This window comes from Rhodoferax sp. LS1P39 (genome assembly GCF_056521425.1).
In genome coordinates this window covers 224339-313352 of record NZ_JBWMAV010000005.1, presented here as the reverse complement: position 1 = coordinate 313352, position 89014 = coordinate 224339, and the positions used below count along the sequence as shown (strand labels likewise).

The window sequence follows — 89014 nt, the reverse complement described above, 5'->3', positions numbered from 1 at the left end:
AACTCGCTGGCGCTCAAACAACGCCAGCCCTGATCCGCCCAAAGCTGTGCTCCTCGGCGCACACAGATGGGGACCCCGGGGAGCGGGATCGGCCCGGCTGCGCCGGGCATCGCGCCTAGGGCGCGAGCTGGGGGTGGCGATGGAAGCACTACTGCGCGTTGTTTCTTCACCCAGCCTTGTTTAGGTAACAAACAGATTTACTACGTCTGCGCTGTACTCAACGCGAGCATCACCGTCGAATTCGCCCCCAGCCTGCGCCGCCACGTCGACGTGCCTGTCCAGCAAGTCCTCGCCGGGCCGCCGCGACAGGTGCTGGAGGTGGTGTTGCCGGGGAAATTTTTGCTTTACAAGACGTATTGAGCTTCTTGGCGATGCCCGCAGCACTGGACTAGCTCTAGGGGAAACACCCCATTCCTGAAGGCGAAAAAGTACGCGCTTGCGGCGCGGCGGGATGCGGTGTTTTAGGGGTTGCGAACAGAATTTGCGGGCCGATGGAGTGCATCGGTTTTCGTTCACAACCAGGAGACATCCGATGAACCGCAAGATTTTGATCGCGTTGGGCTGCGGGCTTTTGCCCTTGGGCGCAGCCTTGGCCAACACTGAACTCGTGATTGCAACGGTGAATAACCGTCAGATGATCGAGATGCAGAAGCTGACCCCGGTGTTTGAAAAGGCCAACCCCGACATCCAGGTGAAGTGGGTCATTCTGGAGGAGTCGGTGCTGCGCCAGCGCATGACCACCGACATCGCCACCAACGGCGGCCAGTTCGACATCATGACCATCGGCATGTACGAGGCCCCGCAGTGGGGCAAGAAGGGCTGGCTGAAAGAATTCAAGCCCGATGCCAACTACGACATGGCCGACCTGCTGCCGGGCATCCGCGAAGGCATGTCGTATGACGGCAAGCTGTACTCGGCACCGTTCTACGGCGAAAGCTCGTTCACCATGTACCGCAGCGACCTGGCCCAGGCGGCGGGCGTTACGCTGCCTGAGCAGCCCACCTACCAGGACATTGCCAACTTTGCGGCCAAGGTGAACAACCCCGCCAAAGGCATTTACGGCATCTGCCTGCGCGGCAAGCCCAGTTGGGGCGAAAACATGGCCTACCTGACCACGCTGGTCAATGTGTCGGGCGGCCAGTGGTTCGACATGCAGTGGAAGCCGCAGCTCACCACCAAGCCCTGGCAGGACGCCATCAGCCTGTATGTGGATCTGCTGAAGAAGTACGGCCCACCCGGCGCACCGTCCAACGGCTTCAATGAAAACCTGAACCTGTTTGTGTCGGGCAAGTGTGGCATGTGGATCGATGCCACCAGCGCGGCGGGTTCGGTGTCTGATCCCAAATTCAGCAAGGTGGCGGATGTGGTGGCTTTTGCCCGCGCGCCGACGGCAGTGACCACCAAGGGCGCGGGCTACTCCTGGTCGTGGGGCCTGTCCATCCCCAGCAGTACCAAGAAGGAAGCCGCCGCCCAGAAGTTCATCAACTGGGCCACCTCCAAGGACTACGTGAAGCTGGTGGCCGACACCGATGGCTGGGTGGTGGTGCCCACCGGCAACCGCAAATCCACCTACGCCTACCCCGAGTTCCAGAAAGTGTCCAAGTTTGGCGCGATGGAGCTCAAGGCCATTGAATCGGTGAACGTGCACGACGCAACCCTGCCCAAGTCGCCGTACCAAGGCGTGCAGTTTGTGGGCATTCCTGAGTTCCAGTCGATTGGCACCTCGGTGGGCCAGGAGATCAGCGCGGCCCTGGCGGGCAAGAAGTCGGTGGCCGACGCACTCAAGGCGGGCCAGCTTGCTGCCGAACGCGAAATGAAGAAGGCTGGCTACTACAAGTAAGCCATCCACGCCCCGCGGGCCACCGCGGGGCAGCATCCCTATCTATCCGTTTATCCAGGATTTATCCATGTCCCAAGAATCTCCCATCGTTCCCACGTCTGTCCAACGCCTTGCAGGCCGGCATGCCTTGCTCACCGGCGTGGCCGGCGGCATCGGCCTGTCGGTGCTGGCGGCCTATCTGCGCGAAGGGGCAAGTTGCACCGCGGTGGACTTGCCGCCCACCCCGTCCGAAGGCCTGCTGCAACTGCTGCAGCGCTACCCGGCATCGCTGCACTATGTAGCTGCTGATGTGGCCCAGATGCACAGCATCGAGGCGATGCTGCAGTCGGCCACCGGCAGGTTTGGCCCGGTGCATGTGCTGTTCAACAACGCCGCCACCTTCACCATGGGGCCGCTGCTGGAGCAAGGCCCCGCCGACTACGACTTTGTCTTCAACGTCAACGTCAAGGGCATGTTCTTTGTGATGCAGGCGGTGCTCAAGCACATGGTGGCGCACGGCACGCCGGGGGCGGTGGTGAACATGGCCTCGCAGGCCGGTCGGCGCGGCGAGGCCCTGGTGGCGCACTACTGCGCCAGCAAGGCGGCCGTCATCAGCTACACCCAAAGCGCCGCGCTGGCCATGGCCGCGCATGGCATCCGCGTCAACGGCATTGCGCCGGGGGTGATCGACACGCCCATGTGGGGCAAGGTCGACGCGTTGTTTGCCCAGTACGAGGGGCTGGCGCTGGGCGAAAAGAAGCGCCAGGTCGGGCTGGCGGTGCCGTTGGGGCGCATGGGCGACCCATCGGACCTGGAGGGCGCTGCCGTCTTCTTTGCGGGCGATGAGTCGCGCTACATCACGGCGCAGACGCTCAACGTCGACGGCGGCAACTGGATGAGCTGAGGAGCCCGCCATGACCAAAATCATCACCATGGGCGAGATCCTGGTGGAAATCATGGCCCAGGACCGGGGCCAGTCGTTCCGCCAGCCGGGTGTGCTGCTGGGGCCGTACGCCAGCGGTGCACCGGCCATCTTCATCGACCAGGTCGGCAAGCTCGGGTGCCCGGCGGGCATGGTCGGGTGCGTGGGCGAAGACGACTTTGGCCACCTGAATGCGCAGCGGCTGCGTGCCGACGGCGTGGACGTGTCCGGCATCGCCTTCTTGCCCAATGCCACCACCGGCAGTGCCTTCGTCACCTACCGGCAGGACGGCAACCGCGACTTTGTGTTCAACATCGTTAACAGCGCGTCGGCCCGGCTGGGGGTAGAACACGTCACGCCGCAGGCTTTGGCCGGGTGCACGCACTTCCATGTGATGGGCTCGTCGCTGTTTTCCGAGTCCATCGTGGCAGCCATGAAAAAGGCCGTGGACCTGGTCAAGCGCCAGGGCGGCACGGTTTCGTTCGACCCCAACATTCGCAAGGAAATTCTGCGCTCCAGCGCCATGCGCGAGGCCCTGGCCTACTTTTTGGCCCGCACCGACATCTTTTTGCCCAGCGGCAATGAAGTGACTTTGCTGGTCAACGCCGACACCGAAGAAGCCGCCATCCCCGAGCTATTCGCCCTGGGGGTGCAAGAGCTGGTCATCAAGCGCGGGGCAGACGGTGCCAGCTTTGTAGACCGGCAGCAACGCATCGACGTGCCCGCCCTGGCCGTGGCCGAGGTAGACCCCACCGGCGCGGGCGACTGCTTTGGCGGTGCCTTCGTGGCCTGCCGCCAGCTGGGCATGCCCCCTGCGCAAGCCCTTGAATTTGCCAACGCCGCCGGTGCCCTGGCGGTGACCCGGCAAGGCCCCATGGAGGGCGCATCCACCTTTGAACAACTGCGGGCAGCCCTGGCCCGGCGCCTTTGAAAGAACCCCACCATGCGCAATACCCTGAAGAATCTGGCCGCACCGGACCGTGCGGGCCTCCCCCGTGGCATGTACTCGGTGTGCTCTGCCCACCCCCTGGTCATCGAAGCCGCCTTGCTGCAGGCCAAGGCCGATGGCACCGAGCTGTTGATCGAGGCGACCTGCAACCAGGTCAACCAGTTCGGCGGCTACACCGGCATGCAGCCGCTGGACTTTGTGCACTTCGTGCAGGCCATTGCCCGCCAGGTGGGTTTCCCCGAAGACGACCTGGTGTTTGGCGGCGACCACCTGGGCCCCAACCCCTGGCGGCACCAACCCGCAGCGCAGGCCATGGCCTTGGCCACAGACCTGCTGCGCGCCTACGCCGCCGCAGGCTTCCAAAAGCTGCACCTGGACGCAAGCATGCGCTGCGCCGACGACCCCGCCGTGCTGTCCGACAGCGTGGTGGCAGAGCGGGCTGCGGCCTTGTGCGAAGCCGCCGAAGCCGTGGCGCCCGGCGTGGCGGTGTATGTGATTGGCACCGAAGTCCCGGTGCCGGGCGGTGCCACCGAAGCGCTGGCCCAGATCGAACTGACCGCGCCCGCCGCCGCCCAGCACACCTTGCAGGTGCACGAAGCGGCCTTCCATGCGCTGCAACTGCAGGGCGCGTGGGAGCGGGTGATTGCCCTGGTGGTGCAGCCCGGCGTGGAGTTTGACCACACCCGGGTGATGGACTACCAGCCAGAGAAAGCGGTGGCGCTGTCAGCGTTCCAGAAGGCGCAGTCCAAGCTGGTGTTCGAAGCCCATTCCACCGACTACCAGCGGGCCGACTTACTGGCCAAACTGGTGGAAGATGGCTTTGCCATTCTCAAGGTAGGCCCCGGTTTGACCTTTGCGTTGCGCGAGGCGCTATACGCCCTGGAATTGGTGGAGCAGGAGCTGGTGCACGTAGCGGCCCGCTCCCACCTGCGTGCGGTGGTCGAGTCCGAAATGCTCCACCACCCGCAAGACTGGGTGCACTACTATGGCGGCGATGCGGTGCAGCAGGCCCGGCTGCGCGTCTTCAGCTACAGCGACCGCGTGCGCTACTACTGGGGGCGGCCCGACATCGTGGCGGCCACCGACCGGCTGCTGAAGAACCTGAGCGGCCTGCAGATACCCGAAAACCTGGTCAGCCAGCACCTGCCCGCCCAATACGCCGCCTACCGTCTCGGCAAGATTCCTCTGGCGGCCAGGGATCTGTTGCTGGACCGCATTCGCGATGCCATTCGCCCCTATGCTTTGGCCTGCAGAGCTTGATCCCTATCCGTCAGGAGCCCCTGGTGATCCACACCGCGTCCCCCCCATCTCCAACCACGGGCCTCACCAGCCGGTCAAAATCGGTGCGCCCGGCTCGGCGCATCTACGGCCCGGCGCTGGAGAACGAGGCCGAGCGCACGCTGTTCCAGGGCTTCGAGCCGGTGTCCAGCTGCGGGGTGGTGCGTTGTCTGTCGCACGGCTTTCCCACCATCCTCAACCGCTGGCACTACCACCCCGAGTACGAGCTGCACCTCATCGTGGCCACCCATGGCCGCGCCTACGTGGGCGACTACCTGGGCACTTACGAGCCGGGGCATCTGGTACTCACCGGCCCGGGCCTGCCGCACAACTGGCTGGTGGACGACCTGCCGCCGGGCGGCATCAATGACCACATCCACAAGGTGCTGCAGTTCCGCGACGAGCCGCTGCGCGAGGCCGCCAAGGTCTTTGATGCCATCGACGGCATTTTTCCCATGCTGGACCGCGCCCAATTCGGCATCGAGTTCTTTGGCATTTCTGCCCTGGCCGAGCAAAGGTTTGAAGAGATCCGCGGCTCCCAGGGGCTCAAGCGCCTGTCGAGCTTTCTGGCCTACCTGGCCGAGCTGGCGCAGGAGAAGGATTTCCGGCTGCTGTCTGCGTCCAGCGTGCAAGGCATGGCCGACACCTACACCCAAGAAGCCTCCGCGATCATCGAGTACGTGGCCCAAAACGCCTGCTTTGACATTTCGCTCAAGGACGTGGCCCGCACCTTCGGCCACAGCGAAAAATACTTCTCCAAACACTTCAAGCGCAGCACCGGCAATTCCTTCATCGACTTTGTGCTGCGCCTGCGGATCAACAAAGCCTGCCAGCTGCTGGCCGACACCTCGATGTACGTGGCCAATGTGTGCCACGAAGTGGGCTTCAACAACGTCGCCAACTTCAACCGCCACTTCCACAAAATCAAGGGCATGACCCCTACCGATTTCAGGAAACAGTCCGACGACCGGTTTGGTCGTAAGTTTTTGAAAAAAGAGGCCGGTTGAATGCGTTGCTTGGGTAGATTTTAGGCCTCTGGCGCTGATGAAATGGGCGTGAGTAGCTATCAAAATTGAACTAATCGAGTCGGATTGCCCCCGATTGACTCGGGCCGTACGTGCATCCAACAATGGCGGCCATGGTCACCGTCGAATTCGCCCCCAGCCTGCGTCGCCACATCGACGTCCCCATCCAGCACGTCCCCGCCGGGCCGCTGCGGCAGGTGCTGGAGGCGGCTTTGTTGGCCGACCCGGCCCTGGCGCATTACGTGTTGGACGACCAGCGCGCGGTGCGCAAGCACGTGGCGGTGTTCGTCAACCAGGCCCTGGTGCATGACCGCGTGCGGCTGGACCGGGCGGTGGTGGCGGGCGACAAGGTGCTGGTGGTGCAGGCTTTGTCGGGCGGCTAAATCCTCACGGAGAATTCTTCATGCACACACTCCTCGTCGGCACCCGCAAGGGCCTGTTCACCGTGCAAGGGCAGGGTGCAGATTGGCGCATCACCTCCCACCATTTCGCGGGCGAACCCGTCACCCAGGTGCTGGCCGACCCGCGCGACGGAAGCTGGCTGGCGGCACTGCGTATGGGGCATTTCGGGGTGAAGCTGCGCAAGAGCAGCGACCAGGGGGCGAACTGGGCCGAGATCGCTTCTCCGGCATTTCCGCCCAAACCCACGAGCGACGTGAAGGGCCCGGATGCCGACGACCCCACCCCCTGGAGCGTGGACATGGTGTGGAGCCTCACCGCCGGGGCGGCCAGCCAGCCCGGCACGCTGTGGGCGGGCTGCCTGCCTGCGGGTCTGTTCCGCTCGGATGACGGCGGCCAGAGCTGGGCGCTGAACACCGCGCTGTGGAACCTGCCAACGCGCAAGGAATGGGGCGGCGGCGGTTACGACCATGCGGGCATCCATTCCATCCTGGTCGATCCGCGCGATGCCCAGCACATCTCGGTCGCTGTATCCACTGGCGGCCTCTGGCAAAGCTATGACGGGGGCGAGACCTGGAACATCACCACGCGCGGCATGCTGGCTCTCTACATGCCCGAGGGCCTGCAGGAAGACGGCAACGCGCAAGACCTGCACTGCCTGGTGCAGTGCGCCACCCAACCGGATGTGCAGTGGGTGCAGCACCACTGCGGCATGTACCGCAGCACCGACGGCGGCCAGCAGTGGCACAGCATCCAAGCCCCCGCACCCAGCGACTTCGGCTTTCCCGTGGCCTGCGACCCGCACAACCCGCTGCGCGCCTGGTTCGTGCCCGCGCACAGCGACGGCTGCCGCATCCCGGTGGGCGGCCAGATGCTGGTCAACCGCACTGACGACGGCGGCCAAAGTTTCCAAAGCTTCGGCCAGGGCCTGCCCAGCGCCTACGCCTACCACCTGGTCTACCGCCACGGCCTGGACATCAGCCCCGACGGCCAAACCCTGGCCATGGCCTCCACCACCGGTGGGCTGTGGGTTAGCAGCGATGCGGGGGAGCGCTGGCATTGCGTGTCGAACGATCTGCCCCCCGTGGCCGTAGTGCGGTTTGCGTAAGTGTCACCAGGCCTTCATCGCCCGTTAAGAAAAGCGCCGAACAATCGCTATTTTGCACAGGTAAACACGATGAACCCCGCCACCAAGCCCCACTACGACGTACTCAGCCGCGCCTTCCACTGGCTTACCGCCATCGCCGTCACCATCGCCTTCATCCTCGGCCCCGGCGGCTTTGGCCGGATGGTGCGCCAGGGCGTGGACCCCGCCACCCGGCTCGACATCGTCTGGCACGAATCGCTAGGCATTCTGGTCTTCAGCCTGACCGTGCTGCGCCTGCTGTGGATGGCTTTTCGCCCAGCGGCTCCCAAGGTGGCGATGCCAGCCTGGATGCACATCGCCTCCAGGCTGGCCCATCTGGCCCTGTGGGCGCTGCTGCTGGCCCTGCCCATGACCGCTCTATTGGCTCTGGCCAGCGAGGGCCATCCGCTCACCCTGCTGGGCGGCGTACGCTTTGACCAGATGCCCCTGATCGCCAATTCCGCCCTTGCGCCGCTGGCCGACTGGGGCGACGTGCATGAGCTTTTGGGCGACACCATCATGTGGCTCGCCGGGCTGCACGCTGTAGCCGCCATCTTCCACCACGTGGTGCTGAAAGACCGCGTGCTGAGCTCCATGCTGCCGCAGGTGGAGCGGCGCTGAGGGGTTTAGCGCTGTTTTGCTATAGATTTTGCAGTATTTTTGAGGGGTGAAATAGGCACCCTGTGCCCATCCCACCAGCACAAGCAGCTATAAAAAAGTGACTACTTTTTTATAGCTCACAACCCCACCCAAGCCCTCAACCCACCTCCTTCGCCCCCCGGCTCCAAGCCCCGTTCTGTTCCACGATCTGCTTGACCATGGCCATGAAGAGGGGGCGGTCGGCGGGGGGGAGGGGGGCGAGCATGCGCTCCTGGGCGCGCTGCATCGCGGGCATTACGGTGTCTAGCAGCTCCAGGCCCGCGGGCGTCACGCTGAGCAGGCGCACGCGTTTGTCGTCGGGCGAGACTTGGCGCGCTATCAGTTCGCGGGCCTCCAGGCGGTCTACCACCGCGCCGATGGTGGAGGTGTCCAGGCCGATCTTGCCCGCCAGGGTGCGCTGGTCCAGCCCGGCCTGCTGGGCCGCGGCGAACAGCAGGGCGAACTGCACCGGGGTGATGTTCTGGTCGCCCGCCTCGTCCATAAAGATACCCACCGCAATCTGCTGTAGCCGCCGGATGCTGTGGCCGGGCAGGTCGTCCAGGCCCGGGAGGGCGGGGGTGGGCAGGGATGCCGTCATAGGAGTGTCTCTAGGGTTTGTACTGATGATGTTTGAAAATTGTACCCTTACACTTATATTCAGTACACTGATGATAAGTGTACGTATTTAAATCCACAGAAAGAGACCCTATGGCTACATCCTCTGCGCCGCCGCCTACCGGCGCTGCTTATGCACAAACCCCGCCTGTCCCGTCGATTGCGCCCGAAATCCGCCAGCTCCGCACGGTGGCCTGGATCGTGGCGCTGGCCACGGTGGGCCTTGTTTTTGACGGCTATGACCTGGTGGTCTACGGCACGGTGGTGTCCACCTTTTTGCGCGATGCGTCGCACATCGGCGTGGTCACGCCCAGCATTGCCGGGGCGCTGGGCAGCTATGCGCTGGTGGGCGTGTTGGTGGGGGCGCTTCTGGCGGGCAGCGTGGGCGACACCATTGGCCGGCGCAAGGTGATGCTGTGCGCCTACGCCTGGTTTTCGATTGGCATGGGGCTGACGGCCATGACCACCAGCGCCACGATGTTTGGCCTGCTGCGCTTTGCCACCGGCCTGGGCGTGGGGGCGCTGGTAGCCACCACCGGCGCGCTGATTGCCGAGTACGCGCCCAAGGGCAAGAAGAACCTGTTCATCGCCATCGTCTACTCGGGCATTCCGCTGGGCAGCCTGCTGGCGGCGGGGCTGGCGATGCTGCTGCTGCCCATCATCGGCTGGCGCGGCATGTTCTGGATTGGCGCGCTGCCCGTGGTCACGCTGCTGCCGCTGGCGTACTTCAAGATGCCGGAGTCGGTAGCCTGGCTGGCCTCGCGTGGGCGGCTGGAGGAGGCCCGCGCCCTGTCGTTGCGCACCGGGGTGGATGTGCCTGCTGACGGGCCTGTGGTGCTGGCCCAGACTCCGGCCACGGAGAAGACCGGATTTGCCGGGCTGTTCAGCGCCCACTACCTGTTCCCCACGCTGGTGCTGGGCCTGATGAGCGCCACCGGCCTGCTGCTGGTGTATTCGCTCAACACCTGGCTGCCCGAGCTGATGCTGCGCGCCGGGTTCAACGCCAAGGGTTCGCTGTCGTTCCTGCTGGTGTTGAACGGCGGCGCGGTCATCGGCGCGCTGCTGGGCTCCAAGGTGGCCGACCGGTTTGGCCCCAAGCTGGTGGTGGCCGCCTGCTTTGCCATCGGCGCGGCGGCCATCGCGCTGCTCACGCTGGATCTGCCGCTGGCGGTGCGGCTGGCCGCCATCGCCGTCGTGGGCATGGGCACCAGCGGCACGCAAACCCTGATCTACGGCTTTGTTGCCAACTACTACCGCACCAATGTGCGCGGCGCCGGTGTGGCCTGGTGCGCGGGCTTTGGCCGCCTGGGCGGCGTGGGCGGGCCGCTGCTGGGTGGCTTCCTGATTGCGGGCGGCTTTGAACTCACCGCCATCTTCTACATCCTGGCGGCCCTGGCCATTTTTGGCTCGGTCTTGACGCTGGTGGTGCCCAAGTCACGCAGCCAGTCTGCACCCACCCATTCATAAATCAACCCACAGAAAGAGAGACTCAAAATGCAATTCCATCTGAACGGCTTCCAGCCCGGCAACCCCGAAGTCTTGAACGCATCGGCCCAGGCCATGCCCCATACTGACGCACTGCCCGCCGAGGTCGATGTGCTCATCGTCGGCTGCGGCCCCGCGGGGCTGACGCTGGCCGCCCAACTCGCCACGTTTCCCCACATCCGCACCTGCATCGTGGACCAGAAAGACGGCCCGCTGCAGCTGGGCCAGGCCGACGGCATTGCCTGCCGCACCATGGAGATGTTCCAGGCCTTCAACTTCGCCGACCGCGTGCTCAAGGAAGCCTGCTGGATCAACGAAGTCACCTTCTGGAAACCCGACGACCAGCCCCAGGGCGGCATCGTGCGCCATGGCCGGGTGCAAGACACCGAAGACGGCCTGTCCGAGTTTCCGCACGTGGTGCTGAACCAGGCGCGGGTGCACGACTTCTACCTGGAGCACATGCGCAACGCGCCCACCCGGCTGGAGCCGCACTACGCCCGCAGCTTTGTGGGCTTGCAGGTAGACCGCAGCGCAGCCGACTATCCCGTCACCGTGCAGATGGAGCGCACCGATGCCGCCCACCGCGGCCAGGTCGAGACAGTGAGAGCCCGCTACGTGGTCGGCTGCGACGGCGCGCGCAGCGGCGTGCGCAAATCCATTGGCCGCAAGCTGGTGGGCGACTCGGCCAACCACGCCTGGGGCGTGATGGACGTGCTGGCCGTGACCGACTTCCCCGACATCCGCACCAAGGTGGCTGTGCAGTCCGCCCACGGCAACCTGCTGGTCATCCCGCGCGAGGGCGGCTACCTGGTGCGCCTGTACGTCGAGATGGACAAGCTGGGCGAAGACGAGCGCGTGGCCCAACGCGGCATCACCGTAGACCAGCTCATCGCCGCCGCGCAGCGCATCCTGCACCCCTACACGCTGGAGGTGAAAGAGGTGCCCTGGTGGTCGGTGTACGAAATCGGCCAGCGCATTTGCGACCAGTACGACGATGTTTCTGCAGACGACGGCAGCACCGCACAGCCCCACGTGTTCATCGCCGGAGACGCCTGCCACACCCACAGCCCCAAGGCCGGGCAGGGCATGAACTTCTCGATGCAAGACACCTTCAACCTCGGTTGGAAGCTGGCATCGGTGTTGTCTGGCCAGTGCGGCCCCGAGCTGCTGCGCACCTACTCGCAAGAGCGCCAGGTGGTGGCCCAGGAGCTGATCGACTTCGACCGCGAGTGGGCCCAGATGTTCAGCGACCGCCCGCAGCAGGATGCAAGCGGCACCTCGCAAGGCGTGGACCCTAAAGAGTTCCAGAAGTACTTCGAGCAGCACGGCCGCTTTACCGCCGGCATGGGCACGCACTACCGCCCATCCACCATTTGCGGCCAGGCCACGCACCAGCACCTGGCCACCGGCTTCGTGGTCGGCACCCGCTTCCATTCCGCCCCCGTGCTGCGCGCCTTCGATGCCAAGCCCCTGCACCTCGGCCACGTAGCCCAGGCCGACGGCCGCTGGCGCCTGTACGCCTTCGCCGGGGCCGACGACAGCGCGGCAGACGCAGACACCGGCCTGGGCGCGCTGTGCCGCTTCCTCGACACTTCGCCGGATTCGCCGGTGCGCCAGTTCACCCCCGCAGGCCAGGATCTGGACGCTGTGTTCGACCTGCGTGCCATCTTCCCGCAAGACCATCGCACCCTGGACCTCGAAGCCTTGCCCCCCATCCTGCTGCCACGCAAGGGCCGCTACCAGTTGAAGGACTACGAGAAGGTCTTCTGCGCCGATACAAAAAGCGGGCAGGACATCTTTGCTTTGCGCGGCATAGACAGGTCGCAAGGTGCCCTGGTGGTCGTCCGCCCCGACCAGTACGTGGCCCAGGTGCTGCCGCTGGGTGCGCACCGGGAGTTGGCGGAGTTTTTTGCCGGGTTTATGCGGGTGGGGTCGGGGGTTTTGGCGTAGGGGCTTCGGGGGGTGCCTGGCGCGGTGCTTGGCTGAAATAATCGCTGGGCTGTGCTAGGTAACCCGGTGGCGGGCTGCTATGGATTTATGGGAGTTTTTAAAAGGTCAAATGGGCCGCCTGTGCTTATTCCTTGAGCGTGAGTAGCTATAAAAAAGTGACTTTTTTATAGAGATAGAAGTGAGAGGATTAGGCAGTGGATTTCTGGGTGATGGATGGCGCCGTCAGCACGCTGACGCTTCCGTCAAGGACGCGGTGGAATCAATTGTGGATGGTGACTAAACTGCTGTAGATGGCAATAGCGGCCAGTCGGGCGGTTTATAAGAATGCGGACGAACTCTAGCCAAAAGGGAGTAAATGGAAGAACAAGAACTAGCAAGCTACGCACGACTTGGTCGATTTCTTGATGGATGCGCCGCGCTCGACCGGGACGTAGAGTTGTTGCTTGATTCCGGCTGGAATACGTCGTCAAACCGAAATGTCATCACCATGGGGTTTTGCCGTGCGGCGCTCGAACACGCAATCAGCCAGCGTGTACTAATGGGGGCGGGACACCACGGGACGGCCCTGGCATTGGTGCGACTTCATTTTGAGACGACTGTCCGTGCTGCCTGGGTTCAGATTGGAGCAAAAGAAGACTGGCTGGACAAGTTCACTGAACCTGTGCCAGACGGGAGCTTGAAGGAGCCCAGCTTGGGACCCCCCATACCTTCCATGTTGGATGCGATTGAACCTATTGCTCCTGACATGGCTATCGAAGGCCGAAGGCTCTACGAGACCGTGAAGGTAATGCACTCATTTGTTCATGGTGGTGCCCACCTTGTCGTCCATGCGCTTCGAGGCTACCCACCTGACAAACTGATCGACGTACTGCGAAACCGGAACCTTCTGTGTCTCATGCTGTGCAATGTCATCGTTGTGGCCTCTGGCAAGAAGGAGCTCTACGGCGCTGTCGGGCGTTTGTCGCGCGTGCACGCAGCTGTTATGCCGCCCCCTTTGGGGTGAGGGAATGAGCCGGGTATGTATGAGTTCAGGTCGCCTGACCTCAATCGGTCGAGCTCTCATCATCTCCCGGCGGTCTCAATTGCCACCGCTGCTTCTCCCAATTTTCACAGCTTCGCCGCTGCCTCCACCTCCGAATACACCAACACACTCTCCGGCAACCGCGCCCCCTGCACCTCGATGGCCGCCACGGCGGTGTTCAACTCGGCGCGTTCTGCGAGCGTGAAGCGGATGGCATCTGCACCCAGGTTCTCCAGCAAGTGTGCCATTTGCGTGGTGCCGGGGATGGGCACGATCCAGGGTTTTTGGTCCATCAGCCAGGCCAGGGCGATCTGGGCGGGGGTGGCATTTTTCTGGGCGGCCCAGCGCTTCAAGAGGGCCACTAGCGCCAGGTTGTGCGGCAGGTTTTCCGGGGCGAAGCGGGATTCGATTTTGCGGATGTCGCCGTCGGCAAAGCGGGTGCGGGCATCGATGGCGCCGGTCAAAAAGCCCACGCCCAGCGGGCTCCAGGGCACGAAGCCGATGCCCAGCTCTTCGCACGCGGCCAGCACCCATTTTTCGGGTCCGCGCCAGAGCATGGAGTATTCGTTTTGCACCGCCGCCAGCGGCAGGGCGGCGTGGGCGCGGCGCAGGGTTTGCGGGCCCATTTCGCACAGGCCCCAGTGCAGCACCTTGCCCTGCGCCATCAGGTCTTTGACGACACCCGCCACGTCTTCGATGGGCACCTGCGGGTCTACGCGGTGCTGGTAGAGCAGGTCGATGCGGTCGGTGCGCAGGCGCTGCAGCATGCCCTCTACCGCCAGCTTGATGTGCTCGGGGCGGCTGACCAGCCCCGGGCGGCGCTCGCCGGTTTGCAGGTCGATGTTCCAGCCAAACTTGGAGGTGATGGCCACCTGGTTGCGGAACGGGGCCACGCCTTCGCCGAGGATGCGCTCCACCTCGTGCGGACCGTAGGCTTCGGCGGCATCGAAGAAGGTGATGCCGCTATCGTAGGCGCGGCGGATGATGTCGATCATTTGCGGGCGGCTGGGCACGGTGGTCTGGTAGGTGCGGGCCATGTTTTGCACACCCAGGCCGAGGCTGGAGACTTCCAGCTTGCCGAGCTTGCGTCGCCCCATCGTCGTGGGGCCAGCGCTGGCCGTCTGCGCCATGGCAGCGGTGCCGAGGCCACCCACCAGCGGTGCGACGGCCAGGGTGGTGGCGGACCGGAGGAAGCCGCGCCGGGCGGATGGAGCGTGTGTTGTCATAGGTGCTTTCTTAGGTATTGAGTTGCCGCTGGCTCATCCACTTCACCATGGCCGGGTCGCGGTGGGAGAAGAAGCTGCTGGTGCCGGTGTCAAGCGTGGCGATGGCGGCCATGTCGGCATCGCTGAGCGCGAAGTCGAAGATGTCCAGGTTTTCCACCATGCGCTCCTTGCGCACCGACTTGGCCAGGGCATTGATGCCGCGCTGCACCAGCCAGCGCAGAACCACCTGGCCCACGGTCTTGCCGTAAGTGTGGCCGATGGCGGTGAGCACTTCGTTCTGAAACAGGTTGTTGCGCCCTTCGGCGAACGGGGCCCAGGCCTGGGCCTGCACGCCGTTTTCGCGCATGAAGCTGGCGCTCTCTTCCTGCTGGTGGAAGGGGTTGACCTCGATCTGGTTGACCGCCGGGGTGATCTGGTTGAAGCCCATGATGTCCATCAACCGGTCGGGCTGGAAGTTGCTTAGGCCGATGGCCTTGAGCTTGCCCGCACGGTACGCCTCTTCCATGGCCCGCCAGGAGCCGTGCACATCCGAGTAGGGCTGGTGGATGAGGTACAGGTCCAGGTAGTCCAGCTGCAGACGGCGCAGCGACTTGTCGATGGCGGCCTTGGTGCGCTCGTAGCCCGCGTCTTGCACCCACAGCTTGCTGGTCACAAACAGCGCTTCGCGGGCCACGCCGCTCTGGCGCAGGCCCAGGCCCACTGCCTCTTCGTTCAGGTACGAGGCGGCGGTGTCGATGAGGCGGTAGCCCGCGGCGATGGCATCGGCCACGCTGCGGGTGCATTCGGCGGCATCGGCAATCTGGAAAACGCCGAAGCCCAGGATGGGCATCTGCAGGCCGTTATTGAGGGTGACGTGTTGCATGCGGGGTTCCTTTACGAATGGGGTGGGGGCTAGCCGCCCAGCCAGGCGTTGACGCGGTCCATGGTTTGCCGTTCCTGGTCGGCCTGCATAACAAACGCCCGCCGCAGCTGCGCTTTGGGGGCGTGTTGGGCCATCACGCGCTCGCTGCTGCCCAGGCCGTAACCGCCATGGGTGATGAAAGGGACGAGCGTTTTGCCCGCCAGGTCGTGCGCCGACAAAAAGCTGCGGACGATGGGCGGTGCGGTTTCGCCCCAAATCGGCAGGCCCAGGTAAACCGTGGCGTAGCGGGCCATGCCGGGCACCGTGGACTTGAGCGCGGGCGCGAAACCGGTGTCGCGCTCTTGCTTGGCCTGGGCGACGGTGGCCAGGTACTCGTCGGGGTAGGGCGTGGCGGGCAGGATCTCGAACAGGTCGGCACCGGTAGCGCGCTGGAGGAGCCCGGCCACCACCCGGGTGTTGCCCGAGCGCGAGAAATAGGCCACCAGCACCGGCCCGTCTGGCCGGGCTGGCCGTGCGGTGGCGGCACCGGTGAGCGACAGGCCGGTGAGCACGGTTATCAGGTCGCGACGGGTGGGTTCGGGTGGCATGGCGGCTCTTGGAGGGATGGGCTCAGGGCTTGGCAAACACTTCGCGCGCCACCCCGGCCGCGGTGATCGCGCTGGGCCAGCCCGCGTAAAACGCCAGGTGGGTCAGCGTCTCGACCAGTTCGTCCTGGGTCATGCCATTGGTGCGGGCCAGGGCCATGTGCGAACGCAATTGCTCGGGTCGGTTCATGGCGATCAAGGCGCTCACTGTCGCCAGGCTGCGGTCCCGCCGCGACAGGCCGGGGCGCGCCCATACGTCGGCAAACAGCACCTGGTCGGTCAGCTCTGCGAGCTTGGGGGCTACGTCGCCGAACAGGGCCTGCGCGCGCGAGGGGGCCGGGGTGGTTGGCACGTTGGCAGACGGCGGCGGCAAGCCATATTGGGCATCGCTCACCTGTTCCAGCCAGTCCACCGCCTTGCCGTCCTGCGCCTCGGTGATGGCGATGTGGGCCATGGCGGCGGCGGGCGCGGCACCGTGCCAGTGTTTGACGTTGGGGGGAATGTGCACCACATCGCCGACCTGGATGGCTTCGATGGCACCGCCCCACATCTGCACCCGGCCGGTGCCAGCGGTCACCACCAGGGTCTGCCCCAGCGGATGGGTATGCCAGGCGGTGCGTGCGCCGGGCGTAAACGACACCGTGCCAGCCGAAGCGCGTGCGGCACCGGTGGGCGTGTGCAGCATCTCCACGCGCACCGCGCCGGTGAAGTTCTGCGTGGGTGCCGCGTTGACGGGGCGGCTGCCCGCACGGGAAATCTGCAGCTTGTCATCGGCCAAGGCAGACAGCGGCAGCATGGAAACGGCGAGGGTGGCGGTGGCTAGGAGGTTCATGGCCACAGTTTATGATCGCATTGGCATATGAATAGCCGTCTATACCTTGTTTGATTGGCAAGCTACGACGGATAATTTCGGGGGCAAAACCATGCGCATCAATGAACTGCGGTCGATTTCCATCTTCGTGCGCACCGCGGAGCTGGGCAGCCTGCGCAAGGCCGCCGCCGCCCTGGGTTTCAGCCCGCAGGCCGCCAGCCAGGCGCTGGCCCAGCTGGAGCAGCACCTGGACGTGCGCCTGTTCCACCGCACCACCCGGGTGATGGCACTCACCGACGAAGGGCGGCAGTTTCTGGAAGAAGCCCAGCCCTCGCTGCTGGGCCTGCAGCGGGCCCTGCAGATCACCCGCCGCGCCAAGGAGGAGATTGCCGGGCCGCTGCGCATCGTCGGCCCACGCTCGGCCTTTCAGCCCGTGATGTGGCGGTTGCTGGACGCGTTTTGCCAGCAGTACCCGCAGATCGTGCCCGACGTGCAGCTGGAGGACCGGGTGGGCAACTGGGTGGAGGACCGGGTCGATGTGGGGTTTCGCCTGGGCACCTCGCCGCACGAGGGCGTGATTGCGCGGCGGCTGTTTGCGGTGCAGATGCTGGTCTGCGCCTCGCCCGCGTACATCGCCCAGCATGGTGCGCCGGACAGCCTGGCCGCTTTGCAGGCGCACCGCTGCAGCGCGTTTCGCAATGCAGGCACGGGCGCGGTCGTGCCCTGGCGGGTACGGGTGAACGGCGATGTGGTGGACCACCCCGTGACCCCGGCCCTGTGCACCAACGACGAAATCCTGGAGCTGCATGCGGTGCTGGCGGGCCAGGTGATAGGGCAGTTGGCCGGTGTGACGGCGGCACCCTACATCCGCTCGGGGCAACTAGTGCCGCTGTTGCTCGACACCTTGTCCGACCGGGCCAGCTACTTCGTGTACTTCGGCAGCCGCCATTCGCTGCCCGCACGGGCCCGGGCGCTGATCGACCTGGCCGCCCAGACGCTGAACGATACCTGCGAGTTCGTGCTCAGCCCTAAGGAGCTCAAGCTGGCGCGGGCCCGGTTCAAGCTCTGAGTGCTATGGATTTATCGGGTTTTTTACAGCATCCAACAGGCAGCCCGTGCTTATCCCATCAGCGCAGGCAGCTACCAAAATGTGGCTATTTTTCGCCATCAGTGGAGCATCGGAAACTCGGGCAAATCCGGCCCCTGCTGCGTACGCCGCACCACGCCTGCGGGGTCGAAGTACACCCAGAACCACATGTCGTCCATTTCGCGCCAGCGGTAAGACCAGATATCGCCCTTCCAGGCCATCACACCATCGATCTTGGCGGGCGGGCCGAAGGCCCAGAGGATGTCGGCGGCGGTGGTGGTGCCCGACACGTCGATCTGGGAGAAGTGGCGCAGGTTCATCACCTCTTGCGCCTGCACCACGCGGCCATTCGCGTCCAGGTCCACCATCACCACCGACTGGCCCATGGGCTGGCGCGAGTACTGCAGCCGGTGCACCCCACCGCGCTGCAGCTCGGCGGTGGGGCGGCCCCAGGACGACAGCACCTCGTCGCGGGTCATGCCGGGGGTGATGGCGCAGCCCCCCAGGGCGAGCAGCAGGGCGGACAAAAGGGCGAGGGCAAAGAGGCGCATGGCAGGTTTCCTTGGAATGCCTGCAGTATGGGCGAGGCGCTGGGCCGGTGCACGCCCGAATCGTGAACCACGATAGCCCGTAGGCATATTGCCCAAATGCGGTAAGGTGCGGCATGAACACACCTTCACACCCCTTCCACGACCTGTTCGCCCAGCTGGGTTTGCCCTCGGACGCGCCGGCCATTGCCCATTTTCTGGCCATGAACGCGCCGCTGCCGGGCAATGTGCTGCTGCAGGACGCGCCGTTCTGGTCGCCCGCCCAGGCCACGTTTTTGCGTGAGGCCTTGCAGCTGGATTCTGACTGGGCCGAACCGGTCGACCAGCTGAGCCAGGCTTTGCGGGCCCCCAAAGCCTGAAACATCTCTCGCCATCGCGATGAAGAGGTCAATCGGCCTCTAGTGCTTATTCCATAAGCGCTGATAGCTATTAATAATAGAGCAAATGGCCCGCACTGGGCTCTGGGGCACACCCGCGTGCCCCCATAGGCCTACGTGGCAAGCCTCTCATACGTTATCGCATAACTAAATTACGTTTCTCTTGCGCTATGGGGCCAAACCCATTGACTGTCTTTCAAGTAATTGCCCATAATTGCTGCGCCGTAGATGTATGACAACTGACGTTATATAACGTCAAGCGCCTGCGGCCCGACGAGCTCGGACACTCCAACTTCAAAGGCACCTCCATGCAGCGCAGACATTTCGGCATCTCGGCCATTTCGGCTATCTCGGTGGGCTCCCCCCTTTTACTGGCCGCGTGCGGCGATGGCGGCAGCGAGGTAGTTGCCGCGCCTACGCCGCAGGCCACCGCCTCGGCGGCCCTGAAGCGCGCCGCCACTTATATGGACGAGGTCGTCTCCTTCCGGGGCGGCTATGTGTGGTCGTACTCGCCCGACCTGACCCAGACTTTTGGCGAAATGGAAGCCAAGCGCACCATGCTCTGGCTGCAGCCACCGGGCACTTCGTCCATCGGCCACACCTACCTGGATGCCTACCACGCCACCGGCGACGAGCGCTTCTACCAGGCGGCCGACCGCACCGCCAAGGCGGTAGCCGCGGCCCAGCACAGCTCGGGCGGCTGGAACTACATCTATGACTTCGCGGGCGAGGATTCGCTCAAGCACTGGTATGACACCGTGGGCATGAACGGCTGGCGGCTGGAGGAGTTCCAGCACTACTACGGCAACGCCACCTTCGACGATGCCACCACCGCCGTGGCCGCGCAGTTGATGCTGCGCATGTACCTGGAGAAAAAGGACGCGGTCTACAAGACGGCCACCGAAAAAGCCATCCAGTTCATCACCGATGCCCAGTTTGGCCCGCAGTTCGGCATTGCCGACGGCGGCTGGCCGCAGCGCTTCCCGCACAACCCGAATGCGGTGACGGCCATGCCGCTGCCCAATTCGGCGCAGCTCCCGGCAGGCGCGCGCGCGGGCATGGAAGACAGCGACTACACCTTGCACGTCACCTTCAACGATGACGTGATGGGCGAGAACATCAAGTTCCTGACCATGTGCGTGATGACCCTGGGCCGCAGCGATCTGGTGGCCAACATCACCCGCGCCATGGACTGCATGCAGCGCATGCAATGGACATCGGGCACGCTGGCCGCGCAGTCGGGCTGGAGCCTGCAGCATTTGTCGCGCCCCACCAATGGCCGCCCGGCAGGCGCACCCGCCGGTGCCCGCTCGTACGAGCCGCGCTCGCTGGCCACGCACACCACGCAGACCAATATCCAACAACTGTTTGGCTACTTCACGCTGACGGGCGACAAAAAGTACCTGTCGCAGCTGCAAAAGGCCATCGACTGGCTGAAGTCGGCCTCGATCCAGCTGCCTGCCAACGTGGCCACGCTGAACCCGCTGCTGAGTGGCCGCAATGTGGCGACCTTCATCGAGCTGGACACCAACGAGCCGCTGTACATCCACCGCTACGGCTCCAACATCCACAACGGCGCGTACTTTTTCGACAAGGACATCACCAACACCATCAGCCACTACTCGTCGGGCCGCTCGGTCAACACCGCCGCGCTGCAAAAGCGCCTGGACGAGCTCAACGCCATGACCCAGGCGCAGATCGATGCCATGGTGGCCAAGTCGCCGCTCAAGGCCACCACCGCCCGCAGCCTGCCCAAGTACTTCACCGCCACCGGTGCAGAGGTGGACTTCCCCGACCTGTTCGAGGGCGCAGTGAAGGCCACGCCCGTGGTGCCGCAAACCGAGGTGGACACCATCATCGCCGCGCTGGTCGACGGCAAATACTGGACCGCGCCGGTGCCCGAGATCGTCAACCCGTACCGCGGCAACGGCCCGGCCAGCGCCTACACCGGCACCGCCTACCGCAGCCGCCATGTGGGCGACATCTACGACACCTCGCCGTACCCCGCCGACGTGCCGCCCGACATCGCCCCCTACGTGAAGCGCGACAAGCCGCAGTTCATCATCACCTCGAACTTCATCGCCCGCATGGGGCGGCTGATCTCGTTTGTGGGGCCGGTGGCCTGATTTTTATAAGAAATAAGCCTCTGGCGCTTATTCCATCGGCGTAAGCAGCTACAAAAAGCGCAGCGTCAGGCCGTTCACCGTGTCGGCCTGCGCAGCGTCCACAGCGCCAGCGCCATCAGCACCACGCCCGCCACCTGCACGGTGCTGAGCGTGCGGCCATAGACCAGCCGGTCCACCACGATGGCGGTGAGCGGGTAGACGTATTGCAGCACCGCAATCTGGCCCGTGGCCAGCCGGGCCATGCCGGTAAACAGAACCGCGTAGGCCAGGCCGGTGTGGAACACGCCCAGGCCCGCCAGCCAGGCCCACGCGGTGGGCTGGGCGGGCCAGCCGTAGACAAACGGCACCCAGGCCAGCACCACCACACCCAGCGCGCACTGCCACCAGGCCAGGGCGAAGGGGGTCACGCGGCGCTCGGTCTTGGCGATCAGCGTCACCCCGGCGTAGCTGAGCGACCCGCCCAGGCACATCAGCAGGCCCAGACCATAGCCGTCGCCCAGGGCCAGGGTGCTGCCCTCCAGCAGGCCGGTGCTCAGCGCCAGCCCGCCCAGCGCCACCAGCGTGGCCGCCCACTGGCGCGGGGCCACGCGCTCCTTGAGCCAGCACGCCCCGCACAGCATGACCCAGAGCGGCTGGATGTGGAATACCACCGTGGCCACGGCGATGGAGGTGCGCTCGATGGCCGCAAAAAACAGCGCCCAGTTCAACAGCATCAAGCCGCCCGCCAGGCCCACCACCCCCAGGCTGCGGCCCCGCAGGCGCAGCTCGCCCAAGCGCCCGGTGGCCACCCCCCACAGCCCCAGGGCCAGCGCGCCAAACATGCAGCGAAACCACACCGTGGCCAGCGGGTGCTGCCCGGCTTCTTCGACAAACACGCCGATGGTGCCCAGCAGCACGCCCCCGGCGATGAGCAGCAGCTTGCCCTGCTTTTCACGTTGGGCCGGGGTGGAAAGCAAGGATGAGGGTGAGGAGGGCAGGGTGGTGGTGTGCATGCCGCCATGGTGCGCGGCGGTCCAGGAAGAGTAAAGCGCATAGTTCTAAAGGTTAGTATGCGTTAAACGAATGGTGGAGTTCTTATGCCGTACCCCGACTTTCAAATCGACTGGCTGCGCGCCTTTGTGGCGGTGGTGGATGCCGGGTCGCTCTCGGCGGCCGCCCCGCTGGTGCACCGCTCGCAGTCTGCCGTCAGCATGCAGATCCAGAAGCTGGAGGCCGCCCTGGGCCGCGCCGTGCTGCTGCGCGGGCCCCGGCACATGGCGCTTACGCCTGCGGGCACCGAGCTGCTGGGTTTTGCCCGCCGCATGCTGGCGCTGCAGACTGAGACGCACACCGCGCTGCTGGGGCCGCAACTGGCTGGGCGGGTGCGGCTGGGCGTGCCCGATGACTACGCCGCCACCTACCTTACGCCCGTGCTGCGCAGTTTCGCCAGCCGTTACCTGGGGGTGGACATCGAGCTGACCTGCGAGCAATCGACCGCGCTGATCCCTCGCGTGCTGCGCGGCGAGCTGGACCTGGCCCTGGTCTCGCGCGACAAACCCCAGCGTGGGCAATTCGTGTTCCAGGAGCCGCTGGTGTGGGTGGGGGCTGCCGCTTTTGAGGCCTGGCGGCGCGACCCTTTGCCGATAGCGGTGTACGAGGCGGGCAGCATGGCCCGCACCGCCACGCTCTCGGCCCTGGCCGCCAAGGGCCGGGCCTACCGCATCGTCTACCACAGCTCCAGCCTGGCGGGCCAGTTGGCTGCGGTGGACAGCGGGCTGGCCGTGGCCGTGCTCACGCGTTGCAGCGTGCCGCCAGGCCTGCAAATCCTGCAAAACCTGCCGCCCGAATACGCGCTGCCCGCCCTGGGCGTGATGGACGTGGCCGTGCTGCGCAGCAAGCTGTCGATGCAGTCGCCCGCCGTGGATGCGATGTACGCGCAGATGCTGGGCACGCTGGGGGCGGGTGTCACCCAGAATCTATAAGAAATCAGCCTCTAGCGCTTATTCCGTAAGCACGAGAAGCTACTTTTTATATAGCAATCTGTGGAGGGATGCTTGCCCGAACCCGGTACGTCGGTTGTCTGATAAGCCGCCAGCCCCGCACTGGGCGCGGCTATGATGCGCGCTGCTTTTCCCACACCCTCTTTTTTTGCCCCCCGTATGTCCACCGACCCCCAGCCCGAGTTAGAGGCCTCTGAAGCCGACCCCGCCACCAAAGTCCCCTTGAAGATCGAAGACTGGCTCACCGTGCTGGTGATGGGCGCGCTGGCGCTGATCACTTTTGCCAACGTGCTGGCGCGCTACTTCACCAGCGAATCTTTTGCCTGGACGGAAGAGATCTCGGTGTTCTTGATGATCGCGCTGACCCTGGTGGGCGCGTCGGCCGCCGTGGCGCGGGACCGGCATATCCGCATCGAGTACTTCTCGGACAGCGGCAGCATGGCCCGGCGCAAGGGCTTGTCGCGCTTTGGCGCGGTGATGGTGGCGATTTTGTTCACGCTGATTGGCACCTTGAGCATCCGCATGGTGTGGGACGACTTTCGGTTTGACGAGACCACGCCGGGCATTGGCGTACCGGCCTGGTGGTACTCGATGTGGCTGCCGATCTTGTCGTTAGGCATTGCGCTGCGGGCCGTGGGCCTGTTCATCCGCCGGGGGCGTGGCGAATGATCACCGCGCTGCTTTTCCTGACCTTCATCGTCATGATGCTGATGGGCGTGCCGATTGGCGTGGCCCTGGGCCTGGCGGGCGCTGCGGCGATTGCCATTGCCAACAGCAGCAGCCAGTGGTTTGGCCTGCTGGCCGTGCCGCAAAACTTCTACGCCGGGCTGGGCAAGTACCCGCTGCTGGCCATCCCCATGTTTGTGCTGGTGGGCTCGATATTTGACCGCTCGGGCGTGGCCGCACGGCTGGTGAACTTTGCGGTGGCGGTGGTGGGGCGCGGCCCCGGCATGCTGCCGCTGGTAGCCATTGCGGTGGCGATGTTTTTGGGCGGCATCTCCGGCTCTGGCCCGGCCTGCGCTGCCGCCGTGGGCGCGGTGATGATCAGCGCCATGAACAAGGCGGGCTACCCGCCTGCGTTTTCGGCCAGCGTGGTGGGCGCTGCGGCGGCTACCGACATTTTGATTCCGCCCTCGATTGCCTTCATCGTCTACTCCATCCTGGTGCCCGGCGCGTCCGTGCCCGCGCTGTTTGCAGCGGGCATGGTCCCCGGGGTGCTGGCCGGGCTGGCGCTGATCATTCCGGCCGTGTGGCTGTCGCGCAAACACAAGATGGGCGCGCTGGAGTCCAGCATGCCACGCCCCCCGTTCTGGGCCAGCCTGCGCGATGCCGTGTGGGGCCTGGCCGCGCCGGTGCTGATTCTGGGCGGCATGCGCGCGGGCTGGTTCACGCCCACCGAGGCGGCGGTGGTGGCGGTGTTCTACGGCCTGTTTGTCGGCATGTTCATCCACCGCACCATGACGGTCCGCGACCTGTTCCCCATCCTGCGCGAGGCGGGCGAGCTGTCTGCCGTGATCTTGATCGTGGTGTCGCTGGCGGGCATCTTTGCGTATTCGCTGTCCACCCTGGGGGTGATCGACCCCATCACCCACGCCATCGTCAACTCCGGCCTGGGCGAGTACGGCGTGCTGGCGCTGCTGATCGTGATGCTGGTCACCGTGGGTATGTTCCTCGACGGCGTATCGATCTTCTTGATCTTTGTGCCGCTGCTGCTGCCGATTGCCATGCACTACCAGTGGGATCTCGTGTGGTTTGGCGTGATCCTCACGCTCAAGGTGGCGCTGGGGCAGTTCACGCCGCCGCTGGCCGTCAACCTGATGGTGTCGTGCCGCATAGCCAAGGTGCGCATGGAAGAGACTGTGCCGTGGGTCGGCTGGATGCTGTTTTCGATGTTCTTGGTGATGGTGCTGGTGATTGCTTTCCCGCAACTCGCCCTGTGGCTGCCGCACCGTTTGGGTTATTGATTTTTAAAACTGGAGACAAAAATGAAAGTTCGTTCGTTCCTGGCCTTGGCCATCGCCACTGCCGCCGCGCTCGCCACCACCGGCAGCATCGCCCAAACCTACAAGCCCGAGTACAAGATGTCGCTGGTGCTGGGCACCGCCTTCCCCTGGGGCAAGGGCGGCGAGATCTGGGCCAACATGGTCCGCGAGCGCACCCAGGGCCGCATCAACATCAAGCTGTACCCAGGGGTGTCGCTGATCCAGGGCGACCAAACGCGCGAGTTCTCGGCCCTGCGCCAGGGCGTGATCGACCTGGCCATCGGCTCCACCATCAACTGGTCGCCGCAGGTGAAAGAGCTGAACCTGTTCTCGCTGCCGTTCCTGATGCCCGACTACGCCGCCATCGACGCGCTCACCCAGGGCCAGGTGGGCAAAGACATCTTCAAGATCATCGACAAAGCCGGTGTGCAGCCCCTGGCCTTTGGTGAAAATGGCTACCGCGAAATCAGCAACTCCAAGCGCGCCATCCACAGCCCGGCAGACCTCAAGGGCATGAAAATCCGCGTCGTCGGCTCGCCGCTGTTCCAAGACACCTTCACCGCCTTGGGTGCGAATCCCACGCAAATGAGCTGGGCCGACGCACAGCCCGCCCTGGCCACCGGCGCGGTGGACGGGCAGGAAAACCCGCTGTCTATCTACACCGCCGCCAAGCTGCACAACGTGGCGCAAAAGCACATCACCCTGTGGGGCTATGTGGCCGACCCGCTGGTGTTTGTGGTCAACAAAGACATCTGGGCCAGCTGGACCGTGGCCGACCGCGCCATCGTCCAACAAGCCGCCCAGGATGCGGGCCGCGAGCAAATCGCCATCTCCCGTAAGGGCCTGGTGGAAGCCGACCAGCCCTTGCTGAAAGACCTGGCCGCCCTGGGCACCACCGTGACCAAGCTCACGCCCGAAGAGCGCGCCGCGTTTGTCACAGCCACCCGCCCGGTGTTTGAAAAGTGGAAGAAGACGATTGGTACCGACCTGGTCGCGACCGCCGAGAAGTCCATCGCTGCTCGTAAGAAATAAGGCTCACCCCCAGGCTGCAGCGCTTCGCCCGGGATCGGCCCAGAGGGTCGATAACGCACCTTTCGCCAACCCCCCTCGTATTGGCTTGTAAAGCCAATACGACACGCAGGGGGCGATACCAGAGGCCCGGCAAAGCCGGTTCCTCGGTATCCCTGGAAGGCGTGCGTTCCGCCTGTTGGGTAAGCTGTTTTGCCACCAATCCTGCAATCTCGACTATCCCAGCATGAAGAAAAACCTGCACCCCGCCCACGCCCCGTGCCCCTGTGACAGCGGCCAGACTTACGCCGACTGCTGCGGCCCGTGGCACAAGGGCATGGATGCAGGTGTCTATGCCCCCACGCCCGAGGCATTAATGCGCTCGCGCTACAGCGGCTACGTGCTGGGCCTGCTGGACTACCTGCTGTTCACCTGGCACCCGTCTACCGCGCCGGGCGACCTGGAGCTGGCCCCGGTGAAATGGCTGGGCCTGGAAGTGCGCAGCGCGGTAGAGGCGGGCGATGCAGGCATCGTCGAGTTCGTCGCCCGCTGCCGCGACGGCGGCAAAGCCCAGCGCATGCACGAGACCAGCCGGTTTGTGCGGCAGGACGGGCGCTGGTATTACATCGACGGGCAGATGCACGGGGCGGAGTAGGGAAATTCGGTGTGTGATGGATGCCAACGTGGCTAGACCCGCTGTGGCTTATGGAATCACAAGGAAAACAACATGCTGTTAACTGATATCGCCGTCGAGCACACGCTAGCATCCCCAAAGGGAGGACCTCGTGGGACGTTTTTTGTGCATCCCTTTACCAATACACAACGCGATACCCTTGGTAAATTTGAGATCGTTCGTAGTATCCGCGAGCCAGGGGTTAAAGAATTGAAATGCTCGACCTTCGTGTCGTTTCAGCATTTGGCGGAGTTGTACGCGAAAGGTGTACTCGACGAATTCGGGTTTTCCGTTCGCATGTGCGCTGCGGATGGCAAGTACCCCGCTACGAATCCCGTCAAAAAAATACTCCCAACCAGCATCAAACCTGGCTCACAGTTCGACCTGGCGGTTCAAGGCGTAGATGTTTCACAACCCGCTAACCGCGAATTGAGAACAGCGTTGCTTCGCACTCACATAAAGCTTTAAGAACGTGTTCAAGGTCTTTTTAGGGCCGCGCAGATACCTGTTCGGGATGCGCAGTTAGGCGCAAAACCCAAGCCAAGGCTTGTGCCTTGGCTGGTTTTGTAACGACGCTGAGCGCCCGAACAGGTATCTGCCCTGCGGGTTGGGGTGAAATCGGGCGATTTGCCTGCCATAGCCCTTGCATGGGCAGAGAGCCCATGCGGCGGTCTGCGACAGCCAACTCATCCCGATTGCACCCCAACGCGGCCCTAAAAAGACCTTGAACACGTTCTAAGGAAACCTGTGAAGCCATCTGATACCCATGCCGAAATCGTCGCCACTTTCAAGCGGGCGGAGTCAGATGCTGCCCACAAGTTCGAATTGATCAAAGCTGCTGCGAAAAAGGGACCCAAGGCCATCCAAGCAGCCGTTGACACCGCTGCCAAGGCGGCAAAACGCAGGGACTGGTACGCAAAGAAGCTGGATGCCTTGGGTGTGGGTCTCCATGATTGAGGCGTCATCCGCCTATTTCCCTACACCGGTCATTGGCGACTACCCCCAACTGGCCCCCACCCAAAGGACAAGATGCTGACCCTGCAGCGCCAGGCCCAGGCGGCCAGTACTGCCGCACTGGTGGAGTCGGGCCTGTCGCTGGAGAAGATCCGCTTTTGTCACGCGGTCATTGACAGCAATCAGCCGCCATCGGCCAGGAGCGGACGGTCGCCGATGCCGCTCAGTCCGGGAGAAAGCAGACATCCACGGCATACGCATAACGTATTCAGTGCGAGTCAAGAGCGCATCGCAAGAAGCAGGTACGCACAAATCGTTGAACGATAAGCTATCGAACAATGTGCGTTTCGACCAACCCTAAACCAATTTGCAACCATGAGCGCTACATGATTCAACGCGTAGCTGAAGTTAACCTGCAGCGAATAGAAGCGTCTAAGGCTGGTGGAGCCCTTCAGAATCAACACCGCCCCCCCCCACTTGTTCGAGATGCCTGCCTTTCATCATGGATAAATTTTTGCTGCAGCAGCAGGTGCTGGAACGGCTCGCCGAAGACCTGCTGCAAGCGGAACAGGCAGTGCGGGCGGCGCATGAAACGGCGACTCACGAGGAAAACATCGCCGAAAACAAATACGACACGTTGGGACTCGAAGCCGCCTACCTGGCCACCGGCCAAGCTCGGCGCGCCGAAGGCATCCGCCAGGCAATGGCCAATTGGCGCCAATTCCGCCCGCGCCCCTACGATGCCAGCAAAGGTATACAGCTCGGCGCGTTGGTCTGCCTAGTCGATTCAGACGACAAGCAGCAACAGCTATTTCTCGGGCCGGATGGGGGCAGCATGAAGTTGGTCAGCGGCGCTCAGTTCGTTCAGGTCATCAGCAGCGAAGCCCCTTTGGGCAGGGCCATGCTGGGTAAATGCGAGGGTGATGAGGTGTGGATACAGGTCGCACTGATCCGACAGCAGTTTGAGGTGCTGCGGGTTCATTGAGCCGCAAGCAAGCTCACGCCGAATTGGCCGGGGTCAGCAGAGTGCCTGGAGGCTAGCTGCTGCTGTCGGCCAGGAGCAGTCTTTCGGGTCATGGGGCAATTCCCATCCCCTTTGCCGGTACATTGCATACTGGCTTGCCTAAAGCTACAGCCCCGATCCTGGCATTTTCGGACCGATAGCCGCACTTTGGTCTGTGCATGAACCGACGATCAAATCATAGACAGGACCATTTAGACTGGGGAAAAGATGAATCGTCGTAATAAGAAACCAAGTTCCGTAATACTTTCCAACAGTCGATTGAACAGCGATGGGTGCATATTTTGCGAGACCCGGCAACTCCGCGTTCGATCTTTTTGATCCACCAATGTAATTCGCATACTCGCGGGTCTTACCAAGAATGAGCGGACTCAAAAATGGATTAAACACCCCGGCACCATACATTGATGCGCAGTGGCAGTGGGCGATCTTTGCAAGCGAGCGTACTACTGCGTCGATGCTGAACGTAGCAATATGAGTTCTGGACCCCTCCGGTAAATCAGAGGGCAAAAATTTCTGGATGTGAGCAGGATCTGGAAATCCCCAGATTTTCATTTCCTGGTGAAGATTCTGGGTTTCGCCCACGAGATTGCTCATGACGCGTGGAGGCGAAAATACGGGCAGCGCAAAGCATCCTGGATGCTCGGACGGATCGAGTTTTCGACTGATGTCGGTATCTCCCTGGATTATCTGTAGTAGCAGCTTGGATGGTCGCTCCTTAGGTCGCCTGGTCGGCGCATTGTTTTTTATACGAAAGTTCCCGAGCATTGAACGAGCTATTGTTTGTTCAAACTTTTTCGTTATATCCGCACAATTCCTACAACTTCCCTTGGGAATCACGCTGGTGCCACCCAGGGCATAAGGAATGATGTGCTCAGCTGACAAATGTTCAGTGCCGCCGCAGTAAATGCAGCCATGGAATAACCTTGGTTGAAAACGCTGTTCTTGGGAGGCCATAGATCATTTTGCTCAAAGTTGAAAAATTAGCCCCATTCCCTTGCCGGGTCGATTGACTATCGCGGAGGAAAAAGATGCTCGAAATTTCTAATCACGCCCTCAACGGCAGCGCCCATCTGGTGCAGTGTTTGGACAACCGGAGCAAGGACTTCATTGAACGGTTCGAAGATCAGACCCAGACCAAAATGAACCTCTGCCTTCTGATAGGCCTCAAGGCTGGAGTTGACGGGCAATCTCAATCTGGCGATTTCTGCCCGATTCTTGAGCGGTCCGAGCGGCCCCGACTGGAGATCGAAGTCGCCGACGATGGAGTCACCTTTGACCGATAAAGCAGACACGGAAGCCACAACGACGGACATTACACGGTGCTTGTCGATGTTGGCGAATCGATGCAGGAGCCAAAGAGGGTGTCTATTCGGGTCTGCAGCCGAGCATGGTTGTTGCCGATCAATGATCTCCTTGATGTGGCCTGCGATGCTCTTAATCTGCTTGCCGCTGTCTTTAGCGTAAGTTGCCGCCTCGTTGAAAATTGGGAATTGAGTACTCGTATGGGGCTCCGGACCCGAGAGCAACGCTAATTGCCATGCCAAGTGGTCCAAGGCAGAGCGGAAATGGGTAACAACCTCTCCGGTCAGTAGGCGAGCGCTTATCGGAACATCTTCAAGCACCTTGATTCGATAGATGTAGTCACCGTGCTCAGCCTCAAAATCGGCGTAGATTTCGTAGGGCTTTCGGTCCATGAACCGGTTCAGCTCTTGTTCCAGGGTGTGAATGTGCTCGACCCCCCGAGTGATCTTTTTTTGAAGCAAAGCGATTGGGTGCATGCGATTCTGCGGGAGAGTTGCGTGGAACTTGCAGTTTAGAAGGCCTCGAATAGAGGTTTCCCATCCCCTGCCGGTGAAGGTGGGGTATGTGCCCCTGCCAGGAAAAACGAAAGACTGCAACGGGCCCAAAGCCGTCTTTTGAAAAGCGCACTTGAACCATAGGTTCAGCCCGAACTTGCCATTTAGCTTGGCTAAGAGGGTGGGGTCGAACTCCGGCAAACGCGACAGATTTTTTCTTCAAAATACATAGCATATTGCGCAGTTTCGGTAAGCGCTGGAGGTACTTTTAATATGTCATTTCCAGCCAACCCAGCCCCATAATCTTCTCGACCAACACATGCACGTAACCAGCCGCTTTGTGCGGCAGGACGGGCGCTGGTTTTACATCGATGGGCAGATGCACGGGGCAGAGTAACGTGCTATTTTAAAGATAGCTGCTAGCGCTGGTGGAATGGGCGCTAGGCCCCAATCAGGCACTCAGAATCCACCACAAACTCGGCCAGATGCGCGCGCAGTCGCGCCATGTCGTCCTCGATGGTCGGTGCCTTGAACACGTCGAAGCACGAGAACGACGGCAGCGCCTCCATGCCGCAAAACGCGTAGTTGGCGGTGTTGGCCACCAGCACGTCGTCGACAGATTTGCCTTTGAACAAATCTTGCGCCGGGTTGTCGAATGCCTCTTGCGGCGCATTCCAAGTCAACGACACCATGTATTGCTTGCCTTGCAGCAGGCCGCCCGAGCCGTACTGCCGGGTGGGGTCGGTGCGGGTGCGGCCATCGCCGGTGATGAAGCTGCCTTGCAGCATGCCCGCGGTGAACACCTCGTCCACGTACTTTTTGTAGATCCACGGCATGCCAAACCAGTACACGGGCGACTGCAGAATGATGAGGTCGGCCCACAGGTGTTTGGCCACTTCGTCGGCCACGGCATAGCCTTGTTCGATGTAGGTGTGCTGCACGGTGTAGCCGCGCTGCTCCATCTCCTGCTGCACCACGTGGGCCATGGCGGCGTTGAGCTTGCCGGTGGAAATGTCCTCGTAGAACTGGTGGGCGTGGATGATCAAGACGTTTTGCATGGCGCTTCCTGTTGACGGGTTGCTGTTGAACAGCCTGCACTGTAGGTAAGCCCATTCAAAAGAAAAATAGGCCAATGCTGTATGCCTTGTGAAGCTTTGCTTCAAGGCCAGTCCACGGGCTCAGGGATAAGCAGGGTTCTCAGCGCCGCCACATCCTCCGGCGTGTCCAGGTCGGTGGTGTAGGCGCGCTCTGGGGTGGGCAGGGGCCGCACCTGCTCGGGGTGGCTGTGCAGCCAGTCGCGGATGCCCTGGTGCGCGGGCATGGCCGCCACCGTTTGCACGGCCTGCCACGACAGGATCAGCGGATGCCCTCGCACGCCATCCACCACCGGCATTTGGGCCTGAACCCCGTCGGGCCGTTGCCGCCAGGCCTCCAGCAGCCAGGCGATGTGGGCGCTGGTGAGCAGGGGCAGGTCGGCCAGCAGCACCAGCATGTCGTGGCCCGGTGCATGCTCGGTATGGGCCTGCACGGCCAGGCGTTGCGATGCGGCCAGAGGTGTATCGGGCGGTGCCTGCAACACCCGCAAACCACAGCGGTGCGCCAGCGGCACCAGCGTCTGGGCGTAGGGGCCTAGCACCACCGCGGTGTCGTCCACACCGGCACCGCGCAGGGCATGCACCAGCCGCTCCAGCAAGCTGACACCACCCACCTGCAAAGCGGCTTTGGGCCGCCCACCCATGCGCTGGCCAAGGCCCGCAGCCAGGAGGGTGGCCTTCACACCAGCGCGCTTTCACCCCGCTTGCCAGCCGCCACCGGCATGGGCGCGGGCTGGCGGATGCCGTTCTTCACCGCCACCACTTCGGCCATGATGGACAGGGCGATTTCGGCGGGGGTTTTGCTGCCGATGTACAGGCCCGCCGGGCCGTGCAGTGCATGCAGCGCGGGCTCGGAAATGTCGAAATGCGTACGTAGCCGCTCGTGGCGCAGGGCCGTGTTGCGCCGCGAGCCGATGGCACCGACGTAGAAGGCATCGGACTGCAGCGCGTCGATGAGTGCCAGATCGTCCAGCTTGGGGTCGTGCGTCAGGGCGACCACGGCGGTGCGGGCATCGGGCTTCAGGCGCAGGACCAGGTCGTCGGGCATTTCATGGCTGAGCTGCACGCCGTCCAGCGCCCAACCCGCACGGTGTTCTTCGCGGGGGTCGCAGACGATCACCTCAAAGCCCAGGCCCAGCGCCATCTGGCACAGAAAGCGCGACAAGTCCCCGGCCCCGATCACGATGATGCGGGCCTGTGGCCCCAGGTGGGTGGTGAGGTGGGTGTCGCTCAAATGGGGCACACCGTCCCGGCGGCCTGCGCCTAATGCCACCTCGCCGGTGCGCAGGTCCAGCTGCCGCTCGGTGCTGCGCCGTTGCAGGCAAGCCTGCAGCAGCCTGTCCAGCTGGCTGCGGGGCGACACGGGCTCCAGCACCAGCTCCACCGTGCCGCCGCAGGGCAGGCCGAAGCGGTGCGCTGCATCGGCGGAGATGCCGTAACGCAGCACCTCCGGGAAATCGGTGGCGCAGGCGGCCTGAACGCCGCCTGTGCGGATGCGGTGGATGAGGTCGTCTTCGATGCAGCCGCCCGAGACCGAGCCCACGGTCTCTCCCCGCCCGTTGATGGCCATGAGCGAACCCGGTGGCCGGGGCGAGGAGCCCCAGGTGCGGGCCACGGTGACCAGCACCACCGGCAGCCCCTGGGCCTGCCAGCCCACGGCGGTGCGCAAGACCAGGGTGTCGAGGTCTTCCATGGTGCGTGCCCTATGCGATGTTGAACGGCAACTGCCGTAAGGACTTGCCTGTGAGCAGCGCAATCGCGTTGGCGAATGCCGGTGCCAGCGGCGGCAGGCCGGGCTCGCCCACGCCTTTGGGCGGCTCCGCACTGGGCACGATGTGCACCGCGAACGCGGGCATGTCGGTGATGCGCGGCACCGGGAAGTCGCCGAAATTGCTTTGCTCCACCACGCCGTCTTTCAGCGTGATGGCCGCGCCGGGCAGGCACATCGACAGGCCCATGACCGCCGCGCCCTGGATCTGGGCCTCGATGCTGCGCGGGTTGACGGCCAGGTTGCAGTGCACGCCCGCCGTGGCGCGGTGCAGCACCGGCTGGCCGTCTTGCACCGAGGCCTCGACCACGTAGGCCACCACGGTCTCAAACGATTCGTGCACGGCCACGCCCCAGGCGCGGCCCGGGGGCAGGGTGGTCTTGCCATAACCGCTGCGGTCCACCGCCAGTTGCAAGGCCGCGCGGTGGCGGGGATGCTTGTCGCCAAACAGCGCCATCCGGTAGGCCACCGGGTCTTGCTTGGTGGTGCGGGCGATGTCGTCGAGCAGGGTCTCCATCACGAACGCGGTGTGCGTGGAGCCCACGCTGCGCCACCACAGCACCGGCACGTTGAGCTTGGGGTGGTGCACGGTGAGGCGCATGGGCAGGTCGTACGGGTCGCGCATGCCTTCGGTGGCCGTGGCATCGATGCCATCTTTCACCTGGAAGGATTCGAAGACCGTTCCCACCAGGATGGACTGGCCGACGATGGTGTGGTCCCAGGCCAGCACCTTGCCACGTGCGTCGAAGCCGATGTGCGCGCGGTGCAGGTGCATGGGGCGGTAGTAGCCGCCTTTGATGTCGTCCTCGCGGCTCCACAGCAGGCGTACAGGTACGTTCAGGCCCGCAGTGCGTGCGGCCTTGGCAATCTGGCAGGCCTCGACCACGTAGTCGCTGCTGCCCACAAAGCGCCTACCGAAGCCGCCGCCTGCCATCTGCACGTGCACTTTCACCTGCTCGGGCTTCAATCCCAGCGCCTTGGCAGCCGCCGCCGCGTCCAGCCCGGCGCTTTGGGTGCCCACCCACAGCTCGGCACTGTCGCCCGCCAGCCGCACGGTGCAGTTCAGCGGCTCCATGGGTGCATGGGCCAGATACGGAAACAGGAACTCGGCTTCAATGTGGTGCGGGGCCTTGTCTAGCGCCGACAGGTCGGCATCGAACTTGCGCGGGCCGGGCTGCTGGGCCAGCGCCCGGTACTGCACCAGTTGCTTCTCGCTGTCTACCTTCTCCACGGCAGACGTATCCCATTGCAGCTTCAGCGCGTCGCGCCCCAGCTTGGCGGGCCAGTAGCCGTCGGCCACCACCGCCACGCCTTCGCCGCCCCGGTCCAGGGGGATGCGCAACACGGCTTTCACGCCTTTCACGGCGCGTGCCGCGCTGTCATCCACCGAGGCCAGGCGGGCACCAAACACCGGTGGGCGCGCCACCACGGCGGTGAGCTGGCCGGGGTGCTTCACGTCGATGCCGAAGTCCTGCCGCCCGCTGCTTTTGGCGCGCGCATCCAGGCGCGTGGTGGGCTGGCCGATGATGCGAAAGTCCTTGGGGTCTTTCAGCGTAACCTTTTCTGGCACGGGCAGCGCCATGGCGGCTTCGGCCAGGGCGCCATAGCCCGCCGTGCGGCCCCCGGGGCCGATCACCGTGCCGGCCTGCGTGCGCAGCGTGGCGACATCCACGTTCCATTGCGCGGCTGCCGCAGACAACAGTATGGCCCGGGCGCGCGCGCCGAGTTCGCGGTACTGGGTGAAACTGTTCTTGATCGAATTGGAGCCGCCGGTCAGGTGCATGCCAAACAGCGGGTCGTGGTAGGCCGCGTCGTTGGTGCCGCTTTTGCTGCGCACCAGGCTCCAGTCGGCATCCAGCTCCTCGGCCAGGATCATCGGCAGGCCGGTCTGTACCCCTTGGCCGAATTCCAGGCGGTTGATGGTGACGGTGACTTCGCCATTGGGTGCAATCTGCACAAAGGCCGAGGGCAGTTGCGTCGGTTTGAGCGCGCTGGCCGTGGCTTGGGCGCTGGCCAGGTAGGGGAAGGCCCCCAGCGCCAGGCCGCCCAAGCCCGCCAGTTTCAGGAAGCTGCGCCGGGGCAGGGTGGTGGAGGTTTCGGGTTGGGCGGCAGTCATCAGGCGTTGCAGCACGCGGGGCATGTCTTGGTAATCGGTGTGGGGCAGCATGGTGGGTATTCCTTCAAGCCAGGGCTTTGGCGGCATCGGCCACGGCGGCGCGGATACGGGCATAGGTGCCACAGCGGCAGATGTTGCCCGCCATGGCTGCGTCGATTTCAGCGGCTGTCGGTTGCTTGCCCTTGGGCTGCGATTGCAGGAAGGCGGTGGCGCTCATGATCTGGCCGCTTTGGCAGTAGCCGCACTGCGCCACATCGTGCTGCACCCAGGCCGCGTGCACGGCGGCACCGACGCGGTCGCTGCCGTCGGTAGTGGCTTCGATGGTCTTGATTTTTTTGCCCTCGGCCACCGAGATGGGCGTGACGCAGGAGCGGATGGCCGCGCCGTCCAGGTGCACGGTGCAGGCGCCGCACAGCGCCGCGCCGCAGCCAAATTTGGTGCCGGTCAGGCCCAGCGTGTCGCGCAAGGCCCAGAGGATGGGGGTGCCGGGATCGGCATCGACCGCGTGGTCGCGGCCATTGATGTGCAGGGTGGGCATGGGAGGTTCTCTGGTGGGGGTCAGTGGGAATCAGGGGCGGGGGCCGTCCAGCACCCATTGCGCCAGCGTCTGCAGGTCGGCATCGGGAATGCTGGGCTGTGGCGGCATGGGCATGGCACCCCATTTGCCGGTGCTCCCGGCCTTGATGGTGGCGGCCAGTTGCGTTGCAGTTGTGCCGTCGCCGTACTTGGCGCGGATGTCTTTCCAGGACGGCCCCACCGTCTTGGTGGCGGGCTGGTGGCAGGCCACGCAGGCGTACTTTTGGGCCAGCGCCTGGCTGGCTACAGCGTGGCTGGGTAAAAGGGTGGTGGCGCACAGGCCCAGGGTGAGCAGCAGGCTTGCGGAGAAGAGGTTGGGGGCAGCGGTTCGTGTCATGGGGTCCATTGCGTGGGGTTTTTGCACTGTAGGGACCGCAATACAAAAGAAAAATAGCCAAATGCTTCATGCCTTGTGAAGCTATGCTTAAAGGTATGCAGTTAAAACAATTCGACGGCCTGATGGCTTTTTGGAAGGTGGCGGAGCACCGGGGCTTTACGGCAGCGGCGGCCGAGCTGGAGGTATCGCCCTCGGCCTTGAGCCAGTCCATCCGGCAGCTGGAAGCCCGGCTGGGCGTGCGGCTGCTGCACCGCAGCACGCGCAGCGTAAGCCTCACCGAGGCGGGCCAGGCCTATCTGGCGCAGGTGGGCCCGGCGCTGGGCCAGGTGATCGAGGCCGGGGAAGCACTGCATGTCCTCCAGGGCCGACCGGCGGGCACCTTGCGCCTGAACTCGGCCCGTATTGCCACTGCCATGGTGTTGCAGCCCTTGCTGGCGGGCTTTTTGGCCGAGCACCCGCAGGTGCACATCGAGTTGACCAACGACGAGGGCTTTGTGGACATCGTGGAGCAGGGCTTTGATGCCGGTGTGCGCATGGGCGAAAGCCTGGCCCGCGACATGGTCGCCATCCCCCTGGGCGGGCCGCTCACCGTGGCGGTGGTGGCCTCACCGGACTACCTGCGGCGGCATCCTGCCCCCGTGCACCCGGACGACCTGGCGCAGCACAACTGTGTGCGTTTTCGCTTTGCCAGTACCGGGGCCATCTACAAATGGGAATTCCTGCTGGACAGCCGGGTGGTGGAGTACGAGGCTCGGGGCAACCTGACCATCACCGACAGCCTGTTCAACCTGGAGCCCGCGCTGGACGGCGTGGGCCTGGCCTACACCTTTGCGTCGCTGGCGCAGCCCCATCTGCAGTCCGGGCGGCTGCAGCAGGTGCTACAGGCGTTTTCGCCGACGTTTCCCGGCTTCTACCTGTACTACCCCAGCCGCCACGACCAGCCGAGCAAGCTCAAGGCCTTTATCGACTACGTGCGCGCACGGGGTGTTCACTCCTGAAATAAGAGCTGCTCGCGCTTATTCCATAAGCACGGAGTGCCTAAAAAACTTGAAGTTTTGTGGATCTCTGTTTTTGTTCCAAGCTGGCACTACCCAGGGTGCCACGCAGCGGCTAAGCTGGAACGCTTCACAGGAGCACACGCATGCAGATTCGACCCGCCCAAGACACCGATTTCGCCCAGTGGCTGCCGCTGTGGCAGGGCTACCAGACGTTCTACAAAACCGCTATCCCCGAGTCGGTCACCGCGCTCACCTGGCAGCGCTTTCTGGACCCGGCCGAGCCCATGCACTGCGCGGTGGCCGAGGAAGATGGCGTGCTGGTGGGCATGGTGCACTTCATCTACCACCGCAGCTGCTGGACGGCGGGCGACTACGTGTACCTGCAAGACCTGTTCACCCTGCCCAAGCTGCGCGGCAAAGGGGTGGGGCGGGCCTTGATCGAACACGTGTATGCGTCAGCCGCGCACGAGGCCGCCGCCCGGGTGTGGTGGCTCACGCACGAGAGCAACCTGGACGCGATGCAGCTCTACGACGGCATCGCCGACAAGAGCGGCTTTGTGCAGTACCGCAAGATGATAGGTTGATCCGTTTGTTGCTACTTTTTTGGTAGCAGTTGGCGCAGGGTGTACGGTTGATTGGTCTGCTTTTGGATGCTTTTTATGCGGCTTTACAATTGCCTGTTGCAGTTTGTAACCGTCGCCAGAGTCTGCCCATCCGTCAATAGCCATTAACCAGAGCTTTCACTCTGGGGTTGGCGCTGTTGTAATGGTGGGCTCCTAGAGTAAACCCGATGCGCCATTCCCCACCACCCCGCACCAAGTGGTCTTTTTTGGACCGCCGCCAGTTCGCGCTGGCCGCCTCCGTGTCGTTGACGCTGGCCGCGTCGGTGCGGGCCCGCGCAGCCGATAAAGAGGTGCTGCGGGTGCTGGCCTGGCCGGGCTATGCGGATGCCGACATCGTGAAGGCTTTTGAGCAGCGCATGGATTGCCGGGTCGAGGTGACCATGGTCGATTCCGATGTCGACATGTGGCAAAAGATCAGCCTGCACCAGGCCCAGAATTTCGATGTGTTTGCGGTCAATACGGCCGAGCTGCAGCGCTACATCCGCCAGGGCTGGGTGCAGCCCATCGCCACGGCCACGCTGCCCCACCTGGCCAGGCAGTTGCCCCGGTTCCAGAACCGGGCGGCGATTCCGGGCCTGGTGCACGGCGGCAAAACCTATGCCATTCCCTACACCTATGCCGAGATGGGCCTGGTGTACGACCGCCAGCAGATCCAGCAGCCGCCCAGCTCCATCACCGCCCTGTGGGACCCTCGCTGGCAGGGCAAGGTGATTGCCTACAGCGCGGGCACGCACAACTTTGCGCTGGCGGCCCAGGCGCTGGGTTTGCCGTCGCCGTTCCGCCTGGCCGAGCACCAGTGGCCACCGGCGGTGGACAAGCTGATTGCCCTGCGCCGCAATGCCGCCGCTTTCTACACCCAGCCCGAGGAGTCGCTGGCCCTGTTCAAGAGCCACCGCGCCGCGCTGCTGTTTGCCAACTATGGCCGCCAGCAGGAGGTGCTGTTCCGCGCCGCCGGGCTGGACGTGGGCTACGCCATCCCCCAGGAGGGCGCGCTGGCCTGGCTGGACTGCTGGGCCATCACCCGCGGGGCGACCAACCCGGTGCTGGCCGCGGCCTGGATCAACTACCTGCTGGAGCCCGAGCCCGGCCAGGTGCTGGTGCAGCGCCAGGGCCTGGCCAACACCACCTCGGCCTCGTCCGAGTACCGGGCCGACGACCGCCTGCTGTGGCTGCAGCCGGTGGAAAGCGAAGAGCGCCGCAACCTGCTGTGGAGCCGCATCGTGTCCGGTGACCGCGCCCGCAAAGTGCTGGCACCATGAAGCCGGGCACTCCATGAGATGGGACATTCCATGAGGTGGGGCATCGTCGGCAAGCTGGTGCTGTTGATGGCTTCGGTAGGCTTTTTGGCGGCGGGACTGACCGGCTTTTACGCCTACGAGGCCAGCCGCGGCCTGCTGGTGAATTCGGCCAAGAACAAGCTGCTCACCTCCACCCAGGTGCTGGCCCGGCGCATTACCCAGACGCGCGAGGAGGTCTCGCGCAACCTGCAGGTGCTGGCGGGCCTGCCCACTACCGTGGCCATCCTGCAGCACGAGGATGCCCTGGACTCCGAACGCCTGGCCAAGCTGTTTGGCCTGCTGATCGAGGCCAACCCCAGCTATCTGCAGCTGCGCCTGATCTCGGCCAGCGACTACGGGCTGGAACGCGTGCGGGTGGACCGGGTCGGCCCGTCCACTCTGCGGATCCAGGGCGATGACCTGCAGGAAAAAGGCCACTACGCCTACGTATCCGACACCTTGAAGCTGCCTGCCCGCGCCACCTACATGTCGCGCATCACCATCAACCACGAGGGTGGCTCGCTGGCGGGTCTGGAGCAGCCCACGCTGCAACTGGCCATGCCGGTGATGGATGCCGACAACACCACCATCGGCGTGGTGGTGGTGAACATGGACCTGAACGGCATGTTCAACCTGCTTGCCGCCGACCTGCCGACCGCCTTCAAGCTGTTCCTGGCCAATACCGAGGGTGACATCCTGATCCACCCGGACAACAACAAGACCTTTGGCTTCGACAAGGGGCGGCGCATGCTGGTGCAGGACGAGTTTGCGCCGCTGCGCGCGGTGGTCGCGGGCCAGCAGGACCAGGTGGTGTTCGAAGCCCGCGAGGACGACTATGCCGAGGCCCCGGTGGTGGCGGCCTTCATCGCGCAAAAGGTCCAGACCCACAGCAGCGAAAGCCGCTTGATCCTGGGCCTGGCGCAGCCGCTGGACCAGGTGCTGGTGCAATCCCGGCAATTGGGCAGCACCGTGGTGCAGATCGTGCTGGGCCTGTCCCTGCTGTGCCTGCTGCTGGCCGTGCTGCTGGCCCAGGCCCTGACGCGCCCGATCAACGCCGTGACCGCCGCCGCCCAGCGCTTTGCCAACGGCCTGCCGCCGGGCGATCTGCCCCTGCTGCGGCGCGACGAGGTCGGCAGCCTGGCGCGCAGCTTCCACCAGATGCACCTGCAGATCACCCAGCAACTGGCCGACCTGCACGACAACCAGGAAGAGCTGGAGCACCTGGCCCAGCACGACATGCTGACCGGCCTGCCCAACCGCCGCCTGTTCCAGGAGCGGCTGGAGCAGGCCCTGGCCCATGCCCGCCGTTATGGCGAAAAAGTCTGCCTGCTGTTCATCGACCTGGATGCCTTCAAAGCCATCAACGATGCCTACGGCCACGACGCGGGCGACGAGGTGCTGCGCACCGTGGCCCGGCGCATGCAGCACATCGTGCGCGAGGTGGACACCGTGGCCCGCCTGGGCGGCGACGAGTTTGTGGTGCTGCTGGGGGCCGCCGTGTCGCAGGACCACCTGGCGGCCATTGCCAGCAAGCTGCTGGCTGCCGTCAAGGAACCCATTCCGGTGCAAGACCAGGTGCTGCAGGTCACCGCCAGCGTAGGCATCAGCCGCTACCCGCAAGACGGCCAGACCGCCACCGACATCCTGGCCACCGCCGACCAGGCGATGTACACCGCCAAGCTGGCCGGGCGCGACGGCTACCGCTTCTTTTCGGCGGCGCAGGACTGATTTGCTCTGCTTCTAGGAGCTGCTTGCGCTGATGGAATAAGCGCGAAGTGCCAAAAACACTGTGAATATTTGCGGCTGGCCTCCACCGTATCAATTGGGGGTGGACGTGTGCCGCGGGGGCGGCTACCATTTTTCCAGAGGCTTGCAGTGTGCAAATGCCTTATTTTGAGGAAACCCGATGCCCGCTCTCACCCGCCGCCTTTGGGACGCGTCCCTGCAGCCTGCTTTGCGCGGGCTGGGTCTGGACGTACGCCGCTACCCGCCGCAGGACGCCCCCCCCTGGAGCCAGGGCGCTTTCTATGATCTGGTCAACAGCCGCAAGACCGGGCCTGCGGCGGCGCAGACGGTGGGGCAGGACGCGATTGCGTTCCTGTTGCTGTGCTTTCAGCACGCGTCGGAGTCGAACGCCCAGTTGCTGCAAGACCTGTTCGTGCGCCACGAGCTGCGGGGGCTGCGGGGCGGGTTTTTTGTGGAGTTTGGGGCGGCAGACGGCATCCACCTGAGCAACTCCTGGGGGCTGGAAACCCACCTGGGCTGGCGCGGCATCCTGGCCGAACCGGCGCGCAACTGGCACGAGCGGCTCCAGCGCAACCGCAGCTGCACCGTGGAAACCCGCTGCGTGTGGAGCCGCACCGGCGAGATTTTGCAGTTCAACGAGGTGCCGGTGTCCGAGTTTTCCACCATCGCCGCGTTCACCGACAAAGACCAGCGCGCCGATGCCCGCAAAGACGGCGTGCTGTACGACGTGGAAACCATCTCGCTGCTGGACCTGCTGGCCGAGCATGCGGCGCCGTCCTGCATCGACTACCTGTCCATCGACACCGAGGGCTCCGAGCTCACCATCCTGGAAGCCTTCGACTTCTCGCGCTACCAGGTTCGCATCATCACCGTCGAACACAACTACACCAGCGACCGCGAGAAAATCCACGCCCTGCTGACCGCGCGCGGCTTCGAGCGCAAGTTCACCGAGTTCTCCAACTTCGACGACTGGTACGTCAACCGCACGGTCTGAGCCCTGGCCCCAGCAGATGGATTTACTCTGTTTTTGATAGCTGCTCGTGCTCAAGGCATCGGCGCGGGAGGCCTGAAACATATTGAAACCGATTGGGGCTGGAGGGCCTACACTCGGTTTCATTTCACAGGCCGACCGCATGCCCCTTGCCTATTCCGTCCGCAGGTTTTTGCCCGTCTTGCTGGCCGCCACCGCCTGGTTTGCTGTTCTTTTGCAGCTCTGGTTGTCGGTGCAACTGGCCTTTGCCAACGGCAAATCCCTGGTGGGCGGGCTGGTAGTGTTTTTCGGCTTCTTCACCGTGCTGAGCAATATCTTTGTGGCGCTGGTGGCGACGTCGGGTGCCGTGGGCCCGCGGTCTGGCACCACGCCCTGGCTGTACCGCAGCACGGTGGTCGGCTGTGCCACCACCGCCATTGTGGTGGTGGGTATCGTCTACCACCTGGTGTTGCGCAAGATATGGTCGCCGCAAGGCGCGCAGTTACTGGCCGACACCTTGCTGCACTACGCCGTGCCCGCCCTGGCGCTGCTGCACTGGCTGCTGTTGCGCCCCCGCACCCGGCCTGCCTGGCACGCGCCGCTGCGGTGGTGTGTGTACCCGCTGGCTTACCTGGCCTATGTGCTGCTGCGCGGTGCGTGGCTGGGGGCCTACCCCTACCCGTTTATCGACGTAGCCGCCCTGGGCTACCCCCAGGTGCTGCGCAATGCCGTGGGCCTGCTGGCGGGGTTCATCGCCGTGGGCTTTGCGGTGCTGGGCCTGGGGCGCTTGCTGTTGCCCCGCCACACACCTTGATCTCGCCCGTCGGCTGCCAATACCTGCGTTTTTATGCCAATGCCTGCGTTTTTGCTGCATATCGTATGCCGGTATGGCGCACAATAAGTAGCAAAATTGCCGTTAATAATTGTATGCAATATTAATTTCGATTATGTGAAATGGACGCTGTCGCCCTGCGTGCCTGTGTTGTTTGCTATAAAAAATGAAAGCTGGTGTGAACTATGGGCGATTCTGCTGAAGAGATCGGGCACGACGTGGCCTTGGTGGGGCGTATCGAATCGGTGCCCACGCTGTTGCGGGTGCTGTGCGAGATCACCGGCATGGGTTTTGCCGCAGTGGCCCGGGTGACCGATGGCACCTGGACGGCCTGCGCGGTCCGCGACGAGATCAGCTTTGGGCTGCTGCCCGGCGGCCAGCTGGATGTGAACACCACCTTGTGCAAGGAAGTGCGCTTTTCCCGCACCCCGGTGGTGATCGACCAGGCCAGCACCGACACCCGCTACTGTGACCACATCACGCCGCGCACCTACGCGATTGAAAGCTATGTGTCGGTGCCCATCGTGCTGTCCGACGGCAGCTACTTCGGCAACCTGTGCGCCATCGACCCCCGCCCGGCCCCGGTGTCCGAGCCGCGCATCGTGGCCATGTTCCACCATTTCGCGGCGCTGATTGCGGTGGAGCTGGAAAACGCACGCCGCCAGTACCTGGTGCAGGCCGCGCTGCTGGGCGAACGCGCCGCCAGCGAACTGCGCGAGCAACTGATTGCCATCCTGGGCTACGACCTGCGCACCCCCATCAGCCTGATCGCCCTGAACAGCCAACGCCTGCTGGCCAAGGCCCAGGACCCGGCGGCGGTGGCCCGCATTGCCGGTGAAATCCACGCCGGGGTGAAACAGGTCTCCACCCTGATCGACCACGCACTGGACTTTGCGCGGGGCCGCCTGGGCGGTGTGAACCATGTCAAACCCGCGCTGGTGGAGCGCATGGACGAGGCTTTGTTCAGCGTGGTCACCGAAATACAGGCCAGCTTCCCCGGACGCGAGATCGAATGCCAGTTCGACATAACCCGGCCCGTGCACGTAGACCGTTTCCGGGTGCTGCAACTGGTGGCGAATCTGCTGGGCAACGCGCTGGTCCATGGCGCGCCCCACATCCCGGTGCAACTCAAGGCCACCACCACGGCAGACAGCCTGGTTCTGCAGGTGAGCAACCAGGGCGAGCCCATACCGCACGACAGCCTGGACAAGGTTTTTGCCCCGTTTTGGCGCAGCGGTACCTCGGCACAGCGCGAAGGCTTGGGCCTGGGTTTGCATATCTGCGCGCAGATCGTCCAGGCCCACCAGGGCCGCCTGGGTGTCACCTCGTCTGCCGACGCGGGCACGGTGTTTACCGCCATCTTGCCGCTGGAAGCCGCCCGTTTGGCGGGCTAAAGCTCGGGCAGGTTGCAGGGTGTCACCACCTGCACCGACGAGGGCCGGGGCGCGGCGAACAAGCGCACCGCGCCGTGCGCCGCCATCACCTGGATGCAGGCCTGGCGCATGTCGTGCTGCAGGTCGTGGTGCAGCACGGCGTGCAGACGGCCCGCGCGCAGCAGGGGCAGGTTGTCGGCATCCAGGTCGTGGGCAATGAACACCCGGCACGGGCGGCGCACCTGCTCAAAGGCTTCCAGAATCGCCGCATTGGCCCCGCCGATGGAATACACCGCCCCGATCTCCGGGCTGAGCCGCAGCCGCTCGCGCACCAGGGCCACGGTGGCATCGTGCAGGCCCAGGCCTTCGCTGACCTCGTGCACGGTTAATTGCGGGTAGCGGTCGCGTAGGGCCTGGCGAAAGCCGATTTCGCGCTCTTCTTCGCCCCGAAAGCGGTTGCTGCTGGTAGAGATCAACACCCCGGATGGAGCCGACCCCAGCCACTGCGCCACCAGATACGCCGCCGTGTGCCCGGCCGCCCGGTTGTCCATGCCCACATAGGCGCGCCGGGCCGAGGTGGGTAAATCCGTCACCAGCGTCAGCACCGGAATGCCTTTGGCCTGCAGCCGCGCCACGGCCTGCACCACCTCGGGCACGTCCGGGGCTTTCAGCAGCACGCCGTGGCTGCCTTGGCTGGCGATCTTGTCGAGCATGGCCACCAGCTGTGCCACCGGCAGGTCTTCGGCCAGCTGGTAGCGGGCGCGGAAGATGGCCGGGTGCAGCGTGGGCATCACCCGCTCCAGTGCACCGCGCACCAGGCGCGAGAAGCGGTCGGGGGTGTGCATCACCAGATCGATCAAAAACTTGCGACCTACCAGCCCGACCTGGCCCTTTTGCCGCTCCAGCTCGGCCAGTGCTTGCTCCACCCGGCGCACCGTGTGCGCACGCACCCCGCCGCGCTGGTGCAGCACCCGGTCGACGGTGGCGATGCTGGTGCCCGCCTGGGAGGCAACGTCCTTCAAAAGGTGGGGGTGGGCCATAGGTGATTTTTTGAGGTGTTTTTGAGGGGTTCTAGACCTTCAATATACGCCAGGGCTGCCTACACTTTGGCCATCTTTTCACCCGCACAAGCACCATGCCCGCACACAATTTCCCCCACTGGTTAGACCCCGAGACCTGCCAGGTCGCCGACCTTGAAGCCCTGGTACGCACGGCCACCGACGCTGCCGACTACCCGCTGGCCCACGCCATCACCCAGGGCGTGCCGGTGTACGACGGCGCGCAGATCCGCCACGCCAGCCCGGCCCAGCAGCGCGCGCTGCAGGCCGAGTGGTGCCGGGTGTGGCAAGACGGCCCCGGCGTGCTGGTGCTGCAGGCCGCGTTTGCCGACCTGGCCGTGGTGGACGCGGCCACGGCCGAGTTCCACCGGCTGATTGCCGCCGAGCGACTCACCGGTACCAAGGCCGACCACTTCGCCAAGCCCGGTGCCAATGACCGGGTGTGGAACGCGCTGGAAAAGCTCTGCGTGGCCGCCCCCGCCGTATTTGCCGCCTACTACGGCAACCCCTTGCTGGCCTGGGTGTGCGAGGCCTGGCTGGGCCCGGCCTACCAGGTGACTTCGCAGATCAACTCGGTCAACCCCGGCGGCGCGGCGCAAATGGCCCACCGCGACTACCACCTGGGCTTTTTAGGCCCGGCGCAGGCCGCGCGTTACCCGGCCCATGTGCACCGCCTGTCGCCCGTGCTCACGCTGCAGGGCGCGGTGGCGCATGTGGACATGCCGGTGGAAAGCGGCCCCACGCTGTACCTGCCGCACTCGCAAAAATACCCGCCCGGCTACCTGGTGGCGGGCCACCCGGACTTCCAAGCCTACTTTGATGCGCAGCATGTGCAACTGCCCCTCAAGAAGGGCGACGCGGTGTTCTTCAACCCCGCGCTGATGCACGCCGCAGGCCACAACCGTTCGGCCGATATCTACCGCCTGGCGAACCTGCTGCAGGTCTCCAGCGCTTTTGGCCGCGCCATGGAGTCGGTGGATCGGCTGCGCATGTGCCAGGCTTTGTACCCGGCCCTGCGTGGTCTGCCTACCGCCGAGCAGGCCGGCGCCGTGGCCGCCTGTGCCGAGGGCTATGCCTTCCCCACCAACCTCGACCGCGACCCGCCCGTGGGCGGCCTGGCCCCCGAGAGCCAGCAGGGGCTCATGCTGCGGGCACTGCAAGAAGACTGGCCGATGGAACAAATGAGCCAGGCCTTGCAACAGCAGGCCAATAAAAAATCTACCTACTGAAGCCTGGCGCGCTTCTGGCTTGGTGTAAGTTCTGCTTCTGCATTTGAAAGGACCCCATGCACGCAGAAGATTACGCCTCCGATTCCGTCACCCGCCTGCGCGCCGACCTGGCCCTGGCCTTGCGCGCGGCCGCACACCACGGCTTGGGCGAAGGCGTGTGCAACCATTTCAGCCAGGAGCTGCCGGACCATTCGGGGCGCTTTTTGCTGAACCCGCGTGGCCTGCTGTGGAGCGAAATCCAGGCAGACGACATCGTGATGATCGATGCCGAAGGCAACAAGCTGGTGGGCCGCCACGAGGTGGAATCCACCGCCATGTTTATCCACGCCGCCATCCACCGCCTGTGCGCCAAGGCCTGCGTGCTGCACACCCACATGCCCTATGCCACGGCGCTCACGCTCACCACCGACCGGGCGCTGGACACCACGTTGTCGCAAAACGCCATGCGCTTTTATGGCCGCACCGCTATTGATACCGAGTACAACGGTCTGGCACTCGATTACCGGGAAGGCGAGCGCATTGCCCGCGCCATGGGGGCCGCCGACATAGGCTTTCTGGGCAACCACGGCCTGGTGGTCTGCGGCGACCGCATGGACTACGCCTACGACGACCTGTATTACCTGGAGCGCGCCTGCCAGGCCCAGGTGCTGGCCCAGTCCACCGGCAGGCCGCTGGCGCCCAGCAATGAGGCCCTGGCCGAAGAGGTGGCCCGCCAGATGGCCAGCGAGCGGCTGCAGTCCACGCTGTTCTTTGAAGCCCTGCGCCGCACGCTCTGAGATCGGTTTACCCCGCCGCCCCCGATAGGGCTAAGATCCGCAGCAATCGATACCCCACGACCGTGGGGAGAACCTGCGAAAAGATATGGCCATATCGATACCCTCCGAAAACCCCGGCCTCGCACCTCTAAGCATCTTGGGGGTCTCGTCCCGGCGGTTGCGTGTGGGGCTGGTGGTAGGGCTGGTGTGCGCCAACCTGCTGGTGCTGGTGCTGTCGGGGGATTCGCTCTACCTGAGCCGCCAGCATGCCGATCAGCGGGCCGAAACCCAGACCCAGAACATCGCCAACGCGCTGGACCAGGCAGTGTCCAGCGACATCGACAAGGTGGATTTGGCCCTGCACACCGTGGCCGACGAACTGGAGCGGCAACTGGCCGACCAGGGCCTGGACGAGACCGCTATGCAGGCTTTTTTGCTGCGGCTGGAGCAGCGCCTGCCGCAGGTAGAAGCGGTCCGCGTGGCGCAGGCCGATGGCCTGGTGGTGCTGGGCCGGGGGGTGAACCCGGCCGAGCGCAACAGTTGGGCCGACCGGGGTTATTTTGTGGCGCTACGCGAGCACCCGCAAACCGGGCTGCACATTTCCAAGCCGCTGGTGGGGCGGGTGTCGCGGCAGTACATCATTTCATTTGCGCGGCGCTACAACTACCCGGATGGGCGTTTTGCCGGGGTGGTGGCGGCCCCGATCGCGATCAGCCATTTTTCAAAGATCCTGGCGCAGTTTGATTTGGGCCCCAACGGCTCGCTAATCTTGCGCGATGCCGATATAGGCCTGATCACCCGGGTGCCCGCGATTGCCGACAAACCGGCGGGGCAGTTGGGCAACAGTGCCGTGTCCAAAGAGTTTTGGCAACTGTTCCAGTCGGGGGTGCGCACCGCCACCTACTTCACCGCAGCCGGTGCCGACACCTTGGAGCGCATGGCCACTTTCCACCGGCTGGAGAAAGCACCCATGGTGGTCATTGTGACCATGGCCCAGCGCGATTATTTGGCGGGCTGGCACCTGGAGGTCTACCGCAGCGTGGCGATGGCGGGCAGCTTTTTGCTGGTGTCGTTGCTGCTGGGGGTCATCTTGCTGCGCTTGCTGCGCAAAACCGAGAAGCACCGGCGCCTGCTGGAGGCGCAACTGGCCAAGATATCCAGCCTGCAGGCCTTGCTGCAAGAGCAGGCCATCCGCGACCCGCTGACCGGTCTGTTCAACCGCCGCTACCTGGATGAGACGCTGGTCCGCGACCTGTCCCGCGCCAAGCGCGAGGGCCATACGCTGGTGCTGGCCCTGCTGGACCTGGACGGCTTCAAGCGCATCAACGACACCTATGGCCATCCGGCGGGCGACCAGGTGCTCAAAACCCTGTCGGCCCTGTTGCGCCAAGGTGCGCGCCAGAGCGACACGATTTGCCGCTTCGGCGGCGAGGAGTTTCTGGTTGTGCTGCCCAATATGTCGCTGGACCAGGCGCGGCTGAAGGTCGATGCGTGGCGGTTGGAGTTGGGCCAAACCCCCATCCCGTGGGGCGATGCCAGCTTCCAGGTGACGTTTTCCGCAGGCCTGGCGGTCTACCCCCAGCACGGTGCTGACAGCGGCGCACTGGTCGCCTGCGCCGATGCCGCCCTGTACCGCGCTAAACAGGCTGGGCGCAACCGCGTGCTGTCTTGCGAGCCGAAAATCCAGACGGCGGCCTGATTTGCTATATTTTTGATAGCTTTTTGTGCTCTGTGTATAAGCGGTAGAGCCCTGAAATGCTTGAAAATATCGGTAGCTAAAGCAGCCACTGCACCGCGGCAGAAAACGTCAAAAACGCCGCCGCCGTGGTCACCAGAATGATGCGGGCAATGCGCCCGTTGTCGGCCCCGAAGCGCTCGGCCAGCAGGGTTACGTTGCTGGCGCTGGGCAGGGCGGCCACCAGTACCAGCACGTGCAGCGTAAATGGTGCCAGCGGCACGCCGCAGCGTATGGCCGCCGTGCCCACGCCCCATACCAGCAGCGGGTGCACAAACAGCTTGATGCCCGCCACCGGCAGGTAGTCGCGCAGCAGCGGCGCAGCATGGCCCCGGCTGGCCAGCATGTGCGAGCGGGCCAGCACCGCACCAATGGTGAACAGCGCCACCGGCGATGCCGCATCGGCCAGCAGCCCCACGGTTTGCTGCGCCGGGCCGGGCAGCTTGAACCCGGTGGCCGAGGCCAGGCCGCCCAGCAAGATCGCCCAGGGCATGGGGTTGCGTAGCACGCCGCGCAGGGCCTGGCGCGCCGCATGGCCCATGCCGTGCGTGCCTGCATGGTCCAGCTGCGACAAGGCGATGCACAGCGAGGTGGTCACCACCATGTCCACCACGATGGCCACAATCGCCGGGCCTGCCGCCTGCGCGCCCAGCAGCGCCACCAGCAGCGGCACGCCCATGAAGCCGGTGTTGGGGAATGCCGCTACCAGCGCACCAAACGCCGCGTCGTTCCAGCCTATGCGCGCGTTGCGGCTGAACCCCACCGTGCCCGCTACGATGGCCAGGCCGCACAGCAGGTAGGTGAAAAACGCGCTGCCGTCCAGCAGTTGCGCCAGCGGCGTGCTGGCGCCAAACCGGTACAGCATGCAGGGCAGGGCGAAGAACAGCACAAAGCCGTTCATCCCCGGTATCGCCTCCAGCGGCAGCATGCGGCGGCGCGCCGCCAGGTACCCGGCTAGGACCAGGGCGAAGAAGGGGAAGGTGATGGCGAGGATTTGCAGCACGGTGGCCAACTATACATTTCATAGCTGCTCACGCTCACGCAATAAGCGCTAGCGGCCTAAACGGCCATTTTTATCCCAGTGCCTACAGGGAACGGCGGGTTATCCATAGTTACAGCTTGCAACCGTGGTTGTACGATGTCACATCACTAACTGGAGACCCCATGCACGTTCCGCGACATTTGATTTCCTCTACCGCCCTGGCCGCCGTGGTGTGCTGCGCTGCGGCATCCGTGGCCGCCAAGACCCTGGTGTATGTATCCAACGCCGATAGCAAAGAGATCCATGTCCTGGAGTTGGATGCCCGTAACGGGGCCCTTACGCTGGTCGAGAAAGTGCCGACCGGGGGCACGGTGATGCCGCTGGCGGTCAGCCCGGACCGGCGGTTCTTGTACGCATCGCTGCGCTCGGCACCGTTTTCGGTCACCACTTTCGCGATTGCGCCCGACAGCGGCAAGCTGACTTCGCTGGCCACCGTGCCGCTGGCCGACAACATGGCCAACATCGCGACCGACAAGACGGGCCGCTTTCTGCTGGCCGCGTCGTATGGAGGCGACAAAATCTCGGTCAACCCGATTGCTGCCAACGGCCTGGTCGATGCCACGCCTGTCGCCGTCATCCCCACCGGCAAAAATGCCCATGCGGTGTTGACCGATGCGGGCAACACCCATGTGCTGGTCTCCAACCTGGGCAGCGACGCGATGCTGCAATACAAATTTGATCCCGCCACCGGCCGGGTCGAGCCCAATACACCGCCCGCGCAAGCCACGGTCAAGGGGGCAGGGCCGCGCCACTTCGTGTTCCATCCCAACCAGCGCTTTGTGTTTGGCACCAATGAGCTGAACGGCACCGTCAGTGCCTATGGCTACAACGCGGCCCAGGGCACGCTGAACTGGTTGAGTACGGTGTCGGCGCTGCCCGCAGGCTTCGTCTGGAAAGAGGCGCTGGCCACCGCCGATATCCACCTCACACCCAACGGCCAGTTTTTGTACGCTACCGAGCGCACCTCCAACACCCTGAGCGCTTACCGGGTGGATGCCGAAACCGGCGGCTTGGCGCTGGTGGCCCAATACCCCACCGAAACCCAGCCACGCGGCTTCAACATCGACCCCCAGGGCCAATATCTGCTGGCCGCGGGGCAAAAGTCGCACGCCCTGACCAGCTACCGCATCCACCCGGACACGGGTGCGCTGACGGTGCTGCAACGCTACGACATGGGCAAGAACCCCAACTGGGTGGAAATCATCGACCTGCCTTGAAAAATGCAGCCATTCTTGCAATCTGCGTTTCTGGCGCAAAGTGCGGGTTCTTGAAAGGACAACACCATGGCAATTGAAACCGCAGTATTGGCCGGAGGCTGCTTTTGGGGCATGCAGGATTTGATCCGCAAGCTGCCCGGCGTGGTGTCCACCCGCGTGGGCTATGTGGGCGGCACCAACGACCACCCGAATTACCGCAACCACCCCGGCCATGCCGAGGGCGTGGCGATCGGCTTTGACAACACCGCTACCAGCTACCGCGCGATTCTGGAGTTCTTCTTCCAGATCCACGACCCGAGCACGGTGAACCGCCAGGGCAACGACGTGGGCACCAGCTACCGCTCGGCCATTTTTTATACCAGCGAAGCGCAAAAAGCCGTGGCCCTGGACACCATCCAGGACGTGAACGCCTCCGGCCTGTGGCCCGGCAAGGTGGTGACCGAGGTGTTGCCCGCGCCCACCTTCTGGGATGCCGAGCCCGAGCACCAGGACTATCTGGTGCACCGGCCCAACGGCTACACCTGCCACTTTGCCCGCCCGGGCTGGGTGTTGGGCAAGCGAGCCACAGCCTGACCAGTCGCCCCCTAGAGTGTTGTTAACACCGGTGTCCCCGCCTTCCCTGGGCGAGCGCAGCAAAGCCTGTTCGTGAACTGCGCAGGACTGGCTTTGCCAGACTGCTGCAGTTGCCCCCTGCAAGGGGGTTGGCGAAAAGCGCTTGCGCTGTAGCCTGGGGGTGTGCCATTCACCCCAGTGCGGTATCCAGCAGCATCATCAAAACAAAGCCCAGCATCAGCCCGCCGGTGGCCCAGGCTTCGTGGCCTTTGCGGTGCGACTCGGGGATGATCTCGTGGCTGATCACAAACAGCATTGCACCCGCCGCAAAGCCCAGGCCCCAGGGCAGCAGGCTGGCCGACTGGCTGATGGCGGCGGCACCCAGCACGGCACCCAGCGGCTCCACCAGGCCCGAGGCCATGCCCAACGCCACAGCAAAGCCTCGCCGATAGCCCGCAGTCAGCAGCGCCATGGCGACCACCAGACCTTCGGGCACGTCCTGGATGGCGATGCCGGTGGCCAGCGCGGTGGCGCGCAGCGGGTCGGTGGCGGCGTAGCCCACGCCAATTGCTAGGCCCTCGGGCAGGTTGTGCAGGGTGATGGCAAACACAAACAGCCAGGTGCGGCGCAACGTGCGTGGCGAGGGTCTGCCTTCCACCCCTTTGATGAAGTGTTCATGCGGCAGCAGGCGTTCCATGGCCAGCAGCACTGCCCCGCCCAGCAGAATAGATGCGCCCAGCATGCCGCCCGCACCCCAGCCGCTGGCCCCGGCGGCACGCGCCGCGGCCAGGCCGGGAATGATCAGCGAGAACGCGCTGGCCGCCAGCATCACCCCGGCACCAAAGCCAAACAGCGTGTCCTGGGTGCGTTCAGAGAGCTTGTGCGAGAACACCACGGGCAGTGTGCCCAGGGCCGTGGCCAGCGCCGCCACCGAGCCGCCCACCAGCGCGTTCAGCACCACCGGGTGCGCCAGGCAGTAGTGCCAGAAGTCGCTGGCCAGCACGGCCGCGCCCAGCAAAGCGATGCCGCCGCCGAGCCATCTACGCAGCAGGCGTGGTGTAAGGGCAGGTGCAGAAGAGGTGGTCATGCAAAACATCCATGGAGCCGGTGCATGGACGGCAGCACCGGGCCCTTTGCGTTGAATGGAGTTTTGCGTATTCAGGCCATCAAATGATAACCGTTCGCATTTAAATAATCTATAGCTGAATCTGCTTGCTGGTGGCCAATTCGATGCCCTGCGCCTGCATGCCCATTAAGAACGCGTCGTGCTGGGCCTGGAAACCGGCCACCGGGCTCATGCAGTCGGTGAGCAGCACGATGCGCTGGGGCTTTTGGCGGGCAAGGTGCTCCACGATGTGCTCGGTGGTGGCGCGCACGCAGTGGCTGCTGGCTTCGCCTGCAATCAGCAGCACGTCGGCCTGGTCCATGGCGGACATCAGCGCGTGGTTCAGGCCGGTGGCTTCGTCGTGCGCGTCGGGCACCTCGGCCATCACCGCGCTGTAGTGCTCGGTCCAGGGGTTGCTGCCCTTGGTGAGCTTGGTGGCGTTGCGGCCCTGCTGGTCTTCCCAGGCGTTGTAGGCGGCGCGCACCTCGGCATGCACGTTGTGGCCCCAGGTGCCAATTTCACAGTGCACCGGCCAGACCATCAGCAGGTAGCGGCCCCGGGCTTCCAGTGCGTCCAGGTAGGCCAGGGTGCGGCCCAGCGCCCCGGGCTGGCGCGGCAGGTACTGGCCCGCGTGCACGGCGGCGGCGGTGATGGTGGTGAACGGTGCCACCGCGCTGCCATCGGCCTGCTGCCAGAAGGTGGGGTGGGCAATGTCGATGCGGTGGTGCGAGTCCAGCGTCAGGGTGATGTCGGTTAGCGCCGACCCGTGCGTACGGATGAAGGCCGCCAGGCGCTGCATGTCGGCATCGGCACCGGCGACGGGCAGGGCAGCGCCCGGCAGATCGCAAAAGTCGTTTTGCGGGTCGATGATGAGCAGGTGGGTGTGGTGCGTCATGGCGATCAAGGGCTGGTGGTACTGGAGGTGCTAGAAGGGAGCAGCGAGCGCAGCGAAGGCAGAGACACGCCGTTGGCTTGCAAAACCTCATAACCCAGTGCCACCATCAGCGCCGCCATCAGCACGATGGCCAGTATCCAGGGTGCACGGCTGCGCCGCCGCCGCCGGGGCTGCGGGGGCAGGGGCGGCATGGTGAAACCGGAATGGATGGGGGCCTGCCTGGGCGCGGGCGCAGGTACGGGTGTGGGTGTGGGTGTGGGTGCAGGCGGCACGGGCGGGGCAGGGACCGGAGGTGGTGGCGCCGGAGGTGCCGGAGGGGCTGTGGGCTTGGCCATGGCTTGCTCCAGCAGGGACATGCGCGGTGGCACGGGCAGGGCGGCCGCACACTGGGCGCACACGGTCGCGTCCCGGGCGTTTGCGGTTTTACAGACGGGGCAGAGGAGGCTCATGTTTCAACTCGGTTAGATGGGGCACACAGGAACCAGTCCTGTGGATGCAATGTCACATGATGACAGCAGCCACCCACGATAATCGCGCTCCATGGACATTCTCATGCAACTTCTCGACTTCATCCTCCACGTAGACAAATACCTGGAGGCCTTTGTGACCAGCTATGGGCCCTGGGTCTATGCGCTGCTGTTTCTGATCATCTTTGTGGAGACCGGCGTGGTGGTCATGCCGTTTCTGCCGGGTGACTCGCTGCTGTTTGTGGTGGGCGCCATGTGCGGCGTGGGGCTGATGTCCTACCCGCTGGCCGTGGGCCTGCTGCTGGCGGCGGCCATCCTGGGCAACCAGTGCAACTACGCGATTGGCCGCTACTTGGGCCCCAAGGTGTTCCAGTGGGAGAACTCCAAGCTCTTCAACAAGCAGGCCTTCAACCAGGCGCATGCGTTCTACGAGCGCTACGGCGGTATCACCCTGGTCGCCGCCCGCTTCATGCCGTTTTTGCGCACCTTTGCGCCCTTTGTGGCCGGGGTGGCCATGATGGGCCGCGCCAAGTTCACGTTTTACGACGTGCTGGGCGGTGTGCTGTGGGTGGCAGGCATCATTACCATCGGTTACTTCTTTGGCAACCTGCCGTGGGTCAAGCAGCACCTGGACAAGATCATCTGGGCCATGATCTTGATCCCCGGCCTGGTGATTGTGCTAGGCGCCGTCAAGGGCCGCATGTCTGGCAAGGTCTCGGGTGCGTAGTGCTTAATTTTTAAGCGCTGCAAGCTTTGTCGTTATAAATCAAGCACTTAACCGCCCTATACAAGTGCTTGGCAGGGTTATCCACAAGCTTATCCAGTGTTGACAGGGAGAACTTGGAGCCAGTGGACAACCACTACAATCCGACGCTTCACCGGGGGTGTCCGCGATAGGTTAGCGGACTGAGAAATACCCCACACCTGATCTGGGTCATGCCAGCGGAGGGAGCGTGATGGGTCAGATCTGGGGCCTTTTCATGCGTCCGCCGCTGGCGCATTGAAAGACAACCATGCTGCACCGCCGCACTTTTTCACTCGCCGCCGCACTGGCTGTATCCGTTTCGCTTCCGGCCTTAGCCCAGGACACCCCGCTGCGCGTGTTGGTGCACAGTTCGTTCTCGCTGCCCAAGCCGCTGCTGGCCCGGTTCGAGGCCGAATCCGGCATCAAGCTCAGCCTCATCAAGGCCGGTGACGCGGGCGAGATGCTCAACAAGCTCATCCTCACCCGCGCCCAGCCCATTGCCGACGTGGTGTTTGGCCTGGACAACGCGTCCGTCGCCAAGGCCCAGGCCAACAAGGTGCTGGAGCCGGTGGCTTACACCCAGGGCTCGGCCATCGCCCAGGTGGGTGCCAACGTGGTGCCGGTGGACTACGGCTTCGTCAACCTCAACTTCGACAAGGCGGCATTCGCCAAGAGCGGCCTGCCGCTGCCCAAAACTCTGGAAGACCTGGCCCAGCCCACCTACCGCAACCTCTTAGTGGTGCCCAACCCCGCCACCTCCAGCCCCGGCTACGCGTTTTTGCTGGCCACCATTGCCGGCATGGGCGAAGAAAAGGCCTTTGACTGGTGGGCCCGCATGCGCGGCAACGGCGTGAAAGCCGTCAAGGGCTGGACCGAGGCCTATTACACCGAGTTCAGCCGCAACGGCGGCACCCGCCCGCTGGTGGTGAGCTACGCCAGCAGCCCGGCAGCCGAGGTGTTCTACAGCAAAGAAAAAATCACCGAATCGCCCACCGGCAACCTGTTCTTCAAGGGCGGCGTGTTCCGCCAGGTGGAGGGCGTGGCCCTGGTGGCGGGCGGCGGCCAGCGCGAGGCGGCGACTAAGTTCATCCGCTTCATGCGTTCCGGCGTGGTGCAAGAGGCTTTGCAGACCAGCATGTGGATGTACCCCATTGAAGCCCACACGCCCCTGGCCGAAGTGATGAAGCACGCCGTGGAGCCCACCGCCTTTGACAGCCTGCCCGCCGAGACCATTGCCGACAAGGGTACGGGCTGGGTGGCGCGCTGGACGCAGGTGGTTCTGAAGTAAATGCCGTCTCGCCGCTGGCTGCTGGCGCTGCTGCCGCTTCTGGCCCTGGCCGTGCTGCTGGTGGCCCCGGTGCTGCGGCTGGCGGGCGAGGGCTGGTGGGGCGATCTGGCCACGCAAACCCGTAGTTCCCCGTGGGCGCTGTGGACCGATCCGTACCTGCGCTGGCGCGTGCTGTGGTCGGTGCTGCAGGCAGGGGCGACGTGTATCGCCGCGCTGCTGCTAGGCCTGCCCGTGGCCTGGGTGCTGGCGCGCTGGGAGTTTGCGGGCCGCAGCCTGGTTTTGCGCCTGTTGATGCTGCCGTTTGTGGTGCCCACCCTGGTCGCCGCGCTGGGCGTGTTGGCGCTGTGGGGGCCGCGCGGGCTGCTTAGTGGCTGGCTGGATGTGAACCTGCAAGATACGCCCTGGCTGCTGCTGTATGGCAATCTGTTTTTCAACCTGTGCGTGGTGGTGCGCGCCGGGGTGGATGCGCTGGAGCACGTGAGCGCGCCGCGCGTCGCCGCTGCACGCACCCTGGGTGCCACGCCGTGGCGGGCGTTCTGGCGGGTCGAGTGGCCCGCCATTCTGCCCTGGCTGGCATCGAGCCTGTGCCTGGTGTTTTTGTACTGCTTTGCCGGGTTTGGCCTGGCCCTGGTGCTGGGCGGCCAGCGCTACGCTACGGTGGAGGTCGAGATCTACACCCTGGTCGCCCACGAGCTGCAACTGGCCCCTGCTTGCCTGCTGGCGCTGTGGATGTTGCTGCTGACCGGCGCGGTGGCTTGGGCGTATGCATTGATTGAAAAGCGCCTGGCCACGCCCACCCGCGTGCAGCCCATCGCCCGCCAGCGCCCCAGCCGCCTGGCGCACTGGCTGGGGGTGGCGGCGGCACTCGGTGTGCTGGCCTTTTTCTGCGCCGCACCGCTGGTGGCGATTGTCTGGCGCGCTGCCCACGCGGGCTGGGACACCTGGGCGTTGGTGGCCGACGAAGAGACGCTGGCCGCGCTGTGGAACACCCTGCGCTTCTCCGCCACCGCGCTGCTGCTGGCCACCGTGCTGGGCGTGCTGCACGCGCTGGCCGCGCACAGCTCGGTAGCGATGCGTGCCGCCGCGTTCCTGCCCTTCGTGGTGTCGCCCATCACCGTGGCCTTTGGCCTGCTGCTGCTGTACCCGCAATGGACCGCCAGCCTGCCGCTGTTGCTGTGCGCCTACGCCGTGCTGGCCTATCCGTTTATCGCCAAGTCGCTGGCCTCCGCGCTGGACAGCGTGCCCGAGCACCTGCCCCAGGCCGCCCGCAGCCTGGGTGCCAGCCCATGGCGGGTGTTTTGGCGCGTGACCCTGCCCATGGTGGCCCCCGCGCTGCGCCGGGGCATGGCGTTTGCGGCTGCCACCGCCCTGGGCGAATTCGCCGTCACCCTGTTTTTATCCCGCCCCGAATGGGCCACGCTGACCACGCTGATCTACCAGCGCCTGGGCCGCCCGGGGGCCGCCAATGGCGACGCGGCGCTGGTGCTGGCCTGCGTGCTGATGGCCCTGGCCCTGGCAGCGTTTGCGTTGATCGAAGGTCCACGCCGGACAGAATCTCCCCATGCTTGAACTGCGCCAAATCACCAAACACTACGGCCCGCGCTTGCTGGCCGACCAGCTCAGCCTGCAAGTCGCCGAGGGCGAAATCGTCGCCTTGCTGGGCCCCTCGGGCAGCGGCAAAAGCACCTTGCTGAAAATCGCCGCAGGGCTGGAAGCCGCCGAGGCGGGCAGCGTGTGGTTTGACAACGAAGACATCAGCCGCCTGCCGCCCGAACGGCGCGGCTTTGCGCTGATGTTCCAGGACTTTGCACTGTTTCCACACCTGGACGTGCGCGACAACGTGGCCTTTGGCTTGGTCGAGCAGCGGGTGCCCAAGGCCCAGGCCCGGCAACGTGCCGAGGCCTTGCTGGAGCGCTTTGGCCTGGCCAACCACGCCCGGCACCGGGTCTGGACGCTGTCGGGTGGCGAGCAGCAGCGGGTGGCCCTGGCGCGGGCCCTCATCACCGCGCCGCGCGCGCTGCTGCTGGACGAGCCGTTTTCCGCCCTGGATGCCGCCCTGCGCCGCGACCTGCAAGCGGAATTTCGCCAGCGCATCTTCGATGCCGGTATGGCCACGGTGTTGGTTACCCACGACGAAGCCGAAGCCCAGGCCATGGCCACGCGCGGCCTGCGCTTGGTGGATGGGCGGCTGGCGCAGTTGTGGTGATTTGCTACTAAATAAGTAGCTTCTCACGCCGATGGAATAAGCGCTGGAGGCTTATTTCTTATAAATCTGCCAAGGCCAGGTGGGGTTGGCAAGGCACCGAAGACGTGCACCAAATTGAGGCAAAACTGCGCCTTATACCAAACAAGAATAGCTAATGTGCATTTTTCCGTGCACGCGCGCACCGGCCTTGTGCGATACTAGGGTTAACCCTGAAAACACAGGCACCGTTTTACCCCCGGATATTTTGGCCATGCACATTCTTTATTTATTTTGGTTCTCCGCGCGCAATGCCGCCCACGCACTGGGCCGCCATCTGGACCAGCAAGACCAGCGCAATGTAGACAGCTACCTGGGCAAAGCCCAGTCGTTCGCCGACCTCGAGTCCCGTGAACGCCAGTGGCTGCAATCTCAATAATTTTTTAATTTTCAGGCCAACGCCTGAGCCCTTTTTGGAGTTTCACCATGCAAGCTTTGTATTTCATCAAGTCCCTGTTCGCCGTTGCCCAGATCCAGTTCGCCCCCGGCGAGCGCGTGAACCTGGTGCGCCGTGGCAGCATCGAGCGCACCGACGGCTACGTGCTGGCGCAGACCGACAAGGGCGTGCTGGTCGAATGGCCCCGTGCCGGTTCCAGCCTGGTGAACTCGACCGACCTGACCGTCATCGTCTAAATTCCCGCGCTTACTGGGTGCCGAAGATACGGTCACCCGCATCGCCCAGACCGGGCACGATGTAGCCGTGGCTGTTGAGCTGGCGGTCGATGGCGGCGGTATAAATCGCCACATCCGGATGCGCAGCCTGCAACGCGGCCACGCCTTCGGGGCAGGTCAGCAGGCAGACAAACTTGATCGACTTGGGGTTCAGCTCCTTGAGCCGCTCCACCGCCGCAATGGCCGAGTTGCCGGTGGCCAGCATCGGGTCGACGATCACCACATCGCGCTCTTCCATGTCCTTGGGCATCTTGAAGTAATACTCCACGGCCGTCAGCGTCTTGGGGTCGCGGTACAGGCCCACATGGCCCACGCGCGCGCCCGGCACCACGCTGAGCATGCCCTCCAGAATGCCGTTGCCCGCGCGCAGGATGGACACAAACACCAGCTTCTTGCCGTCGATCACCTTGGCGGTCATGGTTTCCAGGGGGGTTTCGATCTCTACATCCTGCATCGCCATGTCGCGCGTGACCTCGTAGGCCATCAGCGAGCTCAGCTCGTTGAGCAGGCGGCGGAAGGTGTTGGTGCTGGCATCCTTGCGGCGCATCAGCGTCAGCTTGTGTTGCACCAGCGGGTGGTTGATCAGGTGGACGTTGCTCATGGTGTGCTTCTTCAATGGGTTAAAAAACGGTGCCATCGCTGGCGATGTTCAAGGGAGGCGTTCCTCCCCGCAAGCGCTGGGCCAGCACGCGGCCTGCCGCCCAGGTGCCGCCCTCCAGCACGCAGGCCAAGGGCATTTGCGCGGCGGTGAGGCCTAGCTCGGCGCGCACCAGCGGGGCCAGTTCGTCCAGCAGGGCCACCGTCAAGGCGCGCCATTCGACGATGCATTCATCGCCCGCCGTTTGTGCCTGGGTGGCCAGGGCCGGGTCTTTCAACACCAGCACGCCGCCGTCCAGTAGCAGGCCGCCGTTGCGGTACTCGGGCAGGCCCGTTAGCGCATCCAGCCCGGTGACGGTCACATCGGCCCATTCCAGCGGCTCCAACAGCGAATAGGTCAGCCATTGCGACAGCTTGTGGAAGGGCATCCAGCCTGCGCTGGCACCTTCGCCGGGTACGGCGCTGTGCTGCCAGCAGTCGCCCAGTGCAATTTCACCTCCATCGTCAGTTTTAATAGCATTCTGTGCAGGCCAGATGGGCGAGAGCGTGCTTAAAAGTGCCACAAGAATGTCGTGCGCCGCCACGGTGGGCTCGTCGGTATCGGCGGGCACCAGATGGTCAAACAAACGGCCCGGACGGCACAGGCCGCCCGCACCGCCAAACACTTCGGGCTGGCTTGCAATGACTTCGCCCAGGCGGCGCAACAGCGCAGCGCGGCCTTCCAGACCGACCAGCGGGTTTTCCACGCCGACCTGGAAGGCATCGCCCAACTGGCGCGAGGTGAGAGATTGCAAACCCAGCGCGTCGGCCTGGCAGGGTTGGGTGGGCTTGCTGGAAAACAGGCCTTTGGTGAAGGCGTTGAAGCTGGCCACGCCCAGGCCTTCGGAGCGGCTGAGCTTCTGCCCCGTGCGCGGGTCGGTGTAGCTCCAGTCGGGGCCTGCGCCTGCGTCCAGCAGCACGCTGACGATGGCCAGGTCGATCTGCGCCCGGGCGCGTTTGGCCACCGAGACCTTGCCCAGTTCTTCGGTCATCTGGTCCACACGCTTGACGCCGCCCGCCTCAAAATGCCGCCAGCGGCTGTGGTACGGGATCTGCAGGCTGGGGTAGTTTTTGCGGGTGACCTCGGCTACCAGCTGCGCGGTGGGGGCCAGCGCGGCATCCACCACGGTGAAGTATTGGGACTCGCCCGCGCGGGCACGGGCCAGCAAGCCCTGGGCGCGTGCACGCACGGTTTTTGTAGAGCGTAAAAGCGTGCTGGCGCTTATTGCATCAGCGCGGGTAGCTATCAAATCCATAGTCATTCAGTCAATCCACGGCCCTTGGCCTTTTTGAGTTCTTCGGCATCCGGCACCGCACCGGGGGTGAAGTAGCCTGCAGCCATTTTCGCGTCCATTTCCACCTGGGCATCGGCGGGGATCATGTGCTCGGGAATATTCACCCGCCGCACCACCTCGATACCGGCGCGGGTGATGGCGTCGTATTTCATGTTGCTCATCGACACCAGGCGGTGGATTTTGCGGATGCCCAGCCAGTTCAGCACGTCGGGCATGAGCTCCTGGAAGCGCATATCCTGCACGCCCGCCACGCATTCGGTGCGGTTGAAATACTGGTCGGCGGTGTCGCCACCGACCTGGCGCTTGCGGGCGTTGTAGACCAGGAACTTGGTGACTTCGCCCAAGGCACGGCCTTCCTTGCGGAAGTAGCTGACCAGACCCACGCCGCCACGCTGCGCACCCTGGATACATTCCTCAATGGCGTGCGTCAGGTAGGGGCGGCAGGTGCAGATGTCGGAGCCGAACACGTCCGAGCCGTTGCACTCGTCGTGCACGCGGGCGGTGAGCTCCACCTCGGGGTTCGCCAAGTCGCGCGGGTTGCCAAAGATGTAGGCCGTGAGTCCACCGATGGGGGGCAAAAACACTTCCAGGTCGCTGCGTGTCACCAGTTCGGGGTACATGCCGCCGGTTTCCTCAAACAACACGCGGCGCAGCTCGGCTTCGGTGCAGCCAAAGCGCTTGGCCACTTCGGGCAAAAACCACACCGGCTCCACGGCGACCTTGGTGACCATGGCCGCACCACCGGCGGTGAGGAACTTGCCGTCGGCCTTCAGGCGGCCCGACTGCAGCGCCTCGATCACCTCGGGCAGGATCACATGGGCCTGGGTGACGGCGATGGTGGGGCGGATGTCATAGCCCGCCGCCAACTCCCCGGCAAATACCTCGGCAATTGTTGCGCCCCAGGGGTCCATGGCGACGATGCGGCCCGGCTCGCTCCACTGCGGGTAGGGGCCGATGATGTCGGTGGGCATGGTGTTGGTCAGGTCGGCCTTGTGCTGCGGCGACAGGCCACCCGAAGCAACTGCAAGCGCGCGGTAAATGCTGTAACTGCCGCTGTGGGTGCCGATGACGTTGCGGTGGCTGCGCTTGGTAGTCGTGCCCACCACCGGGCCGCGTTCGGCGGCGGTGGCGGCTGCCCAGCGGATGGGCAGCGCGCCATAGCCGCTGGCGTGCGAGGTGAGGCGGATGTGGCTGGTTTGCGCGGGAGCCATGGAGCCGGTGGCGGTATCAGCGGGCATAAGGAGTCCTCACATGTCGGGTCGGTTGGCGTAACAATTTGGGTGCACGCTATGCATTTTGCATGCCGAACCGCTGCCAAACTGCGGCTGGCAGGGGGGGTGTCAAAAAACCTTCATCCAGCCGCCCTACATTTGCCATCACATGGCGGATACCCCGCAGTGCACCGCCCACGCATGGGCGAAAGAAGGCCACCTTGAAAACCAAATCCTATATCCAGCTTGCCGTTGTCGGCCTTATTTCCGGCATGGCCTTAACGGCCTGCGGTGGCGGTGACGACGCACCCGCTGTCTGGCCACCGGTGCCGACGCTGATCGGTCACCGCGGTGCGTCCGCACTGCGCCCGGAGCACACCATTGCCGCCTACACCCAGGCCATTGAAGACGGTGCCAACATCATCGAACCCGATCTGGTCAGTACCAAGGACGGCGTGCTGGTAGCCCGCCACGAGAACGCCATCGCCATCCTGAACGCCGACGGCAGCGTGCGCGAGGCCACCACCGACATCGTGGACCGCCCTGAGTTCGCCTCTCGCAAGACCACCAAAACGATAGACGGCACGGCCATCACCGGCTGGTTTACCGAAGACCTGACCCTGGCCGAGCTGAAAACCCTGCGCGCCCGCGAGCGCATTCCGGCCATCCGCCCGGCCAACGTGGCCTACAACGGCCAGTTCCAGATTCCTACCTTCCAGGAAGTGATTGACCTGGCCAAGTCCAAGTCGATCGAAAAAGGCCGCACTATCGGCATCTACCCCGAAACCAAGCACCCCACCTATTTCCAATCGATTGGCTTGCCGCTGGAAAAGCGCCTGGTGGACGTGCTGAAGACGAACGGCTGGAATTCCAGGAACGCACCGGTGTTCATCCAGTCGTTCGAGGTGGCGAATCTGAAAGAAATCCGCACCATGACCACCGCGCGTATCGTGCAACTGCTGTCGTCCAGCGGCCGCCCGTACGACTTTGTGGCGGCCGGTGCCAGCGAAACCCGCCGCTACGCAGACGTGATCACCCCGGCCGGGCTGAAGGAAGTGGCCACCTACGCCAACGCCATTGGCCCGAGCAAAGACATGGTGATTCCGCTGGTCAGCGGCAACCTGGGTACGCCCACGGCGTTGGTGGCCAATGCCAAGGCGGCGGGCTTGGCGGTGCACATCTACACCCTGCGGCCTGAAAACAACTTTTTGCCCACCAGCCTGAAGAAGGCCCCGATCACCGACCCCACGGTGCGCGGCGACAGCGTCACCGAAATCCAGACCTTTTTGCAGACCGGGATCGACGGCTTTTTTACCGATGACCCAGCGGTGGGCAAAGAGGCGATCCGCACCTTCGTGAAGAAGTAGGCGGGCCAGGGCGGCGCAAGAGCTTAGCGCCGACCCCCAAAGATACTGCCTAGTACGCCGCGCAAGATCTCTTGCCCGACCTTGGTGCCCATGGTACGCACGGCGGACTTCACCATGGTTTGTGCCAGGCCGTCGCGCTTGCCGCCGCGTGGGCCGGTGCTGCCAAACAAGATGTCGTTCAGGCCGCCCATCAGGCCGCCGCCTTCTGCCGCAGCGGGCGGAGCCATGCCGGGCAGGGTGGGAGGCTGCGCAGACGCAGAGGCGTTGGCTGCGGTGGTCTCCGTCCGGCCTTTGAGCTTCTCGAAGGCCGATTCGCGGTCTAGCAGCTTCTCATACACGCCTGCCACCAGCGAGTTGGCGATCAGCGACTGGCGTTGCTCTGGCGTGATGGGGCCGAGCTGGCTGCCCGGTGGCAGCACGAACACGCGCTCGGTGATGCTGGGGCGGCCCTTGGCATCCAGCAGGCTCACCAGCGCCTCGCCCACGGCCAGCTCGGTGATGGCGGCTTCGATGTCCAGCCCGGGCTTTTGGCGCATGGTTTGTGCCGTGGCCTTGACGGCCTTCTGGTCGCGCGGGGTGAACGCGCGCAGGGCGTGCTGCACGCGGTTGCCCAGTTGGGCCAGCACGGTATCGGGAATATCCAGCGGGTTTTGCGTCACAAAGTACACACCCACGCCCTTGGAGCGCACCAGGCGCACCACCAGTTCGATGCGTTCCACCAGCGCCTTGGGCGCTTCGTTGAACAGCAAATGCGCTTCGTCGAAGAAGAACACCAGTTTGGGCTGCTCGGGGTCGCCGATTTCGGGGAGCTGTTCGAACAACTCGGACAGCATCCACAGCAAAAACGTGGCGTACAGGCGCGGCGAGTTCATCAGCTTGTCGGCGGTGAGGATGTTGACCACGCCTTGGCCGTCCACCGTTTGCATGAAGTCGCTGATGTTGAGCATGGGCTCGCCAAAGAACTTGTCGCCGCCCTGTGATTCGATCTGCAGCAGGCCGCGCTGGATGGCGCCCACGCTGGCGGCAGACACGTTGCCATACTGGGTGGTGAACTCGCTGCTGTTGTCGCCCACGTACTGCAGCATGGCGCGCAGGTCTTTCAGGTCGAGCAGCAGCAGGCCGTGGTCATCGGCGATCTTGAACACCATGTTGAGCACGCCGCCCTGGGTGTCGTTCAGGTTCAACATGCGGCCCAGCAGCAACGGGCCCATGTCGGACACGGTGGCCCGCACCGGGTGGCCTTGCTCGCCAAACACGTCCCACAGCGTGGCGGGGCAGGCCAGGGACTCGGGCTGGTCAATGCCGCGCTCTTTCAGGATACCGGCCAGCTTGTCGCCGATGCGGCCCGCCTGGCTGATGCCGGTCAGGTCGCCTTTGACATCGGCCATGAACACTGGAACGCCGATTTTGGAGAAATTCTCCGCCAGGGTCTGCAAGGTGACGGTTTTGCCCGTGCCGGTGGCTCCGGTGATCAGGCCGTGGCGGTTCGCCAACGCAGGCAGCAATTCGCAAAGGGTGGTGGCGTTTTTGGCAATTAAGATGGGTTCGGCCATGGCGAGAGTCCTGACGTGTAGGTAGTAGGACTTACGCAGCGCCCCTGTGCCGCCCTTCGGGCTTACAGGGGGAACTTGCGTACGTCCTGGGTAAGTAAAATCTGGCTGTAGATTAAATCAATTGACAAGGAATTTTTGTGGCTGGTCACAGTAAATGGGCGAATATTCAGCACCGCAAGGGCCGCCAGGACGAGAAGCGGGGCAAGATCTGGACCCGCGTGATCCGCGAGATCATGGTGGCGGCACGCCTGGGCGGTGGCGACCTGAGCATCAACCCGCGTCTGCGCCTGGCCGTGGAAAAGGCCAAGGCAGCCAATCTGGCCGCCGAGACGGTCAAGCGCAACATCGAAAAAGCCACCGGTACGCTCGAAGGCGTGTCGTACGAAGAAATCCGCTACGAAGGCTACGGCATCGGCGGTGCGGCCATCATCGTGGACACCATGACCGACAACCGTGTGCGTACCGTGGCCGAAGTGCGCCACGCCTTCAGCAAATACGGCGGCAACATGGGCACCGAAGGTTCGGTGGCGTTCCAGTTCAAGCACTGCGGGCAAATCATCTTTGCCCCGGGCACCAACGAAGACAAACTCATGGAAGTGGCCCTGGAAGCCGGGGCCGAAGATGTGATTACCGATGAAGACGGTGCCATCGAAGTGCTGACCGCCTACACCGATTTTGAAACCGTGAAGCTGGCGCTGGAAAAAGCCGGTTTCCAATCCGACCTGGCCGAAGTCACCATGCGCGCCGACAACACGATCGACCTTACGGGCGAGGACGCCGAAAAAATGCAAAAACTACTGGATGTGCTCGAAGACCTGGACGATGTCCAAGAAGTCTTTCACAACGCTGGCCTATGAAAGTCTTAGTCATTGGCGGCGGTGGCCGCGAACATGCACTCGCCTGGAAGCTCAACACCTGTGCCCGCGTGAGCCAGGTCTACGTGGCCCCCGGCAACGGCGGCACGGCCCTGGACGACCAGCTCATCAACATCAATATCACCGACGTGCAGGCGCTGCGCAAATGGGCGCAGACCGAAGGCATTTCGCTGACCTTGGTCGGCCCCGAAGGCCCGCTGGCCGCCGGTGTGGTGGACGAGTTCCGCAGCCACGGCATGCGTATTTTTGGCGCGACCAAGGCCGCCGCGCAGCTGGAGAGTTCGAAGGCGTTTTCCAAAGCCTTCATGCAGCGCCACGCCATTCCCACGGCCGAATTTGAAACCTTTACCGACCCCGCAGCGGCCCACGCCTATGTGGAGCAAAAGGGCGCGCCCATCGTGGTCAAGGCCGACGGCCTGGCCGCAGGCAAAGGCGTGGTGGTGGCGCAGACGCTGGCCGAGGCCCATGAGGCCATCGACTTCATGCTGCTGGACAACACCCTGGGCGTGAGCCATAACGAAGGCGGGGCGCGCGTCGTCATCGAAGAGTTTTTGGCGGGCGAAGAAGCCAGCTTCATCGTCATGTGCGATGGCAAGAACGTGATTCCCCTGGCCACCAGCCAGGACCACAAGCGACTGCTCGACGGCGATAACGGCCCCAACACCGGCGGCATGGGTGCGTATTCGCCCGCGCCAGTGGTCACGGCCGATGTGCACGCACGGGCCATGCGTGAAATCATCCTGCCCACCATCAAGGGCATGGAAAAAGACGGCATCACCTACACCGGCTTTTTGTATGCCGGGCTGATGATCGATGCCAAGGGAAAGCCCAAGACGCTGGAGTTCAACTGCCGCCTGGGCGACCCCGAAACCCAGCCGCTGATGATGCGGTTGAAGTCCGACCTGTTCGAAGTCCTGTGGGCGGCCACCGAGCCCGGCCCCCACGGCAAGCTGGACCAGATCAGCCTGGACTGGGACCGCCGCATCGCCCTGGGCGTGGTGCTGGCAGCCCACGGCTACCCCATGACCCCGCGCAAGGGCGATGCCATCACCGGCCTGCCCAAAAATACCGATGACGCGGTGGTGTTCCACGCGGGCACCACCAAGCAGGCCGATGTGGTGTCTACCTCGGGTGGGCGCGTGCTGTGCGTCACCGTGCTGGCAGACAACGTCAAGCTGGCGCAGCAGCACGCCTATGAAGTCACCCGTGGCATCCAGTTCGACGGCATGCAGTACCGCCGCGACATCGGATTCCGCGCGGTCAAGGCCTGAGCTTGCATACCGCCGATGTGATGCGGGCCTATCTGCTGGGCCTGCAGTCTTCCATTACCACCCGCATGGCGGAGCTGGATGGCGGTAGTTTCCTGAGCGATGCCTGGGAAAAGCCACCGGGTGAAAAGCTGCAAGGGCAGGGCATCACCCAGATTCTGGAAAACGGTGCGGTGCTGGAGCGCGCAGGCTGCGGCTTTTCGCATGTGCGCGGGCCGCAATTGCCGCCCAGTGCCACCCAGCACCGGCCCCAATTGGCGGGTGCGCCGTTTGAGGCCATGGGCGTGTCGCTGGTGTTCCATCCGCGCAACCCGTATGCGCCCACGGTGCACATGAATGTGCGCATGATCGTGGCCACGCCCGAGGGCGGCGAGCCGGTCTGCTGGTTTGGCGGCGGCATGGACCTGACACCCATGTACGGCTTTGAGGAAGATGCGGTGCATTTCCACCGCACTTGCCAGACCGCCCTGGCCCCGTTTGGGGACGACAAATACCCGCGCTTCAAGCAGTGGTGCGACGAGTACTTCTACCTCAAGCACCGGCTGGAGCCGCGTGGCATTGGCGGCGTGTTTTTCGATGACTTTTCCGAGCTGGGCACCGAAGGCAGCCTGGCCATGGTGCAGGCCGTGGGATCGGCGTTTCTGGATGCCTACGTGCCGATTTTGCAGCGCCGCAAAGACACGCCGTATGGCGAACGCGAGCGGGCTTTTCAGCTATACCGGCGTGGGCGCTACGTGGAGTTCAACCTGGTGTGGGATCGGGGCACGCACTTTGGCCTGCAGTCGGGTGGGCGCACCGAATCCATCCTGCTGTCGATGCCGCCACTGGCCAGTTGGTCGTACCAAAATACACCGGAGCCGGGCTCGGCAGAAGAAGCCTTGACCCGCGAATTTCTGGTTGCCCGCGCATGGGTGTGAGCTCGCCCGTGCGCCGACTTGGCGTATTCGGCGGTGCGTTTGATCCGCCGCACCTGATGCACGTAGCCCTGGTGCGGACTGCCTTGGCGCAGTTGCAGTTGGACGCGCTGTACGTGTTTCCCACCGGCCACGCCTGGCACAAAAGCCGCACGCTCAGCCCGGCGACCGACCGGCTGGCCATGGCCCAATTGGCCTTTGGCGAGATCCCCGGCGTGGTGGTGGACAAGCGCGAAATTGAGCGCAGCGGCCCCACCTACACCATCGATACTTTGCACGAACTGCAGGCCGAAAAACCCCAGGCACAGCTCTACCTGGTGATGGGCGAAGACCAGGCGACACGGCTGCCCACCTGGCACGGTTGGGAAGAGATTGTGCAGGCAGCTATAATTTGTGTAGCTTCTCGTGCCGATGAATCAAGCGCTAGCAGGTCATTTGTGCCTGAATTCTTGCCTGAGCTCTTGCATTCGGGCCGTTACCAGGCGCTGCAGGTTCCCCCCATGGAACTCAGCGCCACCGACATCCGCCACCGCGTCGCCACCTCGCAAGGGATAGCCCATCTGGTTCCCGAGGGCGTAGCGCGCTATATTGACCACCACCTTCTTTACCGAACCGACCGATGACCACTTCTGCCCAAAACGAAACCGTTGCCAAAAAAGACACCCAAAAACTCCAGCGCGCCATCGTCGATGGTCTGGAGGATGTCAAAGCAGTGGACATCGTCGTGTTTGACACCGAAGGCCTGTCGGCCTTGTTCGAGCGCGTGATCATCGCCTCGGGCACCTCGAACCGCCAAACCAAGGCGCTGGCCGCCAGCGTGCGCGATGCCGTGCGCGATGCTGGTTTTGCCAAGCCCCGCATGGAAGGCGAATCCAATGGCGAATGGATCATTGTGGATTGCGGCCGCGCCGTGGTGCACATCATGCAACCCGCTATCCGCCAGTACTACCACCTGGAAGAGCTGTGGGGCGAAAAGCCCATCCGCCTCAAGCTGGGTGCCGCCAAGCCGCTGCCCAAGGCCGAAGAAGTCAAACCTGCCAAGCCGGCCAAGAAGGTACCGGCCAAAAAGCTGTCGCCCGCTGCCGCCAAACGTGCAGCCAAGATTGCCGACCGCGAATACGCCGAAAGCCTGCTGGCCCCCGAGCGTCCGGTGCTGGAAGTGGCACCCAAGCGCGCTGCCCGCAAGACGGCTGTGGCCACGCCCGTGCCATCCAAGACCTCGACTTCGACCCGTGGCCCGGTGAAAACAGCGGCTAAAACCGCGGCCAAGACGGCGGTGAAAGCACCTGCCAAAACCGCAGCCGTCAAAACCGTGGCCAAGACCGTGGTCATCAAGGCCCCGATCGAGACCGTGAAGAAAGCCGCTGCCGCCAAGCGTGCTGCGCCCAAACCTTCCAAAACCGCTAAAGCGCCTGCCAAGCGCGCCACTGGCCGCAAGTAAATGAAGCTGGTGATAGTAGCGGTAGGCCAGCGCATGCCCGACTGGGCGCAAACTGCCTACGACGACTACGCCAAACGCTTCCCGCCCGAGCTCAAGGTGGAGCTCAAGGCCGTCAAGACCGAACCCCGGGGCTCCAAAACCCTGGAGACGATTTACGCGGCCGAGCGTGAACGCATAGAAGCCGCCATCCAGTCCAGCATTGGCCGCAATGCCCGTATCGTGGCCCTGGATGAACGGGGTACTACGCTGACGACAAAAGCATTGGCGGTTAAGCTCAAGGGCTGGCAATTGGAGAGCGACGACGTGGCCCTGGTGATTGGCGGCCCGGACGGCCTGGACCCGGCGTTCCGCCAGGCGGCCCATGAGCGCATCCGCCTGTCGGACCTGACCCTGCCGCACGCCTTTGCCCGCGTGCTGCTGGTCGAACAGTTGTACCGGGCGTGGTCGGTCAATGCCAACCACCCCTACCACCGAGAATGAGCCTATGCTGAGTTGGTTTGAAAACCTCGTCCATCCCTACACGGACGACACCCCCCAGCCGCCACCGCGCGGCTTTTTTCATTTTGTGTGGGCCTGCACCTTCGGCGTGCGCAAATACATCCTGGCCATGACGCTGCTCACGGCCAGCGTGGGCGTGTTCGAGGCTTTGCTGTTTGCCATGATGGGCCGGGTGGTGGACTGGCTGGGCACGGTGCAACCGGCTTTGCTGTGGTCGCAAGAAAAGAACAATTTATTGCTCCTGTGCTTGCTGCTATTGGGAAGTCCGCTATTGATTGCATTGCAAACCCTGTTCAAGCACCAGACCCTGGCCGCCAACTTTCCGATGATGCTGCGCTGGAAGTTTCACCGGCTGATGCTGGGCCAGAGCATGGGCTTTTACCAGGACGAGTTTGCCGGGCGCGTGGCTACCAAGGTGATGCAGACCGCGCTGGCCGTGCGCGATGTGTGCATGATCCTGGGCGACATACTGGTGTTTGTGACCATCTACTTCGTCACCATGGTGGCGGTGGTGGGTAGCTTTGATGCCTGGATGCTGTTGCCCTTTCTGGGCTGGGTGGTGTTGTATGGCCTGGCCATCCGCTACTTTGTGCCGCGCCTGTCGGGTGTGGCCAAAAAACAGGCCGATGCCCGCTCGCTGATGACGGGGCGCATCACCGATGCCTACACCAACATCGCCACCGTCAAGCTGTTCTCGCACGCCGGGCGTGAGGCGGGTTTTGCCCGCTCGGCCATGCAGGACTTTCTGCTGACGGTGCACCGGCAAATGCGGCTGGTGAGTGGCTTTGAGGTGGTCAACCACATACTCGGTATCTTGCTGATTCTGTCCACCGCCGGGCTGGCGCTGTGGCTGTGGACGCAGGGCCAGGTGGGTGTGGGTGCCGTAGCGGCGGCCACCGCCATGTCGCTGCGCCTGAACGGTATTTCGCACTGGGTGATGTGGGAAATGGCTTCGCTGTTCGAGCATGTGGGTACGGTGCAGGATGGCCTGAACACCTTGTCGCGCCCGCAGGCCGTGCAGGATGTGCCCCAGGCCCAGCCGCTGCAGGTACCCAAGGGCGAGGTACGGTTCGAGAATGTGGACTTTGCCTACGGTGCCAAGGGGCCGGGGGCCCGCAAGGTGATAGACCAGATGTCGCTGCACATCCGCGCCGGAGAGAAGATTGGACTGGTGGGTCGCTCAGGCGCGGGCAAGTCCACCATCGTGAACCTGCTGCTGCGGTTTTACGACGTGGAGCAGGGCCGCATTCTGGTCGATGGGCAGGACATTTCGCAGGTCACCCAGGAGAGCCTGCGCGCGCAGATCGGCATGGTCACGCAAGACACCTCGCTGCTGCACCGCTCAGTGCGCGACAACATCCTTTACGGTCGGCCAGATGCCACCGATGCCCACATGGAAGCGGCAGCGCGCCGTGCCGAGGCTTTTGACTTCATTCACACCCTGAGCGACCCGAGTGGCCGTACCGGCTTTGATGCCCATGTGGGCGAACGCGGCGTGAAACTGTCGGGCGGCCAGCGCCAGCGCATCGCGATTGCCCGGGTGATGCTGAAAGATGCGCCCATCCTGCTGCTGGACGAGGCCACCAGCGCCTTGGACTCGGAGGTCGAAGCCGCCATCCAGTCCAGCCTGTACCGGCTGATGGAAGGTAAAACCGTGGTCGCCATCGCCCACCGCCTGTCTACTATTGCGGCCATGGACCGGCTGGTGGTGCTGGACAAGGGCCGCATCGTCGAGATGGGCGACCACCGCAGCCTGCTGGCCTCGGGTGGCCTGTACGCTCGGCTGTGGGCGCACCAGAGCGGCGGTTTTCTGGGGGAAGAGGACGACGAACCCGCAGGGGTGGCTACGGTGTAGCCCTGATGGTTCAAAAAAATCGAACCATCCATACGAATTGAGTGAACTTTTTGCGAGAAGCGGTTTCTACACTAGCCAACAAGTTCACACTCTCGGGGGATACCAGCCCCCGCACCTTTTATGGCCCTGTCCCCGTCCGTTGCTGCAAAGCTCGCCACTTACACCGGCATTGCCAAACTTCTGCATTGGGTTTTAGCGCTAGCGCTGGTGGGGATGTTTTGCGTCGGTCTGTACATGACGGACCTGCCTTTTTCACCCCAGCGGCTCAAGCTCTACAACTGGCATAAGTGGGCGGGTATTACGATTTTGGCGCTGTCGGTACTGCGCTTGCTGTGGCGTTTGACCCACCGTCCGCCGCCACTGCCTGTGGCCATTACACGCAGCATGCCCCAATGGCAGCATTGGGCGCATGAGGGCACGCATTACGCGATGTACGCTTTGTTTTTTATGGTGCCACTGATCGGCTGGGCCTACAGCTCAGCGATGGGTTTCCCGATTGTGGTGTTTGGCATCCTGCCTTTGCCCGACCTGTTGTCGGTCAACAAGGAACTCGGCGAGGCCATCAAGCCCGTGCACGGCTGGGCCGCATGGACACTGTGCGCGCTGGTGGTCTTGCATGTTGCGGCGGCTCTCAAGCACCACTTTGTGGACCGCGATGGCCTGATCGGCCGCATGCTGCCTTGAATCTTTTATTTTTGCGAAAGTTTTTCCATGTCTTTTTTGTCGAAATTGTCGGTGGCCTTGGTGGTATCTGGAGTGGCCATGGCGGCGTTTGCCCAGCAAAAGCTGGTGCCTGCCCAGAGTGAAATCGTGTTCGTCAGCAAGCAAATGGGCGTGGCGGTGGATGGCCGCTTTAAGAAATTTGATGCCCAGTTGAGCTTTGACCCGGCCAAGCTGGACACCAGCAAAATCAACTTCACCGTGGATATGGCCAGTGCCACGCTGGGCGTACCCGAGTCGGATGCCGAGCTGCCCAAGCCCACTTGGTTCAGCATCGCGAAGTTCCCGCAGGCCACGTTTGCCTCCAGCAGCATCAAGGCGCTGGGTGGTGGCAAGTTTGACGTGGCGGGCAAGCTCAGTATCAAAGGCCAGGTGCGCGATGTGGTAGTGCCGGTGACGATGGTGCAGACTGGTGCCACCACGGTCGCCACGGGCCAACTGCCCATCAAGCGACTGGCCTTCAAAATTGGTGAAGGCGAGTGGGCCGATACCTCGATGGTGGCCGACGACGTGCAAGTCAAATTCAAATTCAGCCTGACCGGTGTCGGCAAGCTGTAAGCCAGTTTCCCTTCTGATTTTCCCCTTAACCTTTCTTTGAAAGAAAATCCATGCGCCACACCTTGCTTGCCCTTGCCGCGATTGCCACCCTGACCGTAGGCACCGCCCACGCGCAATCTGCCACGTATGCCATTGACCCCAGCCATACTTTTGTGACGTTCGAGATCGGCCATATGGGCACATCGACCAACCGTGGCCGCTTCGACAAGAAAGAAGGCACGGTGCAGTTTGACCGCGCAGGCAAAACCGGCAAGGTCGATCTGACGATTGACGCAACCTCGCTGTCGACCGGCACGCCCAACTTCGACAAGCATCTGCAAAGCGCTGACTTCTTCAACGCGGCCCAGTTCCCCACCATCAAGTTCAGCGCTGACAAGTTTGTGTTCACCGGCGACAAAGTGTCGGAGGTGGTGGGTAGCTTGACGCTGCTGGGCAAAACCAATCCCGTTACGCTCAAAGCCACTACCTTTAATTGCTACCAGAGCATGCAAAAGCGTGAAGTCTGCGGTGGCGACTTTGACACCACCATCCAGCGCAGCCAATGGGGCATGACCTGGGGTGCCAACTTTGGCTTTCCTGACGCTGTTCGCCTGATCGTCCAGGTCGAAGCCGTCAAGCAGTAATCTGCGCTAGTTTTTTTGGCAGCCCGCCCATTGTTGAGATGGGCGGGCTGTTGTCTTTTGGGTGCTTGCATGCCCCGATAATTCCGCCATGACCGACTTTATCTACCTTGCCTCCCAAAGCCCGCGCCGCAGCCAGCTGCTCGACCAATTGGGCGTGCGCCACGAACTGCTTTTACCTGGACGCGATGAAGACAGCGAAGGTTTGGAGGTTGCTATTAAAAATGAAGCGCCTCCTGCTTATGTGAAGCGCGTGACCGGCCTAAAACTCGATGCAGCGCTGGCGCGAATGCAGCAGCGCGGCCTGCCCGTTGCGCCAATCTTGTGTTCCGACACCACGGTGGCGCTGGGCCGCCGCATTTACGGTAAACCCGAGAACGCCAAGGATGCCGTGCGCATGCTGGGCGAGCTGGCCGGAACCCAGCATCGGGTGCTGACGGCGGTGGCGGTGCAGCAGGGCCGCAAGCGGCTGGAAGCCCTGAGCGATTCACGGGTGAGCTTTGCAGCCTTGACTACGGCGCAGATCAAAAGCTATGTCGCATCGGGCGAGCCGCTAGGCAAGGCCGGTGCCTACGCGGTGCAGGGCAGGGCGGCAGGGTTTATCTCGCAGATACGCGGCAGCTATTCGGGCATCATGGGGCTGCCCATGTTCGAGACGGCGCAACTGCTGCGCGCACTGGGCTTCAAGTTTTGACCACTCCCCCCATGCAACAAGACATTCTCATCAATTGGTCGCCCCAGGAAACCCGCGTGGCGGTGGTAGAGCACGGCTCGGTACAAGAACTGCACGTAGAGCGCACCCTGGAGCGCGGCATGGTGGGCAATGTCTACCTGGGCAAGGTGGTACGGGTGCTGCCGGGTATGCAGTCCACTTTCATCGACATCGGGCTGGAGCGGGCGGCATTTTTGCATGTGGCCGATCTGGCCAATGGCTTTGTGGGCCACAAGGCAGCCGAGGCTGATGCCAAGGTGGCCCCTGTGGTGCCGATTGAACGCCAGGTGTTTGAAGGCCAGGCCTTGATGGTGCAGGTCATCAAGGACCCGATTGGTACCAAGGGCGCACGCCTGTCGGCCCAGATCAGCATCGCCGGTCGTTTGTTGGTGTTTTTGCCGCAGGACGACCATGTGGGCGTGTCGCAGAAAATTCCCCTGCCGCAGCGTGAAGATCTGCGCAAGCGACTGCAAACCTTGGTAGGCGAGGCTTCTACTGGCGGTGGTGGTGGTTTCATCCTGCGCACCAATGGCGAGGATGCGACCGATACCGAGCTGGCCGAAGACATCGCTTATTTGCGTAAAGCCTGGGCCCGCATCAAAAGCGCTTCGGTACGCCTGCCGCCCACGTCCTTGCTGCACCAGGACCTGAATTTACTGCAACGCGTGCTGCGCGATCTGGTCAGCGAGCAAACCCAGACCATCCGGCTCGATTCCCGCGAGCAGTTCGACATGCTGCAGGTGTTTGGCAAGGAGTTCATGCCTGCGGCGGTCGAGAAGCTGCAGCACTACAAGGGAGAGCGGCCAATTTTTGATTTGTTTTCTATCGACGAAGAGGTGGCCAAGGCACTGGGTCGGCGGGTGGAGCTGAAGTCGGGTGGCTACCTGATCGTGGACCAGACCGAGGCTTTGACCACGGTGGACGTGAACACCGGTGCCTTCGTCGGTGCCCGCAACTTCGACGACACCATCTTCAAGACCAATCTGGAAGCGACCCAGGCCATCGCCCGGCAACTGCGTTTGCGCAATCTGGGCGGCATTGTGATCGTGGATTTCATCGACATGGTGCGCGAAGACCACCGCGACACGGTGCTGGCCGAGTTCCGCAAGCAGCTGGGCCGCGATCGCGTCAAAACCACCGCTGGCGGCTTTTCGGCACTGGGACTGGTGGAGATGACCCGCAAACGCACCCGCGAGTCGCTGGCCCACATGCTGTGCGAGCCCTGTGCCGTGTGCAGCGGTAAAGGCACGGTCAAAACCGCCCGTAGCGTGAGCTACGACATCCTGCGCGAAATCCTTCGCGAGGCCCGACAGTTCAACCCGCGCGAGTTCCGCATCGTGGCTTCGCCCAAGGTGATCGAGCTGTTTCTGGACGAAGAAAGCCAGCATCTGGCGGGCTTGAGTGACTTCATCGGCAAGCCGATTTCATTGCAGAGCGAGGGGGCCATGGGACAGGAGCAGTACGACATCGTGCTGCTCTGAGGCAGACCTGCGCACCTTGTCAGATCCAGCGAAAGTGGCCGCCTTCACGCAGCCCGTGGAGGCTCATGGCGTGGGCGGCCAACTCTTCTTGCCGCCATTGTTTTTGCTGCGCTACCCGCTGCGACTTGGCCAGTTTGCGGGCCAGCCAGCTTTGGTTGAGCAGCCGGTAGTTGTAGCGGTAGCCTAATCCGTCTTTGGCCGACAAACCGCGCTCTTGTTTCATGGCGGTCTGGGTTACAGAGCCGTAGTGGTGCAGCCAGGATGCGCCTGTGATGCCCACAGGAATCTTGGCTTTTTCCAGTTCATGGAAAAACAGCGTGTCCTCATAGCCCAACAGCTTGGGTACCGGTTGGAAGTAACCCACGTCCATCCACACCGACTTGTGCACCGCCAAGCACACCGCATGGCGGCCACCTATACGCGCCGTGCCAGCCATTTTGACGGAAGCCATGGCGCTGAAGTCTTCAAAATCGTAATCCAACGCGCCTTCGACCAGCGCGGGTGAAATGACCTTGAGGCCGCGCTGCTCGGCCACACCGATCAAAGACTCTATCCACCGGGCGCTGACCAGCACATCGTTGTTCATTACGATGGTCCACTCGGCCTGCAAGGCCAGCGCGCCCTGGTTCCAGGCTACTCCGCAGCCCAGATTGGCATCGTTGTAGATGCGCCCACCTATGGGCACGGTAAGGAGGTACTCGCGGGTGGCGTCTTTGGATCCGTTGTCCACCACAATCAGCCGTGACAAGTCCATGCCATGGCGCACCATGCTGTCTATGCATTGGCGGGTGTATTCCACCTGGTTGTAGCAGGCGAAGGTGAGGGCGTAGCGTGCAGGATTCATATCAAGCCGGTTGGGGGCGCAGCACTTGGGCTGCTAAAACGGACACCATTAGCGCGTAAAACGAAATGCTGTACTTCATGTTAAATGTTTCGGTGCTTAAGCCAAAGAAGAACATGGCACCGATGTAGCAGAGGCCGACAATACTCGCGGCTCTGATAACTTCTATCTTTGAATCAACGCCTCTGTAAAAAATGACAATGGGTACCCCAAACATTAGTAAGCTGGATGCTAGTCCAAAAATGCCAGAGCGCAGCGCATTCTGCAGTATTTCATTGTGCACGCCATGGTTAATCAGGGTTCTCTCCAGTAGTTCGGAGTTAAAAGACGCTATGGATGGAATGCTGGAAAGTGAAGGATAATTCGCATCGCCATATCCCGCTAAAGGATTATTGATAAATAAAATGCTGGAAACTCTCAATAACGAAAGTCGCGTTCCTGGGGAGGTGTCTTTGTTTCCATTGTGAAAATAATCTCTGTATTCACTAATTGCCAGTTCAATGCGCCCTTGAATTAATGGTGATATTTCATAGATCAGCGCCGCTACTAAGCATAAGAAGGCGATAAAAAAAATAATCTTCTTAAACTGTCTTATTTTCAAAGAACCTAAAATCCAGAGTAAAGATAAAAATGGAATTGCAACCCATGCACTGCGTGAGCCTGTGCCAAGGCTAATCCAGAGGCCTGTAATAATTCCTGCTAACTTTAATAGTTTAAGGCTGTTTCTGTCACTGCCGTAAATATTAAAAGTTAACAAGCAAAAAAATGCCATAAATAATGTGTATTGACCGAGAGTAAGTGGGTCAATGGCTGCTGTACCAAGCCGCTCACTTGTCATGTCGGCCCAACCGTAGGGATGCACCACGAGAAATCCGCTTAAAATTAATAGCGATATTGGAATGCACCATTCAAGAATTCGGACATAATCAATTGGTTTGCGTAAAATATAAATGAAAAGGAGGGTGGCTAAAAAAGGGCGGCTTGGGCCATCCATGAGTCCCATTTTTAGTTCTCCTCTGAATAGTTGCCCCGCTATTACTGCAATTAAGGGTGAGGCTAAAGCTGCAATTACCCAATAGCTAGAATTTTTCCCATCTATTGTGAATTTTAAAAAATGATGGTGCCTTAGATGGGTAATCGAAATTCCAATTAATATAAATAAAAATACAATCGTCCAACTGCGCACACTCAAGAAAAGCAGTGGCGCCAAGCCAAGGCAAAGTATTAATAGAAAGTCTGAATTAGTGGGTGTTGTATTTTTGTCGTAATAAATTTTTGAATTTGTTAAAAATTTATTTATTGATGATTTCAATGGTTGCATCTAAAAAATTTAAATTTTATGATTTATTGATGATTAAATGGCATCGAATTTCATATTTTGTTAATAATTTTATGTTAAACGCGTTGAATCACAAGTGCTTGGCGTAAAACGTGGGATGCAGATATTTCCAACAAACAATCGCTTCGGCTTAGGTTATGGTTTTCGCATCCAGCCTTGCTGCAGGGCACGCAGGGCAGAGTGCTTTGCAGCAAGGTGATGTTGTGTACGGTCTGCGTCTCTGCCCGCCCCACATACGCTTGCGCGATATGCGGCGCGGTAGGCCAAGGTCCCCAGCGCACCGGATTGGTGGGGCCAAACATCGCCAACACGCGAATACCGGAAGCTGCGGCCAAATGGGTGACCGAGGTGTCTGGTCCAATATACAGGCCGGAGCGCCGAAACAGGCTAACCAACTGGTTGAAATTGAGCTGGCCACTGGTATCCACCAGTTGGGGTGATGGTGCCAATCCACGCAACTGCTGGATACAAGCCTGGTCGGAGGAACTTGCACTGCCAGTCAACACAATTTGATGGCCTTCGGCGATCAACCGAACCAGCAATTCTTGGAAATGCGCTACCGGCCATTGCTTGTAGGGCCACATGGATGGCGAGTGGACTACGATGGCGCTGGGGAGAATCAATGCATCCAGGTCGGGTGGCAGCGCTTGTGCGGGTGGTGGCAGCACCTGGACCGCTTGCACATCGGGCGCGCACCAGGGAGCCAGCAACGCCAGCTTTTCGGTAACTACATGGACGGTGCTGGCATCGCCTTCACTGACGACCACGTGGCTCAAAATACGCTTTTTCCACCAGTTGCTGGAGTTTTGGGCGGGAATAATGCCGCTGCGGTGCTGGCGGCTGGCAGCCCAGCCTATCAGGTGGGCGCGGTCGCTGGGCTGGGTTACCAGTGCCAGGTCGTAACGCTTCCAGATGGTTTTCAGCACGGCCAGAGTGTCGCGCCAGCCTTTGGACGGCTGGGTGGTGATAAATGCATGGATATCTGGGTTGCCCTGGAGCATGCCCAAGGTGCCTGCAAGGCCGATCACATCAATTTCAGCCTCCGGCCATTGCTGGCGAGCGGCGTGTATCAAGGGCGTGGTCAGCAGCACGTCGCCAATTTGCCGGGTCGCAACTACCAGTATTTTTTTCATGGAAATCTGCAGGCCATCCGTTGCGGCATTACACCGCCATGGCGGGCTGCGTGCCAAACTGCAGCGCATGCAAGCGGGCGTAGAGCCCCGCCTGGGCGATCAGTTCTGCATGCGTGCCGATCTCGATGATTTCACCTTGGTCCAGCACTGCCACCCGGTCGGCGTGTTCGATAGTGGACAAGCGGTGCGCAATGATCAAGGTGGTGCGGCCGGTCATCAGGCGCTGCAGGGCCTCTTGTACCAGGCGCTCTGATTCGGTGTCCAGCGCCGAGGTTGCTTCGTCCAAAATCAAAATGGGCGCGTCTTTGTACAGTGCCCGGGCGATGGCCAAACGCTGGCGCTGTCCACCGGAAAGTTCTGTGGCGTTGTGTCCTGTCATGGTGTCGATGCCTTGCGGGGCCTCGTCCAGAAATCCGCCCAGGTTGGCGGCCCGTAAGCAGGCTTCAACCCTCGCCCGGTCGGGCGTTTCACCGAGCGCCACGTTGGCTGCCAGTGTGTCGTTGAACATGATCACATCCTGGTTGACGATGGCAAACTGGTTACGCAAGGCTTTCAGCTGCCATTCGGCGATGTCGTGTCCATCCAGCAAAACATGCCCGGCGCTGGCTGTTACAAATCGCGGCAACAAATTGACCAGCGAGGTTTTGCCCGAACCGGATGGCCCGACCAACGCAACCACTTCACCTGGCTCAACGGTCAATGAAACCTGGTTCAAGGCCGATCGGGTTTCGTCGTCGCGGTAGCGCACACTGACCGACTGGAATTCAATGTGACCTTGTGCCCGCTCCACTGCGAAGTCACCGCTGGGCTCCACCGGTGTTTTCTCGATCAGGTCCAGTGCCCGCTCCATGGCGGCCAGCCCGCGGGTTATTGGGCTGGCCACGTCGGACAGCCGCTTGACCGGCGCAATCAGCATCAACATAGCGGTAATGTAGGACGCAAATTCACCCGCGGTGACCTCGCTGGATCCTTGCAGCAGGGCCACGCAAATCACGCTGGACAGCGCGATGGCCGACATCATGTGGGTCATGGGGGTGACCGCTGCAGACGCGGTCGCCGATTTCATATTCAGCCTGCGCAAGCCTTCGCTCAGTAACTGGAAGCGTTTGCCTTGAGCGCCCTGAGCAGCATGCAAGCGCACCACCCGTTGTGCCAAGACGTTTTCTTCCACCACGTAGGCCAGGCCGTCGGTGGCACCCTGGCTGCTTTTGGCAATCTGGTAGAGCCTGCGCGAGAGCGTGCGGGTGACGAAGGCCACGGCGGGAAACAGCACCACCAAAATCAGCGTCAGCTCCCAGTTCAGGTACAGCAGATAGGCGACCAGCGCGACCAGCACCATGCTGTCTTTGGCCAGGCCCAAGACCGAGGTGACCAGGATCACCGCACCGGTTTGGACTTCGTACACGATGGTGTTGGACAGCGAGCTGGCCGTCCTTTGGGTAAACAGGCTGCTGCGGGCATCCAGCAGGCGGCTGAACATGGATGTCCGCAGGGCATCCAGACCGTCCTGTGTGATTTTGGCCATGGCCACATCGCCCAGGAAACTGGCCAGGCCGCGCAGACCGAACACCGCGATCAGGGCCAACGGCACCATCCATGGGTTCAGCGCACCTTTTTGAAAGCCGTTGTCGAGCAGCGGCTTCAGCATGGCGGGTACCAGGGGTTCGGTGGCAGCGCCAACGATGGTGGCCATGATCACCAACATCCAGGCCGAACGTCGGCCTTTGAAAAAGTAGGGCGATAACCGGGGGATGCTTTGCCTCAACAGGTTGAACAAACCTTGGGATCGCTCATTTTTCATAAGGTGACTGCCTGGGCAAATGGAGGTGACAAGATTGGCAGCTTAAATGGACTACACCACGAGAGGCTCTGGGCGGATGGCTCATTGTTTACCAGGGAGCTGCCGACCCTCCATCCACATTCGCAAATACTTATAGTAAGTGGTGTGGCTGTTATAGATGGCCAGAGCCAAGCCGATGCGGCCATCCCTGAAACCTTGCTTCAGAAAGTAGGTTCTTACAAACGACCACAGGCCTTTCATCACGGCCTTTGTCAGGCTGGATGAACCACCTCGGCTCTGCAAATCGATTGCGGCTCCCTTGGAGTAACGGTTGAGTTTTTCCAGTACGTCGTCCAGGTTCCGGTAGCTGTAATGGATGATAGGCGACCGTAGAGTTCCCGTTGTTCCATCTACCGTCATGTGGGCGTGCAAAAAGTGGGTGGTAAACCCTGCCAGCTGCCTGCGAACCAGTCGCAGTGTGTAGTCTGGCCGCCAGCCGCTGTGCTCGATGAAAGTACCGCAAAAACTGGAATGCCGGGGAATGCGAAAGCCATCAAACTTTGCAAGGCCAATGGCCTCCAGAATCTCGTTGCGCAGGGATTCCGTGATAACTTCGTCCGCATCCAAAGACAGTACCCATTCGCTGTTGGCCCTGTCAATGCCTCTTTGTTGCTGAGGCCCGTATCCTGGCCAATCGGTGTTGTGGATCGTGGCACCAGCGGCGCGGGCTATGGCTACAGTGTCATCTACACTTCCCGAATCCAGAACCAAAACCTCATCGGCGAAAGATGCAGAATCCACGCACGCTTTTATCCGATCCGCCTCATTTTTGGCCGCGACAATCACGGTCAATGTAACTTTATTCATCCAAGCATTTTCCATGAAAACTGGCCCATCCACTTTGCTGCGTCGTGTTGCATGCAAAGTTACCGTTCTGTGCGCCCTGGTCGTTGCCGTTGGCCCGGCGTTGGCCCAGTTCCGTGTGGAAGTCTCCGGCATCGGCCTGACCCAACTGCCCATTGCCGTTGCCGGCTTTCGGGGCGACGAGCAGTCGCCGCAAAAAATCGGTGCCATCGTGCAAGCCGATCTGGAGCGCAGCGGGCAGTTCCGGGCAGTGGATGCCAGCGGTGTAGCCCTGGACGAAACCTCCCGGCCTGATGTGGCCTTGTGGCGGCAAAAGGCGGCGGATTCCCTGGTGACGGGCAGTGTCAGCCGCCTGGCCGATGGCCGCTATGACGTGCGCTTTCGCCTGTGGGACGTGGTGCGTGGACAAGACCTGGGCGGCCAGAGCTATACCGTACCGCAGGGTGATTTGCGCTTGTCGGCCCACCGCATTGCCGACTTCATCTACGAAAAACTCACCGGCGATCGGGGCATTTTTTCGACCCGCATTGCCTATGTAACCAAGGCTGGCACCCGCCACACGCTATGGGTTGCCGATGCCGATGGCGAAAACAGCCAGACCGCCTTGGCCAGCCCGGAGTCCATCATCTCCCCGGCCTGGTCACCCAATGGCATGCAACTGGCCTACGTTTCGTTTGAAGCCCGCAAGCCCGTTATCTACGTGCACGACGTGGCCACCGGCAAGCGCCGCCTGGTCGCCAACTTCAAAGGCTCCAACAGTGCACCCACCTGGGCCCCCGACGGGCGGACTTTGGCCGTTACGTTGAGTCGCGATGGCGGCTCCCAAATTTATAGCATAGATGCCAATGGCGGCGAGCCCAGGCGGCTTACCCAGTCCAGCGGCATCGATACCGAGCCGAAGTACTCTGCAGACGGACGCAGCATTTACTTCGTCAGCGACCGGGGCGGCGCACCGCAGATCTACCGCATGTCCAGCAGCGGCGGGAACCCGGAGCGCGTGACCTTTACGGGCAGCTACAACATCTCGCCCAGCATCAGCCCCGATGGCCGTTGGCTGGCCTACATTTCGCGCATCGGTGGGGCCTTCAAACTCCAGGTCATGGAACTTAGTACCTCCACTGTGGTCAGCATTACCGACACCAGCTCCGACGAGAGCCCCAGTTTTGCGCCGAACAGCCGTTTGCTGGTTTACGCCACCCAGCAGCAGGGCCGCGAAGCCCTGATGACCAGCACGCTGGACGGCAAGATCAAGGCCCGCCTGGCGGGCCAGGGGGGCGACATCCGCGAACCGGACTGGGGGCCATTTTTGAAGCCATGATTTTTAGCCATAGCCAACAACGCACGTACCATTCAACGAGGAAATACAAATGAAAAATTTAATGTGGGCACTGTCATTGACCGCCGTTCTGGCCGGTTGTGCCTCGGGTGTGAAGTTGGACGACGTGCCCGTGGTCGACAAAAGCGGTGCCGGTGTAACCCAGTCTGGCACCATGGGGGCGGACGGCGGCAGCACGGCGGGCACCACCAAGAGCGGCGTGACACCGGTGGACTTGTCATCGTCGAACTCGGTGGCCACTGGCCCCAGCAGTGGCCGTATCGTGTACTTCGACTACGACAGCTACGCCGTCAAACCCGATGACCAAACCGTCATCGATGCCAATGCCCGTTACCTGAAGGCCGACAAAGCCCGCCGCGCGATGGTTGAAGGCCATACCGATGACCGCGGTGGTCGTGAATACAACCTGGCCCTGGGCCAAAAGCGCGCCGAGTCCGTGCGCCGAGCCCTCGGCTTGCTGGGTGTGGCCGACAGCCAGTTGGAGGCCGTGAGTTTCGGTAAAGAAAAGCCTGCGGTACAAGGCAGTGATGAAGCCGCCATGGCCAAGAACCGCCGCGCGGAGATCAGCTACCGATGAGCCGAATCACCCTGCCCAGCCTGCGCCCTGTCGCTCTGGCGTTGGGCTGCTGGATGCTGCTAGCATCCAGCGCCCAGGCCGGGGTGTTCGATGACGACGAGGCCCGCAAAGCCATTCTGGACTTGCGCCAGCGTGTGGACAGCAGCCGCCTGGCGGCCGAATCCGCCAACCAGAAATTGGCAGAAGAACTGCGCCGCGCTACCGACGACAACGGCCAGTTGCGCCGCAGCCTGTTAGACCTGCAAAGCCAGATCGACAACCTGCGCGCCGACCTGGCCAAGCAGCGTGGCCTGGACGAACAACTGGCACGCGACCTGGCCGAGGTGCAACGCCGCCTGAAGGACCAGGCGCAAGGGGTGGAAGAACGCCTGCGTAAATTCGAGCCCGCCAAGGTCACCGTGGATGGCAAGGAGTTCACCGCCGACCCCGCCGAAGTGCGCGATTTTGATGCCGCATTGGCCGTGTTTCGCACTGGAGACTTCGCTGCTGCGCAGACCGGCTTCATGGGTTTCGTCAAACGATACCCCAAGAGCGGCTACGGCCCATCGGCCTTGTTCTGGTTGGGTAATGCCCAGTACGCCAACAAGGACTACAAAAGTGCAGTCGCCAATTTCCGCGCCATGCTGACAACCGCGCCCGACCATGCCCGCGCGCCAGAAGCTGCGCTGTCGATCGCCAACTGCCAGATGGAGCTGAAAGATAGCCGGGCCGCGCGCAAAACGCTGGAAGACTTGGTCAAGGCCTATCCCCAGTCCGAAGCCGCGTCCGCAGCCAAAGACCGGTTGTCCAAACTTAAATAAGCGTCTGTACCTACGGGATGCTGATTGCTATCTATTTAATAGCTGCTCGTGCTTATGGAATAAGCGCTAGAGGTATATTTTTTGCATAATTCTTCTGTAGAGCAAGACGCTTCCCCAGCTGCCGATGTGGCGCGCCGTTTCGGCGGGCTGGAGCGCCTTTACGGCATGGTTGGCGCAGCGCGTATCCGGGCCGCGCATGTGGCAGTGGTCGGCATTGGCGGCGTGGGCTCCTGGACGGTGGAGGCCTTGGCCCGCAGCGGGGTGGGGCGGCTGACGCTGATCGATCTCGACCATGTTTCCGAATCCAACATCAACCGGCAGATCCACGCCCTGGACTCCACCGTTGGCCAGGCCAAGGTGCTCGCCATGCGCGACCGTATTGCCCACATCAACCCGACCTGTGTGGTGGACTGCATCGAAGACTTCGTAGAGCCTGCCAACTGGCCCCAATTGTTGCCGCCGGGTGTGGATGCGGTGGTGGATGCCTGCGACCAGGTGAAAGCCAAAACCGCCATGGCCGCCTGGGCCCGCCAGACGCGCACCTGCTTCATCTCCGTGGGTGCCGCCGGTGGCAAACGCCATGCGCACAAGGTCGATATCGACGACCTGTCGCTCACCACCCACGACCCCTTGTTGGCCCAACTGCGCTACCGCTTGCGCAAAGAGCACGCTGCGCCCAAAGAGGGCAAAAAAATCGGCGTGGCCTGCGTCTTCAGCCGCGAAGCCGTGATGCCGCCCGACGCATCCTGCGCCATCGAGGGCGACGGCAGCCTGAATTGCCACGGCTATGGATCGGTCGTAAGCGTGACGGCTACTTTCGGGCAATGTGCAGCCGGATGGATTTTGGATCAATTGGCAATCGCTATTGAAAAGAGCGTCAAAACCACGCTATAATTTGAGGCTGCGCTGCAGTGTGAAAACACCAAGCCGGGACGTTAGCTCAGTTGGTAGAGCAGCGGACTTTTAATCCGTTTGTCGTGGGTTCGACCCCCGCACGTCCCACCAGTATGCTGAAAAGCCCGCTATTGAATAAATAGCGGGCTTTTTCTATTTGCACCTTATGCAGGGCTGCGTGGGTAGTTTGCCCCTTATTTCACTTGTTGCTTTTCCAGCTTGCGCGCCAAGGTGCGGCGGTGCATGCCCAGGCGGCGCGCCGTCTCTGAAATATTAAAACCGGTTTCTGCCAGCATCTCGTGGATACGCTCCCATTCCAGCGTTTTGATGGAGGTAGCCCGGTTGGTGAGCTGTACCTCCACGTTGCCCGCCGCGCGACCAAAAGCAGCCTCGATATCGTCGGTGTTGGAGGGTTTGGCCAGGTAGTGGCAGGCACCGAGCTTGATGGACTCCACGGCGGTGGCAATGCTGGCGAAACCGGTCAACACCACGATCAGCATGCCAGGGTTGTGCAGATGCAATGTCTGTACGCAAGCCAGGCCGGAGGCGTCACCGTTGAGCTTGAGGTCCACCACCGCATAGCTGGGCGTGCGATTTTGCAGCAAGGTGCCGACGGCTTCCAGGCTGGTGGCGAGCAGGACGGTGTAGCCGCGCCGTTCAAAAGAGCGGCCTAGCGTGCGGGCAAATGCGGCATCGTCTTCCACGATGAGCAGCAGGCGTTCGGTGGACTCAACCGGCATGGGCCACGGCCTCTTCAATGGCGATAGCCGAAAGCGGCAGGGTGATTTTGACGACAGCACCGCCTTCTGGGCGGTTGCACGCCGTGACATTACCGCCCAGTGTACGGGCGACGTTTAACACCAGATACAGCCCCAGCCCGCCCCCGGTGCGCCCTTTGCTGGACTGAAAGGGTTTGCCGAAATGCGCCAGTATGGTGGGCGCAAAGCCCGGGCCTTCGTCGGTGACGGTCAGCGTCAGCGCGTCGGCTTCCCGGCCAGCTTGCAGCTGTATCCAGCGCGGGGAGGCATCCAGCGCGTTGTCCAACACGTTGTAGACCATCTGTTTGAGCGCGAGGTCGGACACCATGGGCAGGTCCTGGCCAAAGTTGTTGGTGTAGGCAAAGGCATAGACCGGGCGTGTGGAGCGCCATTCTTCGACCAGATCGTTCAGGAAGCCGCAAATGGTGGTTTTGGCCGAAGACTCGCCACGTGCCTCGCCCGCAGACAACAAGGTGTTGCTGACAATGGCTTTGCAGCGCAGCAGCTGGTTTTGCATTTCGTCGATTTCGTGCAGGAGTTCGGGGTCGTCGGTGAAGGGTTGCATGTGCCGCCAGTCACCCAAGATCACGGCCAGAGTGGCAAGCGGCGTGCCGAGTTCGTGGGCCGCGCCCGATGCTAGCAGCCCGATGCGCACGATGTGCTCTTCTTCTGCGGCGCGCTGGCGCAGGTCGGCCAGGCGGCTGTCGCGGGCGCGCAGGTTGCGACCGATGCGCGTGATAAAGATCACCAGCAAGGCGGCGTTGAGCACAAAGCAGATCAGCATGCCCAGCACGTAGGGGCTGTGCAGGCCGCGATCGTGGTCGATGGGCAGGGCCAGGGGCTCACCGAAGCGGGCCAGACCGGCAAAGCATGCAGCGGTAATGCCCACCATGGTCCAGGTGGACCAGGCTTGCAGCAGCACCGCGCCCAGCGTGACCTGGAGCAGGTACAGAAAAGCAAATGGATTGGTGGCGCCTCCGCTGAGGTAGAGCTGGGCGGTGAGCATGCCCACATCGACCAGCAGCGCGAAGAACAGCTCGCCATTGCTGACTTCATGGAACATTTTGGCGCGGAGCAGGCTGGCGGCGTTGAAGATGGCCAAGCCTCCCAGCAGCATGAACATGGAGCCCAGGGGGAGGGGGATGTCCAGGCCAAAGTGGACGATCAGAATCGTGGCGATCTGCCCTACCACGGCGATCCAGCGCAGTTGCACCAGCTGGTGCATATTCTTGCGGCCCGTGGCATCGTCCAGGCGCAGACCCAGGGATGGCGCGGGCTTAGTCGCCTGCTGCACGATCTATTTCCTTGTCCATGGTGTGGGCGAGCCGCCGCCGCGCCGGGCGCGAAAAATACCATGCCGCACCCGCCACCATGGCCGCCAACGTGTACCAAGTCAGAGCGTATACCAGATGGTTGTTGTGGAAAACGATTACCGTCAATCCCCCCACGGGGGTGCTGTTGGCTATCGTCCCAGCCGATGGCGCGGCAGATGCATCGGCATCCACAAAGTAAGGTGCGACCAGGCCCAAGCCCTTGGCTTTGGCAATCGCCTGAACATCGCGAGAATACCAGCGCTGGTTTTGCGGATCGTTCTTGCGCAAAAAGGCACCGTCGGGCTGGCTCATGCGCAACAAGCCTGTCACGGTGGACCTCTGTTGGGCATCGGTGCTGGGCGGTGCGATGGTACGGGTGGCTTCGGGCGGTACGAATCCGCGATTGACCAGTACCACCGTGTCATCGGGAAGGCGCAGCGGTGTCATGACCCAGAAGCCACTGCCGCGCCCTGTGACGGCCTGCACCAGGGTGTCTTGCCCCGACATGAATACGCCATCCATACGGACACGCCGGTATTCGGCATTGGACGCGGTGAGCTGTGGCCACTGGTCCGGCGTGGGGGCAGCGACTTCTTTGGCATGCACGCGCTGGTCGACCTGTGCTATCAGGGCCTGTTTCCAGAAAAGCCGCTGTACTTGCCAGGTTCCCAGTGCAGCAAATGTTGTAAAAACCACGGCAGCCAAAAAAAGTAAAAGGCCCACATGCTGTGGGCCTGAATTTGCTGCCGTGGACTTGGGAGAAACTAAGTTCAAGGCATGTTCTTCATGTCATGCGCCGACACCGGCATCATGTTGGCGTTCAAGTGGTACATCACCCAGATGGAGCCTGCCAACATGATGACCAGCAGCATCAGCGTGAAGATGAGTGCCAGCAAAGACCAGCCGCCTTCGAGCTTGCTGTTCATGTGCAAAAAGTAAACCATGTGGACCACAATTTGCACGGCGGCAATGCCCAAGATAACCAAGGCCGTCAGGTTGGGGTTGGCAAAAACCTTGCCCATGACCAGCCAGAAAGGGATGACGGTCAGGATCACGGCAAGCACAAAGCCGGTGACATAGCCTTTCAGGGTGCTATGGCTGCCAGAGTCGCCATGCTCGTGGTCATGGCTGTGGTCGTCGTGGCCACCGTGGTGTTCAGTATGCGCGCCCATCACAGCACTCCCATCAGATAAACAAAGGTGAATACGCCAATCCAGACCACATCCAGGAAGTGCCAGAACATCGATAGGCACATCAGGCGGCGGCGGTTTGCAGGAATGAGGCCGTGCTTCTTCAACTGGAACACCAGGGTGATGAGCCAGACGATGCCGAACAACACGTGCAGTCCGTGCGTACCTACCAGTGCAAAGAAGGCAGACAAGAATGCGCTGCGCTGGG

91 protein-coding genes, 1 tRNA gene, 1 pseudogene and 1 riboswitch (1 of these 94 only partly in view) are annotated in these 89014 nt (G+C 62.9%); of the genes and pseudogenes, 59 read left to right on the top strand and 34 right to left on the bottom strand.

Annotated features, from left to right (window positions below):
* Positions 1–532 precede the first annotated feature (532 nt).
* From AC097O_RS11565 to AC097O_RS11530, 8 genes are all read left to right on the top strand, one after another.
* Entirely contained in the window at positions 533–1840 is a 1308-nt protein-coding gene (locus tag AC097O_RS11565; protein ID WP_479592915.1) for an ABC transporter substrate-binding protein, read from the top strand.
* Positions 1841–1907: 67 nt separating this feature from the next.
* The gene (locus tag AC097O_RS11560) at positions 1908–2723 is read left to right on the top strand and encodes an L-iditol 2-dehydrogenase (protein WP_479592914.1); all 816 of its coding nucleotides are present in this window, start codon (positions 1908–1910) and stop codon (positions 2721–2723) included.
* 10 nt (positions 2724–2733) lie between these two features.
* Complete coding sequence (locus AC097O_RS11555; RefSeq protein WP_479592913.1) at positions 2734–3672, top strand: tagatose kinase; 939 nt, start codon at positions 2734–2736, stop codon at positions 3670–3672.
* 12 nt (positions 3673–3684) lie between these two features.
* Positions 3685–4950 carry a D-tagatose-bisphosphate aldolase, class II, non-catalytic subunit gene (locus AC097O_RS11550; protein WP_479592912.1) on the top strand — a complete coding sequence of 422 codons (1266 nt, stop codon included), beginning with the start codon at positions 3685–3687 and terminating at the stop codon, positions 4948–4950.
* Positions 4947–5975, top strand: a complete 1029-nt coding sequence (locus AC097O_RS11545) for an AraC family transcriptional regulator (RefSeq protein ID WP_479592911.1) — start codon at positions 4947–4949, stop codon at positions 5973–5975. Before AC097O_RS11550 ends, AC097O_RS11545 begins: the two co-directional genes overlap by 4 nt.
* 131 nt (positions 5976–6106) lie before the next feature.
* Positions 6107–6376, top strand: coding sequence for a MoaD/ThiS family protein (locus tag AC097O_RS11540; RefSeq protein WP_479592910.1), 270 nt, complete (start codon positions 6107–6109; stop codon positions 6374–6376).
* Between the two features lie 20 nt (positions 6377–6396).
* Entirely contained in the window at positions 6397–7500 is a 1104-nt protein-coding gene (locus AC097O_RS11535; RefSeq protein WP_479592909.1) for a WD40/YVTN/BNR-like repeat-containing protein, read from the top strand.
* A 69-nt stretch (positions 7501–7569) separates the two neighbouring features.
* A complete protein-coding gene (locus AC097O_RS11530; protein ID WP_479592908.1) occupies positions 7570–8139 on the top strand; it encodes a cytochrome b in 570 nt (189 codons plus the stop codon).
* Positions 8140–8275: 136 nt separating this feature from the next.
* Here the strand turns inward: AC097O_RS11530 and AC097O_RS11525 are convergent, their stop codons facing one another.
* Complete coding sequence (locus tag AC097O_RS11525) at positions 8276–8755, bottom strand: MarR family winged helix-turn-helix transcriptional regulator (protein ID WP_479592907.1); 480 nt, start codon at positions 8753–8755, stop codon at positions 8276–8278.
* Positions 8756–8865: 110 nt separating this feature from the next.
* Between AC097O_RS11525 and AC097O_RS11520 the strand changes: the two genes are divergently transcribed.
* The 3 genes from AC097O_RS11520 (at position 8866) to AC097O_RS11510 (ending at position 13210) form a co-directional block, all read left to right on the top strand.
* Positions 8866–10239, top strand: a complete 1374-nt coding sequence (locus AC097O_RS11520) for an MFS transporter (RefSeq protein WP_479592906.1) — start codon at positions 8866–8868, stop codon at positions 10237–10239.
* 27 nt (positions 10240–10266) lie between these two features.
* A complete protein-coding gene (locus AC097O_RS11515) occupies positions 10267–12207 on the top strand; it encodes an FAD-binding monooxygenase (RefSeq protein WP_479592905.1) in 1941 nt (646 codons plus the stop codon).
* Between the two features lie 355 nt (positions 12208–12562).
* Complete coding sequence (locus AC097O_RS11510; protein WP_479592904.1) at positions 12563–13210, top strand: DUF6988 family protein; 648 nt, start codon at positions 12563–12565, stop codon at positions 13208–13210.
* Positions 13211–13314: 104 nt separating this feature from the next.
* Here the strand turns inward: AC097O_RS11510 and AC097O_RS11505 are convergent, their stop codons facing one another.
* Genes AC097O_RS11505 through AC097O_RS11490 form a run of 4 tightly spaced genes read right to left on the bottom strand, consistent with a single transcriptional unit; the run spans position 13315 to position 16732 of the window.
* Positions 13315–14454, bottom strand: a complete 1140-nt coding sequence (locus tag AC097O_RS11505) for an aldo/keto reductase (RefSeq protein ID WP_479592903.1) — start codon at positions 14452–14454, stop codon at positions 13315–13317.
* Between the two features lie 10 nt (positions 14455–14464).
* Positions 14465–15316 (bottom strand): aldo/keto reductase, encoded by an 852-nt coding sequence (locus tag AC097O_RS11500; RefSeq protein ID WP_479592902.1) that lies wholly within the window; start codon positions 15314–15316, stop codon positions 14465–14467.
* A 29-nt stretch (positions 15317–15345) separates the two neighbouring features.
* The gene (locus AC097O_RS11495; RefSeq protein WP_479592901.1) at positions 15346–15903 is read right to left on the bottom strand and encodes a flavodoxin; all 558 of its coding nucleotides are present in this window, start codon (positions 15901–15903) and stop codon (positions 15346–15348) included.
* Between the two features lie 22 nt (positions 15904–15925).
* Complete coding sequence (locus AC097O_RS11490; RefSeq protein WP_479592900.1) at positions 15926–16732, bottom strand: (R)-mandelonitrile lyase; 807 nt, start codon at positions 16730–16732, stop codon at positions 15926–15928.
* Between the two features lie 91 nt (positions 16733–16823).
* Here AC097O_RS11490 and AC097O_RS11485 point away from each other — a divergent pair, with 91 nt between their 5' ends.
* Positions 16824–17780, top strand: coding sequence for a LysR family transcriptional regulator (locus AC097O_RS11485; protein ID WP_479592899.1), 957 nt, complete (start codon positions 16824–16826; stop codon positions 17778–17780).
* A gap of 98 nt (positions 17781–17878) precedes the next feature.
* On the opposite strand, the gene AC097O_RS11480 is transcribed toward AC097O_RS11485, so the two are convergent.
* Positions 17879–18349: a hypothetical protein gene (locus AC097O_RS11480; protein ID WP_479592898.1), complete on the bottom strand. Its 471-nt coding sequence runs from the start codon at positions 18347–18349 to the stop codon at positions 17879–17881.
* Positions 18350–18462: 113 nt separating this feature from the next.
* On the opposite strand from AC097O_RS11480, the gene AC097O_RS11475 reads away from it, so the two are divergent.
* Both AC097O_RS11475 and AC097O_RS11470 read left to right on the top strand, forming a co-directional pair.
* Positions 18463–18705, top strand: a complete 243-nt coding sequence (locus AC097O_RS11475; protein ID WP_479592897.1) for a DUF2789 domain-containing protein — start codon at positions 18463–18465, stop codon at positions 18703–18705.
* A 326-nt stretch (positions 18706–19031) separates the two neighbouring features.
* Positions 19032–20849, top strand: coding sequence for a pectate lyase (locus AC097O_RS11470; protein WP_479592896.1), 1818 nt, complete (start codon positions 19032–19034; stop codon positions 20847–20849).
* 74 nt (positions 20850–20923) lie between these two features.
* On the opposite strand, the gene AC097O_RS11465 is transcribed toward AC097O_RS11470, so the two are convergent.
* Positions 20924–21841 carry a DMT family transporter gene (locus AC097O_RS11465; protein WP_479592895.1) on the bottom strand — a complete coding sequence of 306 codons (918 nt, stop codon included), beginning with the start codon at positions 21839–21841 and terminating at the stop codon, positions 20924–20926.
* Positions 21842–21925: 84 nt separating this feature from the next.
* Between AC097O_RS11465 and AC097O_RS11460 the strand changes: the two genes are divergently transcribed.
* From AC097O_RS11460 to AC097O_RS11420, 9 genes and pseudogenes are all read left to right on the top strand, one after another.
* Positions 21926–22810: a LysR family transcriptional regulator gene (locus AC097O_RS11460; RefSeq protein ID WP_479592894.1), complete on the top strand. Its 885-nt coding sequence runs from the start codon at positions 21926–21928 to the stop codon at positions 22808–22810.
* Positions 22811–22987: 177 nt separating this feature from the next.
* Positions 22988–23497 (top strand): TRAP transporter small permease, encoded by a 510-nt coding sequence (locus AC097O_RS11455; RefSeq protein WP_479592893.1) that lies wholly within the window; start codon positions 22988–22990, stop codon positions 23495–23497.
* Positions 23494–24792 (top strand): TRAP transporter large permease, encoded by a 1299-nt coding sequence (locus AC097O_RS11450; RefSeq protein ID WP_479592892.1) that lies wholly within the window; start codon positions 23494–23496, stop codon positions 24790–24792. The genes AC097O_RS11455 and AC097O_RS11450 overlap by 4 nt, the downstream gene beginning before the upstream one ends.
* Positions 24793–24813: 21 nt before the next feature.
* Positions 24814–25842, top strand: coding sequence for a DctP family TRAP transporter solute-binding subunit (locus AC097O_RS11445; RefSeq protein WP_479592891.1), 1029 nt, complete (start codon positions 24814–24816; stop codon positions 25840–25842).
* Between the two features lie 223 nt (positions 25843–26065).
* Positions 26066–26473 (top strand): YchJ family protein, encoded by a 408-nt coding sequence (locus tag AC097O_RS11440; protein ID WP_479592890.1) that lies wholly within the window; start codon positions 26066–26068, stop codon positions 26471–26473.
* A gap of 72 nt (positions 26474–26545) precedes the next feature.
* The gene (locus AC097O_RS11435) at positions 26546–26959 is read left to right on the top strand and encodes a hypothetical protein (protein ID WP_479592889.1); all 414 of its coding nucleotides are present in this window, start codon (positions 26546–26548) and stop codon (positions 26957–26959) included.
* A 279-nt stretch (positions 26960–27238) separates the two neighbouring features.
* A complete protein-coding gene (locus AC097O_RS11430; RefSeq protein ID WP_479592888.1) occupies positions 27239–27448 on the top strand; it encodes a hypothetical protein in 210 nt (69 codons plus the stop codon).
* A gap of 60 nt (positions 27449–27508) precedes the next feature.
* Positions 27509–27634 (top strand): annotated as a pseudogene (locus tag AC097O_RS11425) (P-type conjugative transfer protein TrbG); the annotation flags it as partial.
* 313 nt (positions 27635–27947) lie between these two features.
* On the top strand, positions 27948–28430 hold the full coding sequence (locus AC097O_RS11420; RefSeq protein ID WP_479592887.1) for a GreA/GreB family elongation factor: 483 nt from the start codon (positions 27948–27950) through the stop codon (positions 28428–28430).
* 144 nt (positions 28431–28574) lie between these two features.
* Here AC097O_RS11420 and AC097O_RS11415 read toward each other — a convergent pair whose 3' ends face one another.
* From AC097O_RS11415 to AC097O_RS11380, 8 genes are all read right to left on the bottom strand, one after another.
* On the bottom strand, positions 28575–29423 hold the full coding sequence (locus tag AC097O_RS11415) for an HNH endonuclease (RefSeq protein WP_479592886.1): 849 nt from the start codon (positions 29421–29423) through the stop codon (positions 28575–28577).
* A 56-nt stretch (positions 29424–29479) separates the two neighbouring features.
* Entirely contained in the window at positions 29480–30247 is a 768-nt protein-coding gene (locus AC097O_RS11410) for a hypothetical protein (RefSeq protein WP_479592885.1), read from the bottom strand.
* A 458-nt stretch (positions 30248–30705) separates the two neighbouring features.
* The gene (locus tag AC097O_RS11405; RefSeq protein ID WP_479592884.1) at positions 30706–31323 is read right to left on the bottom strand and encodes an NAD(P)H-dependent oxidoreductase; all 618 of its coding nucleotides are present in this window, start codon (positions 31321–31323) and stop codon (positions 30706–30708) included.
* Between the two features lie 101 nt (positions 31324–31424).
* A complete protein-coding gene (locus AC097O_RS11400; protein WP_479592883.1) occupies positions 31425–32042 on the bottom strand; it encodes a nucleotidyltransferase family protein in 618 nt (205 codons plus the stop codon).
* Positions 32039–33052 (bottom strand): XdhC family protein, encoded by a 1014-nt coding sequence (locus tag AC097O_RS11395; RefSeq protein ID WP_479592882.1) that lies wholly within the window; start codon positions 33050–33052, stop codon positions 32039–32041. Before AC097O_RS11395 ends, AC097O_RS11400 begins: the two co-directional genes overlap by 4 nt.
* Before the next feature lie 10 nt (positions 33053–33062).
* A complete protein-coding gene (locus tag AC097O_RS11390; protein WP_479592881.1) occupies positions 33063–35294 on the bottom strand; it encodes a xanthine dehydrogenase family protein molybdopterin-binding subunit in 2232 nt (743 codons plus the stop codon).
* Between the two features lie 13 nt (positions 35295–35307).
* Positions 35308–35781: a (2Fe-2S)-binding protein gene (locus AC097O_RS11385; RefSeq protein WP_479592880.1), complete on the bottom strand. Its 474-nt coding sequence runs from the start codon at positions 35779–35781 to the stop codon at positions 35308–35310.
* Between the two features lie 30 nt (positions 35782–35811).
* Complete coding sequence (locus tag AC097O_RS11380; RefSeq protein WP_479592879.1) at positions 35812–36156, bottom strand: c-type cytochrome; 345 nt, start codon at positions 36154–36156, stop codon at positions 35812–35814.
* 95 nt (positions 36157–36251) lie between these two features.
* Here AC097O_RS11380 and AC097O_RS11375 point away from each other — a divergent pair, with 95 nt between their 5' ends.
* The 7 genes from AC097O_RS11375 (at position 36252) to AC097O_RS11345 (ending at position 43996) form a co-directional block, all read left to right on the top strand.
* A complete protein-coding gene (locus AC097O_RS11375; RefSeq protein ID WP_479592878.1) occupies positions 36252–37154 on the top strand; it encodes a LysR family transcriptional regulator in 903 nt (300 codons plus the stop codon).
* Between the two features lie 143 nt (positions 37155–37297).
* The gene (locus AC097O_RS11370) at positions 37298–37738 is read left to right on the top strand and encodes an N-acetyltransferase family protein (protein WP_479592877.1); all 441 of its coding nucleotides are present in this window, start codon (positions 37298–37300) and stop codon (positions 37736–37738) included.
* A gap of 206 nt (positions 37739–37944) precedes the next feature.
* Complete coding sequence (locus AC097O_RS11365; RefSeq protein WP_479592876.1) at positions 37945–39036, top strand: ABC transporter substrate-binding protein; 1092 nt, start codon at positions 37945–37947, stop codon at positions 39034–39036.
* 30 nt (positions 39037–39066) lie between these two features.
* Positions 39067–40782, top strand: a complete 1716-nt coding sequence (locus AC097O_RS11360; protein WP_479592875.1) for a diguanylate cyclase domain-containing protein — start codon at positions 39067–39069, stop codon at positions 40780–40782.
* 178 nt (positions 40783–40960) lie between these two features.
* Positions 40961–41794 (top strand): FkbM family methyltransferase, encoded by an 834-nt coding sequence (locus AC097O_RS11355; protein WP_479592874.1) that lies wholly within the window; start codon positions 40961–40963, stop codon positions 41792–41794.
* Positions 41795–41933: 139 nt separating this feature from the next.
* The gene (locus AC097O_RS11350) at positions 41934–42584 is read left to right on the top strand and encodes a Pr6Pr family membrane protein (RefSeq protein WP_479592873.1); all 651 of its coding nucleotides are present in this window, start codon (positions 41934–41936) and stop codon (positions 42582–42584) included.
* Positions 42585–42787: 203 nt separating this feature from the next.
* The gene (locus AC097O_RS11345) at positions 42788–43996 is read left to right on the top strand and encodes a GAF domain-containing sensor histidine kinase (RefSeq protein ID WP_479592872.1); all 1209 of its coding nucleotides are present in this window, start codon (positions 42788–42790) and stop codon (positions 43994–43996) included.
* On the opposite strand, the gene AC097O_RS11340 is transcribed toward AC097O_RS11345, so the two are convergent.
* The gene (locus AC097O_RS11340) at positions 43993–45015 is read right to left on the bottom strand and encodes a LacI family DNA-binding transcriptional regulator (RefSeq protein WP_479592871.1); all 1023 of its coding nucleotides are present in this window, start codon (positions 45013–45015) and stop codon (positions 43993–43995) included. The genes AC097O_RS11345 and AC097O_RS11340 overlap by 4 nt on opposite strands.
* 95 nt (positions 45016–45110) lie before the next feature.
* Between AC097O_RS11340 and AC097O_RS11335 the strand changes: the two genes are divergently transcribed.
* From AC097O_RS11335 to AC097O_RS11325, 3 genes are all read left to right on the top strand, one after another.
* Positions 45111–46262, top strand: coding sequence for a phytanoyl-CoA dioxygenase family protein (locus AC097O_RS11335; RefSeq protein ID WP_479592870.1), 1152 nt, complete (start codon positions 45111–45113; stop codon positions 46260–46262).
* Between the two features lie 56 nt (positions 46263–46318).
* Positions 46319–47038, top strand: coding sequence for an aldolase (locus AC097O_RS11330; protein ID WP_479592869.1), 720 nt, complete (start codon positions 46319–46321; stop codon positions 47036–47038).
* 136 nt (positions 47039–47174) lie between these two features.
* Positions 47175–48716, top strand: a complete 1542-nt coding sequence (locus tag AC097O_RS11325) for a sensor domain-containing diguanylate cyclase (RefSeq protein WP_479592868.1) — start codon at positions 47175–47177, stop codon at positions 48714–48716.
* A 76-nt stretch (positions 48717–48792) separates the two neighbouring features.
* Here the strand turns inward: AC097O_RS11325 and AC097O_RS11320 are convergent, their stop codons facing one another.
* Entirely contained in the window at positions 48793–49755 is a 963-nt protein-coding gene (locus AC097O_RS11320) for an AEC family transporter (protein WP_479592867.1), read from the bottom strand.
* Between the two features lie 161 nt (positions 49756–49916).
* Between AC097O_RS11320 and AC097O_RS11315 the strand changes: the two genes are divergently transcribed.
* A complete protein-coding gene (locus AC097O_RS11315) occupies positions 49917–51011 on the top strand; it encodes a lactonase family protein (RefSeq protein WP_479592866.1) in 1095 nt (364 codons plus the stop codon).
* A 66-nt stretch (positions 51012–51077) separates the two neighbouring features.
* On the top strand, positions 51078–51584 hold the full coding sequence (gene msrA / locus AC097O_RS11310) for a peptide-methionine (S)-S-oxide reductase MsrA (RefSeq protein WP_479592865.1): 507 nt from the start codon (positions 51078–51080) through the stop codon (positions 51582–51584).
* Positions 51585–51753: 169 nt separating this feature from the next.
* On the opposite strand, the gene AC097O_RS11305 is transcribed toward msrA, so the two are convergent.
* From AC097O_RS11305 to AC097O_RS11295, 3 genes are all read right to left on the bottom strand, one after another.
* Positions 51754–52650, bottom strand: a complete 897-nt coding sequence (locus AC097O_RS11305) for a ZIP family metal transporter (protein ID WP_479592864.1) — start codon at positions 52648–52650, stop codon at positions 51754–51756.
* Between the two features lie 109 nt (positions 52651–52759).
* Complete coding sequence (locus AC097O_RS11300; RefSeq protein ID WP_479592863.1) at positions 52760–53563, bottom strand: cysteine hydrolase family protein; 804 nt, start codon at positions 53561–53563, stop codon at positions 52760–52762.
* A 5-nt stretch (positions 53564–53568) separates the two neighbouring features.
* Positions 53569–54012 carry a hypothetical protein gene (locus AC097O_RS11295; RefSeq protein ID WP_479592862.1) on the bottom strand — a complete coding sequence of 148 codons (444 nt, stop codon included), beginning with the start codon at positions 54010–54012 and terminating at the stop codon, positions 53569–53571.
* A gap of 91 nt (positions 54013–54103) precedes the next feature.
* On the opposite strand from AC097O_RS11295, the gene AC097O_RS11290 reads away from it, so the two are divergent.
* The 6 genes from AC097O_RS11290 (at position 54104) to AC097O_RS11265 (ending at position 58938) form a co-directional block, all read left to right on the top strand.
* Positions 54104–54757 carry a VTT domain-containing protein gene (locus AC097O_RS11290; RefSeq protein ID WP_479592861.1) on the top strand — a complete coding sequence of 218 codons (654 nt, stop codon included), beginning with the start codon at positions 54104–54106 and terminating at the stop codon, positions 54755–54757.
* A 143-nt stretch (positions 54758–54900) separates the two neighbouring features.
* A riboswitch (TPP riboswitch) is annotated at positions 54901–54999 on the top strand.
* A 44-nt stretch (positions 55000–55043) separates the two neighbouring features.
* Entirely contained in the window at positions 55044–56063 is a 1020-nt protein-coding gene (locus tag AC097O_RS11285; protein WP_479592860.1) for a thiamine ABC transporter substrate-binding protein, read from the top strand.
* Positions 56064–57632, top strand: a complete 1569-nt coding sequence (locus AC097O_RS11280) for an ABC transporter permease (RefSeq protein ID WP_479592859.1) — start codon at positions 56064–56066, stop codon at positions 57630–57632.
* Positions 57625–58269 (top strand): ABC transporter ATP-binding protein, encoded by a 645-nt coding sequence (locus AC097O_RS11275; RefSeq protein WP_479592858.1) that lies wholly within the window; start codon positions 57625–57627, stop codon positions 58267–58269. The genes AC097O_RS11280 and AC097O_RS11275 overlap by 8 nt, the downstream gene beginning before the upstream one ends.
* A 250-nt stretch (positions 58270–58519) precedes the next feature.
* Positions 58520–58684, top strand: a complete 165-nt coding sequence (locus AC097O_RS11270) for a hypothetical protein (RefSeq protein WP_479592857.1) — start codon at positions 58520–58522, stop codon at positions 58682–58684.
* Between the two features lie 47 nt (positions 58685–58731).
* A complete protein-coding gene (locus AC097O_RS11265) occupies positions 58732–58938 on the top strand; it encodes a hypothetical protein (RefSeq protein ID WP_315184959.1) in 207 nt (68 codons plus the stop codon).
* 10 nt (positions 58939–58948) lie between these two features.
* Here AC097O_RS11265 and upp read toward each other — a convergent pair whose 3' ends face one another.
* The 3 genes from upp to AC097O_RS11250 are packed head-to-tail and all read right to left on the bottom strand — an operon-like array spanning position 58949 to position 62146.
* The gene (upp, locus tag AC097O_RS11260) at positions 58949–59578 is read right to left on the bottom strand and encodes a uracil phosphoribosyltransferase (RefSeq protein ID WP_295958421.1); all 630 of its coding nucleotides are present in this window, start codon (positions 59576–59578) and stop codon (positions 58949–58951) included.
* Between the two features lie 19 nt (positions 59579–59597).
* Positions 59598–60869: a URC4/urg3 family protein gene (locus AC097O_RS11255; RefSeq protein WP_479592856.1), complete on the bottom strand. Its 1272-nt coding sequence runs from the start codon at positions 60867–60869 to the stop codon at positions 59598–59600.
* Positions 60870–60871: 2 nt separating this feature from the next.
* Positions 60872–62146 (bottom strand): GTP cyclohydrolase II, encoded by a 1275-nt coding sequence (locus AC097O_RS11250; protein WP_479592855.1) that lies wholly within the window; start codon positions 62144–62146, stop codon positions 60872–60874.
* A gap of 245 nt (positions 62147–62391) precedes the next feature.
* Here AC097O_RS11250 and AC097O_RS11245 point away from each other — a divergent pair, with 245 nt between their 5' ends.
* The gene (locus AC097O_RS11245) at positions 62392–63486 is read left to right on the top strand and encodes a glycerophosphodiester phosphodiesterase (RefSeq protein WP_479592922.1); all 1095 of its coding nucleotides are present in this window, start codon (positions 62392–62394) and stop codon (positions 63484–63486) included.
* Between the two features lie 23 nt (positions 63487–63509).
* On the opposite strand, the gene AC097O_RS11240 is transcribed toward AC097O_RS11245, so the two are convergent.
* Positions 63510–65039 (bottom strand): helicase HerA-like domain-containing protein, encoded by a 1530-nt coding sequence (locus AC097O_RS11240; RefSeq protein ID WP_479592854.1) that lies wholly within the window; start codon positions 65037–65039, stop codon positions 63510–63512.
* 137 nt (positions 65040–65176) lie between these two features.
* On the opposite strand from AC097O_RS11240, the gene AC097O_RS11235 reads away from it, so the two are divergent.
* The 12 genes from AC097O_RS11235 (at position 65177) to rng (ending at position 75981) form a co-directional block, all read left to right on the top strand.
* Complete coding sequence (locus AC097O_RS11235; RefSeq protein WP_479592853.1) at positions 65177–65896, top strand: YebC/PmpR family DNA-binding transcriptional regulator; 720 nt, start codon at positions 65177–65179, stop codon at positions 65894–65896.
* Entirely contained in the window at positions 65893–67185 is a 1293-nt protein-coding gene (gene purD / locus AC097O_RS11230; protein WP_479592852.1) for a phosphoribosylamine--glycine ligase, read from the top strand. The genes AC097O_RS11235 and purD overlap by 4 nt, the downstream gene beginning before the upstream one ends.
* Positions 67186–67205: 20 nt before the next feature.
* A complete protein-coding gene (gene hemF / locus AC097O_RS11225) occupies positions 67206–68099 on the top strand; it encodes an oxygen-dependent coproporphyrinogen oxidase (RefSeq protein WP_479592921.1) in 894 nt (297 codons plus the stop codon).
* A complete protein-coding gene (gene nadD / locus AC097O_RS11220) occupies positions 68090–68719 on the top strand; it encodes a nicotinate-nucleotide adenylyltransferase (RefSeq protein WP_479592851.1) in 630 nt (209 codons plus the stop codon). The genes hemF and nadD overlap by 10 nt, the downstream gene beginning before the upstream one ends.
* Positions 68716–69537, top strand: coding sequence for a ribosome silencing factor (gene rsfS / locus AC097O_RS11215; RefSeq protein WP_479592850.1), 822 nt, complete (start codon positions 68716–68718; stop codon positions 69535–69537). The genes nadD and rsfS overlap by 4 nt, the downstream gene beginning before the upstream one ends.
* The gene (rlmH, locus tag AC097O_RS11210; RefSeq protein WP_315226551.1) at positions 69538–70017 is read left to right on the top strand and encodes a 23S rRNA (pseudouridine(1915)-N(3))-methyltransferase RlmH; all 480 of its coding nucleotides are present in this window, start codon (positions 69538–69540) and stop codon (positions 70015–70017) included. It abuts the gene before it with no gap.
* 4 nt (positions 70018–70021) lie between these two features.
* Positions 70022–71890 (top strand): ABC transporter ATP-binding protein, encoded by a 1869-nt coding sequence (locus tag AC097O_RS11205; RefSeq protein WP_479592849.1) that lies wholly within the window; start codon positions 70022–70024, stop codon positions 71888–71890.
* A gap of 120 nt (positions 71891–72010) precedes the next feature.
* Positions 72011–72574 (top strand): cytochrome b, encoded by a 564-nt coding sequence (locus tag AC097O_RS11200; protein ID WP_479592848.1) that lies wholly within the window; start codon positions 72011–72013, stop codon positions 72572–72574.
* Positions 72575–72601: 27 nt separating this feature from the next.
* Entirely contained in the window at positions 72602–73168 is a 567-nt protein-coding gene (locus AC097O_RS11195) for a YceI family protein (protein WP_479592847.1), read from the top strand.
* Between the two features lie 50 nt (positions 73169–73218).
* Positions 73219–73791: a YceI family protein gene (locus AC097O_RS11190; RefSeq protein WP_479592846.1), complete on the top strand. Its 573-nt coding sequence runs from the start codon at positions 73219–73221 to the stop codon at positions 73789–73791.
* A gap of 88 nt (positions 73792–73879) precedes the next feature.
* Positions 73880–74482 carry a Maf family protein gene (locus AC097O_RS11185; RefSeq protein ID WP_479592845.1) on the top strand — a complete coding sequence of 201 codons (603 nt, stop codon included), beginning with the start codon at positions 73880–73882 and terminating at the stop codon, positions 74480–74482.
* A gap of 11 nt (positions 74483–74493) precedes the next feature.
* Positions 74494–75981, top strand: a complete 1488-nt coding sequence (rng, locus tag AC097O_RS11180) for a ribonuclease G (RefSeq protein ID WP_479592844.1) — start codon at positions 74494–74496, stop codon at positions 75979–75981.
* Between the two features lie 19 nt (positions 75982–76000).
* Here rng and AC097O_RS11175 read toward each other — a convergent pair whose 3' ends face one another.
* The 5 genes from AC097O_RS11175 to AC097O_RS11155 all read right to left on the bottom strand — a co-directional run bounded on the left by AC097O_RS11175 (position 76001) and on the right by AC097O_RS11155 (position 81941).
* Positions 76001–76825, bottom strand: coding sequence for a glycosyltransferase family 2 protein (locus AC097O_RS11175; RefSeq protein ID WP_479592843.1), 825 nt, complete (start codon positions 76823–76825; stop codon positions 76001–76003).
* A 1-nt stretch (position 76826) separates the two neighbouring features.
* Complete coding sequence (locus AC097O_RS11170) at positions 76827–78143, bottom strand: O-antigen ligase family protein (protein WP_479592842.1); 1317 nt, start codon at positions 78141–78143, stop codon at positions 76827–76829.
* Between the two features lie 74 nt (positions 78144–78217).
* Positions 78218–79294, bottom strand: coding sequence for a glycosyltransferase family 9 protein (locus AC097O_RS11165; protein ID WP_479592841.1), 1077 nt, complete (start codon positions 79292–79294; stop codon positions 78218–78220).
* A gap of 28 nt (positions 79295–79322) precedes the next feature.
* Positions 79323–81095 carry a lipid A export permease/ATP-binding protein MsbA gene (gene msbA, locus AC097O_RS11160; RefSeq protein ID WP_479592840.1) on the bottom strand — a complete coding sequence of 591 codons (1773 nt, stop codon included), beginning with the start codon at positions 81093–81095 and terminating at the stop codon, positions 79323–79325.
* An 81-nt stretch (positions 81096–81176) separates the two neighbouring features.
* Complete coding sequence (locus AC097O_RS11155) at positions 81177–81941, bottom strand: glycosyltransferase family 2 protein (RefSeq protein WP_479592839.1); 765 nt, start codon at positions 81939–81941, stop codon at positions 81177–81179.
* A gap of 13 nt (positions 81942–81954) precedes the next feature.
* On the opposite strand from AC097O_RS11155, the gene tolB reads away from it, so the two are divergent.
* From tolB to AC097O_RS11130, 5 genes are all read left to right on the top strand, one after another.
* The gene (gene tolB, locus AC097O_RS11150) at positions 81955–83256 is read left to right on the top strand and encodes a Tol-Pal system beta propeller repeat protein TolB (RefSeq protein WP_479592838.1); all 1302 of its coding nucleotides are present in this window, start codon (positions 81955–81957) and stop codon (positions 83254–83256) included.
* A 49-nt stretch (positions 83257–83305) separates the two neighbouring features.
* Positions 83306–83851, top strand: coding sequence for a peptidoglycan-associated lipoprotein Pal (gene pal / locus AC097O_RS11145; RefSeq protein WP_315184911.1), 546 nt, complete (start codon positions 83306–83308; stop codon positions 83849–83851).
* Positions 83848–84651 carry a tol-pal system protein YbgF gene (gene ybgF / locus AC097O_RS11140; RefSeq protein ID WP_479592837.1) on the top strand — a complete coding sequence of 268 codons (804 nt, stop codon included), beginning with the start codon at positions 83848–83850 and terminating at the stop codon, positions 84649–84651. The genes pal and ybgF overlap by 4 nt, the downstream gene beginning before the upstream one ends.
* A 165-nt stretch (positions 84652–84816) precedes the next feature.
* A complete protein-coding gene (locus AC097O_RS11135; protein WP_479592920.1) occupies positions 84817–85545 on the top strand; it encodes a tRNA threonylcarbamoyladenosine dehydratase in 729 nt (242 codons plus the stop codon).
* 35 nt (positions 85546–85580) lie between these two features.
* A tRNA-Lys gene (locus AC097O_RS11130) sits at positions 85581–85656 on the top strand.
* A gap of 83 nt (positions 85657–85739) precedes the next feature.
* Here AC097O_RS11130 and AC097O_RS11125 read toward each other — a convergent pair.
* The 5 genes from AC097O_RS11125 to cyoC all read right to left on the bottom strand — a co-directional run.
* Positions 85740–86285: a response regulator transcription factor gene (locus tag AC097O_RS11125; protein WP_479592836.1), complete on the bottom strand. Its 546-nt coding sequence runs from the start codon at positions 86283–86285 to the stop codon at positions 85740–85742.
* Positions 86275–87597 carry an ATP-binding protein gene (locus AC097O_RS11120; protein WP_479592835.1) on the bottom strand — a complete coding sequence of 441 codons (1323 nt, stop codon included), beginning with the start codon at positions 87595–87597 and terminating at the stop codon, positions 86275–86277. Before AC097O_RS11120 ends, AC097O_RS11125 begins: the two co-directional genes overlap by 11 nt.
* On the bottom strand, positions 87581–88312 hold the full coding sequence (locus AC097O_RS11115; protein ID WP_479592834.1) for an SURF1 family protein: 732 nt from the start codon (positions 88310–88312) through the stop codon (positions 87581–87583). Before AC097O_RS11115 ends, AC097O_RS11120 begins: the two co-directional genes overlap by 17 nt.
* 74 nt (positions 88313–88386) lie before the next feature.
* Positions 88387–88788, bottom strand: coding sequence for a cytochrome o ubiquinol oxidase subunit IV (gene cyoD, locus AC097O_RS11110; RefSeq protein ID WP_479592833.1), 402 nt, complete (start codon positions 88786–88788; stop codon positions 88387–88389).
* Positions 88788–89014: the final stretch of a cytochrome o ubiquinol oxidase subunit III gene (gene cyoC, locus AC097O_RS11105; RefSeq protein WP_479592832.1), read on the bottom strand. Its footprint extends 412 nt past the window's final position; 227 of the gene's 639 nt are visible here — the last part of the coding sequence; the start codon falls outside the window, past its right edge; the stop codon is at positions 88788–88790. The genes cyoD and cyoC overlap by 1 nt, the downstream gene beginning before the upstream one ends.

Excerpts from the sequence above, each read along its gene's own strand:
- AC097O_RS11345 (WP_479592872.1), top strand. The coding sequence starts at position 42,788 with ATGGGCGATTCTGCTGAAGAGATCGGGCACGACGTGGCCTTGGTGGGG.
- ybgF (WP_479592837.1), top strand. The coding sequence starts at position 83,848 with ATGAGCCGAATCACCCTGCCCAGCCTGCGCCCTGTCGCTCTGGCGTTG.
- AC097O_RS11305 (WP_479592864.1), bottom strand. The coding sequence starts at position 52,650 with ATGACCACCTCTTCTGCACCTGCCCTTACACCACGCCTGCTGCGTAGA.
- pal (WP_315184911.1), top strand. The coding sequence starts at position 83,306 with ATGAAAAATTTAATGTGGGCACTGTCATTGACCGCCGTTCTGGCCGGT.
- msbA (WP_479592840.1), bottom strand. The coding sequence starts at position 81,095 with ATGAAAAATGAGCGATCCCAAGGTTTGTTCAACCTGTTGAGGCAAAGC.
- AC097O_RS11455 (WP_479592893.1), top strand. The coding sequence starts at position 22,988 with ATGTCCACCGACCCCCAGCCCGAGTTAGAGGCCTCTGAAGCCGACCCC.
- AC097O_RS11465 (WP_479592895.1), bottom strand. The coding sequence starts at position 21,841 with ATGCACACCACCACCCTGCCCTCCTCACCCTCATCCTTGCTTTCCACC.
- rlmH (WP_315226551.1), top strand. The coding sequence starts at position 69,538 with ATGAAGCTGGTGATAGTAGCGGTAGGCCAGCGCATGCCCGACTGGGCG.
- AC097O_RS11275 (WP_479592858.1), top strand. The coding sequence starts at position 57,625 with ATGCTTGAACTGCGCCAAATCACCAAACACTACGGCCCGCGCTTGCTG.
- AC097O_RS11560 (WP_479592914.1), top strand. The coding sequence starts at position 1,908 with ATGTCCCAAGAATCTCCCATCGTTCCCACGTCTGTCCAACGCCTTGCA.
- AC097O_RS11510 (WP_479592904.1), top strand. The coding sequence starts at position 12,563 with ATGGAAGAACAAGAACTAGCAAGCTACGCACGACTTGGTCGATTTCTT.
- AC097O_RS11420 (WP_479592887.1), top strand. The coding sequence starts at position 27,948 with ATGGATAAATTTTTGCTGCAGCAGCAGGTGCTGGAACGGCTCGCCGAA.
- AC097O_RS11470 (WP_479592896.1), top strand. The coding sequence starts at position 19,032 with ATGCAGCGCAGACATTTCGGCATCTCGGCCATTTCGGCTATCTCGGTG.
- AC097O_RS11175 (WP_479592843.1), bottom strand. The coding sequence starts at position 76,825 with ATGAATCCTGCACGCTACGCCCTCACCTTCGCCTGCTACAACCAGGTG.
- AC097O_RS11475 (WP_479592897.1), top strand. The coding sequence starts at position 18,463 with ATGAACACACCTTCACACCCCTTCCACGACCTGTTCGCCCAGCTGGGT.
- AC097O_RS11450 (WP_479592892.1), top strand. The coding sequence starts at position 23,494 with ATGATCACCGCGCTGCTTTTCCTGACCTTCATCGTCATGATGCTGATG.
- AC097O_RS11380 (WP_479592879.1), bottom strand. The coding sequence starts at position 36,156 with ATGACACGAACCGCTGCCCCCAACCTCTTCTCCGCAAGCCTGCTGCTC.
- AC097O_RS11525 (WP_479592907.1), bottom strand. The coding sequence starts at position 8,755 with ATGACGGCATCCCTGCCCACCCCCGCCCTCCCGGGCCTGGACGACCTG.
- AC097O_RS11315 (WP_479592866.1), top strand. The coding sequence starts at position 49,917 with ATGCACGTTCCGCGACATTTGATTTCCTCTACCGCCCTGGCCGCCGTG.
- AC097O_RS11185 (WP_479592845.1), top strand. The coding sequence starts at position 73,880 with ATGACCGACTTTATCTACCTTGCCTCCCAAAGCCCGCGCCGCAGCCAG.
- AC097O_RS11355 (WP_479592874.1), top strand. The coding sequence starts at position 40,961 with ATGCCCGCTCTCACCCGCCGCCTTTGGGACGCGTCCCTGCAGCCTGCT.
- AC097O_RS11530 (WP_479592908.1), top strand. The coding sequence starts at position 7,570 with ATGAACCCCGCCACCAAGCCCCACTACGACGTACTCAGCCGCGCCTTC.
- AC097O_RS11360 (WP_479592875.1), top strand. The coding sequence starts at position 39,067 with ATGAGGTGGGGCATCGTCGGCAAGCTGGTGCTGTTGATGGCTTCGGTA.
- AC097O_RS11445 (WP_479592891.1), top strand. The coding sequence starts at position 24,814 with ATGAAAGTTCGTTCGTTCCTGGCCTTGGCCATCGCCACTGCCGCCGCG.
- msrA (WP_479592865.1), top strand. The coding sequence starts at position 51,078 with ATGGCAATTGAAACCGCAGTATTGGCCGGAGGCTGCTTTTGGGGCATG.
- AC097O_RS11565 (WP_479592915.1), top strand. The coding sequence starts at position 533 with ATGAACCGCAAGATTTTGATCGCGTTGGGCTGCGGGCTTTTGCCCTTG.
- AC097O_RS11330 (WP_479592869.1), top strand. The coding sequence starts at position 46,319 with ATGCACGCAGAAGATTACGCCTCCGATTCCGTCACCCGCCTGCGCGCC.
- AC097O_RS11205 (WP_479592849.1), top strand. The coding sequence starts at position 70,022 with ATGCTGAGTTGGTTTGAAAACCTCGTCCATCCCTACACGGACGACACC.
- AC097O_RS11255 (WP_479592856.1), bottom strand. The coding sequence starts at position 60,869 with ATGGATTTGATAGCTACCCGCGCTGATGCAATAAGCGCCAGCACGCTT.
- cyoD (WP_479592833.1), bottom strand. The coding sequence starts at position 88,788 with ATGGGCGCGCATACTGAACACCACGGTGGCCACGACGACCACAGCCAT.
- AC097O_RS11550 (WP_479592912.1), top strand. The coding sequence starts at position 3,685 with ATGCGCAATACCCTGAAGAATCTGGCCGCACCGGACCGTGCGGGCCTC.
- AC097O_RS11335 (WP_479592870.1), top strand. The coding sequence starts at position 45,111 with ATGCCCGCACACAATTTCCCCCACTGGTTAGACCCCGAGACCTGCCAG.
- AC097O_RS11245 (WP_479592922.1), top strand. The coding sequence starts at position 62,392 with ATGGCCTTAACGGCCTGCGGTGGCGGTGACGACGCACCCGCTGTCTGG.
- AC097O_RS11340 (WP_479592871.1), bottom strand. The coding sequence starts at position 45,015 with ATGGCCCACCCCCACCTTTTGAAGGACGTTGCCTCCCAGGCGGGCACC.
- AC097O_RS11165 (WP_479592841.1), bottom strand. The coding sequence starts at position 79,294 with ATGAAAAAAATACTGGTAGTTGCGACCCGGCAAATTGGCGACGTGCTG.
- AC097O_RS11170 (WP_479592842.1), bottom strand. The coding sequence starts at position 78,143 with ATGCAACCATTGAAATCATCAATAAATAAATTTTTAACAAATTCAAAA.
- AC097O_RS11515 (WP_479592905.1), top strand. The coding sequence starts at position 10,267 with ATGCAATTCCATCTGAACGGCTTCCAGCCCGGCAACCCCGAAGTCTTG.
- AC097O_RS11290 (WP_479592861.1), top strand. The coding sequence starts at position 54,104 with ATGGACATTCTCATGCAACTTCTCGACTTCATCCTCCACGTAGACAAA.
- nadD (WP_479592851.1), top strand. The coding sequence starts at position 68,090 with ATGGGTGTGAGCTCGCCCGTGCGCCGACTTGGCGTATTCGGCGGTGCG.
- AC097O_RS11540 (WP_479592910.1), top strand. The coding sequence starts at position 6,107 with ATGGTCACCGTCGAATTCGCCCCCAGCCTGCGTCGCCACATCGACGTC.
- AC097O_RS11125 (WP_479592836.1), bottom strand. The coding sequence starts at position 86,285 with ATGCCGGTTGAGTCCACCGAACGCCTGCTGCTCATCGTGGAAGACGAT.
- AC097O_RS11405 (WP_479592884.1), bottom strand. The coding sequence starts at position 31,323 with ATGCAAAACGTCTTGATCATCCACGCCCACCAGTTCTACGAGGACATT.
- rng (WP_479592844.1), top strand. The coding sequence starts at position 74,494 with ATGCAACAAGACATTCTCATCAATTGGTCGCCCCAGGAAACCCGCGTG.
- AC097O_RS11395 (WP_479592882.1), bottom strand. The coding sequence starts at position 33,052 with ATGGAAGACCTCGACACCCTGGTCTTGCGCACCGCCGTGGGCTGGCAG.
- AC097O_RS11135 (WP_479592920.1), top strand. The coding sequence starts at position 84,817 with ATGGTTGGCGCAGCGCGTATCCGGGCCGCGCATGTGGCAGTGGTCGGC.
- AC097O_RS11390 (WP_479592881.1), bottom strand. The coding sequence starts at position 35,294 with ATGCTGCCCCACACCGATTACCAAGACATGCCCCGCGTGCTGCAACGC.
- AC097O_RS11520 (WP_479592906.1), top strand. The coding sequence starts at position 8,866 with ATGGCTACATCCTCTGCGCCGCCGCCTACCGGCGCTGCTTATGCACAA.
- AC097O_RS11535 (WP_479592909.1), top strand. The coding sequence starts at position 6,397 with ATGCACACACTCCTCGTCGGCACCCGCAAGGGCCTGTTCACCGTGCAA.
- AC097O_RS11195 (WP_479592847.1), top strand. The coding sequence starts at position 72,602 with ATGTCTTTTTTGTCGAAATTGTCGGTGGCCTTGGTGGTATCTGGAGTG.
- AC097O_RS11300 (WP_479592863.1), bottom strand. The coding sequence starts at position 53,563 with ATGACGCACCACACCCACCTGCTCATCATCGACCCGCAAAACGACTTT.
- AC097O_RS11155 (WP_479592839.1), bottom strand. The coding sequence starts at position 81,941 with ATGAATAAAGTTACATTGACCGTGATTGTCGCGGCCAAAAATGAGGCG.
- AC097O_RS11365 (WP_479592876.1), top strand. The coding sequence starts at position 37,945 with ATGCGCCATTCCCCACCACCCCGCACCAAGTGGTCTTTTTTGGACCGC.
- AC097O_RS11200 (WP_479592848.1), top strand. The coding sequence starts at position 72,011 with ATGGCCCTGTCCCCGTCCGTTGCTGCAAAGCTCGCCACTTACACCGGC.
- AC097O_RS11265 (WP_315184959.1), top strand. The coding sequence starts at position 58,732 with ATGCAAGCTTTGTATTTCATCAAGTCCCTGTTCGCCGTTGCCCAGATC.
- purD (WP_479592852.1), top strand. The coding sequence starts at position 65,893 with ATGAAAGTCTTAGTCATTGGCGGCGGTGGCCGCGAACATGCACTCGCC.
- AC097O_RS11500 (WP_479592902.1), bottom strand. The coding sequence starts at position 15,316 with ATGCAACACGTCACCCTCAATAACGGCCTGCAGATGCCCATCCTGGGC.
- rsfS (WP_479592850.1), top strand. The coding sequence starts at position 68,716 with ATGACCACTTCTGCCCAAAACGAAACCGTTGCCAAAAAAGACACCCAA.
- AC097O_RS11490 (WP_479592900.1), bottom strand. The coding sequence starts at position 16,732 with ATGAACCTCCTAGCCACCGCCACCCTCGCCGTTTCCATGCTGCCGCTG.
- AC097O_RS11415 (WP_479592886.1), bottom strand. The coding sequence starts at position 29,423 with ATGGCCTCCCAAGAACAGCGTTTTCAACCAAGGTTATTCCATGGCTGC.
- AC097O_RS11350 (WP_479592873.1), top strand. The coding sequence starts at position 41,934 with ATGCCCCTTGCCTATTCCGTCCGCAGGTTTTTGCCCGTCTTGCTGGCC.
- AC097O_RS11385 (WP_479592880.1), bottom strand. The coding sequence starts at position 35,781 with ATGCCCACCCTGCACATCAATGGCCGCGACCACGCGGTCGATGCCGAT.
- AC097O_RS11435 (WP_479592889.1), top strand. The coding sequence starts at position 26,546 with ATGCTGTTAACTGATATCGCCGTCGAGCACACGCTAGCATCCCCAAAG.
- AC097O_RS11440 (WP_479592890.1), top strand. The coding sequence starts at position 26,066 with ATGAAGAAAAACCTGCACCCCGCCCACGCCCCGTGCCCCTGTGACAGC.
- upp (WP_295958421.1), bottom strand. The coding sequence starts at position 59,578 with ATGAGCAACGTCCACCTGATCAACCACCCGCTGGTGCAACACAAGCTG.
- AC097O_RS11295 (WP_479592862.1), bottom strand. The coding sequence starts at position 54,012 with ATGAGCCTCCTCTGCCCCGTCTGTAAAACCGCAAACGCCCGGGACGCG.
- AC097O_RS11495 (WP_479592901.1), bottom strand. The coding sequence starts at position 15,903 with ATGCCACCCGAACCCACCCGTCGCGACCTGATAACCGTGCTCACCGGC.
- AC097O_RS11240 (WP_479592854.1), bottom strand. The coding sequence starts at position 65,039 with ATGGCCGAACCCATCTTAATTGCCAAAAACGCCACCACCCTTTGCGAA.
- AC097O_RS11460 (WP_479592894.1), top strand. The coding sequence starts at position 21,926 with ATGCCGTACCCCGACTTTCAAATCGACTGGCTGCGCGCCTTTGTGGCG.
- AC097O_RS11280 (WP_479592859.1), top strand. The coding sequence starts at position 56,064 with ATGCCGTCTCGCCGCTGGCTGCTGGCGCTGCTGCCGCTTCTGGCCCTG.
- AC097O_RS11190 (WP_479592846.1), top strand. The coding sequence starts at position 73,219 with ATGCGCCACACCTTGCTTGCCCTTGCCGCGATTGCCACCCTGACCGTA.
- AC097O_RS11555 (WP_479592913.1), top strand. The coding sequence starts at position 2,734 with ATGACCAAAATCATCACCATGGGCGAGATCCTGGTGGAAATCATGGCC.
- AC097O_RS11285 (WP_479592860.1), top strand. The coding sequence starts at position 55,044 with ATGCTGCACCGCCGCACTTTTTCACTCGCCGCCGCACTGGCTGTATCC.
- AC097O_RS11270 (WP_479592857.1), top strand. The coding sequence starts at position 58,520 with ATGCACATTCTTTATTTATTTTGGTTCTCCGCGCGCAATGCCGCCCAC.
- AC097O_RS11485 (WP_479592899.1), top strand. The coding sequence starts at position 16,824 with ATGCGCATCAATGAACTGCGGTCGATTTCCATCTTCGTGCGCACCGCG.
- tolB (WP_479592838.1), top strand. The coding sequence starts at position 81,955 with ATGAAAACTGGCCCATCCACTTTGCTGCGTCGTGTTGCATGCAAAGTT.
- AC097O_RS11505 (WP_479592903.1), bottom strand. The coding sequence starts at position 14,454 with ATGACAACACACGCTCCATCCGCCCGGCGCGGCTTCCTCCGGTCCGCC.
- AC097O_RS11410 (WP_479592885.1), bottom strand. The coding sequence starts at position 30,247 with ATGCACCCAATCGCTTTGCTTCAAAAAAAGATCACTCGGGGGGTCGAG.
- AC097O_RS11250 (WP_479592855.1), bottom strand. The coding sequence starts at position 62,146 with ATGCCCGCTGATACCGCCACCGGCTCCATGGCTCCCGCGCAAACCAGC.
- AC097O_RS11375 (WP_479592878.1), top strand. The coding sequence starts at position 36,252 with ATGCAGTTAAAACAATTCGACGGCCTGATGGCTTTTTGGAAGGTGGCG.
- hemF (WP_479592921.1), top strand. The coding sequence starts at position 67,206 with ATGCGGGCCTATCTGCTGGGCCTGCAGTCTTCCATTACCACCCGCATG.
- AC097O_RS11480 (WP_479592898.1), bottom strand. The coding sequence starts at position 18,349 with ATGCGCCTCTTTGCCCTCGCCCTTTTGTCCGCCCTGCTGCTCGCCCTG.
- AC097O_RS11370 (WP_479592877.1), top strand. The coding sequence starts at position 37,298 with ATGCAGATTCGACCCGCCCAAGACACCGATTTCGCCCAGTGGCTGCCG.